Below are 114,606 nucleotides of genomic sequence, written 5' to 3'. Positions count from 1 at the left end.
CGCGCTCGGGGTGTTCGCGGTGGAAGACGAAATACTCGCGGTCGGAATTGTTCGACTGCGGCACGGACGCACCGTTGGAGTTGACCAGCCAACGGCCGTTCTCGTCGTAGACAAACAAGCCGTGCAACTGCGGCAGCTCGCTGCGTTGCGCCACGAGCAATTGCTGCACACGGCTGAACGGTGCCTGGCCCGCGCCGTCCTTTTCCAGGCGATCGACCAGAGTAAACAGCATCGTATCGGCCTGTTTGATCGTCGATTGCGCCTGCGAGGCTAGGGTCTGCGCGAGGTTGGACATCGCCACTTCTTTGTCATGCAAGTGGTAATGCCGCGAATTCCACGACTCCCAGACCGCCAGCGCGGTCATCGACAGACACACCGCGATCAGCAACACCACGGCGTAACGCACCTTGAGCCTGGCTTGCAGCTGTTCGGCGAGCAATGACGCAGTCGGCTGAAGGGTTTCGATACGAACTTTAACGGACGGCTGTCCCATGACGTTCCCTGATTTTTTGTAGAGGCGATGCTTCCTGACCGCCACTGGTCTGCTGAGACTAGCTGATGCCCAGCGCCGCAGGCCGTCAGCGTGGGGTTTGCTTGACTGCGTCGAGCCAGGCCGGGTTCAAGTGCGTCTGTTCGGTGTCGATACCGAGCGCCTGCATGCGTTGCTTGTGTTGCTCCATTTCGCGGTTCAATTGCCCGTGATCGCTGGAGTTACCGTCCAGTTCATGCATCTGACTCAACCCGAGATGATAGAAGCGCAGCAGTTTCATCGCATCGGCATCGCCCGCTTCGACCGCAGCTGTCACCTGGTGCATGACGTTGGTCACGCTCATCAGGCTGCGCTTGAGCCGCCAGCCGTAGACCGCCGGCGCCATCCATGGCTGATGCCAGAAGGTGCCGCGCATCAACGCGACCATCAGCAGCACCGCGACAAACACCCCGCCGACGTTGAAGCGCAGGTTGTCGCCGCCGGGTTCGCCGAACAGCGTCACCGCAGCCGTCGACAGCGCCATGGCCAGCGCGAGGAAAATCAGGGCAATGATCACCGTGCTGCGCCGGGTCTGGCGGCGGAAGGTTTCGGCATTCATCGGCTGGATTTCGAACATGGTGGCGAACGTCCTTGAATCAGTGAGCGAAAAGAGTGCCGGGCATTATCGCCTCTGCGAGGGATTTAGCTATGCTGGGGCTCCTTTTGATTTTTTCATCGTCAAACCGGGACGTGGCGAGAGTCCGCAGTTCGTGCCATCTTCTTTCATGGATACATTTTTATTCGGATGCCAATCGCTACTCCTGTCTGATCGGCATCGTTTTAAGGATCATTGAATGTCCCAACGTCAAGTAATCAACGCTTCCGTCAGCCCTAAAGGCAGCCTCGAAACCCTGTCCCAACGTGAAGTGCAGCAACTGAGCGAAGCCGGTTCCGGCAGCACCTACACCCTTTTCCGCCAGTGCGCCCTGGCCATCCTCAACACCGGCGCCCACGTTGATAACGCCAAGACCATTCTCGAAGCCTACAAGGACTTCGAAATCCGCATTCACCAGCAAGACCGCGGCGTGCGCCTGGAACTGCTGAACGCGCCGGCCGACGCCTTCGTCGATGGCGAAATGATTGCCAGCACTCGGGAAATGCTCTTCAGCGCCCTGCGCGACATCGTCTACACCGAAAACGAACTCGACGCTCAGCGCATCGACTTGAGCACCTCGCAAGGCATCAGCGATTACGTGTTCCACCTGCTGCGCAATGCGCGCACCCTGCGCCCCGGCGTCGAGCCGAAGATTGTGGTGTGCTGGGGTGGCCACTCGATCAATACCGAAGAATACAAATACACCAAAAAAGTCGGGCATGAACTGGGCTTGCGCAGCCTCGACATCTGCACCGGTTGTGGCCCCGGCGTGATGAAAGGCCCGATGAAAGGCGCGACCATCGCTCACGCCAAACAGCGTATTCAGGGCGGGCGATACCTCGGGCTGACCGAACCTGGGATCATTGCCGCCGAAGCGCCGAACCCGATCGTCAATGAGCTGGTGATCCTGCCGGACATCGAAAAGCGTCTGGAAGCGTTTGTCCGCGTCGGCCACGGCATCATCATCTTCCCGGGCGGTGCCGGTACCGCTGAGGAGTTCCTGTACCTGCTGGGCATTTTGATGCACCCGGACAACAAGGGTCTGCCCTTCCCGGTCATCCTTACCGGGCCGAAACACGCGGCGCCGTACCTTGAGCAATTGGATGCGTTTGTCGGCGCGACCCTCGGTGAAGCGGCCAAGCAGCATTATGAAATCATCATCGACGACCCGGCCGAAGTGGCGCGGCAGATGACCGCCGGACTCAAGGAGGTCAAGCAGTTCCGCCGCGAACGCAACGACGCGTTCCATTTCAACTGGCTGCTGAAGATCGATGAAGGCTTCCAGCGCCCATTCGACCCGACCCACGAAAACATGGCGAGCCTGCAACTAAGCCGCAGCCTGCCGGCCCACGAATTGGCGGCCAACCTGCGCCGCGCGTTCTCCGGGATCGTCGCCGGCAACGTCAAGGACAAGGGCATTCGCCTGATCGAAGAACATGGCCCGTATCAAATCCGCGGCGACGTGGCGGTGATGCAACCGCTGGATCAACTGCTCAAGGCGTTCGTAGCCCAGCACCGGATGAAACTACCGGGCGGCGCGGCGTACGTACCGTGTTATCGCGTGGTTGCCTGATAGTTATTTTGGACGTGGCACAGATCCTGTAGGAGCTGAGCTTGCTCGCGAAAGCGGTCTGCGAGTTAGTGCACGTGTTGGCAGGCATGACGCCATCGCGAGCAGGCTCACTCCCACAGGGGAATGGCTTCGGACGCAGTATTTGGGCGTGCCGCAAATCCCGTAGGAGCTGAGCTTGCTCGCGAAAGCGGTCTGCCAGTTAGTGCATGTGTTGGCACACACGACGCCATCGCGAGCAAGCTCACTCCCACAGGGGAATGGCTGCGGACGCAGTATTTGGACGTGCCGCAAATCTTGTAGGAGCTGAGCTTGCTCGCGAAAGCGGTCTGCCAGTTAGTGCATGTGCTGAATACAGGACGCCATCGCGAGCAAGCTCACTCCCACAGGGGAATGGCTGTGGACGCTGGATTTGGTCGAGGCGCAAATCCCGTAGGAGCTGAGCTTGCTCGCGATGGCGGTGGGTCAGTTAGTGCATGTGTTGGCAGACGCGACGCCATCGCGAGCAAGCTCCCTCCTACAGCCATCACCGCAGCAACGGATATACCCACAATCCGACCTCACACAAAAAAAAGGCGCCCGAAGGCGCCTTCTTCACTGGCCCAAAAACCTCAAGCCAAACTCTTGCTCACCACCTCAAACACATCACTGGACAACTGACCCGAGCCACGAATCCGCTCCAACTCCGCTTTCATCAGAGCCTGACGCGCATCGTCATACTTGCGCCAGCGGGTCAGCGGCGCCAACTGCCGAGAAGCGATCTGCGGATTGAACCCATTCAACTCAATCACCAAATCCGCCAGGAACCGATAACCGGAACCGTCCGCCGCATGGAAATTCACCAGATTCTGCCCGGCAAATGCCCCCACCAACGCGCGCACCTTGTTCGGATTCTTGATATTGAACGCCGGATGCTCCATCAGCGCCTTCACCCGTGCCAACCCACCCGGCAACGTGCTGCCCGCCTGAACACTGAACCACTGATCCATCACCAGCGGATTGTCCTTGAAGTGCTCTGCGAAACTCGCCAATGCCTTGGCTTTCTCTTCCTCGAACGGCGAATTCACCAACACCGCCAACGCCGTCAGGCGCTCGGTCATATTGTCACTGGTCTCAAACTGCTCCAGCGTCGCCGCCAACACCTCCGGCTTACCGCTCAGCATCAAGTACGACAGCGCAATATTCTGCAGCGCGCGGCGGGCAAAATGCTCAGCCTCAGCCACATACGGCGTGTTCTTCGACAAATCACGATTGGCCTGATAACGCAGCCACAACGCCTCGAACAAATTGTCCGCCAACTGCTTGCGCACAAACTCACGCGCGGTGTGGATGGCATCGACATCAGCCACATCGCTGATTTCGGTCAGATACGCCTCGCCCGGCAACGACAGCATCTCCGCAACCATCGCCTGATCCAGCGTTTCATCGGAAAGCACCGTGCGCAGGGCCGAAATCAGCCGCTGATCCAACACCAGCGTTTCGCCCTTCTGCTGCTGCGCGATCAACTCCTGGAGCACTTGCACCGACAACTGCTGTCCGGCATCCCAACGATTAAAACCGTCGCTGTCGTGCTGCATCAGGAACATCAACTGATCGCGGTTGTACGGGAAGCTCAACTTCACCGGCGCCGAGAAACCGCGCAACAGCGAAGGCAACGGCTGTTCAGCGATATCAACGAAGGTGAACGTCTGCTCGGCTTCCGTCACCGAAATCACCCGCGAAGTGCCTTGAGCAGCGTCTTCACCCGACAGCCGCAAAGCAATTGGCGCGCCTTTGGAGTCCAGCAGACCCAATTCCACAGGAATCACAAACGGCAGTTTCTCAACCTTGTCCGGGGTGGCCGGGCAGCTCTGACGGAACGTAAGGCTGTAGGTTTTCGCCGCCGCATCGTAAGACTCGCTGACCGCCAGACGTGGCGTGCCAGCCTGGCTGTACCAGCGTTTGAACTGGGTCAGGTCGACGCCATTCGCGTCTTCCATGGCTTTGATGAAGTCGTCGCAGGTCACGGCTTGACCGTCATGACGATCGAAGTACAGGTCGCTGCCCTTACGGAAACCCTCGGCGCCGAGCAAGGTGTGGAGCATGCGGACGACTTCCGAGCCCTTTTCGTACACGGTCAGGGTGTAGAAGTTGGAAATCTCGATGAAGCTGTCCGGGCGCACAGCGTGGGCCATCGGGCCGGCGTCTTCGGCGAACTGGTGAGTGCGCAGATAAGCCACGTCCTGGATGCGCTTGACCGTGGCCGAGTTCATGTCGGCGGAGAAGCCGGAATCGCGGAACACCGTGAAGCCTTCCTTGAGCGACAACTGGAACCAGTCGCGGCAGGTCACGCGGTTGCCCGACCAGTTGTGGAAGTATTCGTGAGCGACGATCGCTTCGACGCGCTGGTGCGCGGCGTCGGTGGCGGTTTCGGCGCGGGCCAGCACGGCGCTGGAGTTGAAGATGTTGAGGCCTTTGTTCTCCATCGCGCCCATGTTGAAATCGTTGACCGCGACGATCATGAAGATGTCCAGATCGTATTCGCGACCGTAGACCTCTTCGTCCCAGCGCATCGACTTCTTCAAGCTGTTCATCGCGTGCTGGCACTTGTCGATGTTTTCCGGCTCGACGTAAATGCGCAGCGCCACCGAGCGCTCGGTCATGGTAGTGAAGGTGTCTTCGACGCACCACAGGTCACCGGCCACCAGCGCAAACAGGTACGCCGGTTTCATGAACGGGTCTTCCCAGGTCGCCCAGTGCCGGCCGTCTTCGCCGGGGCCGCTGGCAATCGGGTTGCCGTTGGACAGCAGCACCGGGTAGCTGTGCTGTTCGGCGACGACCGTGGTGGTGAACTTGCTCATCACGTCCGGGCGGTCGAGGTAATAGGTGATCTTGCGGAAGCCTTCAGCCTCGCACTGAGTGCAGAACATGCCGCTGGATTTGTACAAACCTTCCAGCGCGGTGTTGGTTTCCGGGTGAATGCGCACGGTGGTGTCGACCGTGAAACGCTCACTCTGCGGATGCAATGTCAGGTGGTTTTCAGTCAGCCCATAGTCGTCAGCGCCAAGCTCGCGGTCAGCCAGGTTGACCGTCAGCAATTCCAGCTGCTGGCCATCGAGCACCAGCGGCGGCAGGCCCGGGCCGCGTTCGGGATTGCGGCGCATCACCAGTTGCGCATGGACCAGGCTGTGGTCCTCGAACAACTCGAAGGTCAGGTGCGTCTCGTCGATCAGGTAGTCGGGCGCCTGATAGTCCTTCAGGTAAATCATCTTCGGTTGTTCGGTGCGCATGCTGGAATCCTTAACTATGCACGGCGAGCTGATAGGCCGTGTACTTGCGAATATTGATGACGCCGGTGTCGAAAATCAGGTACTGGCCCTTGATCCCCAACAGCGTGCCTTCGGCAATCGGGTTCTTGTCCAGGTTGAAGCTGACGATCTTGGCCGGGTATTGCTCGACCGGATAGCGGATTTCGAGGACGTCGACATCGGCAATAGTCTGGATTGCCTGTAGGCCGAATCGTTCCTGCAAACCTTGCAAACCTTCGGCGCAGCTCTCGAACAACCGATCGCGAACTTCAGCCAGATCCACCGACAGCGCTTCGCCCTTGAGTAAAGCACGCCAATTGGTCTTGTCTGCCACTTGGCTGCGGAACAGATCTTCGACGAAGCCCGATTGCTGGCGAGTCGAGACGCGCATGATCGGCAACGCCTGGCGCGCGCCCTGATCGATCCAGCGCGTCGGCAACTGGTTGAGCCGGGTAATCCCGACTTTCACCCCCGACGAATTCGACAGGTAAACGATGTGGTCGGTCATGCAAAACGTCTGGCCCCACTCCGGATCACGGCAAGTGCCGGCGTCGAAATGGCAGCGTTCCGGGCTCATGATGCACAGGTCGCACTGCGCCAGTTTGGTCATGCACGGGTAGCAATACCCTTGGCTGAAACTGGTTTTGGTCTTGCGTCCGCAATGGGAACAGAAAATCGCCCCCAGGAATTCGAGGCGGACCGTGCTGCCGATCAATGGATTGACCGGCACCTCGGTATCGCCCAGACGAAAAGCGTACTGCACGTCCGGCCCGTCGAGGCGCGCCGACATTTTACTGATTGCACCGCGGCCAATCTCAATCAATGGATGGCATCCGACTTGAACAGGATATTCGGCACTTCAATCGACTTCGAGCTGCATTCCTGCGGGCCCATGTAACCTGTGCGCTGATCCTCGGGCAGGTTCTGTATTTCCCAGGCAATCATCGCTTGCAGCGACAGTTCGCGTTGCTCGGCGGTGAGTTTGCCACCGTCCGACCATTTGCCGATTTCCACCGCCAGCTTCAGGCTCTGGTAGATATCGGGGGTGATGTTTTTGATCATTTCGTTAAAAGAGGACATCAGGGTCTCCGCGCTCTTTATTCAGTAACTGTTTTAGACGGCGAGTTTACGGCGGTTGTACAAACCGCCCAACAAACCGGTGAAGCATCCGATGAGCAGCCCGCTGACGTGCGCGGCGTTGGCGATTTCGCCGAAGCCGATCATCGAGATCAGCCCGGACATGCACACCACCAGCCAGATCAGCATCATCACCAGCACGCCACGCGGCAGGCGATAAGCCGGGTTCGGCGACAGCAACTGGAAGATCCAGCAATGCCCGAGCAAGCCGTAGAGCACGCCGGACAAGCCACCAAACAGCGTTGCGCCGCTGTAATAGAACTGCGAATAGTTCGACACCAGGCTGTACAGCAACGTCAGGCCGATCAGGTTGATGCTGCCCTGCCGCGCCTCGATGCGCCGACCCAGTTCCCAATACCACATGCCGTTCATGGCCAGGTGCAGGAAGCCAAAGTGCAGCAACATCGGCGTGAACAGCCGCCACCACTGCCCCGCCGCCAGGCTGTCGGCCAATGGCGTGAACTGGATGTATTCACCGACCACGCGGAAATCGAGGAAGGTAAACCAGTGCATCGTCTCGAGGTTTTCCCCGAGCAACGTCACCGCGCCGACGATCAGGCTCAGCAGCAACACCACCGCGGTCGCCTTGCTGTGGCGCAATTGCTCGACAAAACCTGGACGTTTGCTGGTCTGTGCCACCGGGATGTCGAGTTGCTGCTCGGGATCACCGGCGGGAAAGCGTTCGTACAACGAACGCACGTCTTCGCTGATGTTGTCCGGCACCCACAGCACCTGCTCTCCCGCCTCTTCGCTGACCCGATGCGGGACTTGCATGCGTTGCAGCAGTTTGACGAAACCACTCAAATCCACCGCCAGCGGCAGACGCAAAACCGCCACCGTACTCATTGCATAGCCTCCGGGCGCTCGACATCGACCCAGACAAACTTGTGCGGATCGAGGCGGGTTTCCTGGTCCAGACGATAGGCGACCAATTTGCCGTAGAGCACGGCGCTGTAGTCCAGGCACGCGAGATTGGGGCGGATCGGCGCCGGTTTGCCGCTGCGCCAGTAATGGCCGACAAACAACAACGGCTCGTCGACGCCGTAGCGCAGCAAATTGCTCTTTTCAGAGGACGACAGTGGCGTCAGCGCCACCGGTTCAGGCAAGGCGTCGGGTTGAAACACGATGTCTCCGTAGGTTTGCGGGTCGTCTTCCCAGAATTTGGTGCGGAAGAACGCTCGCGTCAGGCCGTCGCCGCTGGTCATGGTCTGGCCATCCGGCAGGCGCATGTCGGTGCCGCGCAGCAGGCGGTCGAACACCGTGCAGGCAAAACTGCCGGGCACGGCCGAGGCCTGGAGGAAATGCTCATCGACGCAGCCATCGGGGAACAACGCGCGCAACGGCTGGATCAACCCGGCATCCCAACAGGCATGCACCACGCGGAAACGCCCGGCATCGACGAACAAGGGCAGTTCATAGAACCACTGCTGGAAGTCGTGCCAGTCGCCCGGATGATCTTCGAATTGGGTCAGGGTTTCGCCCAGCAGGCGCGCATGGCGTGGCGTGTGTTCGCGCACGAATTGCTTGCCGCTGCCCGGCGGCGCCGGAGTGCTCCAGCCGAGCGCGTTGAATTCATGATTGCCCATGATGCACAGCGCCTGACCGGCCTCGACCATGTCGTGAACGATGTGCAGCGCCTCGCGAATCCGCGGGCCGCGGTCGATGATGTCGCCGACAAACACCGCCATGCGCGATGGATGTCGCCAGACGCCAGCGTGTTTGTGATAACCGAGACGGTCGAGCAAGTGCTCAAGGGTCAGAGCGCAACCGTGCACGTCACCGATCAGGTCGTAGCTACGCGCGGGATCGAGCATCAGTCGCCTCCACCACCCAAACGGCTGCCCCAGCCAAGCTTGGTCCGGCACACTTCGTAATAGTTGTGGTCGAGCGGGTGAATCAGCCGCAGCTTCTGCGCTTTTTTGCTGATGGTGATGGTGTCACCCGGCGCGCAGGTGAAGTGGTTCTGCCCATCACAGGAGACCTGCGGGTAAATCTGCATATCCTTGGACACGACGATTTTCAGCTCACTGTTGCCGTCGACCACAATTGGCCGGCCAGACAAGGTATGGGGGTACATCGGCACAATCACAATAGCGTCGAGCTTGGGATGCATGATCGGGCCACCGGCCGACAAGGCATACGCGGTGGAACCGGTCGGCGTCGCGACGATCAGGCCGTCAGCCTTCTGGCTGCAGACGAATTGGCCGTCGATGTACAGCTCGAACTCGATCATTCGCGTGGATTTGCCGGGGTGCAGCACCACATCGTTGAGCGCGTCACCCTGACCGATGGCTTCGGCGTGGCGGCGCACTTCGGCTTGCAGCAGGAAGCGGTTTTCCACCAGATAGTGGCCGTCGAGCACTTCGGCGACTTTGACTTCCAGCTCATCGGGGCGGATGTCGGTGAGGAACCCCAGGCTGCCACGGTTGATCCCCAGCACCGGAATGTTGTGGCGGGCCAGCGCACGCGCGGCGCCGAGCAGACTGCCGTCACCGCCGACGACAATGACCATGTCGCAGACTTCGCCGAGCATCTTGCGCGATGAGGTCTGCAGGCCATGGCCGGGCAGGACTTCGGCAATGGTGTCCTCGAGGATCACGTGCAAGTGACGATCGAGCAGAAACCGTTTCAGTCGGCGGACGGTATCCAGCACCTGTGAACTGCCCAGGCGACCGATGATGCCGATATTGCGAAATTGCTCCATGAGGTTCCTGCGCGACGGTGAAAAAACCCGATTATGGGCGAAAGCCGTCCGTAGACAAAATCCTTTCAGCCGCGAGCTGACCGGCTATGCTCGCAAGATGATCCTGTTTCCAGATTTGCTCCAGTTGCCCCACCAGTTACGCCACCCGGAAGTGCGCGACCTGGCGTGGGTCATTCTCGCCCCGCCAATGCTCGGCGAACCGCCGTGGCCGCAGCGTCATCCGCTGACCGGAAGCGATTGGGTGCAGGCGCCGGACGGCCTCGAACGCTGGTTGCGCCAACTCGATCACGACAGCTACGACTTGCTGCACTGGCTGGCGCAATCGCGCACTCGACGGCTGGGCCTGTATTACGAACGCTTGTGGCAATACGCGGTGCGGCATGCGCCCGGCATCGAATTGATCGCCGCCAACCTGCCGATCCGCCGCGAGGGCCACACCCTTGGCGAACTCGATATGCTTCTGCGCGACCGCGACGGTGTGCATCACCTGGAACTGGCGATCAAGCTTTATTTAGGGCCGCAAAACGGTGACGGCCATGACACCGCGCAATGGCTCGGCCCCGGTTGCCATGATCGGCTGGACCGGAAACTGGCGCATTTGAGCCAGCATCAATTGCCGATTTCCGCCCGACCGGAAAGCCGCGAAGTGCTGGCGGCGCTGGATATCCAGCAATTCAGCGCACATTTGTGGCTCGGTGGTTACCTGTTATATCCGTGGCCGGGGCAGTCCGACTCGCCAAGCGGAGCGCATCCGCAGCATCTGCGTGGCAGCTGGTTGCATCAGAAGGATTGGGCAGATTTTGTGCTGCAACGACCGTTCGGCCGCTGGCAACCCCTGCCCCGCCACGCCTGGCTGGCGCCGGCGCATTACCCGGCGGAGCAGACTTGGCAGCGGGAGCAGTTGGATAGGTGGATCGCCGCGCTCGAACCATTGGCGCCGGCGCAGTTGATGGTGCGGCTGGTCGAGAATGCGCAAGGCGAGTGGGAGGAAGCGGAGCGGCTGTTTCTGGTGGCGGATCTTTGGCCGAATGTGCCGGGTAATGGCTGAGGTTTGTGGTGTCTGGCCTGGCCTCTTCGCGGGCAAGCCTTGCTCCTACAGGTTTGGGTCGTTTGGGAATGATATGAACGACACAACTCCTGTAGGAGCGAGGCTTGCCCGCGAATGGCCCAACTTGGTCTAGAAGGACAACCGCAGCGCCAACGCCGCCAATGTCACCAACAACACCGGCACCGTCAGCACAATCCCGACTTTGAAGTAATAACCCCAGCCAATCCGAATGCCTTTGCGCTCCAGCACATGCAGCCACAACAACGTCGCCAGACTGCCAATCGGGGTGATTTTCGGCCCGAGGTCGCTGCCGATGACATTGGCGTAAATCATCGCTTCCTTGATCACCCCGCTCGCCTGGCTGGCATCAATCGATAACAGCCCGATCAGCACCGTCGGCAGATTGTTCATGATCGACGACAGCAGCGCCGTCAGCACGCCGGTGCCCAGGGCCGCGCCCCAGATGCCGTGCTCGGCGAAGTTGTTCAGCCATCCAGCGAGATAATCGGTGAGCCCGGCGTTGCGCAAACCGTAGACCACCAGGTACATGCCGAGCGAGAAAATCACGATCTGCCACGGCGCCTCTTTCATCACTTTGCGCGTAGAGATCTTGTGCCCGCGCGCCGCGATCGCCAGCAGCAACGCGGCGCACACCGCAGAAATCGCGCTGATCGGAATGCCCAGCGGTTCCAGGGCGAAGCAGCCGATCAACAGAATCACCAGCACCGCCCAACCAGCGTAAAACGTGGCTTTGTCGTGAATCGCCGTGCTCGGATCTTCCAGTTGTTCGGGGTCGTAGGCCTTGGGAATGTCCTTGCGAAAGAACCACATCAGCATCGCCAACGTGGCGCCGACGCTGACGAAGTTGACCGGGACCATCACCGCCGCGTAGCGGTTGAAGCCGATGTGGAAGAAGTCGGCGGAAACGATGTTCACCAGGTTCGACACCACCAGCGGCAGGCTCGCGGTGTCGGCGATAAACCCGGCGCCCATGACGAATGCCAGGGTCGCGGCTGGCGAGAAGCGCAGCGCCAGCAGCATGGAAATCACGATCGGCGTGAGGATCAGTGCTGCACCGTCGTTGGCAAACAATGCCGACACCAATGCGCCGAGCAGCACCATAAAGGCAAACAGCTTGCGCCCACTGCCCTTGCCCCAGCGCGCCACGTGCAACGCCGCCCAGGCAAAAAACCCGGCTTCGTCGAGCAACAGGCTGATGATGATCAGCGCCACAAAGGTGCCGGTGGCGTTCCAGATGATCTGCCACACCAGCGGAATATCGCTGAGGTGCACCACGCCGAACAGCAGCGCCAATACCGCGCCGAGCACCGCACTCCAGCCAACGCCGAGGCCTTTGGGCTGCCAGATCACCAGGGTTATGGTCAGCAGGAAAATCAACGACGCGGTGAGCATGCGCAAGCAGCCTTGAACAGACAATCGGAAGGAAGGACATCCTACAGAGTGAATGGCCGAGGCGATAATTCCGTGGTGGCGAACAAATATCCTCAGCAACCACAGACAGTTGTGGGAGCAAAGCTTGCTCGCGATCGCGCTGTATCAGGCAACTTTGATGTTGAATACACAGACGCTTTCGCGAGCAAGCTTTGCTCCTACGGATTTTGATCAGACCTTTTTGTGTTGTTCGACCCACTGGCCGTAGGCATTGATGAATTTTTGCAGGAACGGCTTCACCGTTTCCGACAACTTGCCCGCTTCATCGAACGCCGTGCCCGCGCCGCCCAGATACGCTTCCGGTTGCTGCATCAGCGGCACATCGAGAAACACCATCGACTGGCGCAGATGATGGTTGGCGCCGAAACCACCGATGGCGCCCGGCGACACGCTGATCACCGCACCCGGCTTGCCGCTCCAGGCACTCTGGCCGTAGGGGCGCGATCCCACGTCAATCGCGTTCTTCAATGGCGCCGGCACCGAACGGTTGTATTCCGGCGTGACGAAGAGCACTGCGTCGGATGAGCTCACTTGTTGTCGGAAAGTGCTGTAGGCTGCCGGCGGTGAATCGCCATCGATGTCTTCGTTGTAGAGCGGCAAATCGCCGATTTCGACGATGTTCAGCTTCAGATTGGCCGGCGCCAGATCAGCCAGGGCCAGTGCGACCTTGCGATTGATCGACTCTTTTCTCAAGCTGCCGACCACAACGGCGATCGTATAGACGTTGCTCATGGAAGATTCTCGACTGTGCGATGGAAAGGACGTGTAGTTATAAATGACGATTCAAGCAGCGGGCGAGCGAAAATTGCCGCCGCTGACTATTTTTTTCCAGCGGGAAAACTTACATCACTTAACAACGGTCTACAGAACCGCAAATTGAGTGATTTATCTCCAGAGGTTCTAAGCAGATGGCAGCAGTACTGGTCGGTCAGTTTCATGCAAGAGACGCGGAAGGTCGCGTTTATTCCGTGCATGAGTTCCAGGAATCCACCCCGTCGGCAGACGGTGTTGAAGGCTCAGCGCCTGTCACCACCTACAAACTGGCTATCGGCGATCGCATGAAACAGCTCGACGAAAACCGTTTCCAGTTGATCCAGTCGGACATTACCTTGACGCGTGAACCGGATACCTACATCGGTAAACTGCCGGAACCTACCGTCGCTTCATAACCCACTGTTATGAGCAGAAGTCATATGCACGCACTTGAGTTAGGATTCAGCCACTGACTCCCTCACCTGCTGAACATGGACTTCACGCATGCGTTTACGTCATATCGAAGTGATTCAGGCGCTGTTGCAGACCGGTCACCTGGGTACCGCCGCCGAATGGTTGCAGTTGCCGGTGGCCGAGGTCGAAAGCGTGTTGCGCGACGCCGAGGGTCAGTTGGGTTTCATGCTGTTTTCCAGTGTGCGCGGTCGGTTGCAGGCCACGCGCGAGGCGCGGCAACTGCAAGTCGAAATCGCCCACGTCTACCAGGCACTGGAACCGGTGCAACGTCTGGCTGACAGCCTCAAGCAATACCTCGCACCACCGCTGCGCGTCATCGGCACCCCGCCGCTGGCCCAACAATTATTGCCCCACAGCATCGCGGCCCTGCGCCGACGTTTCCCCGATGCGCCGTGCACCCTTCTCAGCCAACCCACCCGCGAGATCGTCCGTAGCCTGTTGCTGCGCGAGAGTGATCTGGGCCTGAGCCTGCACGATCCCGAGCACGCCGACGTCGATTGCCAAGTGATTGCCCAAGGCAAACTGCAATTGCTCGCGCCGCATGGCTGGCTGCAACCCAAACAAAAATACGTGTCAGTGCAGGATCTGGCCGGCCAGTCGATGGTCGGCCTCGACGGCCATGATCCGCTGAGCCCGGCGCTGGAAAGCAAGCTGCAGGCATTGCGCCCGGCGCTGGTGATCCAGACGCGCGTGCAGACGCATCAAATGATGCGCAGCATGGTCGAGGCTGGCGAAGGCTTGGCCATCGTCGACCCGTTTACCGCGCTCGGCGCCAAGTCGTCCGGGCTCGACGTGTGCCCGTTGGCGCCCGCAGTGCCGATCAGCCTCTATGCCTTGACCCTGAAGAACGCCGAGCCCTCGCCCGCCGTTCAGGCATTGCTGGCGATCATCACGGAACAAGCCGTGGCGATGTTGTCGAGCTGAGCGGGTTTTCCAGCGGGTTATCAAACAAGCGATACCAGAACAACGCCACCTCGGCGGTGTTCGGATCGATGCCGCGATAGCGCAAATGGTCGATGCCGCCAATTACGTAGCCACAGCGTTCATAGAGCCGGCAGGCACCGAGGTTGTTGTTCTGGGTTTCGAGCATGATGCCCGGCAACTTCTTCTTGCGACTCCAGAATTGCGCGACATCCAGCAACGCCTTGGCCACGCCGTGGCGCCGCGCCGGAGCGTGCACCGCCAGCTCATCGATGTGCGCAAAGCCGTTCCAATTGGTGCTGATGACCAAGTGGCCGACCGGCTCGTCATCCAGATACGCCATGAAAATCGCGCTGTCGGCGGCATCGCGGAAACTGCTGAACTCTTCCGGGTCGATGCCGTAACACTTGCGATAAGGCGTGATCGGTGTCACCGGCCATTGCGCCACCGGTGTATCGATGGCGGCGCCACCGTAAGCGGCGACTTCGAAACTGAAATCGCTGCCCCAGATGTAAGGCGCAAAACCGTCGTCGGCAACGCGGACCGACAGTCCTGGGTACTTCGGATTCATGACCGGTTGCATGCTGGGAAAGGTCCTCATTCCTTGATGCAATCGACGGTGTAATGCCGTCCATTGCCCTCGTCTTCATGTTGCAATCCGTGCACATCGGCGACAAATCCGGGGAAGCTGCTGTCGAAGGTACGGGCGAATGAAAGGTAATCGATGATCGAGCGGGTCGACTCGGTGAAGCGCTCACCGGGCATGATCAACGGAATGCCCGGCGGATACGGCACCAGCATCACCGCCGCAATGCGCCCATCCAGCGCATCGATCGACACCGCCTCGACCTCGCCGCGCACCAGTTGATCATAGGCGTCGGCGGGTTTCATGGCGATTTCCGGGAGCACGGTGTACATGCGTTTCAGGTGTTTGGCTGTGGCGTTGCTGCGGTAGCAAGCGTGCAGTTGATCACACAGATCGCGCAGGCCCATGCCTTGATACCGCGTCGGGTTCTCTTGCGCGACACACGGCAGGCACGCGCCGAGGCTGACGTTGGCGTCGTAGCTGCGCTTGAATTCGAGCAACTCGGTGAGCAGCGTGCTCCATTTGCCTTTGGTGATGCCCATCGAGAACAGCACCAGGAATGAATACAGGCCCGTCTTCTCGACCACCAACCCGCGTTCCCAGAGGAATTTGCTCACCACCGCCGCCGGAATCCCGCGCTCGCTAAGGGCGCCGCCAGCCGTCAGGCCCGGCATGACCAAGGTGACTTTGATTGGATCAAGCAACACGTAATCATCGGTAACGCCGCCAAAACCATGCCAATCGGCGTCGGGTTGCAGCAGCCAGTCTTCAGTGCTGACGCGATTGATGCCTTCCACCGACGGCGGCTGCCAGATCGAAAACCACCAATCGTCCGCCGCAATGTGCTGGCGCAGATTGGCCAGCGCCCGGCGAAAACTCAGCGCCTCATCGAACATTTCCTGCAGCAGCGAACGTCCGGCCGGGCCTTCCATCATCGCCGACGCGACGTCCAGCGAGGCGATGATGCTGTATTGCGGCGAGGTAGAGATATGCATCATGAACGCTTCGTTGAAGCGATCGCGGTCCAGTTGCCGCGCGCCGCCGTCCTGCACGTGAATCATCGAGGCCTGGCTGAACGCGGCGAGCAATTTGTGCGTGGAATGGGTGGTGAACACCAGCGGGCTGTCTTCGCTGCGCGCGGTGCCCATGCCGTAGCGTCCGGCGAAGAATTCGTGAAACGCCGCATAGGCATACCAGGCTTCGTCGAAATGCAGGACTTCGACGCTGTTGCCGAGTTGCTGTTTGATCAGCTCTGCGTTGTAGCACAGACCGTCGTAGGTCGAGTTGGTCACCACCGCCAGTTTTACTTTAGGCGCGCGGCCCCTGGTCAGCGGACTGGCGTCGATTTTCGCCTGGATCGATTCGCGGCTGAATTCGCTTAACGGAATCGGGCCGATGATCCCCAGTTCATTGCGCTCGGGGCACAGGTACAGCGGAATGGCGCCGGTCATGATGATCGAGTGCAATACCGATTTGTGGCAGTTGCGGTCGACCAGTACCAAGTCATCGCGAGCGACCATCGAATGCCAGACAATCTTGTTCGCGGTCGAGGTGCCGTTAATCACGAAGAAGGTGTGATCGGCGCCGAAATTGCGCGCGGCCCGCGCCTCAGCCTCGGCCAGCGGCCCGGTGTGATCAAGCAGCGAACCGAGCTCCGGGACTGACACCGACAAGTCCGAGCGCAGGGTGTTTTCACCGAAAAACTGATGAAACGCCTGCCCCACCGGGCTCTTGTGATACGCCACGCCACCGCCGTGGCCGGGCGTGTGCCAGGAATAGTTGGAATCGGCGGTGTGCTGCACCAGCGCCTTGAAGAATGGCGGGAGCAAACCGTCAAGATATTTGCGCGCGGCGCGGGCGACCTGGCGGGCGAGAAAAGGCACGGTGTCTTCGAACAGGTAAAGGATGCCGCGCAGTTGGTTAAGCTCGGCCATCGCATCGGCCGGGGCATTTTCCAGAGTGACCTGCTCGCCGAGCGCGAAGATCGGCAAGTCCGGCGCCCGAACGCGCGCCAGACCGATCAATTCGGCCATATTGTGTAACAAATGCGAGTTGGAGCTGGCGTCCTCGGCAGCGATCAACATGCACGAGAGGCCGTGATGGGTCGACGCCACGAGGCGCCCTTCGGCGTAATCCATCGCACTCAAAATGCTGAAGCCTTCCTGCTCCAGCTCCCGCGCGATCCCGCGCACGCGGTCGCCGGCAACCGTGTCGGCCTTGATGTCGCGGTGCACGATCAGCACCGGAAATTTCAAATCTTTGTACATGAGGCTCAGTGTCCTGACGCGGCAGACCGTGGTTTGCCAATTCCATCAGGGTAGAGGGTTGCGGCGAATGTGGCGAGCGCGGATGCCCTGAAGCGGGTCAGGAGCTGCACCATCATGTAGCCAGCACTGTCGGGCGGAAATGCTGAATTGCGGATAGTTACATCCCGTGGTCAGCAGCCCTGAACAGAATCCCGAATTTGAGAAAGAGTTACATCCTGTGGCGAGCGAGCTTGCTCGCGTTGGGTCGCGAAGCGGCCCCCTGCATTTGCCCAATCACACCGCATGTGCAGGATTGGCGACTGCTGCGCAGCCGAGCGCGAGCAAGCTCGCTCGCCACAGGTTTGCGCTAACCTCAGAGCCGGGCTGTGCCTCGGCTAGTTGCTGCCACACCAGTGATCAGAATCCCGAATTTGAGAAAGAGTTACATCCTGTGGCGAGCGAGCTTGCTCGCGCTGGGGCGCGGAGCGGCCCCCTGCATTTCCCCAATCACACCGCATGTGCAGGATCGACGACTGCTGCGCAGCCGAACGCGAGCAAGCTCGCTCGCCACAGGTTTGCCTCAGCCTCAGAGCCGGGCTGTGCCTCGGCTAGTTGCTGCCACACCAGTGATCAGAATCCCGAATTTGAGGAAGGGTGACATCCCGTGGCGAGCGAGCTTGCTCGCGTTGGGTCGCGAAGCGGCCCCTTGCATTCCCACAGTCACACCGCATGTGCAGGATTGGCGACTGCTGCGCAGCCGAGCGCGAGCAAGCTCGCTCGCCACAGGTTCGCCTCAGCCTCAGACCTGGGTTTATGTCTCGGCAAGTTGCTGCCACAGCGTTGATCAGAATCCCAAATTTGAGGAAGAGTTACATCCCGTGGCGAGCGAGCTTGCTCGCGTTGGGTCGCGAAGCGGCCCCCGGCATTTCCCCAATCACACCGCATCCGCAGGATTGACGACTGCTGCGCAGCCGAGCGCGAGCAAGCTCGCTCGCCACAGGTTCGCGTCTGCCCGAACCTGATCTCAGCCTCAAGCCTGGGCTTTTGCTTCGGCGAGTTGCTGCCACAGTGATGGTGCGCCGGCAGACTTGGCGATCGCTTCGAGTCGCGCTACGTGCTGCGCCAGGTCATCTTCATTGGCCGGAATGATCCGCGTGGGTCGGCGATCCACCGGCAAACGGCGGATTTCCGTGGCGGAGTTGTCCGCACCGTCGCCAGAGCCGTTGCCGTCCGATGCATTACCGGCCAGCGACAGGCTGGTCTGGCCGCCGGTCATGGTCAGGTAAACGTCGGCGAGAATCTCGGAGTCGAGCAAGGCGCCGTGCAATTCACGGCCGGAGTTGTCGACGCCGTAACGTTTGCACAAGGCATCGAGGCTGTTGCGCTGACCGGGGTGACGTTCCCGGGCCATCATCAAGGTGTCGAGGATCGAGCAATGCTGGGTGATGTCGGCGCGGTCGTGCTGGCCCATCAGCGCGAATTCGTTGTTGATGAAACCAACGTCGAACGCCGCGTTATGGATGATCAGCTGTGCGCCTTTGATGAATTCGAAAAACTCATCGGCGACTTCATTGAAACGAGGCTTGCCGACCAGGAATTCGTTGGTGATGCCGTGAACGCCGATGGCGCCTTCATCACTTTCGCGGTCCGGTTGCAGGTAAACGTGAAAATGCCGGCCGGTGAGGCGCCGACCGATCAACTCGACACAACCGATTTCGATAATCCGGTGGCCGTCGGTCACCGGCATGCCGGTGGTTTCGGTATCGAGTACAACGGATCTGGTGGCCATCAGTGCTCAGCTCTCAACGGGTCAATCGTGCAAAAGCGGCGATCTTAACATGCTCGCAGGCTCGCTCGTGAAGGCCGCGCCATGCTCGTTCCCATGCTCTGCGTGGGAATGCCTCAAAGGACGCTCCGCGTTCAGCTCTGGATAGGGACGCAGAGCGTTGGAACGATCAACGCTGGATCAATCCTGCTTGTAACCGCGAACTTCGTCGACGCCGCGGTTGGCCAGTTGGTCAGCGCGTTCGTTGCCATGGTGGCCGATGTGGCCGCGTACCCATTTCCAGGTCACGGTGTGGCGGTTGACCTGCTCGTCGAGCAACTTCCACAGATCGGCATTCTTCACCGGCTCTTTCGCCGCCGTTTTCCAGCCGCGTTTTTTCCAGTTGGCCATCCACTCGTTGATGCCCTTCATCACGTACTGCGAATCCGTCACCAGCAGCACGTCGCAGGAACGCTTGAGTTCTTCCAGGCCTTTGATCGCGCCCATCAGCTCCATGCGGTTGTTGGTGGTGTTGGCTTCGCCGCCCCACAATTCCTTTTCGACGCCTTTGCACACCAGCAGAGCGCCCCAGCCGCCGGGGCCGGGGTTGCCTTTGCAGGCGCCATCAGTGAACAGTTCTACGCTATCGCTCATGCCAATCTATCCAGAAAAATGCGGGAAAAATGCGGGAGAAAATCCGCTGGCTCACCGATCCGCGATCGACGATGCCCGAGGCCGGGGTCACCCGACCGGGAAAATAAAGAAGGTTTACGGCTCGATATTGCGACGATTGACCTTGGCCATCGGCAACGGAATCAGTTTGCCCATCGGCTCACGCCGGGCCTGACGCACCGGCCGCAGCCCGACGGCAATCTTGCGCGCGACCAGTAAATAGAAGCCGCCGCCCGACAGTTGCCAGTCACCGGCCTTGCGCTCCCAGCCTGCCAGACGGGCCTGCCATTTGGGCGACGCAAGCGGCGGACGATAGCACCCGAAGCGGCGTTTCTCCAGCGCGAAACCCAGCAGGTTCAGCCAGTCGCCGACCCGCGATGGCGAAATGCAGCGGGCCTTGCGCATCGCGTCATTGGCGAACATATGGCGCAGGCCCCAGGTGCTCCAGGGGTTGATGCCGACGATCACCAGATGCCCGCCGGGTCGCACGCTGCTGGCCGCTTCACGCAGCAAGCCGTGGGGCGACAGGCAAAAATCCAGCCCATGCTGCAACACCACGACGTCAGCGGCATGCTCGCTCAGCGGCCACGCCTGCTCTTCGCAGACAATCTCGACGCCCGGCAACGGCGCACCGAGGCGCACATTGCGCTGCACTTGCGGTGCCGCCGGCGGGGTTTCCGCCGATGGACCGTAATGCACAAGATAGCCGCCGAAGAACCGCCCCAGCTCTTCATCGAGCATGCGTCGTTCTTCATCCAGCAGAAATTGCCCGATCGGGCCGGCCAGCCATTCACGGGCGGCGCTGATCAATGCCAGCCACTCAGGATCGGCCTGAGCGAACGCTTTATCGGTCATTGCATTCTCCAAAGCGCCAGGAAGTTCTAAGATGCGCCAATGTTTTCCGCTTGGCGAATCCGACGATGATACAGATCAGTGCCCTGCCCGCCTTCACCGACAACTACATCTGGTTGTTACAGGACCACCGTACCCAGCGCTGCGCCGTGGTCGATCCGGGCGATGCCGCGCCGGTACAAGCTTGGCTCGCGGCGCATCCGGGCTGGGTGCTCAGCGATATTCTGATCACTCACCATCATCATGACCATGTCGGCGGCGTCCAGCAGCTGAAAAATGCGACCGACGCAAAAGTCTACGGCCCGGCCAGCGAGAATATCCCGGCGCGCGACGTTGCGCTTGAGGACAACGACCGCATCAACGTGCTCGATTGGGAATTCGAGGTGTACGCCGTGCCCGGCCACACCCTCGGCCACATCGCGTTTTATCACCACGGTTTGCTGTTCTGCGGCGACACCCTGTTTGCCGCCGGTTGCGGTCGCCTGTTCGAAGGCACGCCGCAGCAGATGCACACCTCGCTCACGCGTCTGGCGGCGTTGCCCGAAGATACGCTGGTGTATTGCACCCACGAGTACACCTTGAGCAATCTGAAGTTTGCCGCCGCCGTCGAGCCGAACAACCCGGACACCGCCGAACGGCTGGCAAAAGTCAGCGCTCAACGCGAGGCGGGGATCATGACGCTGCCCTCGACTTTGGCCTTGGAAAAGCTCACCAATCCGTTTTTGCGGGTTGACGAAACATCTGTTAAAGAAAAAGTGGACGAACGGAATGGAACCCTGCACGAGGGTCCCACTGCGGTTTTTGCTGCCTTGCGCGCTTGGAAAGACAAGTTCTAAGCGGGCTCCCGGCGGGTCCGATAAATCTGAATGGTTGACCGCAGGGGGTGCGCTTTCTAGAATCGCCCGACATTTTTGCCCGGAACTTACTTCCAGCCAATGTCGTCATCTATTCGTAAAGCCATCAATTCAGACGCATTGACCCGCCTGGCTCAAGCCATCGCGGTGGCTGTGTCCGCCACTCTGGCGGGCTGTTCAAGCCATGTCCCGCAAACCGAAATCACCCATACACCCAACGTTGCCGCTCGCGCCAAACAGAAGCCGATCTGGATCAACGAGAAGCCCACACCACAAATTCCACAGGACGTCTGGGAGCGCATGCGCCAAGGCTTCCAGTTGCAGGACAGCGTCAGCGTCAACCCGCGCATCGAGCAACAGCGCCTGTGGTTCGCCAGTAACCCGTCCTTCCTCGAAAATGCCGGCGAACGCGGCAGTCTCTACATTCACTACATCGTCGAGCGCCTCGAAGAACGCAACATGCCGCTGGAACTGGCGCTGCTGCCAGTGATTGAAAGCGCCTATAACCCGATGGCTTACTCGCGCGCCGACGCAGTGGGCTTGTGGCAGTTCATTCCGTCCACCGGGCGTTATTTCAATCTGCGACAAACCCGTTTCTATGATGGCCGTCGCGATATCACCGCTTCGACCACGGCGGCGATGGATTACCTGACCCGTCTGCACGACATGTTCAACGGTGACTGGTTGCTGGCCCTCGCCGCTTATAACGCGGGCGAAGGCACGGTCAGCCGCGCCATCGAGCGCAACGAGAAGCTCGGCCTGCCGACCGACTACTGGAACCTGCCACTGCCGGCCGAAACCCAGGCTTATGTGCCAAAGTTGCTGGCGCTGTCGCAAGTGGTGCTGGCGCCGGAAGCCTACGGGGTCAACCTCAACCCGATTGCCAACGAACCGTATTTCCAGGTCGTCGAGATCAACCAGCGCATGGACCTGTCGAAGGTTGCTGCGGTGGCCAACATCGACGAAGACGAACTGTTCCAGCTCAACCCGGCCTTCAAGCAGCGCACCACCATCGACGGTCCGCAGCATTTGCTGGTGCCGACGTCCAAGGCGCAACTGCTGACGGCCAGCCTGTCGACCATGCGCCCGGACGAATTGATCAGTCAGCGCTCGCTCAAGCCTGTGTTCGAAGGCGCTGACAGTGCGGAAATCGCCCAGCTCAAACGCGCTTACCGGGTGAAACGTGGTGACAACCTCGGCACCATCGCCAAGGCCAACAAGGTCGATGTGCGGGATTTGCAACGCTGGAACAAGTTGACCGGGAAAAACCTCAAGGTTGGCCAGACCCTGGTCATGCAGGACAAAACCCCGGCCAAGCGCAGTGGTCGCGTCAACACCGTTATCGCGGCGAACAGCAAAACCAAAACCTCCTCCAGAACCTCTTCTACTACTGCCAGCAAATCGCAGCAGACCCAATACAAGGTCAAGCAAGGCGATTCGCTGTATATGGTTGCCAAACGTTTCAACGTTGAAATGCAACACCTCAAGCGCTGGAATCCGCGCGTTGGCCAAGCGCTGAAGCCGGGCCAGATGCTGACGGTGTCGTCGCCACGCTAATAAAGAGCCCCTGAATCCAGGGGCTTTTTTTTACCCAGAATCCGCATCCTATGTAGCAGCTGCCGAGCCTGCGAGGCTGCGTCCGGCTGCGCAGCAGTCGTAAAACCTGACTGCCAAATACCCCTGATACACCGCGTCATCTCGATTCACGACTGCCCCACAGCCGAACGCAGCCTCGCACGCTCGGCAGCTGCTACAGGCCGCCTATCCCCGCAATTAACTACGCATTAAGCCCCTGTCTTTTTCCTGTCGATACAAGCTGTTACTGTACTGGCCACAAAGCCCCAGCCGCCCGGATCTGATTTGACTTGAAGCGTCCCCTCCTCCTGCTCCTGATCAGCATGGCATTGAGCCCCTGTGCGCACGCGACGATCAGCGAAAGCCATGGTTATGCGCAGTTCGGCACGCTCAAGTACCCGGCCAGATTTACCCACTTCGACTGGGTCAACCCGCAAGCGCCCAAGGGCGGTACGTTGCGGGTGATGGCGTTTGGCACCTTCGATACGCTCAACCCCTACACCTTCAAGGGCTCCAGCCCGGTTTCAACACCCAACTTCCTCCAGTACGGCATCAACGAGCTCAACGAACCGTTGATGGTCGGCACCGGCCAGTACGCGCCATCCGGCGATGAGCCGACGTCCAGCTATGGCCTGATCGCGCAATCGGTGGAATACAGCGAGGATCGCAGCTGGGTAGTGTTCAACCTGCGGCCCGAAGCACGCTTCCACGATGGCACGCCGATCACCGCGTACGACGTGGCGTTTTCCTACCGTCTGCTGCTCAAGGAAGGCCATCCGCAGTACCGCACCAATCTTCAGGAAGTGCTGCGGGTCGACATCCTCAATCCGCGGCGGATTCGCTTCGTGTTCAAACGCGCCGGCAATCCGCTGCTGATCCTGCGCCTCGGCGAGTTGCCGGTGCTGCCGCAGCACTACTGGAAAAACCGCGACTTCAAAGCCACCACGTTCGAGCCGCCGCTGGGCAGCGGGCCGTATCGCATCACCGCGGTGCAACCGGGGCGGCAAGTGGTGTTCGAGCGGGTCAAGGATTACTGGGGCAAAGACCTCGCGGTCAATCGCGGCAAGTACAACGTCGACCGCATGCAAGTCGAGTTTTACCGCGACAGCGACGTGGCGTTCGAAGCGTTCAAGGCTGGCGAGTTCGACATCTACATCGAGCATCAGGCAAAAAACTGGGCCAACGGCTACAACTTTCCGGCCGTGCGCCGTGGTGATGTGATCAAGGCGCAAATCGCGCATCAGATCCCGACCCAGAGCCAAGGCCTGTTCATGAACACCCGGCGCCCGACGTTCGCCGAGACCAAAGTCCGCGAAGCGCTGGGGCTGATGTTCGACTTCGAATGGACCAACCGCACGCTGTTCAGCGGCGCCTATAAACGGGCGATGAGTTATTACCCCAACAGCGAATTCTCCGCCAGCGGCCTGCCGGTCGGGCACGAATGGCTGATGCTCAAGCCGTACCGCGAGCAATTGCCGGCCAAGCTGTTCACCGAACCGTTCAGCCTGTCGCAGACTGACGGGCGCGGCATTCCGCGCGAAACCATGCGCAAGGCCTTGGCGCTGCTCGCTGAAGCCGGTTGGAAGCTCAACGGCCAGCGCGTGCAGAACGCCGCCGGGCGGCCGTTACGGTTCGAGATCCTGCTGGTCAACCCGAACCTCGAACGGATCCTTCAGCCATACGTTGAGAACCTCGCGAGCATCGGCATCGACGCGCGGCTGCGCACGGTTGATCGCGCGCAATACAAACAGCGCCTCGACCAGTTCGATTTCGACATGATCCTGCTCACGCTCAACCAGACCCTCAGCCCCGGACTGGAGCAGTGGCAGTATTTCCATTCCAGTCAGGTCGGGGTCAAGGGCAGCAAAAACTACGCAGGCATCGCCAACCCGGTGGTCGATCACCTGCTCGAACAATTGCTCGGCGCGCAAACTCGCGACGAACAGGTCGCCGCCGGCAAAGCGCTCGACCGCGTACTGCTGTGGCAGCACTACAGCATTCCCAACTGGTACCTCAATTATCATCGCCTGGCCTACCGCAATCGGCTGGCTTTCGTCACCACGCCGCCCTACACCCTGGGCCTGTCCGCGTGGTGGCTGAAATCTTCGGAGAAAGATCAATGAAACCCGTACGCGCCCTGCTCTTGCAGGCCAGCGGTCTGTTGTTCGCCGGGCTGGCCTGCGCCGCCCCGCAACATGCCCTGACCCTGTACAACGAGCCGCCGAAATACCCGGCCAACTTCAAGCACTTCGACTTCGTCAACCCCGATGCGCCCAAGGGCGGGATCTTCCGCCAGGCCGGTCTCGGCGGTTTCGACAGCCTCAACCCGTTCATCAGCAAAGGCGTGCCGGCCAGCGACATCGACCTGATCTACGACACCCTGACCCGCCACAGCCTCGACGAACCGTTCACCGAATACGGGCTGATCGCAGGCAAAATCGAGAAAGACCCGGAAAACAGCTGGGTGCGTTTTTACCTGCGCCCCGAAGCACGCTTCAACGACGGCCATCCGGTGCGCGCCGAAGACGTTGTGTTCAGTTTCCAGACCCTGGTCAAGGACGGCGCGCCGCTGTATCGCGGTTACTACAACGACGTTGCCGACGTGGTGGCCGAAGACCCGCTGACCGTAGTGTTCAAGTTCAAGCACAGCAATAACCGCGAACTGCCGCTGATCCTCGGCCAGATCCCGGTGCTGCCGAAACACTGGTGGGCGACGCGCGACTTCAACAAGGGCAACCTCGAAATGCCGCTCGGCAGTGGCCCGTACAAGGTCAGCGAAGTGAAGGCCGGGCGTTCGGTGCGCTACGAGCGGGTCAAGGATTACTGGGGCAAAGACCTGCCGGTCAATCGCGGTTTCTATAACTTTGACGTGATGACCACGGACTATTACCGCGACAACACCGTGGCCCTGGAAGCGCTCAAGGCCGGGCAGTTCGATTACTGGCTAGAGATGACCGCGAAGAATTGGGCCAACGCCTACAACATTCCGGCGGTGACCGAGGGCCGGTTGATCAAGGAACAGATTCCCAACGGCAACCCGACCGGCATGCAAGGCTTCGTCTTCAACCTGCGCCGTGAGGCGTTCCAGGATGTGCGCGTGCGTCAGGCGCTGACGCTGCTGCTGGATTTCGAGTGGACCAACAAGCAACTGTTCAACGGCGCCTACGCGCGCACGCGCAGTTACTTCGAGAACTCGGAAATGGCCGCGACCGGCCTGCCGGATGCCGATCAATTGGCGATCCTCGATCCGTTTCGCGGCAAGATCCCCGAGCAAGTGTTTAGCGAAGCGTTCCAGAACCCGATGACCGACGCCAGCGGCATGATTCGCAACCAGCAACGCAAGGCCTATCAACTGCTGCAAGAGGCTGGCTGGCGCATCGTCGACGACAAAATGGTCGACACCCACGGCAAACCGGTGACCATCGAATTCCTCTTGGCGCAGACCGATTTTGAACGGGTGCTGCTACCGTTCAAGCGCAACCTCAGCGATCTCGGCATCGACATGGTGATCCGCCGCGTCGATGTTTCGCAGTACGTCAACCGCGTGCGTTCGCGCGACTTCGACATGATTGTCGGCAGCTTTCCGCAGTCCAGCTCGCCGGGCAACGAGCAGCGCGAATTCTGGATGTCCGCCGCCGCCGATAAACCCGGCAGCCGCAATACCATGGGTTTGAAAGACCCGGCGGTTGACCAGTTGGTCGAACAACTGATCAACGCCGATTCACGCAAAAGTCTGGTGGCCCACGCCCGCGCGCTCGACCGTGTGCTGCAATGGGGTTATTACGTGATCCCCAACTGGCACATCAAGACCTGGCGCGTGGCTTACTGGAACCACATCGGTCACCCCACAACCTCGCCCAAGTACGACGTCGGCATCAACACCTGGTGGATCAAGCCTGACGCGGCGCCAGCGGTAGAAGTCGAATCGAAACTGCAAGCCGACCCTGCGGGCACGGAGTAATCAGATGCTGGCGTATATTTTTCGGCGACTGCTGCTGATCATCCCGACCTTGTTCGGCATCTTGCTGATCAACTTCGTGATCATCCAGGCCGCCCCCGGTGGTCCGGTGGAACAGATGATCGCCAAGCTCGAAGGCTTCGACGGCGCCACCAGCCGCATCGCTGGCGGCGGCGCCGAAGTGTCGGTGGCCGGGTCGTCCTATCGCGGTGGCCAGGGCCTTGACCCGGCGTTGGTCAAGGAAATCGAGCACATGTACGGCTTCGACAAATCGGCGCCGGAACGCTTGTGGATCATGATCAAGAACTACGCGACCCTGGATTTCGGCGACAGCTTCTTCCGCGACGCCAAGGTTATCGACCTGATCAAGGAAAAGATGCCGGTGTCGATCTCGCTCGGGCTCTGGAGCACGCTGATCATGTACCTGGTGTCGATCCCGCTGGGGATCGCCAAAGCCACGCGCCACGGCAGCCATTTCGATGTCTGGACCAGTTCGCTGATCATCGTCGGCTACGCGATCCCGGCGTTCCTGTTCGCGATTCTGCTGATCGTGTTGTTCGCCGGCGGCAGTTACTTCGACTGGTTCCCGTTACGCGGCTTGACCTCGAACAACTTCGCCGAGCTGAGCATGGGCGGCAAAGTCCTCGACTACTTCTGGCACTTGGCATTGCCAGTGACCGCGCTGGTGATTGGCAACTTCGCGACCATGACCCTGCTGACGAAAAACAGCTTTCTCGATGAAATCAACAAACAGTACGTGGTCACCGCCAAAGCCAAGGGCCTGACCCATCACAAAGTGCTGTACGGCCACGTGTTCCGCAACGCGATGCTGTTGGTGATCGCCGGTTTCCCCTCGGCGTTTATCGGGATTTTCTTCACCGGTTCGCTGCTGGTCGAAGTGATTTTCTCCCTCGATGGCCTCGGCCTGATGAGTTTTGAAGCGGCGATCAACCGCGATTACCCGGTGGTGTTCGGCACGCTGTTTATCTTCACGTTATTGGGGCTGGTGGTGAAATTGATCGGCGACCTCACCTACACCCTGGTCGATCCTCGGATCGACTTCGAACATCGGGAGCATTGAGATGAACCTGTCCCCGCTCAATCGCCGACGTTTCGAACTGTTCAAAGCCAACAAGCGCGGCTGGTGGTCGCTGTGGCTGTTTCTGATCCTGTTTGGCGCCAGCCTCGGCGCCGAATTGATCGCCAACGACAAACCGCTGGTGGTGCATTACGACGACGGCTGGTATTTCCCGGCGCTCAAGCGTTATCCGGAAACCACCTTCGGCGGCGAATTTCCGCTCGAGGCCAATTACAAGAGCCCGTACATCCGCGAATTGCTCAAAGCCAAGGACGCGTGGGTGTTGTGGGCGCCGATTCCCTACAGCTACCAGAGCATCAACTACGACCTGAAAGTCCCGGCCCCGGCGCCGCCCTCGGCAGATAACCTGCTGGGCACCGACGATCAGGGCCGTGACGTGCTGGCGCGGGTGATTTACGGCTTCCGTGTGTCGGTGCTGTTTGCGCTGACGCTGACCATTCTGAGCTCGATCATCGGTGTGATCGCCGGCGCGTTGCAGGGGTTTTATGGCGGTTGGGTCGATCTCGCCGGGCAGCGCTTTCTCGAGATCTGGTCCGGGCTGCCGGTGTTGTACCTGCTGATCATTCTCGCCAGTTTCGTCCAGCCGAACTTCTGGTGGCTGCTGGGGATCATGCTGTTGTTCTCGTGGATGAGCCTGGTGGACGTGGTCCGCGCCGAGTTCCTGCGCGGGCGCAACCTCGAATACGTGCGCGCCGCCCGGGCGCTGGGCATGCAGAATGGCGCGATCATGTTCCGCCACATCCTGCCCAACGCGATGGTCTCGACCATGACGTTTATGCCGTTCATCCTCACCGGCGCCATCGGCACGCTCACTGCGCTGGATTTCCTCGGTTTCGGTTTGCCGGCCGGCAGCCCGTCGCTGGGTGAACTGGTGGCTCAGGGCAAATCCAATCTGCAAGCGCCCTGGCTGGGCATGAGCGCGTTTGCGGTGCTGGCGCTGATGTTGAGTTTGCTGGTGTTTATCGGCGAGTCCGCTCGCGATGCCTTCGACCCGAGGAAGTGAAATGAATCAGGACAATCTGATCGAAGTGCGCGACCTCGCCGTCGAATTCGTCGTCGGCGAGCGCGTGCAGCGAGTGGTCGAAGGCGTCAGTTTCGATATCAAACACGGCGAAACCCTGGCCCTGGTCGGCGAAAGCGGCTCCGGCAAATCGGTGACCGCGCACTCGATCCTGCGCCTGCTGCCCTACCCGCTCGCGCGCCATCCGTCTGGCACCATCGAATACGCGGGGCAGGATTTGCTCAGCCTGAAAGAGAAAACCATCCGGCATATTCGCGGCAACCGCATCGCGATGATTTTCCAGGAGCCGATGACTTCGCTGAATCCGCTGCACTCGATCGAGAAGCAGATCAACGAGGTGCTCGGCATTCACAAGGGTCTGACCGGCAAAGTGGCGAGCCGGCGCACGCTGGAGTTGCTGGAGATGGTCGGCATTCCCGAGCCGCACAAGCGCCTCAAGGCATTGCCGCATGAGTTGTCCGGCGGCCAACGGCAGCGGGTGATGATCGCCATGGCCTTGGCCAACGAGCCGGAATTGCTGATTGCCGACGAACCGACCACTGCGCTGGACGTGACCGTTCAGCTGAAAATCCTCGAATTGCTCAAGGAATTGCAGTCGCGCCTGGGCATGGCGTTGTTACTGATCAGTCACGATTTGAACCTTGTGCGAAGAATTGCGCATCGCGTATGTGTCATGCAGCGCGGTTGCATCGTCGAACAGGCATCGTGCGCAGAGTTGTTCCGCGCGCCGCAGCATCCGTACACTCGGGAACTGCTGGCAGCGGAGCCCAGCGGCAAGCCGGCGACCAATGAAATCGGCCCGCCGTTGCTGCAGGTCGACGACTTGAAAGTCTGGTTTCCGATCAAGAAAGGCTTTCTGAAAACCACGGTTGATCACATCAAAGCGGTGGACGGGATCAATTTCAGCCTGCCGCAGGGGCAGACGCTGGGGATTGTCGGGGAAAGCGGTTCCGGCAAATCGACGCTCGGTCTGGCGATTTTGCGTTTGATCGGCAGCAAGGGCGGCATCCGTTTTGAGGGCAAGCAGCTAGACTGCCTGACGCAGAACGAGATTCGGCCGTTGCGCCGGGAGATGCAGGTGGTCTTTCAGGACCCGTTCGGCAGCCTGAGCCCGCGCATGTGCGTGAGCCAGATCGTCGGCGAAGGCCTGCGAATTCACAAGATGGGCACCGAGGCGGAACAGGAACAAGCGATTATTGCGGCATTGAAGGAGGTAGGCCTGGACCCGGAAACCCGGAACCGATACCCCCACGAATTTTCCGGCGGGCAGCGGCAGAGAATCGCCATTGCCCGGGCATTAGTGCTAAAACCGGCGTTGATCCTGCTCGACGAGCCGACTTCGGCCCTCGACCGCACGGTGCAACGCCAAGTGGTGGAGCTTTTGCGTTCACTGCAAACCAAGTACAACCTGACGTATCTGTTTATCAGCCATGACCTGGCTGTCGTCAAGGCGCTGAGCCACCAGCTGATGGTGGTCAAGCATGGCCAAGTGGTCGAACAGGGTGACGCGCAAAGTATCTTTGCCGCCCCCCAACATCCGTATACACAGCAGTTGCTGGAAGCCGCTTTCCTGGCACCAGCCACTGCGCAATAACCTGAAAGAGAGGAGCAACACATGGGTTTTCTCGCCGGTAAGCGCGTACTGATCGTCGGTGTCGCCAGCAAGCTGTCCATCGCATCCGGCATCGCTGCCGCCATGCATCGCGAGGGCGCTGAGCTTGCCTTCACTTATCAGAACGACAAACTGAAAGGTCGTGTTGAAGAATTCGCACAAGGCTGGGGCTCGAGCCCTGAGCTGTGCTTCCCGTGCGACGTGGCCAGCGATGAAGAAATCGCCAAGGTCTTCGAAGAGTTGAGCAAGAAGTGGGATGGCCTGGACGTGATCGTTCACTCCGTCGGCTTCGCCCCGGGCGACCAACTGGACGGCGACTTCACTGAAGCCACCACCCGTGAAGGTTTCCGCATCGCTCACGACATCAGCGCCTACAGCTTCGTGGCCCTGGCCAAGGCTGGCCGCGAAATGATGAAGGGCCGCAACGGCAGCCTGCTGACCCTGTCGTACCTGGGCGCCGAGCGCACCATGCCGAACTACAACGTAATGGGCATGGCCAAGGCTTCGCTGGAAGCTGGCGTACGTTACCTGGCCGGCTCCCTGGGCCCGGACGGCACCCGCGTCAACGCCGTATCGGCTGGCCCGATCCGCACCCTCGCCGCTTCCGGTATCAAGAACTTCCGCAAGATGCTGGCCGCCAACGAAGCGCAAACCCCGCTGCGTCGCAACGTCACCATCGACGAAGTCGGCAACGCCGGCGCCTTCCTGTGCTCGGACCTGGCGTCCGGCATCAGCGGCGAAATCATGTACGTCGACGGCGGCTTCAACACCACCGCCATGGGCAACATCGAAGAGTAATCTTCGGTTAACCCCCGAAAAAACCCGCCGCGATGGCGGGTTTTTTTATGCCCGGGATTTGGGGTTGGACACAAATTCTCTAAACACAAAAACCCCTGTAGGAGCTGAGCTTGCTCGCGAAAGCGGTGGGTCAGGCGATGTCATGTGTCCTGACCCACCGCCATCGCGAGCAGGCTCACTCCTACAGGGGATTTGCGGGTGGAACACAGATTTTCCGAACACCAGAAATCCCTGTGGGAGCTGAGCTTGCTCGCGATGGCGGTGGGTCAGGCGATATAAATCCAGACTGATAGACCGCCATCGCGAGCAGGCTCACTCCTACAGGGGATTTGCGGTTGGACACAGATTTTCCGAACACCAAAAATCCCTGTGGGAGCTGAGCTTGCTCGCGATGGCGGTGGGTCAGGTGACATCAATATCGCCTGACACACCCCTACCCACTGCGCAGTCGACCTGGCGGCTGATCGCCCGCAACAACCCGCTAACAGTGCGATGCAGCGCCGGGTGAAATTCGATCTGGCGAATGCTGAAGCGAATGTCATAGGCGCGGTGCACCGTGGCGTTGCGCTCGTCGAGCATCTCCTCAAGCCGTGCACGGATGGCGTTGACATCCACCGCGCTGGCACCCGTCAGCAGCGCGGCGAATTCATCGCCGCCCATGCGTCCGACCACATCACTTTCACGAAACGCGATGCGCAACACGTCAGCAAACGTCTTCAACGCATCATCACCTTCCGCGCGACCATACAACTGGTTGATGTGTTGAAAGTGATCGAGATCGAAAGACAACAAGGTCGCCGGTTTGCCCAAGTCCAGACAGGCATCCAGGCCCATTTGCGCCAAGGCCTCGAAGCCGTGGCAATTGGGCAAAAGAGTCAATTCATCAAGGCTGGCGACCTGCACCGCCGTCAGCTCCTGCTCGGCTTTTCGCGCTAGATCGCGCAGCAATTCACGCTCCCGCAAAGCAGTATCCGGCCCGTGCACGGCATCTGCGAAAGTGCCCGGTTTGATCGGTTTGCCTGGAAGCAGCATGTGTCACTCCTGTGGAGGGTATGTGCGTTAGAGGCGCACATACCCGGTTTGACTCCTTTTTAGCCCGCCGTTGGTCAGATGCCCGCCACCGGGCACGGTCCTCCGGCATCCGCCCACAGTTTGAACTGCGTGACAAATATGTCGTGCGGCACCGGCACCGGCGCCCGATTACCGCCGGGATTCCAACCCCAGAGCACCAGTTTGTCGTCGCTGACGTGCTTGATCAGCGCGGCGAAATCGCGGTCACCGTTGCTCGACCGGTCCTTGATCATCGCGCAGAGTTTGTCCGCAGGCAGGCCGATCCAGGCCATTTTGTGCGCGGCGGGCGGCAGGCTCCAGTGCGGCGCACCCGGCGGCGCGTGCGGGCCGTAACTGGCCGGCGGATTGCTCTCCGCGTGGCACGTCGCACACGGCAAACCGGCGGCGCCCTTGCCGTCCATGCCGCGCACCACGTTCATCGCGTGAGGAATACCGGCGTCGAATTGCAACGGCGAATCGCCGGGGATATGGCAGTTCTGGCAGCGCGGACTTTGGAAGACCTTCTGCACCGTTTCGAAGGCCTTCAATGCCGCCGGGTCTTCGGCAAACAAATCCGAGGCATAACCGGCCAGACCGACCATAACCACCGCGCCCAGCATCAAATGTCGTTTCATCTCACACCCCCGACAACTGCAGCGGCAATTCGCGCAGGCGTTGCCCGGTCAAGGCAAACAACGCATTGGCCACCGCTGGCGCCATCGGTGGCACGCCGGCCTCGCCGATGCCGCCGGGTTTTTCGCTGCTGGGCACGATGTGCACCTCGACCACCGGCATTTCGTTGAGCCGCAGCACCTGATAATCGTGATAGTTGGACTGCACCACCGCACCATCCTTGAGCGTCAGTTTGCTGTGCAGCGCGAAACTGAGGCCGAACGCGACGCAGGACTCCATCTGCGCGGCGATGCTCTGCGGGTTGACCGCGATGCCGCAATCCACCGCACAGACCACGCGATGCACGCGAATTTTCAGGTTGTCCTGCGACACTTCGGCGACATGTGCGACGTAGCTGCCGAACGATTCATGCACCGCCACGCCCAACGCGTGGCCATCCGGCAGCGGCGCACTCCAATTGGCTTTCTCCACCGCCAGATTCAGCACACCGAGGTGGCGCGGATGCTCCTTGAGCAGGGCTCGTCGGTATTCCACCGGGTCCTTGCCGGCGGCTTCGGCCATTTCGTCGATCAGCGATTCCATGACAAAACCGGTGTGCGTGTGCCCCACCGAACGCAGCCACAGCACGTTGATGCCGGTTTTCGGCGAATGCAGCTCGACGTGATGGTTGGCCAGTTTCGCCAGGTAAGGGCTGTCGGCCACACCCTCGACCGAGGTCTTGTCGACGCCATCCTTGACCATCATCGGGGCGAACGCCGTGCCGTCCATGATCGACTGCCCGACCAGCACATGTTTCCACGCCAGCGGCAGGCCATCGGCATCGAGGCCAATGTTGGCCTGATGCAGAAACATCGAGCGGTAATAGCCGCCGCGAATGTCATCCTCGCGCGCCCACACCGTTTTCACCGGCATGCCCGCAGCCTTGGCCACTTGCACCGCTTCGGCGACAAAGTCCGAAGTCGGATTGGCCCGCCGACCGAAACCGCCGCCGAGGAATTCGGTGTGAATTTCCACTTGTTCGGGTTTCAGCCCAGTGATCTGCCCGGCAATCATTTGATCCAGCGTCTGAAACTGCGTGCCGGTCCAGATCTCGCATTTGTCGGCGCTGATTTTCACCGTGCAGTTGAGCGGTTCCATCGGCGCGTGGGCGAGGTACGGCACGCTGTATTCGACGTCGATGGTTTTCGCCGCCGTCTTCAACGTCGCCACGGCGTCCCCGGCCTGGCTGGCAGACATGCCGGGCGTGGTCGCGAGTTGGCGGAAACTTTCGAGCAGTTTGAGGCTGTCGAGCCCGGCGTTCGGCCCCAAGTCCCAATCGATTTTCAGCGCATCGCGGCCCAGTTTCGCCGCCCAATAATGCTCGGCGATCACCGCCACACCGGTCGGCACTTGCAGCACTTTATGCACGCCCGGTATGGCCAGGGCCTCGGCGCCCTCGAAGGATTTGACGCTGCCGCCGAACACTGGCGAACGCGCGACCATCGCAGTCATCAGGCCGTCGAATTGCACGTCCATGCCGAACTTGGCGCGGCCGGTAATTTTCTCCGGGGTGTCGAGGCGCGGGGTCGGTTTGCCGATGATTTTCCAATCCTTGGCGTCCTTGAATTTGATCGACGCCGGGTCCGGCACTGGCAACTTGCCGGCGTCATCCGCCAGCTCGCCGTAGGTCGCGCGGTGCTCACCGGCAATCACCACGCCGGGCTCGGTGCGGATCTGCGACGGAGCTACGTTGAAGCGTTTCGCGGCGGCGTCGATCAACATCAAGCGCGCCGCAGCGCCGGCCTGGCGGTAGCGGTCGAACTCCATCCAGGTTGAGGTCGAGCCGCCGGTGATCTGCATGCCGCCAAAACCGGCCAAGCCGTAATCCTTGGCCGAGGCTGGCGAGTGTTCGACGCGAATTTTCGACCAGTCGGCGTCCAGTTCTTCGGCGATCAGCATGGTCAGGCCGGTCCAGATGCCCTGGCCCATTTCCGAGTGGCCGAGCAGCATGGTCACGCTGTTGTCGCTGGCGATGCGCAGGAAGGCGTTGGGCGCGAAAACGTTGCCCTGATTCTCCGCGCCGAGGGCAAAACGGTGGGCGCCGGGGATGACAAACGCCACCACCAGACCGCCGCCAAGCATGGCGCTGCCCTTGAGAAAGTTGCGCCGTGAAACCGGGTTGAGGCTATTCATGGTCATTGCGATGACTCCCCTCGACGTGGCTTCAACCGATGTCGGCCGCGCGTTTGACCGCAGCGCGAATCCTTGGGTAGGTGCCGCAGCGGCAGATATTGCCGGACAGCGCCTGATCGATGTCGCTGTCGGTGGGTTTGGGGATTTTCGCCAGCAGCGCGGCGGCGGACATGATCTGCCCCGACTGGCAATAACCGCATTGCACCACGTCGAGTTCGGCCCAGGCCTGCTGCACCGGGTGCGAACCGTCGGTAGACAAGCCTTCGATGGTGAGGATTTTTTGCCCGTGGGCGACTGCGGTTGCGGGGGTGATGCACGAGCGCAGCGGCGCGCCATCGACGTGCACGGTGCAGGCGCCGCACTGGGCCATGCCGCAACCGAACTTGGTCCCGGTCAGGTGCGCGACATCGCGCAGAACCCAGAGCAGCGGCATGTCGGCGGGGACATTCAGCTCCTGGTCCTTGCCATTGATATTCAGGGTCAGCATTGCGGATTTCCTCAGACTCACGGTGTTCTGAAGGGCTCGCTGTGACCGCGTCGTTGCAGGGTCGGCGGTCCACGCGCCTCGGGTTTATCCATACAGCTAAGCGCAGATTGACCGCACGGCCAGCTTCAGCGACCGCCGGTCACCTGTGAACCCGCAAATGCCCATGCAGGAACGAGGCTTGCCCGCGAACGCGTTCTGCCAGTTGAAAAAGATATCGACTGACACGACGCCTTCGCGGGCAAGCCTTGCTCCTACAGGGGTTAGGTTGGTTCAGAGTCTGGGTTTGAGCAGGATGGCGCTGTAGTGCAGCAAAAACAGAGCGAACGCGACGCACCACAGCAGCGCCGAAAGGCCCAGCCCGGCGCTGGAAAACGGCACCAGCAGCACTCGGCTCAACCCGGCGAGCACCAACAAGCCGAATCCCAGCACCATGCTTTTGCGCGGTTGCAGCGGTCGGCCGGTGTGCCCGAGGCTGACGCGGGCGATCATCGCCAGGATCAAGCCGCCAATCCCGCCGACCGCCAGCGCATGTGTCGCCAGGCTTTGTTGCGGCATCCACCCGGCGTGCCACAGCGCCATGGCCAGCGCGGCGACCGCCAGCCACGCATACGCCAGATACAACGACCACAGCAACGGCACGCGCCAGATGCCGCGATCGTGCCAGCGCCACAAGCGCTGCACATGCAAAACCGCGATCATCGCGAACAGTGCGCCCAGCCAAATCCGTGGGGTGTCGTTGAAACCGGCAGCAAACGAAAACGCCAGCAGCACGCCGCCGAGCAGCAACATTTTCGTCAGCAATGGCTGCGCGGCGGCAGCGGCAGGACGGTTCAAGCCACGCTGAATAAAAAACGGAATCACCCGCCCACCAATCACGCTCATCAGCGCCGCGACCAGCCACAACGCTGCCAAAACACCGTGGCGTTGCATTGCTGCGTCATCGCTGGCGATGCCCCACAGCGTCAACCCCTGACAGCCCGCCAGCAGCATGATCATCAGCAGAATCGGATAGTTGTCACGTTTGCGCGCCTTCACCAGATCGCGGCCGATGCACCACGCCAGCAACGGCAAAAACGGGACTTGCGCGGCGATTAACAGCGGCGGCGCAATTGGCAGCAGCCAGGCCAGCCGCGCCAGCAGCCACACCATCACCAGACCGATCAGCGGCCAGCCGTTGAGGCCGGGGCGGCCGGTCCAGTTCGGCACTGCGGTCAGCAGGAACCCGGCAATGATCGCCGTGGCAAAACCGAACGGCATTTCATGTCGATGCCACGCCAACATGCCGCCCACCGGTTGCGCGCCGGGTAGACGCCCGTAGAGCCAAAAACCCCAGATAGCCACGGCCAGCAACGCAAACCCGGCGCCCGCCAGAAAAAACGGCCGAAACCCCAGACTGAACACCGCCGCAGAACCTGTAGGAGCGAGCCTGCTCGCGATTGCGTTTGTCCAGTTTCCATAACTTCTGGATGAGAAATTGCTATTGCGAGCAGGCTCACTCCTACAGGTGTTTTGCGTTGTTTCAGTGAGATTGCGCATCAGGCAGCCACAGCGATCAGGTGGGTGCTCAGCCGATGTTGCGCGAGCAGGCGCATCACGTAGCCGATTTTCAGCAGCGTCGGGCCGACGATAGTCATCGCGTGCAGCGTCACCAACAGCACAATCGGCAGATAACCGCTGTGCAGGTAAGCGCCGTAGATGCCGACGAGCAACAGCATCAGGCCAACACCCAGCACTTTGCTGGACAGGTGCAGAACGTTATGAGGATTGCTGAAGAAATCGAACATTTTCCGTACTCCTGATGCGGTTGAGATTTACTTTCAGTAACTCAAAAGCCGTGCCAGGTAAAAAATGACGATGAATCAATAACTTGAATACTGAGCAGTCAATATGACTCGCGCGCAGAGTAGTCGTTATGACGCTATCAACAGTCATAACGACTACACGTAGTCAATCTCGGTCAGTCATGGGTTTTGTTTGACGAAGACCGAACTGAATTCGTAGATATCGCCATAAGCCTGGAACTGAATCGCACCATTGAGCAGTTGCAGGCGATAGCTGAAGTCGTTTTTGTCGTCCATGCCGATCACCAGGTTGCCGGCCTGCAACGGCAGTTTTTTATTGAGCTCCCAGACCCGGTCGTTGCTGATGCGAATGCTCATGTGGATGTCGGCCAATTCGACCCCGCTGGCGTCGGTGGACGGCAGTATTGTCAGGATCAATTCGCCGGTTCTCGGCTCCTCGGCGTTGTTCACCAGGTAGCGTCCTTCGCGTTGACTGGCGACCACCGGCAGCAGCGCCGTGGCCGCGACTTTGAACACCGTCGGCCGGCCAGTGCCGCTGAGGATTTTTTCCGCCGGACCGTGCCAACTGACATCTTGGACGCCGTGCAGGTTGGGCTCGCCCTGCACATACCAGTCGCCGGTGGTTTCGCCCGCCTCGTTCAACTCATGCAGCAGCACCGCGCCATCCTCATACGGCCCGCCGATCAGCCGAATCGGCTGGCCGCTGCCGCTTTTCGGGTAGCGCACTTCACCGACATACGCGGCGCCCTGCACTTGCCACCACAGTTCGAAGGCAATCTTGCCGTTCAGCGTGCCGCGCACCATCACCGGCGCCGTCGCCTCAGGACCTTCGAGATGGTTGCGCTCAGCCCACTGACCGTTGACCAGGTCGCGCTGGGTGATGTCGGTGTAACCCAGCGGCATCAGTGGCGTTGCCTCCAATGGTCGCTGCGCGACTCTGATGGTTTCGGCAATCATCAGTGGCTGGTTGTCCTGAAGCTGCCACGTCCCGGTCTGGCGCCAGCAGCAGCCGCTTTTCGATTGGGTGATCAGCCGGTTGCTCGCCGCGTCCACGCCAAACAGCCCCAGATTCGGTTCGCGGGTCAGCGCCGAAAAAGCCTTGTTCAGCACCAGCGTCGGGCTCTCGGGGTCGGACAGATAAATATCGTAGGAAGGCTCGGCATAACCGCCGTAATTGCCGTTGCGCACGGCCAAGTCTTGCTTGCCGTCGAAATTGAAATCACCGAACAGCAGCAGGTTCTGATCGGCCGCCAGTTCGTTGCTGCCGGGCTTGAACAAGGCAAACGCCTCGGCCGATTCGATGCGTTGCAGCACTGCGCCACTGGCCTTGTCGCGCAGGGTGATGGTCGCCGGAGCGTCATCGAAGGTTTGCGTTGGCGCCTGCGGGTAAACCACGTCGATTGCGTATTTCTGCGCCGGGTCGGCGAGGTGCAGGGTCAGGGGTTCAGCCGCCGCAGCATTACTGGCGCTGGTGAACAGGCTGGCGAGCAGGCAGCTGACGGCGGATAAACGAGGGGCAACCATGATGCTGAGCGTCCTTGCGGCAAATTCGGGGCAGCAAGTCTAGCGACTAACGGTACACACCGATATCTCTGCGAGCTTGCGCCTCGCGCCTTTCGCGCTCAGAACCCATACACTGCGCCACTGGCCTGCCGAGGACGCCAACGATGACGCGCACCGTTGCTCAACACGCTGACAAAGCCCCACGCTTCTGGCGCGACGACGCCCTGCCCTTCATCGAGGCGCGGGCCATCGCCGATGGCCGCGAGGTCTGCTATTCGCGGCATTCCCACGCGCACTTTTCGATCGGCGCGATCACCGCCGGGCGCAGCACTTACCTCCACGAGCACGCGCACTTCGAGGTCAACGCCGGCACCGTGGTGCTGATGAATCCCGGCGATGTACACGCCTGCAATCCGATCGACGACCAACCCTGGTCGTACCTGATGCTCTATGTCGAGACGTCGTGGCTGACTGATTTGCAGCATCAATTGGGTTTTGCCGAAGATCAGGAATTTCGCCGGTTCGCTACCACTCATGTGCACGACGCCAGCCTGTTTGCCGGGCTGAGTGATCTATACGCCGTGCTGGTCGATGAACAGCAAGACATCCTGCGCAAACACAGTGCTGCCGTGGAATTTTTCACGGATGTGCAGCAGCGCCTCAATCCAATCGATCAACCGTTGCGCGAGCCAAACTTCAAACTGCAGCGCGCCGCTGATTACATCCGCGACCACTGCACGCAATTGCTCAAACTGGAAGACATTTGCGCGGCCGCGCAGTTGTCGCCGTCCTATCTGATCCGCGCGTTCAAGCAACATTACGGCATGACGCCGCACGCATTTTTGTTGAATCAACGCATTCAGTTTGCCCAAGAGCAATTGCGCAACGGTAAGTTGATTGCCGATGTAGCGATTGCGGCTGGTTTTGCAGATCAGGCGCACTTTCAGCGAGTATTCAAACAACATCTGGCAGCGACGCCTGGGCAATATCGCGGTTGACGTGGCCTACTGCCGTCAACTCAACATTAACTCTCGCGCAACTTTGGAATTTACAAGTTGCAATATATGGCCAAACTAGCCAGCGCTAAACGCCTGCAACTTGATCACCCGTCTTCACTCACATAAAGACATACAGCAAAACTGACACTGCCCACCTCTTCAATTAGTTTGTTGCGCAAGTTCCGAGTAACCAGAGGAACGCCCAACCCACTTGAAAGATGGAACTTCAATCATGCAATTGCACGATCAGGCCACTGCAACGACAGGCGATGCACTTCAACGTCTTGCCATTATCGAAGCATTGACCAACGCCATGGACGACGATTACATTCGCACTACATTAGCGTGGCCTTGGGATTTACTCGCCGTTGATTGCATCGCTCAGTCGGCTTTCTACGAAATTCATCAAAAAGGCGCTTTTCATCTGTCACAACTGGTACGCCATCCAGAGTTTCTTGAAATTCGCGCGCAGCAATCGATTGCCGAAAATGCCAGTTTCCATGTTGATCAAAACGCACGGGTGTTTTATGTTCGCGAAGATATCAGCACTGTCAGCCGCCCGGGCAACCCCACTGAATATATTTCCAATCGCTTCTTCGGGCGCGTCGACTTTACCGCGCATGTAGTGGGCATCAATGACTTCGACAAAGAACTCAAGTTGCTGTCCCGGGTAGCAAAATCTTTGGGAGGATTCGTTTCTTCCAATAATCGAATCTCAGTAGGCCAGTGGCTACGTTTTCACAGCGTCGCACTTCCGGTTGATGAAGAAAGCACCCGATCATTGATTGATCTGCTCAACTTCGCCGCTATTCCGCAAATCGCCGACACGGGCAACTACTGGCAACTTCTGGACGCTCCCGAAACGTCGCCGTACAGACTAACCGCAGAAAACCGGGCGATTATTCGTCGTATCAGCGCGCAACTCACCGGTAACCAAATGCCTCTGGCCGACTACTTCGGCGCCTCGCTGGTACTGGAAAACGCCGGCTCGGACAAACAGCCGCACAGTCTCGACTATCGCTTGCAGCGGCTGATCAGCGATGCACGGCTGCTGGATGAAACCGGGCAGAATTATATTGATGCGCTGGGTTGGTTCGCCGATGAATCGGGCGCCAGGGCGTCACAGCCATTCATCGAGCAACTGCTGATCGCCGCCGTGCTGCTCGACATCGATGCTGAAGTTGACACGGCTAATACGCGCTTTGGCGGATTCGACATTTACTCGTCGGCGCATGTTCAGCGCCCGCCCGCCGCTATCCGCAGTGGCCTGGAGGCGCATTTGATTGAACGTTGCAACCTGCATCGACTCATCGCGCCACTGGTTGCGGAGCTGGTGTTGGCGGGCATGGCGCCGGAGTATCTGGTGCGCGAAATCCCCCCGTCGTTGAAGGTTGGCACGCCGGGCTGGGTCATCCTCAGCCAGGCAGTGGCCCTGGCGGAAAGCCTGGTGCCGGGCGCTTCCCGGCATATGACTTATCAACAATTGCTCGGTTTCAGCCCGGTTTCTGGCTTCACCCCGCAGCTCAAGGAGTTGCACGCGGTGGCCGGCATTGACCCGGTCGTGACGTGGGCGCTGATGAATGGTCTGATCCAGCGCGATACGGATGGCAACCTGAGCCTTGAAGTCATCAACACGGCCATTGATGCCTACAACCGCCATGTCGAATCCCTGTCCAGGGCGCTTGGCGCGATCAATCGCCCGATTCCCCGACGCAAGGCCATTGCCTTGATGGAGCTGACCGCCGACGTGCCGGAATGTGATCCGCACGAACAGCTGGTCAAGCACCGCGGATCCGGCGGCGGTGCCGGACGCAAAGTTTCGGTGCTGGATTTGTACATGAGTGACCAGTTGCATACCCAGGACTGGGGGCGGCTCAGGGGGCGCGACATCTATGCGCAATTCCCCAGACTGAAAGACCTGCTGCCGGTTTCAGATCTTTACGAAACGGCCATCCATAACCATTACAACGATCTGAAAGAGGGACTGTCGACCACCATCCGCTATGTGTTTTCACAAATGGTCGAATCCGACCGCAGATTTATCGAAAAGGGCCGACTGGGCATTTATCGCGTAGAGGCCTTCAAACCGCATCATTCTGCCGGATCAATTCCACAAGCGACACGCGAGCGAACAGGCCGGTACGGCGTCATCATCTGCGCCGAACTGAACGGTGTCCTGGTTCGATGCTATGAGTTGTTCCCATTACGTTCGCAATGCCGCACGCGGATCGAACTCAGGGACACTGTGGGCAAGTTCCTGTTTGCGCAGGAACCGGTCGGCAGCACCCGAAGCAACTTCGTCGAAGACAATGGCATTCTCGATACGCCACTGGACATGGACGCCTACTTCAAAAACAGCGTGCCTCGCAGTGACGCAACTTCGGCGGTGTACGTGCGCAAAATAGCTGAATTCGAGGGCTCCCTACAGCCAGGCCTATCCGATAAACCAATGGCCTACTTCGACTCCGATCACATTAAAGCGATCAGTGATTCCATCGCCCAGCAACACCCCTTTCTTACCGAAGGTGAACTGGCAGACATGGGCCGCGACAGCACCGCACAAGAGCTGGCGTCGGAAAAATTCGACACAATCTTCAACGCGCTGCTGAATCTGATCATTCCGTTCAAGGAATGCATCGAAGGCTTGTCCTCCGGCGTGCCGGCACGCCAGCGCGATGCCATCGCCAATTGCGTAATGGATGCAACGGTTATTGCATTTGTCTTTGCCAGTGTTCCGGCGCAAGTGGCCAAGGCTGTTGGCAAGACTGCTTCACTGGCGACCAAGTTGTTGTCCGCTTCCAGAATTGGCGCACGCACCGTCGCTTCACTGTTCAACCCGGTGGACGGCTTACCGACGCTGATCAACGGTGGCCTGAAGTTGATTGGCCGAGGTGCAATCAAATTGGCCGGGCATGCTGTAACGTCAGCTCAGATTGTCCGGGGCCAGCTGCATCGACTGACCGGCGCCAACGCCTACAACTTGCCGCGCGCTATCGATCACACCGGGGCGGCCGCACAAATCCGCAAGTCGCTGGACACTGTTTCGCTGGCGCGCGTGCTGTTCAAAGATGACAGCATCACAGCACTGGAACACGTCGTGGCGCGGCTGAGCGACAAAAACATCCCATTCCCCAAGAGTGCCGATCCCGCCGAGTTACAGCACTTGTTCAACACTGCCGCCAGAGACGCCGCACTCCAACAACAGAATGTGCAAGCGTTGGGGGCGCTCATCGGCAAGGATTCAGTTGAAGAGCTGATAAGTGCAACTATCGCGATGTTCGGCGTCCGTTACACAGGAGAGACCTACTCAGCAACAAAATACGCAGAGCTGTTGGGCGACGTCGCCGAGATGGAAACCAAAAAAGCCATTTTCCTGACGAATCATCAACAAGGCTTGTTGAAACTCGATCTGAACAAAGCGCCGTACGATGCCATTCTGCCGGAAGCAGTTTTCAACCCCCGAGGCTTCACCGACCCGGCACAGCGAGCCGCAGCCTGGATGGTCAACGGCGCGACATCTCAAGCCAGCGACTTCGACAACTTCGTAACGGTGCTGCGTGAGTACGCGGGCAATAAACATTCCCTCACTGACCCGGCAGTCATCACGCAAATCCACAAAAGAGTTGCCCCTGAAGACGTGGGACGATTTCGTGGAGTAGGCTTCGAAACGAAGTATGGCAGCAGCATCGCCGGATATGCCCTGATGGAACAGCATCTGAAAATCCTCGAGGCCACCCATCAGCATTTTGACAAACAGTTGCTCGCTGCCGTGATCGGTTTCCAGGCATTTGGCGATGGCAATGGTCGAACCGCCAGTGCGCTCTACGCGATCAGTCAATTAAGGGCGGGTCGATTTATACCGCTGCCACGAGACGTGGTTGATTCGCTCAGCGGAATTCGTTGACGTCTATTCCGTGCTCCGCTTGACGGGGCACGGTTCAATGTTCAAACGTCACGCCCACAGCAAATACGCCGCACTGCCCGCCAGCAATAACGCCATGCTCCGATTGAACAAACGCATGCCTGCCGGGTTATTCAGATACCCGCGCAAGAATGTCCCGGCATACGCCCAGCAACCGACCGACACATAACAAATCACCAGATACACCGCGGCAAACTGCCAGATCAGCCGCGCCTCGCCATTGGCGACAAACGCGCCCATCCCCGCGACGCAGGCCAGCCAGGCTTTCGGATTCAGCCATTGCATCAACGCGCCATACAACATCGACGGTGCCCGTCCCGAATCCTTGGCATTCACCTGGCCGTCATCGCTTGCCAGTTTGAACGCCATAAACAACAGAAACGCCACCCCGGCCCACTGGACCACTTGCGTCAGCCCCGGCCAGATTTCCAGCAATTCATGCAGCCCCAGGCCCATCAACACCAGCAACAGCACAAACCCCAGCGTCGCCCCCGCCACATGCCGCTGACTGGCCCGAAAGCCGTACCGCGCGCCGGAACTCAACGCAACAATGTTCACCGGCCCCGGCGTTATCGACGCGACCAGGGCAAACGCCGCCATGGAAATAATCAGACTCATCACCGACCTTCTTCAATTCAACTGAACCGGCGCCCACGTTAGGGCGCACACGCGGGCCTGTATTGAACAAAACTGCCCTCGGCCAATTCTCTGTCGATTTACCGGTGGAGGCGCCGCACGCGCGGACCTATGCTCTGCCCATGAACCTACAAAACGCTGCTCTGCCGCCCCACGCCGAGATGGTTCGCGCCATGCTTGAACGCGACACCGCGTACGAAGGGGTATTTTTTACCGCGGTCAAAACCACCGGGATTTTCTGCCGGCCGAGTTGCACCGCGCGCAAACCGAAACCGGAGAACGTCGAGTTCTTCGCCCACGCCGACGAGTGCATGTCCGCCGGTTACCGCGCCTGTCTGCGCTGCAAACCGCTGGACGCCGCAGCGATCGCGCCGGATTGGGTGCAACGTTTGCTGAGCCTGGTCGATGCCGAACCGGAGCAGCGCTGGAGCGATGCGCAGCTGCACGTCGAGGGCATCGAGCCGCTGAAATTGCGTCGCTGGTTCAAGCAGCATTTCGGCATGACCTTCCACGCGTGGCTACGCACCCGCCGGCTCGGCATGGCGCTCGGTGGAATCAAACAAGGCGAATCGATCGACAACGTCGCGTTCGATTCCGGTTATGAATCCCTGAGCGGTTTTCGCGAGGCGTTTCAGAAGTCTTTTCACGTCACACCGGGCCGCGCGGCCAACAGCGAGCCGTTGCTGTTCACCCGCCTGACTACGCCGCTGGGGCCGATGATCGCCATGGCCGAGCGGCGCGGTCTGGTGTTGCTGGAGTTTCTCGATCGGCCGGCGCTCACCCGCGAAATCGAACAGTTGCAGCAGCGTTATGGCTACGCCGTCGCGCCGGGGCACAACGCACATTTGCGCCTGATCGAGACCGAACTGGCGCAGTATTTCGCCGGCCAGTTGCAAGCCTTTACCGTGCCTTTGCATACACCGGGCAGCGAGTTTGCCCGGCAGGTCTGGGCCGAACTGGCGCAAATCCCCTACGGCCAGACCAGCACTTACAGCGCCATCGCCGCCCGGCTGGGCAAACCCGGCGCCAGCCGCGCCGTGGGTTTGGCCAATGGGCATAATCGGCTGTCAATCGTGCTGCCCTGCCATCGGGTGATCGGCGCCGACGGCTCGCTGACCGGGTATGGTGGCGGGCAGCCGCGAAAAGCGTTTTTGCTCAGGCTGGAAAACGCGGCAGTACAGCTGACTCAACCCTTGGCATTCTGATCATTTCAAAGAGAAGGACATTCGATGGAAGCGCTCGACCAGCAATTGCACAACCTGCATCAGCACGGTTTGCTGATCCTCACCAACGTCGCCGATGCCGCCGGGGCGCGGCTGGTCGAGCAATTGGGCAGTAAAGCGGTGGCCACCAGCAGCGCAGCGGTAGCCTGGGCCCACGGTTATCCGGACGGCAACGCGCTGCCGCTCGAACGCCTGGTGTCGACGGTGGAATCCATCGCGCGGGTGATTCGCGTGCCGTTGACCGTGGACATCGAGGCCGGATATTCCGATGACTTGACGCGGGTCGCCGAGGTGGTCGAAGCGGTGCTCGCGGCCGGTGCGGTGGGCATCAACATCGAGGACGGGGCGTCGTCGCCGCAGGTGCTGGTGCGCAAGATCGAAGTCGCCCGGCAAGTGGCGCAACGGCGCGGCATCAAGCTGTTTATCAACGCACGCACCGATGTCTACCTAAAAGCTCTGGTGCCTGCCGAGGAACGTGTCGCCGAAACGCTCAGGCGTGCGGCGCTGTATCAAGCGGCTGGCGCGGACGGCTTGTTCGCGGCGGGAGCGACCGCGGAATACGAAATTGCGGCGATTTGCCAAGGCACTTCGTTGCCGGTCAACGTGCTCGGCCTCGCGAATCTGCCTGCGCCCGACGTGCTGAAAACCCTTGGCGTGCGGCGCTTGAGCGCCGGGTCGAGCATCGCCGAATTTCTCTATGGCGCGATGGCCGGGCTGGCGAAAAGTTTTCTTGAAACCGGCAAGCTCGACAGCCGCGATTTGCGCGCGTTCAGCTATGGCGAAGTCAACAACCTGCTGGGACCGCGCTGAGTGGCATGACCGACATTTATCAGCCAGCCAGCGAGTTTCTGGCATTGATCGATGACGACTGGCGACGGCACATCGCCGCCGTCGGGCCGTGCCTGCATCAACCGCACCCGGCACGCGATCCCTATGAATCGCTGGTGCGGGCGATTGCCTACCAGCAACTGCACGCCAAGGCGGGCGACGCGATTGTCGGCCGACTCCGCGCATTGTTCCCGGACGATGCCTTTCCCCGGCCCGAGCAGATTCTGGCGACTGACTTTGCGCAGATGCGCAGTTGCGGGTTCTCGGCGAGCAAGATTGCAACCATCCAAGGCATCGCCCAGGCAACGCTGGACGGCGTGGTGCCGGATTACCCGACGGCGCTGGCGATGGACGATGAAATGCTGATCGAGCGGCTGATCACGCTGCGCGGCGTCGGCCGCTGGACCGTGGAGATGCTGCTGATCTACAGCCTGGAGCGCCCGGATATCCTGCCGGCGGATGACTTCGGCGTACGCGAGGGCTACCGGCGCATGAAGGGCCTGGCGGTGCAGCCGACCCGCAAGCAGATGATCGAAATCGGTTTGGACTGGACGCCCTATCGGACAGTCGCAGCGTGGTACCTGTGGCGAGTGCCAGCCAGGTAGACGGCGTCATCGTTGTTCGCGAGCAGGCTCACTTCTACATTTGAGTGGTGTTGGGCACGTAACTTCTGGGCGGCGCAAATTACCTGTGGGAGCGAGCTTGCTCGCGAAAGCGGCGTGTCAGCCAGCGTTATTGTTGGATGTGCCGCAGCTATCGCGAGCAAGCTCGCTCCCACATTTTGGTTTTTGTAATTCTGGGAGAAAGGGGTGGGCTGTCAGGGAGCTATCGCGAGCAGGCTCACTCCTACAGGGATTGCGCACAGCAGGGAGAATAGGTCGGCTATCAGGCCGCCTCGCGGCGCTGTGGCGGTGCCCGCCCCCTCGTGAGGCCGAGCGCAGGTTCTGCGCAGTGGGCAACCCGGCAAGGATGCCGGGTTAGCCGCCCCCGGCCAGGGATGGCCGATGGCGGCGGGCCCACGGAGCAGGACCGGAGCGAGGGCATGCCAAGCCTGGGCGAGGCACCGAACGAAAGGGGCAAGAGCGCTTTGGTTACTTTCGCGCTTCTCGAAAGTGACTCGCTGTAAGAGCGAAACCCAATGCCGCCGTGACCGCAGGAATGGATATGTACATCCGACAAGAACAGGTTGGCTGATAGAGAGCTATCGCGAGCAGGCTCACTCCCACATTTGGATCCTTGTACATCTGGGAGAACTCGGTCGGCTGTTAGGGAGCCATCGCGAGCAGGCTCGCTCCTACAGGGATTTGTGTGCGTACAGGTGGCGACGGGCGACGCGATTCTGGTGCCGGTGGAAAATCGCTGAGGGTCTAGGCTGTCTTGAATCGATCAAGCACAGTCGGAGGTTTCCATGCAGCTCGAAGGTTCCTGCCATTGCGGCGCGGTATCGTTCGATTTGACCAGCGCCCATCCCTATCCGTATCAGCGTTGTTATTGCTCGATCTGTCGCAAGACCCAGGGCGGTGGCGGCTACGCGATCAACATCAGCGGCGACGCCAACAGCCTGAAAGTGCGCGGGCGCAAACACATCGCGATCTACCATGCACGACTCAAGGAGGACGGCGCCAAACGCGCGCATACCAGCACCGCCGAGCGGCATTTTTGCTCGGTATGCGGCAGCGGGTTGTGGCTGTTCAGCCCGGAATGGCCGGAGCTGATTCATCCGTTCGCCTCGGCCATCGACACCCCGCTGCCAGTGCCGCCAGAGCACACGCATTTGATGCTGAGTTCGAAAGCGCCGTGGGTCGAGGCCAGGGTTCGCCCCGAGGACAAGGTATTTGATGTCTACCCCGAAGAGTCGATTGCGCAGTGGCATGAGCGGTTGGGCCTGACTCGCTGATACTCGGCAAACAGGCGCCCACAAACCCTGTGCACTTAGCCAGGCAACCCGTTGCCTGAGCGTGTTCTGGCGTCAACGCGCCGAATGATCATCGTTCCCACGCAGAGCGCAGGAGCGATCAGTTCAATCAAACGCGGGTCAGGCAGCGGTTGGCACGCCGCTGTGGAAACGGAATTCCACGTCCGGCGATTCGATCAATTCCTGCTCTGCCGCGCGCACGCGCTCGATGACCTGGGCGATGTCCTTGGCGTCACCGTACTGGTAAGCCAGTTTCAGATAACCCTGAAAATGCCGCGCCTCGCTTTTCAGCAGGCCGAAATAGAATTTGCCCAACTCTTCATCCAGATGCGGCACCAGCGCCTCGAAACGCTCGCAACTGCGCGCCTCGATAAACGCTCCCACCACCAGCGTATCCACCAGTTTCACCGGCTCGTGGCTGCGCACAACTTTGCGCAGGCCCGAGGCGTAACGCCCGGCGGACAGTTGGCGCAGCTCGACCTTGCGTTTTTTCATCAAACGCATGACTTGCTCGTGGTGCACCAGTTCTTCACGCGCGAGGCGCGACATCAAATTGATCAGATCGACGTGGGAGTGGTACTTGGCGATCAGGCTCAACGCCGTGCTGGCGGCCTTGAATTCGCAGTTCTTGTGGTCGATCAGCAGCGTGTCCTGATCGGCCAGCGCGGCCTGGACCCAGCCGTCGGGGGTGCGGCAACCGAGGAATTCGTGAATTTCGGGAAGGATCATGGGGCTCACGGATAAAGGGTTCAAAACGAAGGGCGCCGATTATACCGGCCTGCCCGCAGACCACCAGCCGCTGCCGTTGATATGCATCAAGTCCCGTGTTGGCGGGCAGCAACTATAGTTGTCCAACGCAATGCCTTTCACTTTCTGGAGATCCCGCTCATGCAAGCCATTCGCAGCATTCTGGTGGTCATCGAACCGTCCCCGGACGAAAGCCTGGCGCTGCGCCGCGCCAAATTGATTGCGGGCGTGACCCAGGCGCATTTGCATTTGCTGGTGTGCGACAAGAAGCATGATCATTCCGAACACCTGCGCGAGCTCAAACAAGCCGCGCTCGAGGAAGGCTACAGCGTCACCACCGAGCAGGCGTGGAACGAGAGCCTGCACGAAACCATCGTCGATGTGCAGCAAGCCGAGGGCTGCGGACTGGTGATCAAACAGCATTACCCCGACAGCCCGCTGAAAAAGGCCCTGCTGACCCCGGCCGACTGGAAACTGCTGCGCTACTGCCCGACCCCGGTGTTGCTGGTCAAAACCGCCAAACCGTGGACCGGCGGGGTGATTCTGGCGGCCATCGATGTCGGCAATACCGACGGCGAACACCGCACGTTGCACGCGTGCATCGTCGATCACGGCTACGACATTGCGAGTCTGGCCAAGGCGAAATTGCATGTGATCAGCGCGCATCCCTCACCAATGCTGTCGGCCACCGACCCGACGCTGCAACTCAGCGAAACCATTCAGGCGCGCTATCGCGAGCAGTGCAAGGCGTTCCAGGCCGAATTCGATATCGACGACGATCACCTGCATATCGAAGAAGGTCCGGCGGATGTGCTGATTCCGTTCATGGTGCACAAACTGCAAGCTGCGGTGACGGTGATCGGCACAGTGGCGCGGTCGGGGTTGTCCGGGGCGTTGATCGGCAATACTGCGGAAGTGGTGCTGGATGCGGTGGAGAGTGATGTGCTGGTGCTGAAACCGGACACGATCATGGATCATCTGGAGGAGATTGTTACGCAGCATTGAGATTGTGTGGCGTCTGGATGGACGCCTTCGCGGGCAAGCCTCGCTCCCACAGGGTATGTGTTGATCACAACTGTTGTGAACGCCACAGATCCAATGTGGGAGCGAGCTTGCTCGCGATGCTTTTAAGCTTTAACCGCCGAACGCGTCTTTCAAAAAGCCTGGCGCGATATAACGCTGGTAATGCGCCTCCGACAGCAGAAAAAACTCCCGATCAATCGCATCGCGCAATTCCGGCAGGTTCCAGTCGCGAAACTCCGGCATCAGTACCATCCCGTAAGCCTCCAGGTTGTTGATGACCCGCGCTCCGCGAGCAATCAACTGATAGGCCCAGCAATATTCCGACTGATGCGGCACAAAGCGGATCTTGCGCTGTTCGAGCTGCAAGCGCAGGCGCTGCGGGTCGAACACTTCGAGCTTGCTCGCCATCACCTGCGACAACAATTGCTCCAGACGCAGCCACACCGCGCGTTTTTCCTCCTCGTTGTAACCATTCCAATTGATCACTTCATGGTGGAAACGCTTGCAGCCACGGCACACCAGGTCACCGTAAACGGTGGAACAGAGGCCGACGCAGGGGGTTTTGATGGTCTGATTGGGCATAGGTAGGCAAAACACGGGAAAGCAGAACAGGTCGGCATGTTAGCCCTTTGTCTAACATTCATCACCCCTCAAAGTTCAGGGGCTAACTTACGTTTATATTTTTTTTGCCGTAGAATCAGCCAGCCTTTTAAGGCGCCAATGTCCGTTTGAAGCTGTTTTCAAAGCGTCACGAGCACAGTCGTTCCTTCAGAGCGGTGTTGGCGAAGGGTTTTTCCAGCGGGGAAAAGCTCTACGCCAACCCTCATCAGCTCCCCGTTCTGCAGGCGTAAAACTTTGAAAGCAGCTTCTGTAAGGAATTGCCGGTAATTCTGGCTAAGTGGCCCACAACGCCATGCAGCGCATGAGTACGGCAATTTCGGGATGAGCGTCCCGGACACCCATTTGGGACCACTGATGAGGGTAATAACTGTGCTTGAAGCCTACCGCAAACATATCGAAGAGCGTGCAGCACTGGGTATTGTTCCCCAGCCGCTAAACGCCGAACAAACTGCAGGCCTGGTCGAGCTGCTGAAGAATCCCCCGGCTGGCGAAGAAGCTTTCCTCGTTGACCTGATCACCAATCGCATTCCACCTGGCGTGGACGAAGCCGCCTATGTAAAGGCCGGTTTCCTGTCCGCCCTGGCCAAGGGCGAAGCAACCTCCCCTCTGATCGACAAAAAACGCGCTGTTGAACTGCTCGGCACCATGCAGGGCGGCTACAACATCGTGACCCTGGTTGAGCTGCTCGACGACGCCGAACTGGCCCCGGTCGCTGCTGCGCAACTCAAGCACACCCTGCTGATGTTCGACGCGTTCCACGACGTGGCGGAAAAAGCCAAGAACGGCAACGAACACGCCAAAGGCGTTTTGCAGTCCTGGGCTGACGGCGAGTGGTTCAAAAACCGTCCGACCCTGGCCGACAAGATCAGCCTGCGCGTGTTCAAGGTCACCGGCGAAACCAACACTGACGACCTCTCCCCTGCCCCGGACGCCTGGTCCCGCCCGGACATCCCGCTGCACGCCCTGGCCATGCTGAAAATGGCCCGCGAAGGCATCGTGCCTGACGTCCAAGGCGTGACTGGCCCGATGAAGCAGATCGAAGAAATGCGCGGTCAAGGCTTCCCGATCGCCTACGTCGGCGACGTGGTCGGCACCGGTTCGTCGCGTAAATCGGCAACCAACTCCGTACTGTGGTTCTTCGGCGACGACGTTCCGCACGTGCCGAACAAGCGTGCCGGCGGTTTCTGCTTCGGCAGCAAAATCGCTCCGATCTTCTACAACACCATGGAAGATGCCGGCGCCCTGCCAATCGAATTCGACGTCACCAACATGCACATGGGCGACGTGATCGACCTGTACCCGCATGCTGGCAAAGTCTGCAAACACGGCACCGACGAAGTCCTGACCACCTTCGAAATGAAGACGCCAGTGCTGTTGGACGAAGTGCGTGCCGGCGGCCGTATCCCGCTGATCATCGGTCGCGGCTTGACCGACAAGGCACGTGCCGAGCTGGGCCTGGGCCCAACCGACCTGTTCAAACTGCCTGAAGCACCTGTCGACACTGGCAAGGGTTTCACCCTGGCACAGAAAATGGTCGGCAAGGCGTGCGGTCTGCCGGAAGGCAAAGGTGTGCGTCCTGGCACCTACTGCGAACCGAAAATGACCACCGTCGGCTCTCAGGACACCACCGGTCCAATGACCCGTGACGAACTGAAAGACCTCGCGTGCCTGGGCTTCTCGACCGATCTGGTGATGCAGTCTTTCTGCCACACCGCGGCCTATCCAAAGCCGATCGACGTGACCACCCACCACACCCTGCCAGACTTCATCATGACCCGCGGCGGCGTTTCCCTGCGTCCGGGCGACGGCATCATCCACTCGTGGCTGAACCGCATGCTGCTGCCTGACACTGTCGGCACCGGTGGTGACTCGCACACCCGTTTCCCGATGGGCATTTCGTTCCCGGCCGGTTCCGGTCTGGTCGCATTTGCTGCAGCCACCGGCGTTATGCCGCTGGACATGCCGGAATCGATCCTGGTGCGCTTCAAAGGCAAGATGCAACCGGGCGTTACCCTGCGTGACCTGGTTCACGCGATTCCTTACTTCGCGATTCAGGCTGGCCTGCTGACCGTCGAGAAGAAAGGCAAGAAAAACGCTTTCTCGGGTCGCATCCTGGAAATCGAAGGCCTGGACAACCTGAGCATCGAGCAAGCTTTCGAGCTGTCCGACGCCTCGGCTGAACGTTCGGCTGCCGGTTGCACGATCAAGCTGTCGAAAGAATCGATCACCGAATACCTGAACTCCAACATCACCCTGCTGCGCTGGATGATCGGTGAAGGTTACGGCGATCCACGTACCCTGGAACGTCGCGCTCAAGCGATGGAAGCCTGGGTTGCCAACCCTGAGCTGATGGTTGCCGACGCTGACGCCGAATACGCTGAAATCATCGAAATCGATCTGGCCGACATCAAAGAGCCTGTGCTCTGCGCGCCAAACGATCCGGACGACGCCCGTCTGCTGTCCAGCGTTGCTGGCGAAAAGATCGACGAAGTGTTTATCGGTTCGTGCATGACCAACATTGGTCACTTCCGCGCTGCCGGCAAGTTGCTGGATCAGGTCAAAGGTCAGCTTCCAACCCGTCTGTGGCTGTCGCCGCCGACCAAGATGGATGCTCACCAGTTGACCGAGGAAGGCTACTACGGCATCTACGGCAAGGCTGGCGCGCGCATGGAAATGCCGGGCTGCTCGCTGTGCATGGGTAACCAGGCACGTGTCGAGCCGAATTCGACTGTAGTGTCGACGTCGACCCGTAACTTCCCGAACCGTCTGGGCGATGGCGCGAATGTTTACCTGGCTTCGGCTGAGCTGGCGTCCGTTGCTTCGATCCTGGGTCGCCTGCCGACCGTCGAGGAGTACATGGAATACGCTGGCAAGATCGATAGCATGGCGGCTGATGTTTACCGTTATCTGTCTTTCGATCAGATTGCGGAGTTCCGCGAAGCTGCTGCGAACGCTAATATTCCGGTGGTTCAGGCTTAAGGGTTTTATGGTTTAAGCCTTTGAGTTGAAAGACGCCGCGTGTCGAGAGATGCGCGGCGTTTTTTTTGGTTTTTTTTGGTTGGGGTATATCCGTTATTTGGGTGATGACGGGGATGGATCACACAAAAACCCAAGGCAAAAAAAACGGCCAACCCACATCGGGTCAGCCGTCATCACTTCATAAAACCAAATCGCAGCAATCAAACACTCAGCGAATAAATCAACGCCGAAATCGCCACCAGTCCTACAGCCGTCACAAACACATTTGACGCTTGCCCACGATAGCGCGCCATCGCCGGCACCTTGCGAATCGCATACATCGGCATCAAAAACAGAATCGCCGCAATAATCGGCCCGCCCAGCGTCTCGATCATCCGCAGAATGCTCGGGTTCCACGTCGCAACAATCCAGCAGACCACCAACATGAACGCAGCCGTCATGCGGTCCAGCGCCTTGGGCGACGGACGCTTGCCGCTCTTGACGATCAGCCCCTTCAGACCTTCGCTGGCGCCAATGTAATGGCCGAGGAATGACTTCGAAATCGCCACAAACGCAATCAACGGCGCCGCAAACTCGATGGTCGGATTGCTGAAATGGTTAGCCAGGTACGACAGGATCGACAAATTCTGCGCCTTCGCCTCAGCCAACTGCGCCGGCGACAGTGTCAGCACGCAACTGAACACAAAGAACAGCACCATCACCACCATCAACGCATGCGCGCGCGAGAGGATCTGCGAGCTGCGCTCTTCGGCGTGTTCACCGTAGCGACGCTTCTGGTCCACGGCGAATGCCGAGATGATCGGCGAGTGGTTGAACGAAAACACCATCACCGGTATCGCCAGCCACAACGTGTGCAGCAGCGCCGATGGCTCGGGCAGGGTCGAAGCGGTGCTGAGGATGCCGCCGTTCCAGTGCGGAATCAGGAACACGGCCAAAAACAGCAGCGCGACGATAAACGGATAAACCATCAGGCTCATGGCTTTGACGATTACCTGCTCACCGCAGCGCACCACCGCAAGCAAACCGAGGATCAGTACAAACGACAGCACCACTCGCGGCGGCGGCGCGATGTGCAGTTGGTGTTCGAGGAAACTGCCGACAGTGTTGGTCAGCGCCACGCTGTAGATCAGCAGGATCGGGAAGATCGCGAAGAAGTACAGCAAGGTGATCAGCGCGCCAGCCTTGATGCCGAAATGCTCTTCAACCACTTCGGTGATGTCGGCGCCTTCACGGCCGGACAGCACAAATCGGGTCAGGCCACGGTGCGCGTAGAACGTCATCGGGAACGCCAGAACTGCCAGCACCAGCAACGGCCAGAAGCCGCCCAGGCCCGCGTTGATCGGCAAAAACAAGGTGCCCGCCCCGATCGCCGTGCCAAACAGGCCCAGCATCCAAGTGGTGTCATGGCGATTCCAGCTTTCGAGCGTCGCTGGTTTCGCTGCTACATAGCGTTCGTCGACGCTATTGGCCTGATCATTCATCCGGTGGGATCTCCGCATTCCGGTCAGTTGCTACCCGACCAGGACGAGTCGGAAAAACCCGACAGGCAGCGCCCTGGTCGAAACAGGGGCGCGATTGTCCGGGATTAACGAGCAGAAGCAAAGACTTAGCTGAGGAGCGGTTGTGCGGATCAGATCCCGGCAGCGCCACAAGCCCCAGTGGGAGCGAGCTTGCTCGCGATGACCGTGGGTCAGTCGAAAGTGATTTCAAATGTGAGGACACCATCGCGAGCAGGCTCACTCCTACAGGGTTATTCAGTGTTGGGGAGCGTGTATTTCGTCTGGCGGACTCATCCGATGCTTGATAAAGGTTCATCGTCATGTATTTTTAACCCACCGACCTCTGCCCGGAGTCACCCTATGCCACTCGTTCGCGTCGACATCAAAAAGAACCCCGATCCGACCTTCGCCAAAAACGTTGGCAAGCTCATCTATGCGGCGATGCACAGCAGCATCGGTGTGCCCGAAAACGATAATTTCCAGATTCTCAACGAACACGATGAACAGCATTTCATCTTCGATCCGGGTTATTTGGGCATCAGCCGCAGCGACAATCTGGTGGTGATTCAGATCACGCTGAGCGAAGGACGCACCGTCGAGCAGAAAAAACTGCTGTACAAGACCATTGCCGACAGCCTGCACGCGCAGATGGCTGTGCGCCTCGAAGACGTTTTCATCAATCTGGTGGAAGTCAAAAAAGAGAACTGGTCGTTCGGCAACGGCATCGCCCAATACGCACTTTGAACGCCACCCTTTTGACTTTCGATCCTCTCTGCCAGTGAGCCGCTAATGCCCCGAGTTTCCCGCAAGCAAGCCGACCTCAACCGCGAAATCATTGTCGAGGCCGCCACGCGGCTGTTCCGCGAGCGTGGCTTGCACGGCATCAGCGTCGTTGACGTGATGGCCGCCGCCGGCCTGACCCACGGCGGCTTTTATGGCCACTTCGAGTCCAAGGAAGCCTTGGCGCGCGAGGCCGGTGGTCGGGCGTTCGAGCAATCTGCCGAACGCTGGAAAACGCGGATCGCCGAGCACGACGACAAGAACCAGGCGCGCCGCTCGCTGATCGAGCCCTACCTGTCCGCCGCCAGCCGCGACAACCCCGGCGACAGCTGCCCGGTGGTCGCTTTCGCCGGCGACATGTGTCACGAAGCGGCGGACAGCGATTTGCGTCAGACCTTCCTCGACGGCCTCAACCGATTGCTGCAAACCTACGGTTCGCTGATCGACGCCGGTGACGCCGAGCAGAATCGGCGCCAGGCGCTGGTCGATTACTCGCTGATGGTCGGCGCCCTGACCCTCGCCCGCGCCACGCGCGGCGACGCGCTGTCCGATGAAATCCTCGAAGCTGCGCGCACGTTTCTCACCCAGGAAGATGCACCGCAACAGCGTTAATCCCCTCACCTGTTCGTAGCGGCACAGCTTGCTCGCGATGGCGTCCTCAGGACTGTCATCGCGAGCAAGCTATGCTCCCACCGGTTGCATAGGGCAAAGCGTGCGCGTTCCGGCGATCTGCAAGGGCATGGCCTATCCTCTTTGGTGATTGCCAAACCGCCCTGGAATCAGCAATCTGAAAGGACTTTCGAGTTCCCGACCTCGGCGCCCACAGGAGCCCAGCATGACTGCAACCGTTCTGGTATTGGTTGAAACGATTAATGACTACCTGCCGATTCTCGAACGTCAGGGCTTTCACCTGATTCTGGCGCCGACGCCCGCCGAGCGCGCCCAAGCCATTGCCAACTATGGCGCGCGCATCGACGCGGTGCTGACGCGCGGTCCGCTGGGTTTGTACGCCGACGAAATCGACGCCCTGCCCGCCCTCAAAATCATCTGCGTGATCGGTGCCGGTTACGAGCATGTCGACCTGCAAGCGGCCAGCGACCGCGGCATCACTGTGACTAACGGCGCCGGGGTCAACGCCTCTTCAGTAGCAGATCACGCGATGGCGTTATTGCTCGCGTTGGTACGCGACATTCCCCGGGCCGACGCCGCTGTGCGCCGTGGCGAATGGCCGAAAATCATGCGCCCGTCGCTGGCCGGCAAACGCCTGGGCATTCTCGGTCTGGGCGCGGTGGGCATGGCCATCGCTCAGCGTGCGGCAAATGGCTTCGACATGAGCGTCAGTTACCACAACCGTCAGCACCGCAGCCACGTGCCGTACAGCTACTGCTCGACGCCGACCGAACTGGCGCGGGCCTCGGACTTTTTGATCGTCGCCACGCCCGGCGGGCTGGCCACGCAACATCTAATCAACCGCCAAGTGCTGGAGGCGCTGGGGCCCGACGGCTTCCTGGTGAACATCGCGCGGGCCAGTGTGGTGGCCACGGCGGATTTGATCAGCGCGCTGGAACAGCGGCGAATCGGTGGCGCCGCGCTCGACGTCTATGACCACGAACCGCAAGTGCCCGACGCGCTGAAGACGCTGGCCAACGTGATCCTGACCCCGCACGTGGCCGGGCTGTCGCCGGAAGCGACGCAGGGCACGGTGGAGCTGGTGGGGAAAAACCTCGTGGCGTTCTTCGCGGGTGAACCGGTGCTGACGCCGATTACGCTGCCGACCACCTTGGTCAGCCGCATGGGCTAGACCTGCCTCAACAAAGATCCCCTGTAGGAGTGAGCCTGCTCGCGATAGCGTCCGTTTAGTTGAAATCAATGGTGACTGACATTACGCCATCGCGAGCAGGCTCACTCCTACAGGGGGCCTGTGTCACTCAGATAGGTCCGCGCCAAACCCACCATCCCCGCGCATCAGGAACGCTGATTATCCGGCAACACGCTAACCTATAAGACCGGGCCGAGCTTGTGGCACGCCCGTCTCAGCATTAGATTAGCCAATGATGTCTGGCCTCCAAAATAAGCAGAAGGGATAAGCATGGCGCTTACTGACCAGTCCACCCGTATCCGCTCCGGCGAAGAACTCGATGCCAGCCTGATCGATCCCTACCTCAAGGCGCATATTCCGGGCCTGAGCGGCACCCCGCAGATCAGCCAGTTTCCTGGCGGCGCGTCGAACCTCACCTACTTGCTTGAATACCCGCAACAGGAATTTGTCCTGCGTCGCCCGCCGTTCGGCCACAAAGCCAAGTCCGCCCACGACATGGGCCGCGAGTTCCGCATTCTCAATCAGCTCAAGGACGGCTTCCCGTACTGCCCCAAGGCCTACGTGCACTGCACCGACGAATCGGTGATCGGCGCCGAGTTCTATGTGATGGAACGGGTCAACGGCATCATCCTGCGCTCGGAACTGCCGCCGGAACTGAATCTCGATTCGGCGAAAACCGAGGCGCTGTGCAAGAGCTTTATCGACAAGTTCGTCGAGCTGCACCAGGTCGATTACACCGCGTGCGGCCTCGCCGATCTGGGTAAACCCGAAGGCTACGTCGCCCGCCAGATCAAGGGTTGGAGCGAGCGCTACGAGAAAGCCCTGACTCCCGACGCGCCGCAGTGGGAAGCGGTGAAAGCCTGGCTCAACGATAAAATGCCGGCCGACCACCCGACCTCCAGCATCGTCCATAACGACTATCGCTTCGACAACGTGATCCTCGACCCGCACAACCCGATGCAAATCATTGGCGTGCTCGATTGGGAACTGACCACGCTCGGCGATCCGCTGATGGATTTGGGTAACACCCTCGCCTACTGGATCGAGGCCGGCGACCCGGCGCCAGTGCAACTGATGCGTCGCCAGCCGAGCCACGCACCGGGCATGCTGACTCGCCGCGAGTTCGTCGACTATTACGCCGCGCGTGCTGGCAACCAGATCGACAATTTCGACTTCTATTACACCTACGGCCTGTTCCGTCTCGCCGGGATTGTCCAGCAGATCTACTACCGCTTCTTCCATGGCCAGACCCAGGACAAACGCTTCGCACAGTTCATTCACATGAACAAACTGCTGGAGCAGATGAGTTTGCAGGTCATCCAGAAATCCAGCCTTTGATAGCAAGACGATCCGCAGGCGCCAAGCTTGCCGGCGAACCGGACGCTGCGGTGACCGGCAAGACTGGCGCCTGAAAATATCCGGCCTATAACAAGGAAATCCCATGTCCAAGACTCAGTTGTTCGACCTCGACGGCAAGATCGCTTTCGTCTCCGGCGCCAGCCGTGGCATCGGTGAAGCCATCGCCAAACTGCTGGCCCAGCAAGGCGCGCACGTCATCGTTTCGAGCCGCAAAATCGACGGCTGCCAACACGTCGCCGACGCGATCATCGCCGCTGGCGGCAAAGCCACTGCAATCGCTTGCCACATCGGCGAGATGGAACAGATCAGCCAAGTCTTCGCGACCATCCGCGAACAATTTGGACGCCTGGATATTCTGGTCAACAACGCGGCGACCAACCCGCAGTTCTGCAACGTGCTGGACACCGACCTCGGGGCGTTCCAGAAGACTGTCGACGTGAACATTCGCGGCTACTTCTTCATGTCGGTCGAAGCCGGCAAGCTGATGCGCGACAACGGTGGCGGCAGCATCATCAACGTGGCCTCGATCAACGGCATTTCACCGGGAGTTTTCCAAGGCATTTACTCGGTGACCAAAGCTGCAGTGATCAACATGACCAAAGTGTTTGCCAAGGAATGCGCGCAGTTCGGCATCCGCTGCAACGCCCTGCTGCCGGGCCTGACCGACACCAAATTCGCCTCGGCGCTGGTGAAAAACGACGCGATCCTGAAGACTGCGCTGCAGCAGATTCCGCTGAAACGCGTGGCGGATCCGAGCGAGATGGCCGGCGCGGTGTTGTACCTGGCGAGCGATGCGTCCAGCTACACGACCGGTGTTTCGCTGAACGTGGATGGCGGGTTTCTGTCCTGACGCGGCGCCGGTAACACGAAAAAAGGCAGCCGACCATGGCTGCCTTTTTACTTTCCTCGCGAAGCACCTTTGGTCCTGTGGCGAGGGGGCAAGCCCCCTCGCCACCAAAGCCCAGGTGTTACTGGGTCACGCACCGGGTTGTTGTGGTGACTCGCGTCACTTGGCCGTCGGCGCGCACATCGCCGAGCACGTCGGTTTTGTCCTGGGTTTCGCAGGTGCGTTCAGGAGGTGGCGGTGGTGCTGCGGGGGGCGGCGGCGGAGGACTGGCGCAACCACTCAAAATGATTGCGCAGAATACGAGCGACAGCGGCGTGAACGACCGTTTCCCAAGACTCTTCATAGGCTGACCTGCGGTGGCTGATCGGGGGTTTTTCCGCGACACGGAAAATAAATACCACGCATTTCTTATAGCCCAGCCGCCGGGCAATGCCAGAAGATCAGAATTTTCCCATCCCTGTAGGAGCAGAGCTTGCTCGCGAAGAGGCCCTGTCAGTTGATATCCCAGTCGCCTGATACACCGCTATCGCGAGCAAGCTTTGCTCCTACAGGTTGGTCATTTTTAGTGCTTACATTTTTTCAGAGCGATGCAAACTATTGCTTTCGAGCTCATAGCGCAGCTCTTCAATCAACGCGACCACCGCTTCCGGCGTGCGCAAATTTGCCACGCTCAACCCGCTGACCACCAGATCCACCTGACCCGACGCCGGGTGATAGAGCTTGACCGTCAAGGAGTTGTCCCCAGTGAGCGCACAATCACAAGCCAGCGGCGCAAAACTACGTTCCAGTTGAGCACGCAACTGCGTTAGATAAATCATTCCGGGTTACCTGACCGACACTGCAAAATCGAACACACCATTGAACGGTTGCTGATCCATGTGGCTGTTCCTCTGTCTGTTTCGAAAATGCGCTTTCGCAGCGATGCGACATCCCGCCGCAGGCTCTACCGCACCTTCCCAGATTACGAACTGCGCCACCCGGCCAGAACCCGCATTTGACCCCTTGCATCTAGTGCATTTGCACCCTAACGCTGCGCCTTCGGTCGCCACTCGCTGGCGAACAACCCACGCTCGCGCGCCCAGACAATCGCCTCACTGCGGCTGTGCACATCAAGTTTGGAATACACCGTCGAAACGTGGTTGCGCACGGTGTTCAGCGCCAGTTTCAGGCGTGCGGCGATTTCCTTGTCGGCCAGGCCTTCGCAGATCAAGCCGAGCACATCGCGCTCGCGTGCGGTCAGGTCGGTGAACGACACGCTGGGCAATTTCGGCGAGTTGACGCTCTTCACATTGGCGAGTTTCTCGATCAACGTGCGGCTGAACCACGAAGCGTCTTTCATCACTTCTTCGATTGCCGCCACCAACTCGACTTCGGTGCGTTTGCGTTCGGTGATGTCCATCAACACCAGCAGATAACACGGGCTGTCCTGAATGTTCACGGTGTCGGCCGAGACGTTGCACTCGATCAGCTCGCCGCCCTTCTTGCGAATGCGCACGTCGACGCGATCCAGCTTGCCGGCCTTTTCCAGCGCAGCGAACAGGCGCGTGCGGGTGCCGGAGTCATCGATAAAATCGATTTCCTCGACGGTTTTACCAAGCACTTCTTCGCTCGGATACCCGAGGGTTTCAAGGAACGCTTCGTTGACGTCGATCACCAATTCGTTCTCGGCGCCGCACACCAGCGTCGGCACCGGCGTCAGGCGAAACGCCTTGGCAAAACGCTCCTCGCTCTGACGCAAGGCCAGTTCGACCTTGTGCCGCGGTTCCATGTCGACGAAGGAAAACAGCATGCAGGCTTCTTCATTAATCTCCAGCGGCTGCCCGGCGACGATCACTTGTTTATTGCCGCGTTCGGGCAACTTCAGCTCGGCCTGCATCTGCGGAATCGTTGTGTGCTGGCGCAGGCGTTCGATGGCCAAATCGCGTTTTTCGGCGCCGTCGAGGATGTCCAGTTCATACGTGGAAACGCCGATTACCTGATCGCGGGTGTAGCCGGTCATCTCGAGGAAACCCTGATTGACCTTGATGTAGCGCAAATCACTCAGGCGACAAATCACCGCCGGCGCCGGGTTGGCATTGAACGTCTTCTCGAAACGCTGCTCGGCGCTGGCCCACTCGGTGACATCGCTCATGATCAGCACCAGCGACTCGACCTGCCCGGCGCTGTCGGTCAATTGCAGGCTGCGCACGTTGTGCACCCACAGGCTTTCTTCATCGTCGCTCGGCGTTACTTCCACCAACACATCGCTGAAAACCTCGCCACCGGCGATTCGGTTGATCGGGTAGCTTTCGGTCGGCACTGGATGATTGTTGCGATAGCGCAAGTTGAAGCGCTTGGCGTATTCCTTGGCATTCGCCCCGAGCTGGTTGACCCGGCTGACCCCATGCATGGCCAGCGCGGCGTCGTTGGCCCAGAGAATGGTCTTGTCGGCCTCCAGCAAAATCACCCCGTCGGACAAACCGGCGATGATCTGCTGCAACTGACGACGATTGGTTTCGGTGGTCAGGACGTCCTGGCTCATTGGCTCTCCACAAAATGGCGGCGGCGCTCTGCGGCGCCGCCCTGTGAAGATTACGACCGCGCGGGTTTGCGATAGTGCGAAGCGACCAAAACCTTGAAGCGTTTTAAAGGCTCGCCAGTCAGGTACATCATGCCAACCTTATCCTGAACGGTTTATAGACGCAGACGATTCATTTCATTCGATGCATAATCCACCGTTCATCACGATTAAACTGCTGACATCGAAAAAGGATTTTTATGAAACAACTCGCGCACGTACAAAGCACAGTCTATTACAGACATTTTTCCAACGATGCCTTCAAAAAATCAAAGCAATACCAGCAACTTAAGAACACCCATATCGTGACCTACTGCAAGTCCAGCGGGCTTATCGGAACCTTTAATTTTCTCAGCAAATTCTTCATCGATAAATCTGACAGTGCCAAGGTGATCATCGGTATTTCAGATATCGACTCCGACAAACTCGCTGACAGCCTGCGATCTGTCATGAAAAAAATTACAAAAAATTGCGACATCTACATTCATTCGGCTTGTCACGTGAAGATGCTCAGCCATGACGACATGACAATACTCGGCTCGCAGAATCTTTCTTATACATCGCAGTCCTATACCGCCAACCTGAACTATAAGACCGCCCACTATCGCCTTAATGAGGCATTAGTGGAATGCGTCGATGAGCATCAAGAATGCGCCAAGATGTTAATGGTAGAACTACTATCCGACCCTGCTTTTTTTTTGAAGCTTGAGCCATTGAGTCGGGTGGACTACAAAGACAAACACAACACGAAAATCAACCAGTTAATCGCCGACCTTCGTGAAGGTCATGCGTTGGACCGTAGCAAGGCCAACATTAAATTGGCGGAAAACATACAACACTTTATAACAAACTCCCCAGCGCTGTTGAGCAATAGCCGATTCACAGTACAGGTAAAAGACAATCTCGACCTCTTCAGAATATTGAAAAACATGTACCAGCAGCGCTCGACTAGAGATGTGGAGACGCTACTTGAGATATTGTATGGCCAAGATCCTTTTTCGATTTTTTTCAATCAGCAAGCGCATGAATTATTATCCACAGCAGAATCATTAGCGATGCAAGTCGATGACGATTACTTTGCGAGGAAAAGTGAGTTTCACCATATCCATGATCATATTCTTGATGCACCAGACCGACTTGAAGAAATCGCACAAGCACACTCGCTGTTCGAGGAAATTGACGGAATCATTGACCAATATGAACTGTTGACACCTGAACATCTGCTGGACCACTCGGAAGATGACGATATCAGTGCTGAGATGGAATCCCCTGACTATTCTTCAGACTACGCTATGTTGTCCAGAGACAACGATGGCAACATTATAGAAAGCGTATTCAGAAGTAAACGAGATGTGGCGCTGTCGACAACCGAAAAGCTTCGACTCCTCGATTCAAAGAAATTAACACACGCACTCAATGAAGTTCTCGGACCGTTCGTTGAGTGTTACCTGAACACCCAATACTCACGGTTACTCCAAGTACTCCAAGGCTCATGCGACAGCTTGAAGAATGCCTATGCACGCGATAATTAAAGGCTCGCCGGATTTAACTTGACCTGCGGCAATTCCGATGGATTTGCTCCCCGTGAATCTCCAGGGGTCGTCCGCTGACGGCGCGGGCATCGCAGGTCACGAATTGCGCGTCTTACGTCGCCAATTGTCCGCTGGCGATCGCCGCCGACGACGCCAGCATTGCCCGCAACAACACCGCGCACCCGGCCGCGAGGTCATCCGGTGCGGCGTTTTCGATTTCGTTGTGGCTGATGCCGCCCTCGCACGGCACGAAGATCATCCCGGCCGGGCCGAGTTCAGCGAGGAAAATCGCGTCGTGCCCGGCGCCGCTGACGATGTCCATGTGCGACAGGCCCAAACCGTGGGCGGCGTCGCGGACCGCATTGACGCAACCCTTGTCGAAGTACAGCGGCGGGAAGTCGGCGGTCGGGGTCAGTTCGAAGGTCAGGCCGTGGGCCTCGCAGGTGGTTTCGATGACTTCGCGCACTTCGGCGATCATCGAGTCGAGGCGCGCCGGTTCAAGATGCCGGAAGTCGAGGGTCATGCGCACTTCGCCGGGAATCACGTTGCGCGAGCCGGGGTAGGCTTGCAGACAACCGACCGTGCCGCAGGCGTGCGGTTGATGGCCGAGGGCGGCGCGGTTGACCGCACCGACGATAATCGCCGCGCCGACCAGGGCATCCTTGCGCAAGTGCATCGGCGTCGGCCCGGCATGGGCTTCGACGCCGCGCAGTTTCAGGTCGAACCATTTTTGCCCGAGCGCGCCCATCACCACGCCGATGGTTTTGTGCTCGTCTTCGAGGATCGGGCCTTGTTCGATGTGCGCTTCGAAATAGGCACCGACCGCGTGGCCGCTGACCTTGCGCGGCCCGGCGTAACCGATGGCGTTCAGCGCGTCGCCGACCGTGACGCCATCGACGTCGACTTTGGCCAGGGTTTCTTCGAGGGTGAATTTTTCCGCGAACACTCCGGAGCCCATCATGCACGGCGGGAAACGTGAGCCTTCTTCGTTGGTCCAGACCACCACTTCCAGCGGCGCTTCGGTTTCGATGCCGAGGTCATTGAGCGTGCGCAACACCTCGACCCCGGCGAGCACACCGAAGCAACCGTCGAACTTGCCGCCGGTGGGTTGGGTGTCGATGTGGCTGCCGGTCATGACCGGTGGCAGGTCAGGATTGCGACCGGGACGGCGGGCGAAGATATTGCCGATGCCATCGACCGTCACGGTGCAGCCGGCCTCCTCGCACCAATTGACGAAAATGTCCCGGGCCTGGCGGTCGAGATCGGTCAGGGCCAAACGACAAACACCGCCCTTGACCGTGGCGCCGAGCTTGGCCAATTCCATAAGCGACTGCCACAAGCGGTCGCGGTTGATGTGCTGATGGGTGGATTGCAGAACGTCTACGGCTGCGTTCATGGTGATCTCCTCAGGCTGTTTTTATGAGTTTCTTCAGGTAGTTCTTTGGTGTGTTCGAGGCCGCCTTCGCGGGCAAGCCTCGCTCCCACAAGGGACTGCACGAACCTGTAGGAGCGTGGCTTGCCCGCGAAGAGGCCAGCAATCACACCGATGATTTCGCCACAGACGGGCTGGTCCGCATCGAGCACAACCCGTAATAAATCACCCCGCCCAGCGCCGAGCCGGTAAACCAGCCGTAGCTGTAGAACCAACTGAACGCATCGCTACCGAGCGACAGCAAGGTCAGCACCACCGGCACGCCGAAAGCGATAAAACCGAACCAGTTCCACGCTGGATACACGTCATCGCGGTACAGTCCGGCCAGATCCAGTTGCTGTTTCTTGATCAGGAAATAGTCCACCACCATGATCCCGGCGATGGGCCCGAGCAGGCTGGAATAGCCGAGCAGCCAGTTCGAATAAACCGTCTCCAGGCTGACCTCGGAAACGATCCAGCCAAGTTTTTTCAGCAACTCGTGGCCCATCAGCAGCAACCCGACCAGCCCCGTCAGCAACACCGCTTTGGTGCGGTTGATCACTTTGGGCGCGATGTTTTGAAAGTCATTGGTCGGCGAGACAATGTTCGCTGCCGTGTTGGTCGACAGCGTCGCAATGATGATCAACGCCATCGCCACCGCCACCCACACCGGGCTCTGGATATGCCCGATCAGGCTGACCGGATCCGACACGGTCACGCCGACCAGTTTCACCGACGCGGCAGTCATCACCACGCCAAGCGCGGCGAACAGGAACATGGTCAGCGGCAAGCCGAAAATCTGCCCGAGAATCTGGTCTTTCTGACTTTTCGCGTAACGGCTGAAGTCCGGGATGTTCAGCGACAACGTGGCCCAGAACCCGACCATCGCCGTCAACCCGGCGGCGAAATAACTGACCACGCTCGCACCTTCAGGGCGCTTCGGCGGAATTGCCAACAGCTCGGTCATCGACACGTTGGGCATTGCCCACACCAGCAGACCGATGCCGACCGCCACCAGCAACGGCGCGGAGAGTGTTTCCAGCCATTTGATCGACTCGGCCCCGCGCAGCACCACCCAAAGGTTCAGCGCCCAGAAAACCATGAAACCGATCACCTCGCCGGTGCCGCCGAGCGACTTCCAGCCGTCGAAAATCGAGCCGAGAAACAGGTGAATCGCCAGGCCACCGAACATCGTCTGAATGCCGAACCAGCCACACGCCACCAATGCGCGAATCAGGCACGGCACGTTGGAGCCGAGTATGCCGAACGAGGAGCGCAGCAACACCGGAAACGGGATGCCGTACTTGGTGCCGGCGAAGGCATTGAGGGTCAGCGGGATCAGCACGATGAGGTTGGCAAACAGGATCGCCAGCAGCGCCTCGCCGACGCTTAAGCCGAAATACGCAGTGAGCACGCCGCCGAGGGTGTAGGTCGGCACGCAAATCGACATGCCGATCCACAGTGCGGTGATGTGCCATTTGTTCCAGGTTCGTTCGTGCACCTTGGTCGGTGCCATGTCGTGGTTGTAACGAGGACTGTCGAGGACGTCGGTGCCGGCTTCGAGCTCGAACAAGCCGTCGCGCTCGGTCACTTGCGATCTGATCTGTTGCATGGCCGCTCCACTTTCTTTGAATTATTTTTTGCTCATCAGGGGCCGGCGCTTGCTCGCGCCAACCGACGATGGCCGGAGGAACTGACAACTTTTACGGACCGGCCAAGGTGTCAGCGGCGGCATCAATAAACGTGCCGGGGTCCCCGCTGATGCATTGGCCAATGCCATAAAATCCTGCTAAACAACTGAAGTCATTCAGTTTTATTTATTCAACTAACGAGTCTTCGGTTACTTGCAACGCCACTCAGGCCGAATGTGCAGCAAGTTGTCGAAACAGTCAGGACTCAATCTGGTGCATCAATGTTTTTTTCAACGTTGCGCCTCAACCATAGACCTTCCTCAAGCGGCTGATTTCACATAGGAAATCTCGTCTATTTTGCGTTCCTGTCAAGTGCGTCAAAATGGTGAACAGCCTCACCATTTTGGTGATTTATGTATTTATTGCTTATATTTCAATGGCTTAAAACAGGCATAAGCTTATAAAAATTATTCTTGCTCATTCCAAAAACTACGACTAGTTTCTATTCCTGACAGCGATGACAGGAATACACCTGTTTGCACTGGCTTCATACAAAACATTTAGAACCGGCATAAGTCGGTCATGCCTGCGAGGAACTCGGAATGTCTCTGTTGATCCGTGGCGCCACCGTTATTACCCATGATGAAAGTTACCGCGCCGACGTCTATTGCGCTGATGGCGTGATTAAAGCCATTGGCGACAACCTTGATGTTCCGGCGGGCGCTGAAGTGCTCGACGGCAGTGGCCAATACCTGATGCCGGGCGGCATCGACCCACACACGCACATGCAATTGCCCTTCATGGGCACCGTCGCCAGCGAAGATTTTTTCAGTGGCACGGCGGCCGGTCTGGCCGGCGGAACAACGTCGATCATCGACTTCGTGATTCCCAATCCGCAGCAGTCGCTGATGGAGGCGTTTCACCAGTGGCGCGGCTGGGCCGAGAAGTCCGCTTCCGACTACGGATTCCACGTCGCGATTACCTGGTGGAGCGAGCAGGTGCGCGAGGAAATGGCCGAACTGGTCAGCCATCACGGCATCAACAGCTTCAAGCATTTCATGGCGTACAAAAACGCGATCATGGCCGCCGATGACACGCTGGTAGCGAGTTTCGAACGCTGCCTGGAACTCGGCGCGGTGCCGACCGTGCACGCGGAAAACGGCGAATTGGTCTATCACCTGCAACGCAAATTGATGGCGCAAGGCATCACCGGCCCGGAAGCGCACCCGCTGTCGCGTCCGTCGCAAGTTGAAGGTGAAGCGGCGAGCCGGGCGATCCGCATTGCCGAAACCATCGGCACGCCGTTGTACCTGGTGCACGTCTCGACCAAAGAAGCCCTCGACGAAATCACCTATGCGCGCAGCAAGGGTCAGCAGGTTTACGGCGAAGTGCTTGCCGGGCATTTGCTGCTCGACGACAGCGTCTACCAACACCCGGACTGGCAGACCGCCGCCGGTTACGTGATGAGCCCGCCGTTCCGTCCGCGCGGCCACCAGGAAGCGCTTTGGCACGGCTTGCAATCGGGCAACCTGCACACCACCGCCACCGACCATTGCTGCTTTTGCGCCGAGCAGAAAGCGGCGGGTCGCGATGATTTCAGCAAGATCCCCAATGGCACCGCCGGCATCGAAGACCGCATGGCGCTGCTGTGGGATGAAGGGGTGAACACCGGGCGTTTGTCGATGCAGGATTTCGTCGCGCTGACCTCCACCAACACCGCGAAAATCTTCAACCTCTACCCGCGCAAAGGCGCGATCCGCGTCGGCGCCGATGCCGATCTGGTGCTGTGGGACCCCGAGGGCACGCGCACCATTTCGGCAAAAACCCATCACCAGCAAGTCGACTTCAACATCTTCGAAGGCAAAACCGTGCGCGGTGTGCCGAGCCACACCGTCAGTCAGGGCCGCGTGGTCTGGGCCGATGGCGACCTGCGCGCCGAGCGTGGCGCCGGGCGCTATGTCGAACGGCCGGCGTACCCGGCGGTGTTTGATTTGCTCAGCAAGCGCGCTGAGCTGAATAAGCCGACAGCGGTGAAACGCTGAGATCCAGGCCTGCGGCCTTCGCGGGCAAGCCTCGCTCCTACAGTTTGAAATGCATTCCCCCCTGTAGGAGCGAGGCTGGCCCGCGAAGGGGCCGGCCCTGACTGCACAAAATTCCACTGCCCACCAGAGGCAGGCACCTCAAAAAAACATGAGGCCTTAAACCGTGATCAAGACCCTGAACCATCTCCCGCACCCATACGAGAATGCGGCCGCCCTCGCCGGCCATTTCACCGATCTGGCGCCGCCGCTCAACGCCCGTCAGGCGCATCTGGAAGCTTCGCGCTGCCTGTATTGCTACGACGCGCCGTGTGTGAATGCGTGTCCGAGCGAGATCGATATTCCGTCGTTCATCCGCAATATCCATCAGGAAAACGTCCAGGGCGCCGCGCACAAAATCCTCTCGGCGAACATTCTCGGCGGCAGTTGCGCGCGGGTTTGCCCGACCGAAATCCTCTGTCAGCAAGCCTGTGTGCGCAACAACGATCACGAGTGCGCGCCGGTATTGATCGGCCTGCTGCAACGCTACGCCGTGGACAACGCGCACTTCAGCGAACACCCGTTCCAGCGCGCCGCCGCCACCGGCAAACGCATCGCCGTGGTCGGTGCCGGGCCGGCGGGTTTGTCCTGCGCGCATCGCAGTGCGATGCACGGGCATGACGTGGTGATATTCGAAGCCCAGGAAAAGGCTGGCGGCCTCAATGAATACGGGATCGCCAAGTACAAACTGGTCGACGATTACGCGCAAAAGGAACTGGATTTCCTCCTGCAAATCGGTGGCATCGAAATCCGCCACGGGCAGAAACTCGGCGCCAACCTGACCCTCAGCGAGTTGCACCAGCAGTACGACGCGGTGTTCCTCGGCCTCGGTCTGGCCGCCAGCAAACAGCTCGGTCTCGACCACGAAGACGCGCCGGGACTGGTCGCCGCCACCGATTACATCCGCGAACTGCGCCAGGCCGATGACCTGACGCAACTGCCGCTGGCCGACCGTTGCATCGTCCTCGGCGCCGGCAACACCGCGATCGACATGGCCGTGCAAATGGCTCGCCTCGGTGCCCGCGACGTCAATCTGGTGTATCGGCGTGGCGTCGAGGACATGGGCGCGACCGGTCACGAACAAGACATCGCCAAAGCCAATCAGGTGCGCCTGTTGACCTGGGCGCAACCGGAAACGGTGTTGCTCGACGAGCAGGGCCACGTGCGCGGCATGCGTTTCGCCCGGACCTGCATGATCGAAGGACGCCTGCAGACCACCGGACAAACCTTCGAACTGGCCGCCGATGCAATCTTCAAAGCCATCGGCCAGGCCTTCGATGGCAGCGCCCTCGCCGACCCGTTGGCGCGCGATCTCAAACGCCAGGGCGAGCGCATCGAGGTCGATGCAAACCTGCGCACGAGCATTCCCGGCGTGTACGCCGGTGGCGACTGCACCAACCTCGATCAGGACCTGACGGTGCAAGCCGTGCAGCATGGCAAACGGGCTGCCGAAGCCATCAATGCCCAACTCATGCTCAACGTGGAGGCTGCGTAAATGGCCGATCTCTCGATTGTCTTCGCCGGTATCAAAGCCCCCAATCCATTTTGGCTGGCCTCCGCGCCACCCACCGACAAAGCCTACAACGTGGTCCGCGCCTTCGAGGCTGGCTGGGGCGGCGTGGTCTGGAAAACCCTCGGCGAAGACCCGGCAGCGGTCAATGTCTCGTCGCGGTACTCGGCGCATTACGGTGCCAACCGCGAAGTCATGGGCATCAACAACATCGAGCTGATCACCGACCGTTCGCTGGAGATCAACCTGCGGGAAATCACCCAGGTGAAAAAGGACTGGCCGGACCGCGCGCTGATTGTTTCGCTGATGGTGCCGTGCGTCGAAGAATCATGGAAATTCATTCTGCCGCTGGTCGAAGCGACGGGTGCCGACGGCATCGAGCTGAACTTCGGTTGCCCGCACGGCATGCCCGAACGCGGCATGGGCGCGGCGGTCGGCCAGGTGCCGGAATACGTCGAGCAGGTGACCCGTTGGTGCAAGACCTATTGCTCGCTGCCGGTGATCGTCAAGTTGACGCCGAACATCACCGACATCCGTGTCGCGGCGCGTGCGGCCCACCGTGGCGGCGCCGATGCGGTGTCGCTGATCAACACGATCAACTCGATCACCAGCGTCAATCTGGAGCAAATGGTCGCGATGCCCACCGTCGGCCATCAAAGCACCCACGGCGGTTACTGCGGCTCGGCGGTGAAGCCGATTGCGCTGAACATGGTTGCCGAAATCGCGCGTGACCCGCAGACGCTGGGCTTGCCGATCTGCGGCATCGGCGGCATTGGCAGTTGGCGTGACGCGGCGGAATTCATGGCGCTGGGCAGCGGCGCGGTGCAGGTGTGCACGGCGGCGATGCTGCATGGTTTTCGCATTGTCGATGAGATGAAGGACGGTTTGTCACGCTGGATGGACAGTCAGGGCTACGCCAACATCGCCGAGTTTTCCGGGCGCGCGGTGGGCAATACCACCGACTGGAAGTACCTCGACATCAACTATCAGGTGATCGCCAAGATTGATCAGGACGCGTGCATCGGCTGCGGGCGCTGCCACATCGCTTGCGAAGACACCTCGCACCAAGCGGTGGCCAGCCTGAAACAGGTGGACGGCACGCACAAATATGAAGTGATCGATGAGGAGTGTGTGGGCTGCAATTTGTGCCAGATCACCTGCCCGGTCGAGGATTGCATTGAGATGGTGCCGATGGACACCGGCAAGCCGTTTCTGGATTGGAATCATGATCCGCGTAATCCCTATCATGTCGCTCTCTAGAGTGGGGGGTTGATCCGGAATCTACCCCTCACCCTAACCCTCTCCCCAGGGGGTAGAGGGGACTGACCGAGGTTGTTTTGAGATAGTTTGCGACCGGGGATATTTGGGTCGCACTCAGATTTTGAGCGCATGAAGATCGAGAGGGGCTGACCGAGGTGATTTTTAGGTAGTTTGCAACCGCGGACGTTTGAGTCGAACGCAGATTCTGAGCGCATGGAGATCGGCACCCTTTCCCCAATTGATAGAGAGACTGGCCGAGGTGATTTTTAGGTAGTTTGCAACCGGGGACATTTGAGTCGAACGCAGATTCTGAGCGCATGGAGATCGGCCCCCTTTCCCCCTCTCCCCTATGGGGAGAGGGCTGGGGTGAGGGGTGCTTCTCAGGGTTCCAACCCAATCCCGCGCAATATCACGCTGGTCACGGTCTGCACCGCCCGCTCGAACTGCATGTCCGACAACGCCTGATGATCATTAAGGATGTTCACCTGATGATCGAAGTCAGCGTAATGCTGGGTCGAAGCCCAGATCATATAAAGCAGCGCCGAGGGCTCGACCGGCAGGATGCGTTTGTCCTCGACCCATTGGCGAATCTTCGCTTCCTTCATTTTCGCCCAGTCATAAAGACTGGCGTCCAGCGCCTCGCCCAGCGTCGGCGCGCCGTGAATAATCTCGTTGGCCCAGACTTTCGAGCCATGCGGGCGGCTGCGCGAGTGGTTCATTTTGGCGCGGATATAACTGCTAAGCACCACGCGCGGATCGTCGAACATCTCGAAGCACAAGGCGTCCTGTTTCCACACTTCCAGCAGGTCGAACAGCACCGCGCTGTACAGCTCGCCTTTGGTGCTGAAGTAATAATGCAGATTGGAGCGCGGCAGTTGCACTTCAGCGGCGATGTCCGCCATGGCGGTGCTGCCGAAGCCTTTTTCGGCGAAGACCTTTTCGGCGCCGAGAAGGATCTTCTCGACATTACTGCGGCGGATTTCGATCTTGTGATTGCCCATTGAGGGCTCCCTGACAACAGCGGTGGCCCAGACTAGCATCCGCTCTGGGTCGCGGCGACAGCGGTTTTTTCACTTGCCGGGAGAAAAGCTGCGGCGTAAACATTTCCCGGTGCAAGGCGTTCATGTTTAAGTGACGCGCATTTTCTCTGCCAAGAAGGTACCCGACCATGTCCCTGAACCCATCCTTGAAAAAAGCCCTGACCGCCGCCGCCCTGCTCGGCTCGCTGTTTGCCGCCTCTTCGGTGTTTGCCCACGCGCACCTGAAAAGCCAGATCCCGGCCGCCAACAGCACCGTTACCGACCCGGGCGAATTGCGCCTGGTGTTTTCCGAAGGCATTGAAACGACCTTCAGTACGGTCAAAATCAGCCGCGACGGCGAGGACGTGCCGGTGAAAAACCTCGCGACCAAAAGCAGCGACAAGAAGACCTTGATCGTTACCCCGGAAGTCGCGCTGGAACCAGGCACTTACAAAGTTGAATGGAAGGTAACGTCAGTCGATACGCACAAAAGCGCTGGCAACTACAGCTTCAAGATTGGCCAATAATCGATGACCGATGCGCTGGTGCTGTGCCGCTTTCTGCATTTTGTCGTGGTGTTGATGCTGTTCGGGGCCTGGGTATTCAGGCCTCTGTTGTTGACCGAAGACGCCGTCAATCTCGACCGGTCGCTGGCGCGCATCACGCGTTGGCTGACTGCCGTGGCGCTGCTCAGTGGCGTGACGTGGTTGCTGCTGATTACCGCCAGCATGGCCGGCGACTGGCGCGCGGCGTTTGCGCCGTCGACCTTGAGCCTGGTGCTGAGCAAGACCTTTTTCGGCCAAGTGTGGGGTTGGCACTTGCTGCTCAATGCGCTGCTGATGGTATTGCTGTGGACGCCGTTGCGCACCAATGTTGCTTTGCGATTGATCATCAGCGGACTACTGCTGGCGACGCTGGCGCCGGTCGGGCACGGCGCGATGCTTGACGGGCTCGGCGGTCAGTTGCTGATTCTCAACCAGATCATCCATCTGGTCTGCGTCGGTACGTGGCTTGGCGGGTTGATGCTGCTGGTGCTGATTCTGCGCCAGCCGGTTGCGCTGGATGTGGTTTTGCGGCGTTTCAGCGGCATCGGTTATGGCTTGGTGGCAGGGTTGCTGATCACCGGTTTGATCAACGTGCGCGTGCTCACCGGGCAATTCTGGCCGACACCGCTGTGGTCCGGGTTTGCCTTGATTCTGCTGATCAAGGTTGTGCTGGTCACGGCGATGCTCGGGTTGGCGCTGTTCAATCGGCTGCGGATCAAGGATTGCGAACAGCGGGTCGGCACGCTGAAAGCCAGTGTGCTGCTGGAGTGGTTGCTGGGGATCGGCGCGGTGGCGGCGGTTTCGCTGCTCGGCACCCTGCCGCCAATGATTGCTCACTGACGCGTAAACCTTGTAGGAGCGAGCTTGCTCGCGATAGCGTCCGGCCAGTCAATATTTATCTTGAATGGAAGATTGCAATCGCGAGCAAGCTCGCTCCCACAGGAATTTGGTTGAGTCAGGGAGTTTCAGTGTGGCCGGCTGCTGCGGTGTCGATGCTCACCACCACTGACATCCCCGGCCGCAGCCGTTCGCTTTGTTCCTGACCGTCATCCACGGTGATCCGCACGGGCACGCGCTGGGCGATTTTGACGAAGTTGCCGGTGGCGTTGTCGGCCTGCAACAGGCTGAATTCCGAACCGGTCGCCGGTGAAATCCGCTGCACCTTGCCGTGGAATTTTCGATGGTTGAGCGCATCGACGGTGAACGTCACCGGTTGGCCGACGCGCACTTCATCCATCTGCGTTTCCTTCATGTTGGCGATCACCCACAACTGCTGCGGTACCAGCGCCATCAGTTGGGCGCCGGAGTTGACGAACGCGCCGAGGCGCACGCCAATCTGCCCGAGCTGGCCGTCACGTGGCGCCAGTACGCGGGTGTTCGACAGGTCGATGCGCGCCAGTTGCACCGCCGCATCGGCGCTGGCCACCGCCGCTTCCAGCGAACCGCGATTGACGATCACCGTTTGCAAATCCTGCCGGGCGATTTCCAGATTGGCTTGCGCTTGCGCGACGGCGGCGATGGTCTGCGCGTTGGCGGCCAGGGTCACGTCCAGCTCGCGTTTGGACACCGAACCGTCATTGATCAATTCCTGGTTACGGCGCAGGTCGGCGGCACTTTTGCGCGCCTGCGCCTGACTGTCGGCCACCGCTGCCTGGCGCAACTTGATGGTCGCTTCGGCACTGTTGCGTTGCTGCACCACGTTGGCCAACGCGGCTTTCTGCACCGCCAGTTGCGCCAGCGATTGATCGAGACGCTGCTTGTAGATCCGGTCATCGAGGCGCACCAGCAAGTCGCCGGCCTTCACATGCTGGAAGTCGGTCACCGGCACTTCATAGACGTAGCCGCTGAGCTGCGGACCGATGATCGTCACCTGGCCACGGACCAAGGCGTTTTCGGTGGTTTCGACGGCGCTGCTGAACGGCGGCAGTTGCCAGGCATACAACACGATCAACACGCCAATAATCGCAATCGCCGCGAAGCCCAGCGACGAGATAATCCGCACCCGCAGCGAACGCGGTTCGGTGGCCGGCGAGGACGGCGGCGCGACACCTTCCGGGGTGGCGGCGATGGCATTGGTGGTGGTCGTGGTTGACGTCGGCGTGGACGCCGGGGTAGACGTGTTAGTCGGTTCGGTCATGAAGAAGTGGCACCGCTGGGTTGAACGGAAGGAGTGGCAGTTTGCGCGGCGGGCGCGACCGCTTGGGTGGTGCTCATCAGCCACAGCGCGCGAATGGAAATCCAGATCATCGTCAGCACCGCGATCAGCGCAATGAGCATAAACACATCGTTGTACGCCAGCACATTCGCTTCGCGGGTGGCGGCCGTGGCCAGACTGCGAATGCCCTGCAAATTGCGCAAACTCGGGTCGGCGATCAGCGAGCCGACCGCGTTGCCGCCACTTTGCACCCGCGCGGCAACACGCGGATCCATCAGGGTCAGGTGTTCGACAATGTTGCTCGAATGAAATTTCTCGCGGACGATCTGAAACGTGCCGAGCAGCGCCGCGCCGATCAGGCCGCCGAGGTTCTGGCAGATGCCGAACAGCACCGAAAAACTCACCAGATTGCGCGGGTTGGTCAGCACGTTGCGCGTGCCGAGGACCATGGTCGGGCCAAGGAAAAACGTGCCGCCGAACGCCAACAGGAACTGGCTGAAATACATGTTCTCCGGGCGGGTCAGGTTGTTCGAGTAACTGTCGATCACCGAGCCGGTCGCCATCAGCGCCAGCGACACGATCAGCGGCATGAACAGGTGTTTGGGATCAATCGTCAGCGCGCTGGTGGCGAGGCCGGCAATGCTGCCGAGCAACATCACCACGTACAGGCTGTGCAGTTGCTGACTGCTCATGTTGAGCATTTGCATGAAACCGACAGCGCCGGTGGATTGCTCGGACAACACCATGCGAATCAGGATCACCGCCAGCGCCAGACGAATCATCACGCCGCTGCCGAGCCAACGGGTCATCAGCATCGGGTTGCTGCGGTTATGTTCGATGGCCAGGCCGGCGAGGATCAACACGATTGATGCCGCCGACGCCACGCCGATCCACGGTGCTTCCAGCCACCAGTCGATGCGGCCCAGCGACAGCACCGCGCACAGCAGCGCCACGCCCGAGGCGAGAATGGCGAAGGTCAGGAAGTCGAGTTTTTCGAAAGTTTTGAAGCGGTCGCCCGGCGGCAATTTGAGCAGGAACACGCAGCCCAGCGTCAGCAGCGCCATGCCCAGTTCGAACAAATACAACCCGCGCCATTCGGCGATTTGCATCAGGTCTTCGGAGAACAATCGCGCCAGCGGCAACGCCAGTTGCGACGTGCCGAGGCCGAGCACCAGCGCTTTCATCCGCCACTTCGCCGGGAACGCCTGGATCATGTAATACAACCCCAACGAACTCAGCGCCGCGCCGACCATGCCGTGGGCCGCGCGCACGGCAATCGCCGAATTGAGGTCGTTGACGAACAAGTGGCCGAAGGTCACCAGCGCATAGAGCACCAGAAACACTTCGGTGAACGCGCGCAAACCGAATTGCTGGCGAAATTTGACCAGCAGCAGGTTCATCGAGACGTTGGTCATGACGTAGGCGGCCGGCAGCCAAGCCATTTCGGCGGTGGTCGCGCCCAACGCACCTTGCAGGTAAGGCAGGTTGGCGATCACCAGCGAGTTGCCGAGGCCACCGGTCAACGCCACCAGCAGGCCGACCAGCGCGTAGGCCAGCCGCTTGGGCGTGGAGTGCAAGGGCGTCGAGGGGGAACCGGGCAAGCTGGGCCGTTCGTGGGGCTGCCAGTTGCGCGGGGCGTAGTGATCCATGCAAAAGCCTTGTTCGGGGGATCGCGCCAGTTTGCCGGAAAACCACAGTCAATACACAACCCAGTGGGAGCGAGCTTGATCGCGATGGCGGATTTTTATTCGACATCTTTATCGCCTGTCAGAACGCGATCGCGAGCAAGCTCGCTCCCACAGGGGTTGAGTTATTTTCGCGGTGTTGTCGTACAACTTGTGATTGACATTCCCGCGAACCCTCGCAAATAATCGCCGCCAATGTTGTACGACGACGTATAACAAAAAATAAAAACAACAAAGAAACAAAGGGAACGTCACTGTGAGCCAACTCGTCCGTCATTCCTCTGTCCGCACGCCCCGCCTCACCTTCAAACGCCGCCACACCCTGAGCCTGATCGGTTGCAGCAGCCTCGCCCTGGCCTTGCCGCTGAGCAGCCACGCCGAAGGTTTTGTCGACGATGCCAGCGCCACGCTGAACCTGCGCAACGCCTATTTCAATCGCAACTTCACCAACCCGGCCTACCCGCAGGGCAAGGCTGAAGAGTGGACGCAGAGCTTCATCCTCGACGCCAAATCCGGCTTCACCCAAGGCACGGTCGGCTTCGGCCTAGACGTGCTGGGCCTGTACTCGAAAAAACTCGATGGCGGCAAAGGCACCGGGGGCACGCAGTTGTTGCCGCTGGACAGCGACGGGCGCCCGGCGGACAACTTCGGTCGCACCAACGTCGCGTTCAAAGCCAAAGTCTCGAAGACTGAATTGAAGGTCGGCGAGTGGATGCCGCTGTTGCCGATCTTGCGCGCGGATGACGGCCGCTCGCTGCCGCAGACCTTTCGCGGCGGCCAGGTAACTTCCAGCGAAATTGACGGTTTGAAGCTCTACGGCGGCCAGTTCCGCGCCAACAGCCCGCGCAACGATTCGAGCATGGACGACATGTCGATGAACGGCCGAGCGGCGTTCACTTCGGACCGATTCAACTTCGGTGGCGGCGAATACACCTTCAACGACAAACGCACGTTGGTCGGGGTCTGGTACTCGGAACTCAGCGACATTTATCAGCAGCAGTATTTCAACCTCAGCCACAGCCAACCGATGGGCGACTGGACGCTGGGCGCCAACCTCGGGTTCTTCACTGGCAAAGAGGACGGCAGCGCGCTGGCCGGTGAACTGGATAACAAGACCACGTTCGCCCTGCTCTCGGCCCGCTACGGTGGCAACACGTTTTATGTCGGCCTGCAGAAACTGAGCGGCGACGATGCCTGGATGCGCATCAACGGCACCAGCGGCGGGACGTTGGCCAATGACAGCTACAACTCCAGTTATGACAATGCCAAGGAAAAATCCTGGCAAGTGCGCTACGACTACAATTTCGTCGCCCTCGGCGTGCCCGGCCTGACCCTGATGAACCGCTACATCAGCGGCGATAACGTGCACACCGGCACCATCACCGACGGCAAGGAGTGGGGCCGCGAGTCGGAACTGGCCTATACCGTACAAAGCGGCGTGCTGAAAAACCTCAACGTCAAATGGCGGAATGCGAGCATCCGCCGCGACTACAGCACCAATGAATTCGACGAAAACCGGATCTTCGTCAGCTATCCGATGTCGTTGTTGTAAGCAGTTTCTGGGGGAACCGATCAACTGTGGCGAGCGAGCTTGCTCGCGCTGGGCTGCGCAGCGGCCCCAGGATTTCAGGGGCGCTGCGCACTCCAACGCGAGCAAGCTCGCTCGCCACAGGATTTTTGAGCCCCTTGGAGAATCGGTGAATGCCCTCCAACAATTTCAGCCACCGCCGCGTTGACAAGCACTGGAATCCCTTACGATACTTCGCTCAAGTCATACGACAACTTACAACAACTTCAATGACTCAAATATTCAGGAATCCCCCATGCCCACTACCTCCCCTACCCCTTCGATCCCGTTTAATCGCCTGCTCTTGACCGGCGCCGCCGGTGGCCTCGGCAAAGTCCTGCGCGAAACCCTGCGCCCTTACGCCAAAGTCATTCGCCTGTCGGACATTGTCGACATGTCTCCGGCCTGCGACGGCAGCGAGGAAGTCGTGACCTGCGACCTCGCCGACAAACAAGCTGTGCACCAACTGGTCGAAGGCGTGGACGCGATTCTGCACTTTGGCGGCGTTTCGACCGAGCACGCGTTCGAAGAGATCCTCGGCGCCAATATCTGCGGCGTGTTCCACATCTACGAAGCGGCGCGCCGGCATGGGGTCAAACGCGTGATCTTCGCCAGTTCCAATCACGTTATCGGCTTCTATAAACAGGACGAAGTGATCGACGCACACTCCCCGCGCCGCCCGGACAGCTACTACGGTTTGTCCAAGTCCTACGGCGAAGACGTCGCCAGTTTCTACTTCGATCGCTACGGCATCGAAACCGTCAGCATCCGCATCGGCTCCTCGTTTCCGGAACCGCAAAACCGCCGGATGATGAGCACCTGGCTGAGCTTCGGCGACCTCACGCAATTGCTCGAACGCGCCTTGTACGCGCCGAATGTCGGCCACACCATCGTCTACGGCGTCTCCGACAACAAAAACGTCTGGTGGGATAACCGCCTCGCCGCCGGCCTCGGTTACGTGCCGCAAGACAGCTCTGAAGTGTTCCGCGACAAGGTCGAAGCGCAACCGATGCCAGCGGCCGATGACCCGGCGATGGTTTATCAGGGCGGCGCATTTGTCGCGGCCGGTCCGTTTGGCGATTGAGTCCACGAGCAAGGGAATGAGCTGCCATGCAAGCCGAATTGATTGTCGATGCCCGCAATACGGTCGGCGAAAGCCCGGTGTGGGTGCCTGAAGAAAACGCGCTGTACTGGGTCGATATCCCCGCCGGTGGTCTGCAGCGCTGGAATGCTGAAACCGGCCATGTCGATGCGTGGACCACGCCGGAAATGCTCGCCTGCATCGCCCGTTGCAGCGACGGCAGTTGGGTCGCAGGGATGGAAAGCGGGTTCTTCCATTTGCACGCGAACAACGACGGCAGCCTCGACAGCGAGCTGCTCGCCCACGTCGATCACGCGCGCCCGGACATGCGTTTGAACGATGGCCGCTGTGATCGCCAGGGACGTTTCTGGGCCGGCAGCATGGTCCTGAACATGGGCGCCAACGCCGCTGAAGGCACGATGTATCGCTTCAGCCAAGGGCAACGCGGGCCGCTCGATCCGCGGCTCAGCGGGTTTATCGTGCCCAACGGCCTGGGTTTCAGCCCGGATGGCCGAACGATGTACCTGTCCGACTCGCATCCGCTGGCGCAGCAGATCTGGGCGTTTGATTACGACATCGACAGCGGCACGCCGAGCAATCGTCGATTGTTCGTCGACATGAATCACTTTTGCGGTCGTCCCGACGGCGCGGCGGTGGATGCCGACGGGTGTTACTGGATCTGCGCCAATGACGCCGGGCTGATTCACCGGTTTACCCCGGATGGCCGACTGGATCGCTCGCTCGCGGTGCCGGTGAAGAAACCGACCATGTGCGCGTTTGGCGGCAGTCGTCTGGACACGCTGTTCGTGACCTCGATCCGGCCGGGAGATGATCGGGACGAGCAGTCGTTGGCCGGTGGGGTTTTTGCTCTGGATGCGGGCGTCAAGGGTCTGCCCGAACCGCTGTTTCAGGCCTGAAAAAAGTCTTTCATTGGCTCGAGACCGAAAATCAGCAAGCCGACGATTCCCGAACGCGAAGACCCTTTCACGCGTCGGACCATCGCATCGCAGGGCTCAGGCGCGCATCAGCATGTACGCCGCGACGACCAAGCAGACACTGGCGAACCCGACCTGCAACGCCCGAGCCGGCACCCGCGCGCAGAGCTTGCGACCGATGAGCATGCCAACAATGCTCGCGACGATGAACGAGACGCCAACGTGGTCGATGCGCACCCCGGCGAGCAACGCGCCGATCACGCCGATGGCCGAGATCAGGCTGATCACCATCAACGATGTGGCGACAATGCCGCGCATTTGTACGTCGGTCAGTTGCTTGAACGCCGGGACGATCAGAAAACCGCCACCGACGCCGAGCAAACCAGAGACTACGCCAGTGACCGCGCCGAGTGCCGCCAGGGTCGCGGTGCATTTGGCGGTCCAGGAAAAACGCCCGGTGTGTTGATCGAGCATGCAGTTTTTTTGGCCCCAGTTGGCGTGACCGTGATCGCTCGGGCCGGCGTCCTTGCGCTCGCGACGCAGCATCCGCCAGGCCACCATGACCATCAGCAGACTGAACAGAATCATCAGGATTTTTTCCGACAACTGATGCGCGAAGTAGATGCCCAACGGCGAAAACACCGCGCCGAGCGAAGCGATCAGCAGCGCCGCGCGATAGCGCACCAAACCATGGCGCAAACCGTCGAGAGCCCCGACCGCCGCCGCACTGCCCACCGCAAACAAGGCGACCGGCGCTGCTTGCGTCATGCTCCAGCCGAGCCCCAGCACCAACGCCGGCACCGCCAGAATCCCGCCCCCGGCCCCGGTCAAACCAAGGACCAGGCCCATCACCACACCAAAAAAACTCGCCAGCAACATTATTATTCTCTCAACCCAAACAGCCGCCGAAACCAATCACTAAAACCCCACACCAACCCCGTGGCGAACGAGCTTGCTCGCGCTTGAGTGCGCAGCGCTCACAAGATTTTGGGGCCGCTGCGCTGCCCAACGCGAGCAAGCTCGCTCGTCACAGGGGCAATGTCACCGATCAAATCGGGTTCACAACCACCGGCAGCGCTTCCACGCCCAATGCACCTCACCCACCCACCCCACAAAACCTGTGGCGAGTGAGCTTGCTCGCGCTTGAGTGCGCAGCGCTCACAAGATTTTGGGGCCGCTGCGCTGCCCAACGCGAGCAAGCTCGCTCGCCACAGGGGCAATGTCACCGATCAAATCGGGTTCACTGCCACCGGCAGCGCTTCCACGCCCATGCACTTCACCCACCCACCCCACAAAACCTGTGGCGAGCGAGCTCGCTCGCGTTTGAGTGCGCAGCGCTCACCGCTCTTCAAAACCCGGTTTCAGCGGCACTGAATCACGCCCAGCTTTTCAACACTGCGCCGCAGTACAACCCGGACAAGGTTTTCATCACCTGAATCACTTCGTGACTGGCCAAGCCATAGAAAATGTATTTACCTTCACGCCGGGTTGCGACCAGGCCTTCGTCACGCAGGATGCCGAGCTGTTGTGAGAGTGTCGGTTGGCGTACGCCGGTCATGGTTTCCAGTTCGCCAACGTTGCGTTCGCCTTGGGTCAGTTGGCAGAGGATCAATAAACGATCCTCATTGGCCAACGCCTTGAGCAGCGCACACGCTTTGGACGCCGATGCCCGCAGTTGGGCGACTTCGCTTTCGGTCAGACTGGATTGCATTTGCACGATGCCTTGGAGGTCACTTAAGCTGCAGACATTATGTCTAAACATAAAGTGTTGCAACTGATGACCGCTGCTACAGCTTTCACATCACTCTTTTCAGAGGCCAGAGTTCATGCCCGCGCAGATTGAAGCCTTCCTCGACCCCGCCTCCTCGACCTACAGTTACGTGGTCTACGAAGAGGCTGGCGGGCAATGCGCAATCGTCGACCCGGTGCTCGATTACGACCCCGCCGCTGGGCGCAGCTCCACGGTTCAGGCCGACCGGTTGATCGCATTCGTGCGCGAAAACCAGCTGCAAGTGCAATGGCTGCTGGAGACCCACGCCCACGCCGATCACCTGTCCGCCGCGCCTTATCTGCGTCGCGAGTTGGGCGGCAAGATTGCGATTGGTCAGTCGATCAGCAAGGTTCAGGACGTGTTCAAAACTCTGTTCAATCTGGAACCGGAATTTCGCATCGACGGTTCCCAGTTCGACCATCTGTTCGCGCCGAACGAGTCGTTTCGCATCGGCAATCTCAAAGCCACCGCGCTGCACGTCCCCGGCCATACGCCGGCAGACATGGCTTATCTGATCGAAAGCGACGTGATTCTGGTCGGCGACACGTTGTTCATGCCCGACGTCGGCACCGCGCGTTGCGACTTTCCCGGCGGCGATGCGCGGCAGATGTTTGCCTCGATCCAGAAACTGCTGGCGTTCCCGGCCGGCGTGCGGCTTTTCGTCTGCCACGACTACCCGCCCGAGGGCCGCGCCCCGCACTGCGAAACCACCGTGGGTGAGCAGCGCCAGAGCAATATTCACGTGCATGACGGTGTCGATGAAGCGGCGTTTGTCGCGATGCGCACCCAGCGCGATGCCGGGCTGGGCATGCCGAATTTGTTGCTGCCGGCGATTCAGGTAAACGTGCGGGCGGGAAATTTGCCCCCGGCTGAAGACAACGGCGTGACCTACCTGAAGATCCCGCTGAATAAACTCTGATCGCTGCAACGTTTTGCGTGGCAACGATCAGCCTCAACTACCAAGGGTCAACTACCAAGGGTCAACCCGTTCGCCGGCAGCGGCAGCGCCGTTTTGTAACGCACCTGCTTCAAGGCAAAACTCGAACGAATATTCGCCACACCGGGGACTTTGGTCAGGAAATCCATCATGAAGCGCTCCAGCGACTGAATCGTCGGCACCAGCACGCGGATCAGATAATCCGGATCGCCCGCCATCAGATAACACTCCATCACTTCCGGGCGATCGGAAATCGCCTCTTCGAAATGCGCCAGCGCTTCTTCGACCTGCTTCTCAAGGCTGACATGAATGAACACATTCACATGCAGTCCCAGCAAATCTGCATCCAGCAGCGTCACCTGTTCGCGAATCAGGCCCAATTCTTCCATTGCCTTGACCCGGTTGAAGCACGGCGTCGGCGACAGATTGACTGAGCGGGCGAGGTCGGCGTTAGTGATGCGGGCGTTCTCCTGAAGGCTGTTGAGAATGCCGATATCGGTGCGATCCAATTTGCGCATGAGACAAAACCACCTGTTATTTTTGTTAAGGCAGTTTTTTTATCCCCAAATGACCCTTTACGCAACGAAACAGAGATAAATATTCTTCCGCGCCGGGCCTATGATGTTTGTAGGACAAGATTTCCGCTCACCGTGGAATGACTGTCAGCTCACTACAAAAAATTCACAAGATCGAGCGTAGAAGCCATGAACCAAGCGTACGAACCGCTGCGCCTGCACGTTCCCGAACCCTCGGGCCGTCCCGGCTGCAAGACCGACTTTTCCTACCTGCGTCTGACCGACGCCGGCACGGTGCGCAAACCCCCAATCGACGTTGAACCAGCCGACACTGCCGACCTGGCCAAAGGCCTGATCCGCGTGCTCGACGACCAAGGCAACGCGCTCGGCCCATGGGGCGAAGGCGTACCTGCGGAAATCCTCCGCAAGGGCATGCGCGCCATGCTCAAGACGCGAATTTTCGACAACCGCATGGTGGTCGCCCAGCGTCAGAAAAAAATGTCGTTCTACATGCAAAGCCTCGGCGAAGAAGCCATCGGCAGCGCTCAGGCCCTGGCCCTGAACATCGACGATATGTGCTTTCCGACCTATCGCCAGCAAAGCATCCTGATGGCCCGCGAAGTGCCGCTGGTCGACCTGATCTGCCAACTGCTGTCCAACGAGCGCGATCCGCTCAAGGGCCGTCAGTTGCCGATCATGTACTCGGTACGCGATCACGGCTTCTTCACCATCTCCGGCAACCTCGCCACACAATTCGTGCAGGGTGTGGGCTGGGGCATGGCTTCGGCGATCAAGGGCGACACCAAAATCGCCTCGGCGTGGATCGGCGACGGCGCCACCGCTGAATCGGACTTCCACACCGCCCTCACCTTCGCCCACGTCTACCGCGCGCCGGTGATCCTCAACGTGGTCAACAACCAGTGGGCGATCTCGACGTTCCAGGCGATTGCCGGTGGTGAAGCGACGACGTTTGCCGGTCGTGGCGTCGGTTGCGGCATCGCTTCGCTGCGCGTCGATGGCAACGATTTTGTCGCGGTCTACGCCGCCTCTGCCTGGGCCGCCGAACGCGCTCGGCGCAACCTCGGGCCGACCATGATCGAGTGGGTCACCTACCGCGCCGGTCCACACTCGACTTCCGATGATCCTTCGAAATACCGTCCCGCCGACGATTGGAGCCACTTCCCGTTGGGCGATCCGATTGCGCGCCTCAAGCAGCACCTGGTGAAAATCGGCCAGTGGTCCGAAGAGGAACACACCGCCGTCAGCGCTGAGCTGGAAGCCGAAGTCATCGCCGCGCAGAAAGAAGCCGAGCAGTACGGCACCCTCGCCGGTGGCCAGACGCCTAGCGCCGCAACCATGTTCGAGGACGTCTACAAAGAGATGCCGGAGCACTTGAAGCGCCAGCGTCAAGAGTTGGGGATCTGACATGAACGATCACAACAATAAAATCGAGTTGGAAACCGCCATGACCACAACCACCATGACCATGATCCAGGCCCTGCGCTCGGCCATGGACGTGATGCTTGAGCGCGACGATAACGTCGTGGTATTCGGCCAGGACGTGGGCTATTTCGGCGGCGTGTTCCGCTGCACCGAAGGCCTGCAGAACAAGTACGGCACCTCGCGCGTATTCGATGCGCCGATTTCCGAAAGCGGCATCGTCGGCGTCGCCGTCGGCATGGGCGCCTACGGTTTGCGCCCGGTGGCCGAGATTCAGTTCGCCGACTACGTCTACCCGGCGTCCGACCAGATCATTTCCGAAGCCGCGCGTCTGCGTTATCGCTCGGCCGGCGAGTTCACCGCACCGATGACCCTGCGCATGCCCTGCGGCGGCGGCATTTATGGCGGCCAGACCCACAGTCAAAGTATCGAGGCGATGTTCACCCAGGTCTGCGGCTTGCGCACGGTGATGCCGTCCAACCCTTACGACGCCAAAGGCTTGCTGATCGCCTCCATCGAAAACGATGACCCGGTGATCTTCCTTGAGCCCAAACGCCTGTACAACGGCCCGTTCGACGGCCACCACGACCGCCCGGTAACGCCTTGGTCAAAACACCCTGCCGCACAAGTGCCGGACGGTTATTACACCGTGCCGCTGGACGTCGCCGCCATTGCCCGTCCGGGCAAGGAAGTGACGATTCTGACTTACGGCACCACGGTTTATGTCTCGCAAGTCGCCGCCGAAGAAAGCGGTGTCGATGCCGAAGTCATCGACCTGCGCAGCCTGTGGCCGCTGGACCTCGAAACCATCGTCAAATCGGTGAAGAAAACCGGCCGTTGCGTGATCGTTCACGAAGCCACGCGCACCTGCGGTTTCGGCGCCGAACTGGTCGCGCTGGTGCAAGAGCATTGCTTCCACTACCTGGAAGCGCCAATCGAACGCGTCACCGGTTGGGACACCCCCTACCCGCACGCGCAAGAGTGGGCGTATTTCCCAGGGCCGTCCCGAGTGGGCGCGGCGTTGAAACGGGTCATGGAGGTCTGAATGGGCACGCACGTTATTAAAATGCCGGACATTGGCGAAGGCATTGCCGAAGTTGAATTGTCGGTGTGGCACGTCAAAGTCGGCGACATGGTCGTCGAAGATCAGGTCCTGGCCGACGTCATGACCGACAAGGCGATGGTCGATATTCCATCGCCGGTACACGGCAAAGTCATTTCGCTGGGCGGCCAGCCGGGCGAAGTGATGGCGGTTGGCAGCATTCTGATCAGCATCGAAGTGGAAGGCGCGGGCAACTATAAAGAGCCGGCGCATAAAGAGTCGCCTCAGCCGATTGCTGCGGCTAAAGAAGCGCCAGTTGCAGCGCCGGCCAAAGTCGAAGCCGTCGTTGCAAGCAAACCGGCCGCGTCTGCGCGCCCAGCCGCTGTGTGCCAAGGCCCGATGGTCGGCCGTGAAGCCGATGAGCGTCCGCTGGCTTCGCCGGCCGTGCGCAAACATGCGCTCGACCTCGGGATTCAGTTGCGTCTGGTGCGGGGCACTGGCCCGGCCGGCCGCGTATTGCACGAAGACCTCGACGCCTACCTGGCGCAAGGTCAGACAAACGCTTCGACCGCGCCCGCCGCTTACGCCCAGCGTACCGACGAGCAGCAAATCCCGGTGATCGGCATGCGCCGCAAGATCGCCCAGCGCATGCAGGACGCCACTCAGCGCGCTGCCCACTTCAGCTATGTCGAGGAAATCGACGTGACCGCCGTGGAAGAACTGCGCGCGCACCTCAACGAGAAACACGGCGCGACGCGTGGCAAGTTGACCTTGCTGCCGTTCCTGGTCCGCGCGCTGGTCGTCGCCCTGCGCGACTTCCCGCAGATCAACGCCCGTTACGACGACGAAGCGCAAGTCATCACCCGCCTCGGCGCGGTGCATGTCGGCGTCGCCACGCAAAGCGATATCGGCTTGATGGTGCCGGTGGTGCGTCACGCCGAGGCTCGCAGCTTGTGGGACAGCGCTGCGGAAATCTCCCGTTTGGCCAACGCCGCGCGCAATGGCAAGGCCAGCCGCGATGAGCTGTCGGGCTCGAGCATCACCCTGACCAGCCTTGGCGCTTTGGGCGGGATCGTCAGTACGCCAGTGCTGAACCTGCCGGAAGTGGCGATCGTCGGCGTCAACAAAATCGTCGAACGGCCGATGGTGGTCAAAGGCCAGATCGTCATTCGCAAGATGATGAACCTCTCCAGTTCCTTCGATCACCGCGTGGTCGATGGCATGGACGCGGCGCAATTCATCCAGGCCATTCGTGGCTTGCTCGAACAACCCGCGACCTTGTTTGTCGACGCTTTTTAACCTGGAGCAGGTATGCAACAGACTTTGAACACCACGCTGCTGATCATCGGTGGCGGCCCCGGCGGTTACGTGACGGCGATTCGTGCCGGTCAACTGGGCATCTCGACGATTCTGGTGGAAGGCCAATCGTTGGGCGGAACGTGCCTGAACATCGGCTGCATTCCCTCGAAAGCGCTGATTCACGTTGCCGAGCAGTTTCACCAGACCCAGCATCACAGCCAATATTCAGCGCTGGGCATCAGCGTTTCCGCGCCGACCCTCGACATCAGCAAAAGTGTCGAGTGGAAGGACGGCATCGTTGATCGCCTGACCACTGGCGTCGCGGCACTGCTGAAGAAACACAAGGTCCAGGTCATTCAAGGCTGGGCCAACGTGGTCGACGGCAAGACCGTTGATGTCGGCGATACGCGGATTCAGTGCGAGCATCTGGTGCTGGCCACCGGTTCGAAAAGTGTCAACCTGCCGATGCTGCCAATTGGCGGCCCGATCATTTCCTCCACCGAAGCCCTGGCGCCGAAATCTGTGCCCAAGCGGTTGATCGTGGTGGGCGGCGGTTACATTGGCCTGGAGCTGGGCATCGCCTATCGCAAACTCGGCGCCGAGGTCAGCGTGGTCGAAGCGCAGGATCGAATTCTGCCAGCCTACGACGCCGAATTGACGCAGCCAGTCAATGAGGCGCTGAAGCAACTCGGGATAAAGCTTTACTTGAAGCACAGCGTGCAAGGCTTTGATTCTTCTAGCAATACGCTTCAGGTGTTGGACCCAAACGGCGACACGTTGAACCTGGAAACTGATCAGGTACTGGTGGCGGTCGGGCGCAAACCGAACACGCAGGGCTGGAACCTTGAAGCGTTGAATCTGGCGATGAACGGCTCGTCGATCAAGATTGATAACCGCTGCCAGACCAGCATGCGCAACGTCTACGCCATCGGCGACCTCAGCGGCGAACCGATGCTCGCGCACCGCGCAATGGCGCAGGGCGAAATGGTTGCCGAGTTGATCAGCGGTAAATCCCGCGAGTTCAACCCGACGGCGATTGCGGCAGTGTGCTTTACCGATCCGGAATTGGTGGTGGTCGGTAAGACGCCGGACGACGCCAAAGCTGCGGGCCTGGACTGCATCGTCTCGAGTTTCCCGTTCGCCGCGAATGGCCGGGCGATGACGCTGGAATCGAAAAGCGGCTTTGTGCGCGTGGTCGCTCGTCGGGACAATCATCTGATTGTCGGCTGGCAAGCGGTGGGCGTGGGCGTTTCGGAGCTGTCGACCGCATTCGGCCAGAGCCTGGAAATGGGCGCCCGACTGGAAGACATCGCGGGCACCATCCACGCCCATCCGACGCTGGGCGAAGCGGTGCAGGAAGCGGCATTGCGTGCGCTGGGGCATGCGCTGCACCTGTAACCCGGAGGATTGATGGGGTCAGTGATGGCCTCATCGCGAGCAAGCTCGCTCCCACAGGGGATTTGTGGTGTTTGCAGATGTAAAGACAGACTGGGATCAAATGTGGGAGCGAGCTTGCTCGCGATTTTCGCAGGCGACTCGATTTATCTGCCAATCACCCAATAGTCCGGGCTGCGATTTAGGCCCGGAATGAAGTATTGTTGTCCCCATCCAAAAAAACGTCAGAAGCCTTGAACCGTTTCGACGGTTGTTCAGTGATAGAGGGTGTCATGGGTAACGAAAGCATCAATTGGGACAAGCTGGGTTTTGATTACATCAAGACCGACAAACGCTATCTGTCGTACTGGCGCAATGGCGAGTGGGACGCAGGCACCCTGACCGAAGATAACGTGCTGCACATCAGCGAAGGCTCGACTGCCCTTCACTATGGCCAGCAATGCTTCGAAGGCATGAAGGCCTATCGTTGCAAGGACGGCTCGATCAACCTGTTCCGCCCTGATCAGAATGCCCTGCGCATGCAACGCAGCTGCGCCCGCTTGCTGATGCCGTTCGTCGAAACCGAGCAGTTCATCGAAGCCTGCAAAGCCGTGGTCCGTGCCAACGAGCGTTTCATTCCGCCTTACGGCACCGGCGGCGCGCTGTACCTGCGTCCGTTCGTGATCGGCGTCGGTGACAACATCGGCGTGCGCACTGCGCCCGAGTTCATCTTCTCGATCTTCGCCATCCCGGTCGGCGCTTACTTCAAGGGCGGCCTGACCCCGCACAACTTCCTGATTTCCAGCTTCGACCGCGCGGCCCCACAAGGCACCGGCGCGGCCAAGGTCGGTGGCAACTATGCGGCGAGCCTGATGCCTGGCTCGCAAGCCAAGAAAGCCAACTTCGCGGATTGCATCTACCTCGATCCGATGACCCACTCGAAGATCGAAGAAGTCGGGTCCGCCAACTTCTTCGGTATCACCCACGACGACAAATTCATCACGCCGAAGTCGCCTTCGGTGCTGCCGGGTATCACCCGTCTGTCGTTGATCGAGCTGGCGAAATCGCGTCTCGGTCTGGAAGTGATTGAAGGTGACGTGTTTATCGACAAGCTCTCGGACTTCAAAGAAGCCGGCGCTTGCGGTACGGCTGCCGTGATCACCCCGATCGGCGGCATCAGCTACAACGACAAACTGCACGTGTTCCACAGCGAAACCGAAGTCGGCCCGGTCACCCAGAAGCTCTACAAAGAGCTGACCGGTGTGCAAACTGGCGACGTCGAAGCGCCAGCAGGCTGGATCGTCAAGGTTTGATCTGACGCCAGTTGCCAAAAAAGCCCCTCATTGCTTCGGCATTGAGGGGCTTTTTTATCCGCGCTGAAAACTGCTTTTGCGTAGGAGCGAGGCTTGCCCGCGAAAGCGCTGTGTCAGTCAAATTGATTTTGACTGTGCCGACCCCTTCGCGGGCAAGCCTCGCTCCTACGGTAAGTCGTTACTCCGAATTCACCGCAGAACCGCGCTCGCCATCGCTCAGCGCAATGCGTTTACCACCCCTGCCCTTGATGCTGCTGGCCTGCCCGTCCTGCTGCTTGCCGGTGCGTGCCTGAGTAATCAGCCCGGGAATCAACGCGCCTTCCGGCAGATTCTTCCAGAACCGCGCCGGCAAATGGCCCTGCATGACCTTAGGGTTCAGCCGCGCCGGGTTGAAGATGTGACTGTAATAAGTCAGCCACATGTCGCCGTGCGGGTCATCGACGTTCTGCGCCAGTTTTTGCCATTCAATCGGGCACTGACGTTCGTGGATCAACTGTTCGCCATCGTAATAGACGCCGTCGCGTGGTGTGGCGATCAACCAGCGATGGCGGCCCATACGACCGATGAAGTGCTCACTCGCGCTGTGCAGAATGTCGTGGGCTGCTTCGTGCCACGCCACGTATTGCGGACCTTCGACGTTTGGCGGCCGCTCGACGAAACGCACAAACGCATGCAGGTGATGAGCCTCGCGCTGCACCTGTTTGATCCGCCGCTGCAATTCGCTGCCAAGCTTGTCACCGGCAAGCATCGCCGTGCGATCGCCATGGCTGACTCGCCACAACACTTCGTAAAGCAGGCTCCAGCGCTGATCACCGCGATAGCGTGAGGCGCTTTCGAGAATGCCCAGCAGCGCCATGGGAATGCGCGCTTGAAATGGCCCTTGGCCCTCTGGGGGCGAATCATCGCTGGCGAACAGGTCGGCCACACCTTCCGACGCCCAACTAACGAGGCTCGGGTCAACTTCATGGCTGAGCAACCAGCGCGCCTGCTGGCGCCAGATGTCGAAGAGGTCGTCGCAATCGAGATTGATCATCCCCACAAACCCATTTGTTGCGCCTGCGGCCGGTCACGCAGTTGCTGATAAAGCAAATGGCTGGTGACTTCCGACTGCTGCGGGTGGTAATCGCTGGTGATGAAAAACGGTTTGGCTTTGGCCAACACGCAACGCATGCGCGCCAGGTCTTCATATCGAATACGCCGTTGGCGGCGCAGTTCCACCAACCGCTCGGTGGTGCGCAAGCCAATCCCCGGAATACGCGCGATCAACGACGCTTCGGCGCGATTCAGGTCCAGCGGAAATACCTCGCGATTCTCCAGCGCCCAAGCCAGTTTCGGGTCAATGTCCAGCGCCAGATGCCCCGGCCCCTTGAACAGCTCACCCGCAGTAAAGCCATAGCTGCGCAGAAGAAAATCCGCTTGATACAAACGGTGTTCGCGCATCAGCGGCGGCGCCGCGAGCGGTACACTTTTCGGGCTGTTGGGGATCGGACTGAACGCCGAGTAGTACACCCGCCGCAATTTGAAGTTGCCGTAAAGTGCCTGGGCGCCATGCAGGATAGTGCTGTCATCGGTGTCGTCAGCGCCGACAATCATCTGCGTGCTCTGCCCGGCCGGGGCAAACTTCGGCGCGCGCGGTTCGTTAAGCACGGTCTGCTCGCCGGTATAGATGGTCTGCATTGCCTGTTTGATCGAGCCCAATTGTTTCTCCGGCGCCAGGGTTTGCAGACTGGCATCGGTGGGCAATTCGATGTTGACGCTGAGGCGATCGGCATAACGCCCCGCTTCTGCAATCAACGCCGGATCGGCTTCAGGAATTGTCTTCAGATGGATGTAGCCACGGAACTCATGCTCTTCGCGCAACAGTTTGGCCACGCGGATCAACTGTTCCATGGTGTAGTCGGCGGAACGAATGATCCCCGAACTGAGGAACAACCCGCTGACGCAATTGCGCCGGTAGAAATCCATGGTCAGCGTCACCACTTCTTCAGGCGTGAAGCGCGCCCGAGGTACATCGCTGGAGCGCCGATTGACGCAGTACTGGCAGTCGTAGAGACAGAAATTGGTCAGGAGGATCTTCAGCAGCGACACGCAGCGCCCGTCCGGCGTGTAGCTGTGGCAAATGCCCATGCCATCGGTGGAACCCAGCCCGCTCTTGCCTTCGGAGCTGCGCTTGGGCGCGCCACTGCTGGCGCAAGACGCGTCGTACTTGGCGGCGTCGGCGAGAATGCTGAGCTTGTCGATGAGTTCCATGAGGCGAGCCTTTTACTGTTCAGATATACAGTATAGACTCGGCTCCCGACGCACAACCCGGCGATAGACCCTTCCGTCGGACCGGATGAAATCGGCGCCTGACCCGATTCCTCACTAAACTTGCCGCGTGCGAATGCCCCCGACAGGTATGAAGACCATGAACAAATTCTGGCGAAAGTATCTGGCCTTGCTGGACACCGACTTCACCACGCAGGTGTTCGACAACATCAAGAACCTGCTGGTCTGCGCATTATTGTTCGCGGCGGGCACCAATGCCCTCGACAGTGGCCATCACTTGTACATGGGGCTGCTGGCCTCGGATCTGGCCGGTTGGGCGCTGATCGGCGTGTCGGCAGTGTTGATGCTGCTCAACGTCAGCGATGGCATGCGGCGATTGTCGCGGCTGCCCTACCACACGGCGTTTCAGGTGATTTTATTTCTGATTTATCTGGTGCTGGCGATTCGCGTGGTGGAAATCGTCTGGGATTTTCGGGCTTAGGACAGCGTTTGCTCCGCTTGAAAAACCAGAATGAAAGCAGTGACACCCGCGCTCGAAGCAACCGTTAGCGACACGCTCGATAATATTGAGATGTTCACCTGAGGTACCGACAAAAAGAAATCCGGCATGCCTGACTCGATAACCAAAAACCCGGCAGCTCTTCAGCCAGCGGGGTTTCGTCATTCACGCCACCACCGATCAATCATCGCGCGTCAGCACTTCGAGCAATTCAATCTCGAAAATCAGGTTCGAATTCGGTGTGATTGCGCCCATGCTGCGCTCGCCGTAAGCCAGATGCGCCGGCACCAGCAGCTTGCGCTTGCCGCCAACCTGCATGCCGATGATTCCCTGATCCCAGCCCTTGATCACGCGCCCGGTGCCAATCACGCACTGAAAAGGCTTGCCGCGACTGTAGGAAGAATCGAACTCGGTTCCGTCCTCCAGCCATCCACGGTATTGCGTGGTGATCAAAGCGCCTTTTACCGCAGCCTTGCCATCACCCAATTCGAGATCGATTACCTGAAGTTCTTCGTTCATTGCCCACACTCATCTGTTCTGTTTTGTTCATTAGCCGCGAGGGCGAATGGGCGCCGTTTTCCCAGAATTTTGCGGAGTTGGCAACTGTCTTGAGGGGAGGTTTCGGTGAAGGGATTCCGCGGGTCGAGCCGAGTGACGGGAAAAAGACTGCCCGGCGCGCGCTAACGGTCAGCGTCAAGCGTGCGCCGGAACAATTGATTCAGGGCCTAACGCTCAACCGGGCGAATATCCACAATCGTCCCGTTGGTGATCATCACCATCATGTACTTGTCATTGATCTGCACCCACTGCGAATCAGCCTTCGGTGATTGCAGGCCTTTTTCTTTCCAGTTTTTCAGAGCTTTTTCGCTGCGCTGGTAGATGTCCGGGGCGCGGTCGCCGACTTCCAGGGTGCGTTTGTTGTCGACCCCTGGCTGCACGGTTTTTTGCGGATTGTCAGCCGCTTGGACGATTGGAGTGACAGCGGCGAAGCCTGCGACAAGGGCGAGGCTGGCGATAAGGGTTTTGCTTGTCATCGGTAAACCTCTGGGATGTCTGGGTACTGAAGTTCGGACTGCGCCCGCGGCAAATCATTCCTTGTTGCGCTGATCAAATTTGCCGGAACACGACGCTTGGCCGACCAAAGCCCAACCACCCATTGATCCGCTGCACGCATCAATACATGCCAACAATGCAATTAACATATCGATAGCCCTGCTCCACTATCCGCCCCAATAAGAACCGTGCGCTGCTGCAACGAGGCGCACGTCATAAAAGCGGTGGAGACACATCAAATGACAGCAGCAATTCCTTCCGGTGGTTCGCGTGCCGGGGCGATTTTCCGAGTGACCTCGGGCAACTTCCTCGAACAATTCGACTTCTTCCTTTTCGGCTTCTACGCCACGCAGATCGCGGCTGTGTTCTTCCCGGCCAGTAGCGAATTCGCCTCCCTGATGATGACCTTTGCAGTGTTCGGCGCCGGGTTCCTGATGCGGCCATTGGGCGCTGTGGTGCTCGGTGCGTATATCGACGATGTCGGGCGGCGCAAGGGTTTGATCGTGACGTTGTCGATCATGGCCAGCGGCACCATTTTGATTGTGCTGGTGCCCGGTTACGAGAGCATCGGCCTGTTTGCCCCGGCGATTGTGTTGATCGGTCGCCTGCTTCAGGGCTTCTCGGCGGGCGCGGAAATGGGCGGTGTGTCGGTGTATCTGTCGGAGATCGCCACGCCGGGCAACAAAGGCTTTTTCACCAGTTGGCAGTCGGCCAGTCAGCAAGTGGCGATCATTGTCGCCGCAGGTTTGGGCTATGGGCTGAACCAGTGGATGGCGCCGACGATGATTGCCGATTGGGGCTGGCGAATTCCGTTTTTTGTCGGTTGCCTGATCGTCCCGTTCATCTTCTTCCTGCGCCGTAACCTGGAAGAAACCGAGGAGTTTGCCGCGCGCAAACACCGCCCAACCATGGGCGAGGTGTTTCGCACGCTGGCGCAGAATTGGGTGATTGTGTTTGCCGGGATGATGATGGTCGCCCTGACCACCACCGCGTTTTACCTGATCACCGTGTACGCGCCGACCTTCGGCAAAACCGTGCTGCACCTGAGCACCGCCGACGCGTTGCTGGTGACGTTGCTGGTGGGGGTTTCGAACTTTTTCTGGTTGCCGATTGGCGGCGCGTTGTCCGACCGCATCGGCCGGCGTCCGGTGCTGATCGCCATGGCGCTGCTGACCCTGGCCACGGCTTATCCGGCGCTGACGTATCTGGTCAACGCGCCGAGTTTCCTCAACATGCTGCTGGTGTTGCTGTGGTTGTCGTTCATCTATGGCTTGTACAACGGCGCGATGATTGCCGCCCTCACCGAGATCATGCCGGTTGAGGTGCGGGTCGCCGGGTTTTCTCTGGCGTACAGCTTGGCCACGGCGGTGTTCGGCGGTTTCACCCCGGCCATGTCGACGTTGCTGATCGAGTACACCGGCGACAAAGCCGCGCCCGGCTATTGGATGAGTTTCGCCGCACTCTGCGCCTTGTGCGCGACGCTGTTTCTGTATCGCCGTTCGACCGGTCGCCTGCAACCGGCTCTTTCGTAATCCTGACTTTTTGAGAATCAACTGATGAACAAACTATTCAACTTCGCCGCGCTGGCTCTGGTCGCCAGCCTTGGTTTCAGCACCGTTGCCCAGGCTGAAGAGCTGCGCGTGATGACTTCGGGCGGGTTTACCGCGGCCTATAAAATCCTCGGCCCGGAATTCGCTGCGGCCACCGGCCACACGTTGGATACCGCGCTTGGGCCGTCGATGGGCAAGGCACCCGAGGCGATTCCCAATCGTCTGGCGCGCGGCGAAAAGGCTGATGTGGTGATCATGGTCGGTTACGCGTTGGATGAGCTGATCAAACAAGGCAAGGTCGACCCGGCGTCGCGAGTCGAACTGGCGGATTCGCGGATCGGTCTGGTGGTGCGTAACGGCGCAGCGAAACCCGACATCAGTTCTGAAGCGGCGTTGAAAAAGACCCTGCTCGACGCGCAATCGGTGGCGTATTCCGATAGCGCCAGCGGCGTGTATATCGAGCAGCAACTGTTCAAGCGCTTGGGCATCGAGGACCAACTCAAACCCAAATCGAAGATGATCCCGAAGATTCCGGTCGGCTCGGTGGTTGCCACGGGCGACTATCAATTGGGTTTCCAGCAGGTCAGCGAATTGCTGCCAGTACCCGGTGTGAGTTTTGTCGCGAAGATTCCGGAATCGGTGCAGTCGGTGACGCGTTTCGCTGCGGGCATTCCGGTCGGCGCGCAACATCCGGCGCAAGCCAAGGCCTTGCTGAGCTTCCTGGCCTCCCCGGCCGTTCAGCCGCAAGTGCAGAGCACCGGGCTGGATTCGGTCAGTCGTAGAGCGTTGCCGGCTGAACTTTCATTTCGACCACCAGACGTTCCAGTTCCAGGGCTGCCGGGGTCAAGGTGCGACCCCGGCGCTTGATCAGCCCGACGCTGCGCACCACTTGCGGATCGGTCAGTGGTACGCGCGTGAGGATTGGATGATCCTCGGCCGGCATCGCCATTAGCGGCACGGCGGCCACGCCCAGTCCGGCTTCGACCAAGCCGATCATGGTCGTGACGTGGCGGGTTTCGCAGATGCTCGGGCGTTGCGGGACCACACCGGCCAGCGCCTGGTCGAGCAGAAACCGGTTGCCCGAAGTCTTGTCGAGCGAGATGTAATCCTGCCGATAAAACTCATCCCACGTCACGCTGCGACGCCCAGCCAACGGGTGATCACGGCGACAGGCGACCACGTAGCCTTCTTGCACCAAGGGTTCGAAATCGACTTCGGCCTCCAGCGTGCCCATAAAACTCAAACCGAAATCCGCCTCGCCGTTGACCACGGCGCTGAGCACGTCGTGGGCGCTGGAATCGAGGACTTTGACCTTGATTCGGGGGAATTGCCGGTGGTAACGGGCGATCACTCGCGGCATGAAGTAGTACGCCGCCGACGGCACGCAGGCGACCGTGACGTGGCCGAGGCGGGTCGAGGCGACTTCGCTGATGCCCAACAGCGCCACATCCAGATCATCAAGCAAACGCTCGACGCTGGGGATGAAGCCGCGCCCGGCCTGGGTCAGGCTGACCTTGCGCGTGGTGCGCTCGAACAGTTTTACCCCGAGCGCCTCTTCAAGCTTTTCGATGCGCCGGCTCAGCGCCGGTTGGGAAATGCGCACCGTATCGGCAGCCTTGCGAAAGCTGCCCTGCTCGACCACGGCGCGGAAGGCTTGCAGATCGTTGAGGTCGAAATTGATCGCCATGGTGCGCACTCGGAAGCAGACAGACTGATCAGCTTATCCTATGAATGTAACCAATTGATGCAGAATGTGACGGAGGTTGCGATTGCCGGGAGATTGCTATCGCGAGCAGGCTCGCTCCTTCAGGGGAATGAGACGGCGCTGGCGAATGCGCAGCTGACGCCTGCGGCTTCAGCCTTTATCCTTGTCGCCCCCGCCGTATCGAGTCGTTGGAGTTTTTGTCATGCCGCATGAAGGCAACTTGTTGCAAGCCGCTGTCGTGTTTCTGTTCGCGGCGGTGCTCACCGTGCCGTTGGCCAAACGCCTGCAATTGGGCGCGGTGCTGGGTTACCTGTTTGCCGGGGTGATTATCGGGCCGTCGGTGCTGGGGTTGATCGGCAACCCGCAAAGCGTCAGCCATATTTCTGAACTGGGCGTGGTGTTGCTGCTGTTTATCATTGGTCTGGAGCTGTCGCCGCGGCGTTTGTGGGTGATGCGCAAATCGGTGTTTGGCGTCGGAATGGCGCAGGTGCTGCTGACCGGTTCGGTGATTGGCGTGCTGGCGTTGTTCGTGTTCGGCCAGCCGTTGAACAGCGCAATCGTGTTAGGGCTGGGCCTGGCGCTGTCCTCCACTGCATTCGGCTTGCAAAGCCTCGCCGAACGCAAGGAACTGACCAGTCCTCATGGGCGACTGGCTTTCGCGATTCTGTTGTTTCAGGACATCGCCGCGATCCCGCTGATCGCCATGGTGCCGCTGCTCGCCGGCGGCGATCACACCACCACCGCCGCCGAAGATTTGAATCACGGTTTGCGGGTGTTGGGCAGTATCGCCGTGGTGGTGATCGGCGGTCGTTATCTGTTGCGCCCGGTGTTTCGCGTGGTGGCCAAGACCGGCCTGCCGGAAGTGTCCACCGCTACCGCGTTGCTGGTGGTGATCGGCACCGCGTATCTGATGGATCAGGTCGGTGTGTCGATGGCGCTGGGCGCGTTCCTCGCCGGTTTGCTGTTGGCGGATTCTGAATACCGTCACGAACTGGAAGCGCAGATCGAACCGTTCAAAGGCTTGCTGCTGGGTTTGTTCTTTATCAGTGTCGGCATGGGCGCCAACCTTAGCCTGCTGTTGAGCGCGCCAGTCACCGTGCTCGGGCTGACGCTGTTGCTGATCGCGATCAAGTTGCCGCTGCTGTTTGTGGTCGGCCGACTGGCCGGGGGGCTGGGCAAAGTCAGTGCGATTCGTCTTGGTATCGTCCTCGCGGCCGGGGGTGAATTTGCGTTTGTGGTGTTCAAGATCGGGCGCGACCAAGGGCTGTTCGAGCCACGTTTGTACGACATGCTGGTGCTGACCATCACCCTGTCGATGGCGGTGACGCCGCTGTTGTTGCTGCTGTGCGCGCGGCTGTATTCGCCGAAAGTGCAGCCAGTCGTGGTCCCGGAGAAATTCCGTGAAATCGACACCGACGCGCCGCGTGTGGTGATCGCCGGCATGGGGCGGATGGGCCAGATCGTTGCGCGGATCTTGCGCGCGCAGAACATCAAGTTCGTCGCGCTGGACACCTCGGTGGAAACCATTGAACTGTCGCGCAGCTTCGGCGGCGTGCCGGTGTTCTACGGCGATCCGATGCGCCCGGAAATCCTCAGCGCGGCGAAAGTCGAGCAAGCGGAATATTTCGTCATCGCCACCGACGATCCGGACACCAATATCAAAACCGCTGAACTGGTGCACAAGCTCTACCCGCACATGAAAATCATCGCTCGGGCGCGTAACCGTCAGCACGTTCACCGTTTGGTTGATCTGGGCGCTGAAGCGGTGCGGGAAACCTATTATTCGAGCCTGGAAATGAGCCGTCGCACACTGCTCGGGTTGGGCCTGACGCAAGCGCAGGCGGATGCGCGGATCAAGCGTTTCAAGCATCACGACGAACAGGTGTTGGAAGCCCAACATGCGATCTACGACGACGCCGCCAAAGTCCTGCAAACCGCCCAGGAAGCCCGGGCGGAATTGGCCAGATTGTTTGAGTCGGACCAATTGGAAGAGCAGGAATCGGGCAAGGTTTAAGCCGCAGGCGATCGACAGACCCCGTTCACAAGCAGGCTCTCTCCTACCAGGGATCTGAGCCTTGCCGCGCACCTGTGGGAGCCGAGCTTGCTCGCGATGGCGCAGTGTCAGCCAGTGTAATGTCAGCTGACCCACCGCTATCGCGAGCAAGCTCGGCTCCCACAGTTCATCAGGCCAGTTCCAGTTCTTTGTCTGCGATTGCCGCCCTGGCTTGAAAGCGATCCGCCGAAAACGGGGTGATGTCCAGCGGCAGCGGTTCGTTGTTGATCAGCTTGTCCAGCAACACCCCGGTAATCGCCGAGGTCAGAATGCCGGTGCGGAAATGGCCGCAGGCATTCAGATAGCCTTGCACCCCGTTCATCGGCCCCAAAATCGGCAACTCATCCGGCGAGCCCGGACGCAATCCGGCCCAGGTGCGCTTGAGGTTGACGTCGGCCAATTCCGGAATGCAGCGCACCGCGCCTTGCACCAGCCCGGCGATTTCCGGGTAGGTGGTGGTGACGTCGAAGCCTTTATCTTCGGTGGTGCTGCCGATCAGAATCTCGCCGTTGTCCTTCTGCGCCACGTAGCAATCGCTGGTGGTCAGGCAGCCGTTCAAAATCTTCGGCATGCGCTCGGTGAGCAGAATCTGACCTTTGACCGGATTTACCGGAATCCGAATGCCGGTGGCCTGCTCGCTCAAATCCGCCGCCCAGGCACCCGCCGCGTTGATCAGCGTGTCGCAATGGAACACCCCGGCCTCGGCGGTTTGCACGCCGGTCACCCGCGAACCGTGATGCAGCACGCCGGTGACGTTGGTGTTGAAGTACAGGTCGACGCCATTCTGCCGCGCACCTTCGGTGTAAGCATCGGCGAGGCGAAACGGGCTGACCTGGTGATCGCAAAGAAACTCCAGCGCGCCCCTCGCCTCATGGCTGACACTCGGCTCGGCTTCGCGCAATGCAGCTTGATCGAGCCAGCGCACTTGCTCGGCCAGATGCGGAATGCACGCCACGATGTGCTCGGCGTAGAGCCGATCCTCGTCGTCGTAAATCACGAACTTCAGTCCGGTTTTCTCGAACTTGAAATCCATCCCGTGGTTGTCCTGCAACTCTTTGTGCAGGGCCGGGTACAGCGCGTTGGATTGCAAGGCAAAATCGAAGAACGACTGCGGCAGGATGTGCGGCGTGCTCGAATCGACCACTACCGCCGAACCCTGTGCTTCGCGTTTGCGGTTTGCCGACATCATCCGGAAGAAAATCACCCCGCAGCCCAACCCCACCGATTCACCAATCGCCCACAAACCGCCCGCCGATGCGCGAGTCGCGTTGCCCGGACGTTTGGCGTCGATCAGCGCCACTTTGAGGTTTTTGCGTTTGGATAATTGATAGGCGCAAGACGCACCGATTACACCGCCACCGGCGATGACCACGTCGTAGAACTTACTCATGATCGGCGGCCTCCGTGGCGGCGTTGTGGAAAGCGGAAAACGGAATCGGATCGATGGGAAAGCGCGGCCGCAACCAGCCAACGTCCTGGCGCCCGGTGGCTTCGCGCAAACGGTCGCTGCAGTAGCCGACGCACATGCGCCCCTGGCAATCGCCCATGCTCACGCGTGTGCGCATTTTCAGGCTGGCCATGTCTTGCACGCCTTGCTGTAGCGCGCGGTCGATGTCGGCGCGGGTCGCGTGTTCGCAGCGGCAGATTACGGTTTCGGCAGCAGGCAATGCGGTTTGCCCGGCGCCGCGCTCGGTGTAGCGATCGACCGCCGCGCGAAAACGGACGATCGACTTGAGTTTCGACAGATAGCGGTCACGCCGCAGCAACGCCAATTGCGGGTCCAGCACCTCGCGTTGCAGCAGTATTGACGTTGCGGCGATTCGCCCGGCGAGCATCGCTGCTTCGCCGCCACGAATGCCACCCATGTCCCCGGCCAGATGCACGTGCGGTTCGTTGCTCTGCTGCCAAATGTTCGACTGGGCGCGCAGGTAACCGTCGTCGCTGAACCCGTGGTTCAGGCCCATTTGCTGACTGAGTTGAGTGCGCGGGATAAACCCGTAACCGACCGCCAGGGTCTGCGCGGCAATGGTTTGTGCACGGCTCAAGTCCGGCGTCCAGTTGCGCGAATACGGCGCGACGGTGACAGATTGCAGTTCGTTGTCGCCCTGCGCCTCCACCACGCCCCAGCCGTAGAACATCGGGATACCGTGCAATTTGAGGAACGCGAGCATGCTCAGGCCATCGAGAAACAGTTGCGGTTTGTTCAGCAGTGCCAGGCTTTCGCGGGCAATCTTGCCAAACGCGCACGCCTCGTAAACCCCCGCCACGGCGACCCCGGACGCGTGCAACTGGCACGCCACCAGCGGCAACAACGGCCCGGTGCCGGTGATCACCACAGGACCTTGCGGCTTGACCACGCCGCTCTTGATTTGCAGTTGCAAACCGCCAAGCAGGATCACCCCCGGCAAGGTCCAGCCGGGAAACGGCACACTGCGTTCGTGACAACCGGCAGCGAGCAACAATTGTGAATATTCGATCTCCTGCAAACGTTCATCGCCATCCAGCACCACCAGCGCCCGCGTACCTTCGGCCCCGACCACGCGATGATTGAGGCGCACATCAATCAGGCCGGATTGCTCCTGGAAATCGCCATGCAGTTTGCCCAGCACTTCGGAATATCGCGGCCCGAGGTAATCGAGCTGAACGCCGTCGCGCAACGGCCCGCGATAGACCACGCCGCCAAGGCGCGAAGCTTCTTCGAGCAAAGTACAACGCACGCCGTGCCGGGCCAGTTCAATGGCCGCAGACATGCCCGCCGGGCCACCGCCGACGATCACCGGTTGCAGGCTCATAAAACCTCCTGCTCGGCGATGCGATTGACTTGGGTTTCGACGGTCATGCCATCACGAACAATGGTCTGGCAGGCGCGGCGTTTGTGCCGGCCATTGATTTTCACCAGGCAGCATTGACACACGCCCATGCCGCAATAGGCGCCGCTGATTTGATCGTGATCGTTGCGGGCCACTTGGCGAATGCCAAGGGATTGAATGACCGTGAGGACGGTCTCGCCGACGGCAGCGCTGACTGCTTGGCCGTTGATGTGCAAAGTCATATCCGCGCGCACCAGCGGCTGGATATCGAAGGTTCTATCTGAGGGTTGCATTGCGTGATTCTTCCGTGAAAGTTTCAGGTGGATTTTGTCAGCTCCAAGCTGCACTACACCTTGCCGGCCAACTGATACGCAAAAATTGCGCAGGTCTGCACTGGTACTTCGACAGCGCATCAGCTGCGCGCCAATGCACTGTAGTTGAAGCTGCAGCGAGGGCTTGAATCTTTTACGTTAAGCGATATTTCATTGCGAAATATTGATCCACGCCATTGAAAGCGGCCCCGCTACAACCTGCTCATCAGTTGGAAAATACGAACTGGCCCTTGATCTTTTTCGGGCCGATGAAACCCAGGTCCGGGAACAACAGGTTTTTCATGTACGCCACGAAAAACACCATTGCCAAAGTGATCGCGGCACCGATCAGCACGGACACCGGGTCCTCGGAAAAATCCTTGAACAGGCGTGGAAACTGGCTGAGGGAGAGGATCACGTAGACCGTGTAAAACTGCGCTTTGGCAGTGTAGAAACCGTAGGCGAACAGCAGCGGAATACCGGCCGCGAGCAGCGTAAATAGCAGCGTCGCAATCGTTCCGATCATCATGCCCAGAAAGAATCCGGCGACAGCGCCGAGCAGCGCTTGGGCAATCGTCAGCGCCAGTAATATTTTCATCTTGCCTTGGTGCTGCGCAGTACGCACCGGGTCCGGGTGCGCGCCAATCCAGTACGCCAGCACCCGATCCTTGACCGCGCCACCGGAAAAGGTCTTGAACGTTTCGGTTTTCGAGCGACCGGCATCGAGCATCGCCACCAGTTGCCGTTTGATTTCCTTCTTGTCCAACGTGTTACTCCCTGATACGACAAAAATAATGTAGGGGCGAACCTGCTCCCACAAGGATACATCGGGTTACATAGTGCCCCAAAACGCAAAAAGCCGCTTCTACCAGGGGCAGAAGCGGCGGAGGCATGAGCCTCGTAAACATCAATGCATCAGACGAATCAGTGCATGAACAGCGCGATCAGAATGATGATCGGGATCGGCACGCCGAGAAAAAACAGAAGTAGTGAGCGCATGGTTATTTCTCCTTGATTAACGAACTGGTGGCAGCGTGTTGGTGGTCACGTAGGCATCGGATTCCAGATACACCACGGCATCCCGACGACGACCGCCGAAAGTAGCGGCGAAACTGGCGAAGAACGCACCGGCCAGCAGTGCGACGAACATCCACAACGCGGTCCAGGCAGCAATTTTGGCGGCGGTGTCGGCAGCTTGTTGTGCAGCAACCTTGGCGTCGGCCACGGCTTTCTGGGCACGGGCATACACTTCGTCAACCCGACGCTCGGCGTCTGCCTGAGTCAGGTTGGTACGTTGGGCAACCAGTTGTGCGAGGTAAGTGCGGTCTTCCGGCGACAGGCCTTCATTGCTCAGGCTGCGCACGAAGATGCGGGTCACGGTGCCACGTGCAGCGTCATCGCTGACGGCGGCTGGACGATCATCGCGGAACAGGCTGTCGATGAAGTAACCGTACTGGTCGCTGTCAGTATTGGCAGCGGCTGTGCCTGCAGCTTGGGTCATTGCACTCGCGGCGCCACCGGCAACACTTGCACCGGCCTGCACACCACCGCTGATGATGCTACTGACCGAACCGACGATCAGCGTCGCGGCTACCAGAGTCGCCACGCACCACGAAAGGAAACCGTGCGCGGTGTCGCGGAAATACACTTCATCGCCGTGCATGTTGGCCCATTTCACTCGCAAGCGACCGGCAATGTAGCCACCGAGCCCGGAAGCAATGATTTGCGTTGCTGCCAGCCAGACGATTGTGGAAATGCCCAGGCCTTTGGCGCTGACGCCCTCGTTGGCCCACGGTGAAACAGCCGAGAAGCCCAGACCGAAGCCGAGCAGCACCAGAATCAGCGATAACGCCGCTGCCGCAGCAGCCCCTGCGAAAATCGCGCCCCAGGACACGCCCGAGAGCGTGCTCGATTCATCTGCGGCAGCGTAATAACCCTCAGAAGATCTATTCATTATTGTTCAGCTCCAGGCATGAAAGATGGTGTTACAACTTGTTGTCAGGAGAGGAATTGCAGGCAGCGTGCCAGTCGTCCGAATTTAATAATCCGTTTAAAATCAACAGGTTAAAAAATCAGATGTTCTGAAGACCATGCAATTTGCAAGAGTTGCTTAATATCAGCGGGTTTTATGCATTGAGCGACAACCGCGAAACCGGTGTTAGCCGCCCTACTTGCGCTTGCAGCTTTTATTACCGCTTGGGGTCAGGCGAAACCTGCGCCTGCAGCGGATACCCCAGCAACATGAAAGTTAATTTAATTAGCCGCGCGCATTTCTTGGCAAAATGCCCGCATTCTGTAACGAACCGCACAGCAGGCCGCCCTTATGACGCGCATTTTGACCATCGAAGACGACGCCGTAACCGCCCGCGAGATTGTCGCTGAGTTGAGCAGCCACGGGCTCGACGTGGATTGGGTCGACAATGGCCGCGAAGGCTTGGCGCGCGCGGTCAGTGGCGATTACGACTTGATCACCCTCGACCGCATGTTGCCCGAGCTCGACGGCTTGGCCATCGTCACCACGCTGCGGACCATGGGCGTTGCCACGCCGATCCTGATGATCAGCGCGCTGTCGGATGTCGATGAGCGCGTGCGCGGCTTGCGCGCCGGCGGCGACGATTACCTGACCAAGCCGTTCGCCACCGACGAAATGGCCGCGCGGGTCGAAGTGTTGCTGCGTCGGCAGAACACCGTCAGCGCCCAAGCCACCACGCTGCGGGTGGCGGACCTGGAACTGAATTTGATCAGCCACGAAGCCAGCCGCAACGGCGAGTTGCTGACGCTGCTGCCGACCGAATACAAACTGCTCGAATTTCTCATGCGCAACACCGGGCAGATTCTGTCGCGGATGATGATTTTCGAGGAAGTCTGGGGTTATCACTTCGACCCCGGCACCAACCTGATCGACGTGCACATCGGCCGCTTGCGCAAGAAGATCGATCCACCCGGCAATGTCCCGTTGATCCGCACCGTGCGAGGCTCGGGGTATGTCATTGCTGAACCCCTATAAAGGCTGGCGTTCCTCCAGCAGCCGCTTGCTCGCGCTCTACAGTTCACTGTTTGTGGCGTGGAGCGCGATCCTCATGGGCGTCATGTATTACGAGGTTTCCGGCTACCTCGACAACCTCGCCAAGCACTCGTTGATGCAGCGCCAGCACTTGTTTTCGCGCTTTCAGGGCGAGCAACTGGTGGACGCGCTCGGCGCCAGCATGATGTTTGATATTCGTGGCATCGACGCCTACGGCTTGTTCGATGCCGAGCAGCGTTACCTCAGCGGCGCGTTGCGCGAGATGCCCGCGGAATTGCCGTTGGACGGGCGGATACACATGCTCTCCAGTTGCGCCGAATCCGACGACCCGACCCTGCCCGCCGACAGTTGTGATGCAGTGGCCACGCGCACTTTGGATGGACGTTGGCTGGTGCTGGTGCGCGACAACGGTTCGCTGTTCGCGGTGACGCAAATCATCCTGCACGCGTTGTTCTGGGGCGTGTCGCTGACGATCCTGCCGGGCATCGCCGGGTGGCATCTGTTGCGCCGCCGACCGCTGCGGCGGATCCGCGCGATCCAGGCCAGCGCCGAGGCCATCGTCGCCGGTGACCTGACCCATCGCTTGCCGCTGTCGAACCGCCGCGACGAACTGGACATGCTCGCCGCCATCGTCAACGCCATGCTCGAACGCATTGAACGCTTGATGAACGAAGTCAAAGGCGTGTGCGACAACATTGCCCACGACCTGCGCACGCCCCTGACTCGGTTGCGCGCGCAGCTGTACCGGATTCAGCAGCAGGCCGACGACAGTTCGCCGCTGGTGCAGCAACTGGATTCGGTGCTGGCCGAGGCCGATACGCTGATGGCGCGCTTTCGGGGATTGTTGCGGATTTCCGAACTGGAAGATCGGCAGCGGCGTTCAGGGTTTGTGCAGCTTGATCCGGTGCCGTTGTTGCAAGAGTTGCATGACTTTTATCTGCCACTGGCGGAGGAAGGCGAACTGGTTTTTCAACTGCAACTGCCGGAGTCGCTGCCGTCATTGAACGGTGATCGCGCGTTGCTGTTTGAGGCGATTGCGAACCTGTTGAGCAACTCGATCAAATTCACGCCGCCGGGTGGCGAGGTGATTTTGCGCGGGTTGAATGAGGGCGGACATACGCGGATTGAAGTGCTGGATTCCGGCCCGGGGATTGCGCTAGCGGAACGCGACGCGGTGTTTCGACGCTTCTATCGCGCGGAGGGTGGTAATCAGCAGAGCGGGTTTGGCCTGGGATTGTCGATCGTCGCGGCAATCGTCAGCCTGCACGGCTTCAGCCTCGACGTCGGCACCAGCGAACGCGGCGGCGCCCGGCTGGTGCTTGATTGCCGAGAAAGCCTGATCGCCCAGACCTGACGAAACCGCCGTGGGAGCAAAGCTTGCTCGCGATGGCGGTCCGCCAGTTGAAAATTGTAGTGACTGACCCACCGCTTTCGCGAGCAAGCTCTGCTCCTACAGGTTTTTTGGCCGGGATCGGGATGGGTGGTTTCACACCAATCCCTGTGGGAGTGAGCTTGCTCGCGATGGCGGTGGGTCAGGCAGTTGGGTGTTGGCTGATAGACCGCTATCGCGAGCAAGCTCGGCTCCCACAAGTTTTTTGGTTGGGATCGGGATTTGTGATCTGGCACCAATCCCTGTGGGAGCAAAGCTTGCTCGCGATGGCGGTGGGTCAGTCGACATCACATTGACCGGTACCCCCCTTTCGCGAGCAAGCTCTGCTCCTACAAAGGCGTCTTACGCCGGGTAGTTAGCGCGCAGCGCTTCGAGGCCGCCCTTGTAGATGCCGTCGAACAGCGCTTCCACTTCGGCATCGGTCACGCCTTTGGCGTTAAAACAACCGGACCACGTTACCCGCGCGCCCTGCCCTTGCGCTTCTACGCGCAATGTCGCCAGGTAATCGGTCGCCGGGAACGGTGCCTGTTCAATCGAGTAGCTGTAGGTTTTTGCCGCGTTGTCGAACGTTTGCAAACGCTCGACCACCACCGCGCCGTCCGCCGTTTGCAAGGTGCGCACGCGCCCGCCTTCGCTCAGTTCACTCTTGGGAATGAACGGCAGCCAGTTCGGCAGCGTGTCGAAGCCGCCGATCAATTGCCACACTTCGTCGGCCGAAGCCGGGATGTCGATAAACGCTGATGCAGTTGCCATAAATGATTTCTCTCGATGAATTCGGGGTTCAGATTGCCATGCTGTCGACGACGCCGCCATCCACCCGCAGGGCGGCGCCAGTGGTTGCCGACGACAGAGGCGATGCAATGTAAGCGACCAGATTCGCCACTTCGGCGACGTCCGCGACGCGTTGGATGATCGAGCTTGGCCGCGCCTTGCGGACAAAAGCGTCGGCCTCTTCGCGGGCGCTACGGCCGGATTCGGCGGTGGCGTCCTTGAGCATTTCTTCCAGACCATCCGTAAAAGTCGGACCAGGCAAAATCGCATTGACCGTCACGCCAGTGCCGGCCAGGCGTTTGGCCAAACCATGCGACACCGCCAGGTTGGCGCTTTTGGTCACGCCGTAGTTGATCATGTCCGCCGGGATCGCCACACCGGATTCCGAGGACAGGAAGATCACCCGGCCCCAACCGTTGTTGACCATCTGCGGCGTGTAATGCCGCGCCAGTCGCACGCCCGAGATCACATTGACTTCATAGAAGCGCGTCCATTCGCTGTCCGGCGCGTCGAAGAAGTCCACATCGTTGAAGATCCCGAGGTTGTTGACCAGGATGTCGGCGTGCGGTTCGGCGGCGAAGAGTTTTTCGGCGCCTTCGGCAGTGCCGAGGTCGGCGGTCAGGCCGCGCAATAGCGCGCCCGGCACGTCGTGGCGAATGCTCGCCAACGCCTGCTCAACCTTGGCCGAGTCGCGGCCGATCACCACCACCGTCGCGCCGGATTCAGCCAGTGCCTTGCTGATGCCCAAGCCAATGCCAGCGGTGCTGCCGCTGACAATCGCGAGTTTTCCCGTCAGATCGATTTTCATGCTCAAGCTCCAATGATCGGCAGTGGCGCGCGTTCGGAAATCAGCTTCGAATCACGCAATGCCTGCCAGAACGCCGCAGGAATCACTTCGTTCAACGCCGCGACATCTTCGGCAATCCGCTCGGGACGACTGGCCCCAGGAATCACCGCAGCGACCGCCGGGTTAGCCAGGGAGAACTGCAACGCCGCCGCTTTGATGCTGACGCCGTGAGCCGCGGCGATGCGTTTGATTTGCTCGACTTTGTTGATAATCGCCGGGCTGGCTTGCTGATACTCGAAGTGCGCACCGCCGGCGAGGATGCCCGAGCTGTACGGACCGCCGACGACGATTTCAACGTTTTGCGCCAGTGCCGACTCCATCAAACGCTGCAACGCGCGGTCGTGGTCGAGCAGCGTGTAGCGGCCGGCCAAGAGGAAACCGTCCGGCTGCGCTTCGGTCAGATCGAGGGTCAATTCGCAAGGTTCGACCTTGTTCACGCCCAGCCCCCAGCCCTTGATCACGCCTTCTTCACGCAAACGGGTGAGCACTTTGAACGCGCCGGTGCGGGCCTGATTGAAGTATTCCAGCCACTGATCGCCGTAGAAATCCTGGGCGATGTCGTGAATCCAGACAATGTCCAGGCGATCGGTTTGCAGACGCTTGAGGCTGTCTTCGATCGAGCGCAAGGTCGCGTCGGCGCTGTAGTCGTTGACGATTTTATTCGGCCGGCCGTGTTCGAACACGCCGCTCTTCTCGCCCAGATCGCGCGATGCGGTGTCTTCGATTTCGTCGAGAATTACCCGGCCAACCTTGCTGCTGAGCACGTAGTCGTCGCGGTTGTACTGGGCCAATGCGGCGCCCAAGCGAATTTCCGAAAGGCCCGAACCGTAGAACGGCGCGGTATCGAAGTAGCGCACGCCCGCATCCCAGGCAGCGTGCACGGTGGCTTGCGCTTCTTCTTCGGGGATGGCGCGGAACATGTTGCCGAGTGGTGCGGTGCCGAAACCCAGCGCGCCGGGCAGTTTGTCTTTCAAGCTCATGGGTGATTCCTCTGTGTTGAGGGTCAGCTCTTGTGACCGTTGAGCCGATCGTAGATTGCGAGAGTCGGACCGTCCAAGACATAATGCGCAGCACTTGAGTCCCCAGAGGTCTGACATGATCGACATCCGCCAATTGCGCTACTTCGTCGCCGTCGCCGAGGAAGAACACGTCGGTCGCGCCGCCGAACGTTTGCACATTTCGCAATCGCCGCTGAGTCGGCAGATCGCTCAACTCGAAGAGCGGCTGGGCCTGACGCTGTTTGAGCGCAGCCAGCAGCGCATTCGGCTGACCCGCGACGGCCAGACGTTTCTCGCCGAAACTCGTGCTTTGCTGACCCACGCCAATCGCCTCGAATCCTTGGGCAAACGCCTGGGTCGTGGCGAAGAAGGCGGTTTGTGCATCGGCTATATCGAGAACGCCATGCACGCCGGCGTGCTGCCGAATGCGTTGCGCGTGTTGCGCGTGGATCGGCCCAATGTGCACGTCGCGTTGTACAACCTTAGCTCCGCCGAACAACTCGAAGGCCTACGCCAGCGTAGTCTGGATATCGCCCTGGTCAGTGAACCGCCCGTCGCCGATGACCCGGATTTGTTGGGTTTTCAGGTGCTGGATGACCCGATGCTGTTGGCATTGCCAGAGCATCATCCGTTGGCGCAGCAGCCAACTTTGAGCGCGGAAGACCTCGCTGATCAGGAATGGATTGGCGTGCAGCATCGGCAAAATTGCGCGAGCCGCGAAGACTTTATCAGCGCCTGTATCCGCGCCGGTTTTACCCCGGATATTCGTATGGAAGCGACCGAGCCGTTTACCGCGCTGGGGCTGGTGGCGTCGGGGCTGGGGATCGCGATGATTCAGAAAGGCTTGAGCCGCAACGCCCCACCGGGCGTGGTGTTGCGCGACGTGCCGTGGATCTCGTTCACCACACCCTTGTGGGCGGCATGGCACCGGATCAACCTGCGACCGCTGGTGGAAACGTTCCGCAAAGTGCTGACCGAACCGGTTTCGTCGAACGACTGACCAAACTGAAGCCCGCGTCCCTGCGAAGATCCCTTGTGGGAGCAGAGCCTGCTCGCGATAGCGGTAGGTCAGCGACATAAAACTGGCTGACACACCGCCATCGCGAGCAAGCTCGGCTCCCACAAGGATTGGGGGCGTCACACCAACTTTGCTACTTACGAAAATCCCCTTGTAGGAGTGAGCCTGCTCGCGATCGCGGTGGGTCAGTGACATCAAACTGGCTGACCCACCGCCATCGCGAGCAAGCTCAGCTCCCACAAGGATTGGGGGCGTCACACCAACTTTGCTACTGACAAAAATCCCCTTGTAGGAGTGAGCCTGCTCGCGATGGTGGTGGGTCAGTGACATCAAACTGGCTGACACACCGCCATCGCGAGCAGGCTCACTCCTACAGGGGGAACGTTGGGTCAGTGAATGGCGACCGGGTTGATGTTGACTTGGGTCGAGCCTTTGTACAGCGGCTGGCCGAGGACGAACATGAACTCCCAGGCTTTGTCTTTGACCAGCGCGCGGCTGTCGATCAACTCGAGGTTATAGATGCCGTTCTTGGCCAGCATGTACTGGTTGACCGGGAATTCCTGGCCGTCTTTCGCCGGGTAAATCTCCGACGCCCAGGTGTCCCCGCCGAACGCGACGATCTGTTTGTCAACCAGCCATTTCGCGGCGGCCATGCCGATGCCCGGCTCGACGGCGAGGAATTTTTTGTTGTCCTTGCCGAGCAATTCCAGCCAACCGGTGTTGAACAACACCACATCGCCCTTCTGGATGGTCACGCCTTGCAGGTCGAGGGCTTTCTGGATATCGGCGACGCTGAATTCGGTCTTTTCCGGGACGATTGGCGTGCCGTACACGGCTGTCATGTCCAGCACTACGCCACGGGTGACAATCGGCGGAACCTTCTCGATGCCGAGTTTTTTCACGCCTTCGACGGTGACGAAATCGGCGGCGCGGTTGCCGTTGTAATAGACGTAATCGATGCCGATATGGCCGATACCGTTGAGCTGCGTGCCGACGCCGGTCCAGCCGACCACCAGTTCATCGTTGAAGGTGAATTTATTCGGCCCCATCGTCGTTCCGCCGGCCTCGCCCGGCTGGACGTTGGTCAGGTTGAAACTGCGATGACGGAAGGCAGGCAGGGTTTTGTCGATCGGTACGGCGAGCGGGTAGGTTTTGCCGGTTTTGATCAGTTTGGCGGCGTTGAGCACGGAGTCGGCGTTCAACAGATTCAGCGCACCGATTTCGTCGTCAGCACCGTATTTCGACGGGTACCATTTTTCGGCATCGGCGGCGTGGGCGGCGCTGAGCGAGAAGAGCAAGGTGAATGGCAGGATCAAACGATTGAGCATGGGGGCGTCCCTGTGGGTTGGCAGTGACCCCACGGTACGCAGCCCGTCTGCGCGGAAACAGACAGGCGCGGGCAATACATTTGTTCCGGATACTCACGAGTGCTCTGGTTATCGCGTGGGAGCATGGCTTGCCCGCGAGTACTGTGGTTGTCTTGTGGGAGCACGGCTTGCCCGCGATAGCGATTTCAGCAACGCCATCGCGGGCAAGCCATGCTCCCACAAGGCAAGGATCAGCCAGCGTGGTGGCAAATCAATGCAATGGCAGTCAGATTGGCTGCAAGCGCAGTCGGCCATCCGCATCTACGACCACTTCCACGGCATCGTAACTGGCCAATGTCGCGTGCGGCGTTTCCAGCGGATGCTCGTGAGTAGAGGTGATGACCAGCACATCAGCCCCCGCCGCTTCCGCCGCTTGAATACCCACCGTCGCATCTTCGAAAATCAGGCATTCGCTCACGTCCACGCCCAACCGCTGAGCGGCCAGACGATAACCCGCAGGATCAGGCTTGCCGGCCTTCACATCCTCGGCCGTGACCATCATCGCCGGCTCGGGAATCCCCGCCGCCGCCATCCGCCGCAACGCCAAAGCCCTCGGCGCCGACGTCACGATTGCCCACTGCTCCGTCGGCAATGTCTTGAGAAATTTTGCCGCGTTGGCGACTTCGACGATGCCTTCGACGTCCTCGACTTCAGCTTCGGTGATAAACCTCGCCTCGGCCTGCGCATCAATTCCGGGCAACGCCTGGCGGTTGATCGTGTCGATGGCGCGCGCACCGTGGATGGTCGGCAAAAACGTCGCAACGTCGAGGCCGTGACGCTCGGCCCACGCCGTCCAGACGCGCTCGGCGGCGGCGATGGAGTTGAGCACGGTGCCGTCCATGTCGAACAGAAACGCACGATATGAGGTGTTGAAAACAGATTTTTGAGCAGACAAAAGACAACTTCCTATCGGGCCGGACCAGGGCCGCAATGTAGCACCGCTGGTCGGCCGCAATCGAGTATTCGGAGGCCTGAGTGGATGTTCAGCAGAAAGAGCTATGTCGAGGATACGGAGCCGGGCGAACGCACAGGCCGTGAAGTCAACGCGCTTTGAACGCAATCGAGCAACTGCCCCACCGCCCAAGGCTTCTTGATGAACGACACCTCGTGACGCACCCCGGAAGTTTTCGGCGTCTCGAAACCGGACATGATCATGATCGGTTTTTCCGGCCAGCGATCACCGAAGTCATTCGCCAGATCGGCGCCGTTGCGCTGGCCGGGCATGGTGATGTCGGTCAGCAACAGGCTGATCTTGTCGGCGTTTTCTTCGAGGTACAACGTCGCCGCGTCCGCGCTGATCTGCGGCTCCACGGCAAAACCTTCTTCCTGCAGAATCTCGCACAGAAACTCCAGGATCAACGAGTCGTCCTCCACTACCAGAATCAAGCCGCCAGGACCCGGCTCGCCCGCCATTGTTATTGAATTCATGACCGTCCCACTCCCTGATTGCACAAATGAATTTGCAGCTCAATTACGCTACCTATCAGGTATGAGCAGCGGACCCTGAGGAAATTCATTTTTGATACAAGCAAGTGACGAAATCACCGAACAAAGCTGCACAGCGCTGCCAGCGAGTTGATATCCAGGCGTTGCTCAAGGACGTTTGTGGTTAAAATGCCGCCCCCTTACATTGCCGACGTTGCCCGATGAACCCTGACGCGCTCGCCATTCTTCACGCTCACCTGCTAACCGCCCTGGCCACCGCCCCGGCCGAAACCCGGCGGCTGTTTCACGGGCGGGGGCGCTGCTGGCCGGGGCTGGAACAGGTGACCGTCGACTGGTTGCAGGGCGTAGTGCTGGTGTCGTTGTTCAAAGAACCCGAGCCGCAACAGCTTGAGGATTTGAAGCAGTTGCTGATGGACATCACGCGCTGCGCCGAATGGCAGCAATCCGCCGCGCACACCTTGCTGCTGCAGCACAGGTATTTGCTGCA

The 114,606-nt window shown here is 59.7% G+C and carries 99 protein-coding genes and 1 pseudogene (2 of these 100 only partly in view); 48 read left to right on the top strand and 52 right to left on the bottom strand.

Annotation, left to right across the window (positions count from 1 at the left end):
* A protein-coding gene (locus FBY12_RS02665; RefSeq protein WP_145250881.1) for a sensor domain-containing diguanylate cyclase crosses the window boundary here: on the bottom strand, positions 1–493 show its 5' end (the start). Its footprint begins 1,085 nt before the window's first position; only the first 493 of its 1,578 coding nucleotides appear in the window; the start codon lies at positions 491–493; its stop codon lies off the left edge, out of view.
* An 85-nt stretch (positions 494–578) separates the two neighbouring features.
* Positions 579–1,106, bottom strand: coding sequence for a DUF3087 domain-containing protein (locus tag FBY12_RS02660; RefSeq protein WP_145250878.1), 528 nt, complete (start codon positions 1,104–1,106; stop codon positions 579–581).
* Positions 1,107–1,323: 217 nt separating this feature from the next.
* On the opposite strand from FBY12_RS02660, the gene ppnN reads away from it, so the two are divergent.
* Complete coding sequence (ppnN, locus tag FBY12_RS02650; protein WP_101207945.1) at positions 1,324–2,697, top strand: nucleotide 5'-monophosphate nucleosidase PpnN; 1,374 nt, start codon at positions 1,324–1,326, stop codon at positions 2,695–2,697.
* Positions 2,698–3,305: 608 nt separating this feature from the next.
* On the opposite strand, the gene pepN is transcribed toward ppnN, so the two are convergent.
* From pepN to FBY12_RS02620, 6 genes are read right to left on the bottom strand one after another with little or no spacing between them, the layout of a single operon-like run.
* Positions 3,306–5,963, bottom strand: coding sequence for an aminopeptidase N (gene pepN / locus FBY12_RS02645; protein ID WP_145250872.1), 2,658 nt, complete (start codon positions 5,961–5,963; stop codon positions 3,306–3,308).
* Positions 5,964–5,973: 10 nt separating this feature from the next.
* A complete protein-coding gene (locus FBY12_RS02640; protein WP_145250869.1) occupies positions 5,974–6,804 on the bottom strand; it encodes a DUF2797 domain-containing protein in 831 nt (276 codons plus the stop codon).
* On the bottom strand, positions 6,801–7,061 hold the full coding sequence (locus FBY12_RS02635; protein WP_092269506.1) for a YeaC family protein: 261 nt from the start codon (positions 7,059–7,061) through the stop codon (positions 6,801–6,803). The genes FBY12_RS02640 and FBY12_RS02635 overlap by 4 nt, the downstream gene beginning before the upstream one ends.
* A 33-nt stretch (positions 7,062–7,094) precedes the next feature.
* Positions 7,095–7,964 carry a rhomboid family intramembrane serine protease gene (locus FBY12_RS02630; RefSeq protein WP_145250866.1) on the bottom strand — a complete coding sequence of 290 codons (870 nt, stop codon included), beginning with the start codon at positions 7,962–7,964 and terminating at the stop codon, positions 7,095–7,097.
* Positions 7,961–8,935 carry a metallophosphoesterase gene (locus tag FBY12_RS02625; protein WP_371927383.1) on the bottom strand — a complete coding sequence of 325 codons (975 nt, stop codon included), beginning with the start codon at positions 8,933–8,935 and terminating at the stop codon, positions 7,961–7,963. The genes FBY12_RS02630 and FBY12_RS02625 overlap by 4 nt, the downstream gene beginning before the upstream one ends.
* A complete protein-coding gene (locus FBY12_RS02620) occupies positions 8,932–9,822 on the bottom strand; it encodes an NAD(+) kinase (RefSeq protein WP_010459816.1) in 891 nt (296 codons plus the stop codon). Before FBY12_RS02620 ends, FBY12_RS02625 begins: the two co-directional genes overlap by 4 nt.
* A 97-nt stretch (positions 9,823–9,919) precedes the next feature.
* On the opposite strand from FBY12_RS02620, the gene FBY12_RS02615 reads away from it, so the two are divergent.
* Positions 9,920–10,870 (top strand): DUF1853 family protein, encoded by a 951-nt coding sequence (locus FBY12_RS02615; protein WP_145250860.1) that lies wholly within the window; start codon positions 9,920–9,922, stop codon positions 10,868–10,870.
* Between the two features lie 129 nt (positions 10,871–10,999).
* Here the strand turns inward: FBY12_RS02615 and FBY12_RS02610 are convergent, their stop codons facing one another.
* Both FBY12_RS02610 and FBY12_RS02600 read right to left on the bottom strand, forming a co-directional pair.
* Positions 11,000–12,283: an arsenic transporter gene (locus FBY12_RS02610; protein WP_145250857.1), complete on the bottom strand. Its 1,284-nt coding sequence runs from the start codon at positions 12,281–12,283 to the stop codon at positions 11,000–11,002.
* A 210-nt stretch (positions 12,284–12,493) separates the two neighbouring features.
* Positions 12,494–13,054: an NADPH-dependent FMN reductase gene (locus tag FBY12_RS02600; RefSeq protein ID WP_092269522.1), complete on the bottom strand. Its 561-nt coding sequence runs from the start codon at positions 13,052–13,054 to the stop codon at positions 12,494–12,496.
* A gap of 176 nt (positions 13,055–13,230) precedes the next feature.
* On the opposite strand from FBY12_RS02600, the gene FBY12_RS02595 reads away from it, so the two are divergent.
* Together FBY12_RS02595 and FBY12_RS02590 are read left to right on the top strand one after the other, a co-directional pair.
* Positions 13,231–13,491 carry a hypothetical protein gene (locus FBY12_RS02595; RefSeq protein WP_121733848.1) on the top strand — a complete coding sequence of 87 codons (261 nt, stop codon included), beginning with the start codon at positions 13,231–13,233 and terminating at the stop codon, positions 13,489–13,491.
* A gap of 88 nt (positions 13,492–13,579) precedes the next feature.
* Complete coding sequence (locus FBY12_RS02590) at positions 13,580–14,473, top strand: LysR substrate-binding domain-containing protein (protein ID WP_145250851.1); 894 nt, start codon at positions 13,580–13,582, stop codon at positions 14,471–14,473.
* Here the strand turns inward: FBY12_RS02590 and FBY12_RS02585 are convergent.
* The 5 genes from FBY12_RS02585 to FBY12_RS02565 all read right to left on the bottom strand — a co-directional run bounded on the left by FBY12_RS02585 (position 14,439) and on the right by FBY12_RS02565 (position 20,594).
* Positions 14,439–15,053 (bottom strand): GNAT family N-acetyltransferase, encoded by a 615-nt coding sequence (locus FBY12_RS02585; protein WP_145250848.1) that lies wholly within the window; start codon positions 15,051–15,053, stop codon positions 14,439–14,441. The genes FBY12_RS02590 and FBY12_RS02585 overlap by 35 nt on opposite strands.
* Positions 15,054–15,067: 14 nt before the next feature.
* On the bottom strand, positions 15,068–17,323 hold the full coding sequence (locus FBY12_RS02580) for an Orn/Lys/Arg decarboxylase N-terminal domain-containing protein (protein ID WP_145250845.1): 2,256 nt from the start codon (positions 17,321–17,323) through the stop codon (positions 15,068–15,070).
* 1,009 nt (positions 17,324–18,332) lie between these two features.
* Positions 18,333–19,091 carry a DNA polymerase III subunit epsilon gene (gene dnaQ / locus FBY12_RS02575; RefSeq protein WP_145250842.1) on the bottom strand — a complete coding sequence of 253 codons (759 nt, stop codon included), beginning with the start codon at positions 19,089–19,091 and terminating at the stop codon, positions 18,333–18,335.
* Between the two features lie 177 nt (positions 19,092–19,268).
* On the bottom strand, positions 19,269–19,721 hold the full coding sequence (rnhA, locus tag FBY12_RS02570) for a ribonuclease HI (RefSeq protein ID WP_054047533.1): 453 nt from the start codon (positions 19,719–19,721) through the stop codon (positions 19,269–19,271).
* Between the two features lie 114 nt (positions 19,722–19,835).
* Positions 19,836–20,594, bottom strand: coding sequence for a class I SAM-dependent methyltransferase (locus FBY12_RS02565; RefSeq protein WP_092269539.1), 759 nt, complete (start codon positions 20,592–20,594; stop codon positions 19,836–19,838).
* A 65-nt stretch (positions 20,595–20,659) separates the two neighbouring features.
* Between FBY12_RS02565 and gloB the strand changes: the two genes are divergently transcribed.
* From gloB to fabI, 8 genes are all read left to right on the top strand, one after another.
* Entirely contained in the window at positions 20,660–21,427 is a 768-nt protein-coding gene (gloB, locus tag FBY12_RS02560; RefSeq protein WP_145250839.1) for a hydroxyacylglutathione hydrolase, read from the top strand.
* 99 nt (positions 21,428–21,526) lie between these two features.
* Positions 21,527–23,002: a transglycosylase SLT domain-containing protein gene (locus FBY12_RS02555; protein ID WP_145250836.1), complete on the top strand. Its 1,476-nt coding sequence runs from the start codon at positions 21,527–21,529 to the stop codon at positions 23,000–23,002.
* Positions 23,003–23,343: 341 nt separating this feature from the next.
* Positions 23,344–25,143: an extracellular solute-binding protein gene (locus FBY12_RS02550; protein WP_178111729.1), complete on the top strand. Its 1,800-nt coding sequence runs from the start codon at positions 23,344–23,346 to the stop codon at positions 25,141–25,143.
* Positions 25,140–26,981 carry an extracellular solute-binding protein gene (locus FBY12_RS02545; RefSeq protein WP_145250830.1) on the top strand — a complete coding sequence of 614 codons (1,842 nt, stop codon included), beginning with the start codon at positions 25,140–25,142 and terminating at the stop codon, positions 26,979–26,981. Before FBY12_RS02550 ends, FBY12_RS02545 begins: the two co-directional genes overlap by 4 nt.
* 4 nt (positions 26,982–26,985) lie before the next feature.
* Positions 26,986–28,059 (top strand): microcin C ABC transporter permease YejB, encoded by a 1,074-nt coding sequence (locus FBY12_RS02540; RefSeq protein ID WP_092269551.1) that lies wholly within the window; start codon positions 26,986–26,988, stop codon positions 28,057–28,059.
* 1 nt (position 28,060) lies between these two features.
* Positions 28,061–29,080 (top strand): ABC transporter permease, encoded by a 1,020-nt coding sequence (locus FBY12_RS02535; protein ID WP_092269554.1) that lies wholly within the window; start codon positions 28,061–28,063, stop codon positions 29,078–29,080.
* A gap of 1 nt (position 29,081) precedes the next feature.
* On the top strand, positions 29,082–30,692 hold the full coding sequence (locus tag FBY12_RS02530; protein WP_145250827.1) for an ABC transporter ATP-binding protein: 1,611 nt from the start codon (positions 29,082–29,084) through the stop codon (positions 30,690–30,692).
* Positions 30,693–30,713: 21 nt separating this feature from the next.
* A complete protein-coding gene (gene fabI / locus FBY12_RS02525; RefSeq protein ID WP_121733857.1) occupies positions 30,714–31,508 on the top strand; it encodes an enoyl-ACP reductase FabI in 795 nt (264 codons plus the stop codon).
* Positions 31,509–31,910: 402 nt separating this feature from the next.
* On the opposite strand, the gene FBY12_RS02515 is transcribed toward fabI, so the two are convergent.
* The 7 genes from FBY12_RS02515 to FBY12_RS02485 all read right to left on the bottom strand — a co-directional run bounded on the left by FBY12_RS02515 (position 31,911) and on the right by FBY12_RS02485 (position 39,176).
* The gene (locus FBY12_RS02515; protein ID WP_145250824.1) at positions 31,911–32,540 is read right to left on the bottom strand and encodes a GGDEF domain-containing protein; all 630 of its coding nucleotides are present in this window, start codon (positions 32,538–32,540) and stop codon (positions 31,911–31,913) included.
* Between the two features lie 74 nt (positions 32,541–32,614).
* Complete coding sequence (locus FBY12_RS02510) at positions 32,615–33,193, bottom strand: hypothetical protein (protein WP_092269572.1); 579 nt, start codon at positions 33,191–33,193, stop codon at positions 32,615–32,617.
* A 1-nt stretch (position 33,194) separates the two neighbouring features.
* Positions 33,195–35,363, bottom strand: a complete 2,169-nt coding sequence (locus FBY12_RS02505; RefSeq protein ID WP_145252294.1) for a xanthine dehydrogenase family protein molybdopterin-binding subunit — start codon at positions 35,361–35,363, stop codon at positions 33,195–33,197.
* 31 nt (positions 35,364–35,394) lie between these two features.
* Positions 35,395–35,850 carry a (2Fe-2S)-binding protein gene (locus FBY12_RS02500; protein ID WP_092269575.1) on the bottom strand — a complete coding sequence of 152 codons (456 nt, stop codon included), beginning with the start codon at positions 35,848–35,850 and terminating at the stop codon, positions 35,395–35,397.
* A gap of 270 nt (positions 35,851–36,120) precedes the next feature.
* Positions 36,121–37,251, bottom strand: a complete 1,131-nt coding sequence (locus FBY12_RS02495; RefSeq protein ID WP_256663251.1) for an NnrS family protein — start codon at positions 37,249–37,251, stop codon at positions 36,121–36,123.
* Positions 37,252–37,385: 134 nt separating this feature from the next.
* Complete coding sequence (locus FBY12_RS02490) at positions 37,386–37,634, bottom strand: transmembrane sensor/regulator PpyR (protein WP_145250818.1); 249 nt, start codon at positions 37,632–37,634, stop codon at positions 37,386–37,388.
* A gap of 177 nt (positions 37,635–37,811) precedes the next feature.
* Positions 37,812–39,176: an FG-GAP repeat protein gene (locus tag FBY12_RS02485; RefSeq protein WP_145250815.1), complete on the bottom strand. Its 1,365-nt coding sequence runs from the start codon at positions 39,174–39,176 to the stop codon at positions 37,812–37,814.
* Between the two features lie 143 nt (positions 39,177–39,319).
* On the opposite strand from FBY12_RS02485, the gene FBY12_RS02480 reads away from it, so the two are divergent.
* Together FBY12_RS02480 and FBY12_RS02475 are read left to right on the top strand one after the other, a co-directional pair.
* Positions 39,320–40,153 carry an AraC family transcriptional regulator gene (locus FBY12_RS02480; RefSeq protein ID WP_145250812.1) on the top strand — a complete coding sequence of 278 codons (834 nt, stop codon included), beginning with the start codon at positions 39,320–39,322 and terminating at the stop codon, positions 40,151–40,153.
* 232 nt (positions 40,154–40,385) lie between these two features.
* Positions 40,386–44,057 (top strand): hypothetical protein, encoded by a 3,672-nt coding sequence (locus tag FBY12_RS02475; RefSeq protein WP_145250809.1) that lies wholly within the window; start codon positions 40,386–40,388, stop codon positions 44,055–44,057.
* 48 nt (positions 44,058–44,105) lie between these two features.
* Here FBY12_RS02475 and FBY12_RS02470 read toward each other — a convergent pair whose 3' ends face one another.
* Positions 44,106–44,693 carry a LysE family translocator gene (locus FBY12_RS02470; RefSeq protein ID WP_145250806.1) on the bottom strand — a complete coding sequence of 196 codons (588 nt, stop codon included), beginning with the start codon at positions 44,691–44,693 and terminating at the stop codon, positions 44,106–44,108.
* A 140-nt stretch (positions 44,694–44,833) separates the two neighbouring features.
* Here FBY12_RS02470 and FBY12_RS02465 point away from each other — a divergent pair, with 140 nt between their 5' ends.
* The 4 genes from FBY12_RS02465 to FBY12_RS02445 all read left to right on the top strand — a co-directional run bounded on the left by FBY12_RS02465 (position 44,834) and on the right by FBY12_RS02445 (position 48,659).
* On the top strand, positions 44,834–45,916 hold the full coding sequence (locus FBY12_RS02465; protein ID WP_145250803.1) for a bifunctional transcriptional activator/DNA repair enzyme AdaA: 1,083 nt from the start codon (positions 44,834–44,836) through the stop codon (positions 45,914–45,916).
* Positions 45,917–45,940: 24 nt separating this feature from the next.
* Positions 45,941–46,744: an isocitrate lyase/phosphoenolpyruvate mutase family protein gene (locus tag FBY12_RS02460; protein ID WP_145250801.1), complete on the top strand. Its 804-nt coding sequence runs from the start codon at positions 45,941–45,943 to the stop codon at positions 46,742–46,744.
* Positions 46,745–46,749: 5 nt separating this feature from the next.
* Positions 46,750–47,367 (top strand): DNA-3-methyladenine glycosylase, encoded by a 618-nt coding sequence (locus FBY12_RS02455; RefSeq protein WP_145250798.1) that lies wholly within the window; start codon positions 46,750–46,752, stop codon positions 47,365–47,367.
* 803 nt (positions 47,368–48,170) lie between these two features.
* Entirely contained in the window at positions 48,171–48,659 is a 489-nt protein-coding gene (locus FBY12_RS02445; RefSeq protein WP_145250795.1) for a GFA family protein, read from the top strand.
* A 138-nt stretch (positions 48,660–48,797) separates the two neighbouring features.
* On the opposite strand, the gene FBY12_RS02440 is transcribed toward FBY12_RS02445, so the two are convergent.
* Positions 48,798–49,406, bottom strand: coding sequence for a tRNA-(ms[2]io[6]A)-hydroxylase (locus tag FBY12_RS02440; protein ID WP_145250792.1), 609 nt, complete (start codon positions 49,404–49,406; stop codon positions 48,798–48,800).
* A gap of 159 nt (positions 49,407–49,565) precedes the next feature.
* Between FBY12_RS02440 and FBY12_RS02435 the strand changes: the two genes are divergently transcribed.
* Entirely contained in the window at positions 49,566–50,429 is an 864-nt protein-coding gene (locus FBY12_RS02435; RefSeq protein WP_145250789.1) for a universal stress protein, read from the top strand.
* A gap of 129 nt (positions 50,430–50,558) precedes the next feature.
* Here the strand turns inward: FBY12_RS02435 and FBY12_RS02430 are convergent, their stop codons facing one another.
* On the bottom strand, positions 50,559–51,029 hold the full coding sequence (locus FBY12_RS02430; RefSeq protein ID WP_008028699.1) for a DUF1289 domain-containing protein: 471 nt from the start codon (positions 51,027–51,029) through the stop codon (positions 50,559–50,561).
* Between the two features lie 408 nt (positions 51,030–51,437).
* Between FBY12_RS02430 and acnB the strand changes: the two genes are divergently transcribed.
* Positions 51,438–54,047: a bifunctional aconitate hydratase 2/2-methylisocitrate dehydratase gene (gene acnB, locus FBY12_RS02425; protein ID WP_121733871.1), complete on the top strand. Its 2,610-nt coding sequence runs from the start codon at positions 51,438–51,440 to the stop codon at positions 54,045–54,047.
* 200 nt (positions 54,048–54,247) lie between these two features.
* On the opposite strand, the gene FBY12_RS02420 is transcribed toward acnB, so the two are convergent.
* Entirely contained in the window at positions 54,248–55,528 is a 1,281-nt protein-coding gene (locus tag FBY12_RS02420) for an HAAAP family serine/threonine permease (protein WP_121733872.1), read from the bottom strand.
* Between the two features lie 378 nt (positions 55,529–55,906).
* On the opposite strand from FBY12_RS02420, the gene FBY12_RS02415 reads away from it, so the two are divergent.
* The 5 genes from FBY12_RS02415 (at position 55,907) to FBY12_RS02395 (ending at position 60,354) form a co-directional block, all read left to right on the top strand.
* Entirely contained in the window at positions 55,907–56,290 is a 384-nt protein-coding gene (locus tag FBY12_RS02415) for a tautomerase family protein (protein ID WP_145250786.1), read from the top strand.
* 45 nt (positions 56,291–56,335) lie between these two features.
* Positions 56,336–56,938 (top strand): TetR/AcrR family transcriptional regulator, encoded by a 603-nt coding sequence (locus FBY12_RS02410; protein ID WP_145250783.1) that lies wholly within the window; start codon positions 56,336–56,338, stop codon positions 56,936–56,938.
* 223 nt (positions 56,939–57,161) lie between these two features.
* Positions 57,162–58,127: a 2-hydroxyacid dehydrogenase gene (locus FBY12_RS02405; protein ID WP_145250780.1), complete on the top strand. Its 966-nt coding sequence runs from the start codon at positions 57,162–57,164 to the stop codon at positions 58,125–58,127.
* A gap of 288 nt (positions 58,128–58,415) precedes the next feature.
* Complete coding sequence (locus tag FBY12_RS02400; RefSeq protein WP_145250777.1) at positions 58,416–59,483, top strand: phosphotransferase family protein; 1,068 nt, start codon at positions 58,416–58,418, stop codon at positions 59,481–59,483.
* Between the two features lie 103 nt (positions 59,484–59,586).
* Complete coding sequence (locus FBY12_RS02395; protein WP_092269623.1) at positions 59,587–60,354, top strand: SDR family oxidoreductase; 768 nt, start codon at positions 59,587–59,589, stop codon at positions 60,352–60,354.
* 566 nt (positions 60,355–60,920) lie between these two features.
* On the opposite strand, the gene FBY12_RS02390 is transcribed toward FBY12_RS02395, so the two are convergent.
* Positions 60,921–61,169, bottom strand: coding sequence for a DUF1652 domain-containing protein (locus FBY12_RS02390; protein WP_109520159.1), 249 nt, complete (start codon positions 61,167–61,169; stop codon positions 60,921–60,923).
* 206 nt (positions 61,170–61,375) lie between these two features.
* Positions 61,376–62,872, bottom strand: a complete 1,497-nt coding sequence (locus FBY12_RS02385) for a helix-turn-helix transcriptional regulator (RefSeq protein WP_121733876.1) — start codon at positions 62,870–62,872, stop codon at positions 61,376–61,378.
* A gap of 236 nt (positions 62,873–63,108) precedes the next feature.
* Between FBY12_RS02385 and FBY12_RS02380 the strand changes: the two genes are divergently transcribed.
* A complete protein-coding gene (locus FBY12_RS02380; protein ID WP_145250774.1) occupies positions 63,109–64,440 on the top strand; it encodes a hypothetical protein in 1,332 nt (443 codons plus the stop codon).
* Between the two features lie 112 nt (positions 64,441–64,552).
* Here the strand turns inward: FBY12_RS02380 and FBY12_RS02375 are convergent, their stop codons facing one another.
* On the bottom strand, positions 64,553–65,836 hold the full coding sequence (locus tag FBY12_RS02375) for a Zn-dependent hydrolase (RefSeq protein WP_145250772.1): 1,284 nt from the start codon (positions 65,834–65,836) through the stop codon (positions 64,553–64,555).
* A gap of 142 nt (positions 65,837–65,978) precedes the next feature.
* Entirely contained in the window at positions 65,979–67,463 is a 1,485-nt protein-coding gene (locus tag FBY12_RS02370) for an NCS1 family nucleobase:cation symporter-1 (protein WP_121733878.1), read from the bottom strand.
* 621 nt (positions 67,464–68,084) lie between these two features.
* On the opposite strand from FBY12_RS02370, the gene hydA reads away from it, so the two are divergent.
* The 3 genes from hydA to preA all read left to right on the top strand — a co-directional run bounded on the left by hydA (position 68,085) and on the right by preA (position 72,330).
* Positions 68,085–69,524 carry a dihydropyrimidinase gene (hydA, locus tag FBY12_RS02365; protein ID WP_145250769.1) on the top strand — a complete coding sequence of 480 codons (1,440 nt, stop codon included), beginning with the start codon at positions 68,085–68,087 and terminating at the stop codon, positions 69,522–69,524.
* Between the two features lie 163 nt (positions 69,525–69,687).
* On the top strand, positions 69,688–71,055 hold the full coding sequence (locus FBY12_RS02360) for an NAD(P)-dependent oxidoreductase (protein WP_145250766.1): 1,368 nt from the start codon (positions 69,688–69,690) through the stop codon (positions 71,053–71,055).
* Positions 71,056–72,330 (top strand): NAD-dependent dihydropyrimidine dehydrogenase subunit PreA, encoded by a 1,275-nt coding sequence (gene preA / locus FBY12_RS02355; RefSeq protein WP_109520165.1) that lies wholly within the window; start codon positions 71,056–71,058, stop codon positions 72,328–72,330.
* 380 nt (positions 72,331–72,710) lie between these two features.
* Here preA and FBY12_RS02350 read toward each other — a convergent pair whose 3' ends face one another.
* Positions 72,711–73,331, bottom strand: coding sequence for a TetR/AcrR family transcriptional regulator (locus FBY12_RS02350; RefSeq protein ID WP_092269646.1), 621 nt, complete (start codon positions 73,329–73,331; stop codon positions 72,711–72,713).
* Positions 73,332–73,498: 167 nt separating this feature from the next.
* On the opposite strand from FBY12_RS02350, the gene copC reads away from it, so the two are divergent.
* Together copC and copD are read left to right on the top strand one after the other, a co-directional pair.
* Positions 73,499–73,876 (top strand): copper homeostasis periplasmic binding protein CopC, encoded by a 378-nt coding sequence (copC, locus tag FBY12_RS02345; RefSeq protein ID WP_145250763.1) that lies wholly within the window; start codon positions 73,499–73,501, stop codon positions 73,874–73,876.
* A gap of 3 nt (positions 73,877–73,879) precedes the next feature.
* Entirely contained in the window at positions 73,880–74,734 is an 855-nt protein-coding gene (gene copD, locus FBY12_RS02340; protein ID WP_145250760.1) for a copper homeostasis membrane protein CopD, read from the top strand.
* Between the two features lie 115 nt (positions 74,735–74,849).
* Here the strand turns inward: copD and FBY12_RS02335 are convergent, their stop codons facing one another.
* Positions 74,850–76,031, bottom strand: a complete 1,182-nt coding sequence (locus FBY12_RS02335; RefSeq protein ID WP_145250757.1) for an HlyD family secretion protein — start codon at positions 76,029–76,031, stop codon at positions 74,850–74,852.
* Positions 76,028–77,698, bottom strand: coding sequence for an MFS transporter (locus FBY12_RS02330; protein WP_145250754.1), 1,671 nt, complete (start codon positions 77,696–77,698; stop codon positions 76,028–76,030). Before FBY12_RS02330 ends, FBY12_RS02335 begins: the two co-directional genes overlap by 4 nt.
* Positions 77,699–77,990: 292 nt before the next feature.
* Here FBY12_RS02330 and FBY12_RS02325 point away from each other — a divergent pair, with 292 nt between their 5' ends.
* From FBY12_RS02325 to FBY12_RS02315, 3 genes are all read left to right on the top strand, one after another.
* The gene (locus FBY12_RS02325) at positions 77,991–79,286 is read left to right on the top strand and encodes an OprD family porin (RefSeq protein ID WP_145250752.1); all 1,296 of its coding nucleotides are present in this window, start codon (positions 77,991–77,993) and stop codon (positions 79,284–79,286) included.
* A gap of 271 nt (positions 79,287–79,557) precedes the next feature.
* Positions 79,558–80,385, top strand: coding sequence for an NAD(P)-dependent oxidoreductase (locus FBY12_RS02320; RefSeq protein WP_145250749.1), 828 nt, complete (start codon positions 79,558–79,560; stop codon positions 80,383–80,385).
* 26 nt (positions 80,386–80,411) lie between these two features.
* Positions 80,412–81,299, top strand: a complete 888-nt coding sequence (locus FBY12_RS02315; protein ID WP_145250746.1) for an SMP-30/gluconolactonase/LRE family protein — start codon at positions 80,412–80,414, stop codon at positions 81,297–81,299.
* A 96-nt stretch (positions 81,300–81,395) separates the two neighbouring features.
* On the opposite strand, the gene FBY12_RS02310 is transcribed toward FBY12_RS02315, so the two are convergent.
* Positions 81,396–82,196 (bottom strand): sulfite exporter TauE/SafE family protein, encoded by an 801-nt coding sequence (locus FBY12_RS02310; RefSeq protein WP_145250744.1) that lies wholly within the window; start codon positions 82,194–82,196, stop codon positions 81,396–81,398.
* Between the two features lie 496 nt (positions 82,197–82,692).
* Complete coding sequence (locus tag FBY12_RS02305; RefSeq protein ID WP_092269673.1) at positions 82,693–83,028, bottom strand: helix-turn-helix transcriptional regulator; 336 nt, start codon at positions 83,026–83,028, stop codon at positions 82,693–82,695.
* 115 nt (positions 83,029–83,143) lie between these two features.
* Between FBY12_RS02305 and FBY12_RS02300 the strand changes: the two genes are divergently transcribed.
* Positions 83,144–84,007, top strand: a complete 864-nt coding sequence (locus FBY12_RS02300; protein WP_145250741.1) for an MBL fold metallo-hydrolase — start codon at positions 83,144–83,146, stop codon at positions 84,005–84,007.
* A 47-nt stretch (positions 84,008–84,054) separates the two neighbouring features.
* On the opposite strand, the gene bkdR is transcribed toward FBY12_RS02300, so the two are convergent.
* Positions 84,055–84,543, bottom strand: coding sequence for a Bkd operon transcriptional regulator BkdR (gene bkdR / locus FBY12_RS02295; protein ID WP_092269679.1), 489 nt, complete (start codon positions 84,541–84,543; stop codon positions 84,055–84,057).
* A 186-nt stretch (positions 84,544–84,729) separates the two neighbouring features.
* Here bkdR and FBY12_RS02290 point away from each other — a divergent pair, with 186 nt between their 5' ends.
* From FBY12_RS02290 to FBY12_RS02270, 5 genes are all read left to right on the top strand, one after another.
* A complete protein-coding gene (locus FBY12_RS02290) occupies positions 84,730–85,965 on the top strand; it encodes a 3-methyl-2-oxobutanoate dehydrogenase (2-methylpropanoyl-transferring) subunit alpha (protein ID WP_145250738.1) in 1,236 nt (411 codons plus the stop codon).
* A gap of 1 nt (position 85,966) precedes the next feature.
* Entirely contained in the window at positions 85,967–87,025 is a 1,059-nt protein-coding gene (locus FBY12_RS02285; protein ID WP_145250734.1) for an alpha-ketoacid dehydrogenase subunit beta, read from the top strand.
* On the top strand, positions 87,026–88,321 hold the full coding sequence (locus FBY12_RS02280) for a dihydrolipoamide acetyltransferase family protein (protein WP_145250731.1): 1,296 nt from the start codon (positions 87,026–87,028) through the stop codon (positions 88,319–88,321).
* 12 nt (positions 88,322–88,333) lie between these two features.
* Entirely contained in the window at positions 88,334–89,719 is a 1,386-nt protein-coding gene (lpdA, locus tag FBY12_RS02275) for a dihydrolipoyl dehydrogenase (protein ID WP_145250728.1), read from the top strand.
* A gap of 269 nt (positions 89,720–89,988) precedes the next feature.
* Entirely contained in the window at positions 89,989–91,008 is a 1,020-nt protein-coding gene (locus tag FBY12_RS02270; protein WP_101209729.1) for a branched-chain amino acid aminotransferase, read from the top strand.
* Positions 91,009–91,186: 178 nt separating this feature from the next.
* On the opposite strand, the gene FBY12_RS02265 is transcribed toward FBY12_RS02270, so the two are convergent.
* Both FBY12_RS02265 and FBY12_RS02260 read right to left on the bottom strand, forming a co-directional pair.
* Positions 91,187–92,041: a TIGR03915 family putative DNA repair protein gene (locus FBY12_RS02265; protein ID WP_145250725.1), complete on the bottom strand. Its 855-nt coding sequence runs from the start codon at positions 92,039–92,041 to the stop codon at positions 91,187–91,189.
* Positions 92,038–93,258, bottom strand: a complete 1,221-nt coding sequence (locus tag FBY12_RS02260; RefSeq protein WP_145250723.1) for a putative DNA modification/repair radical SAM protein — start codon at positions 93,256–93,258, stop codon at positions 92,038–92,040. The genes FBY12_RS02265 and FBY12_RS02260 overlap by 4 nt, the downstream gene beginning before the upstream one ends.
* A gap of 157 nt (positions 93,259–93,415) precedes the next feature.
* Between FBY12_RS02260 and FBY12_RS02255 the strand changes: the two genes are divergently transcribed.
* Positions 93,416–93,757, top strand: coding sequence for a hypothetical protein (locus FBY12_RS02255; RefSeq protein ID WP_121734103.1), 342 nt, complete (start codon positions 93,416–93,418; stop codon positions 93,755–93,757).
* 198 nt (positions 93,758–93,955) lie between these two features.
* On the opposite strand, the gene FBY12_RS02250 is transcribed toward FBY12_RS02255, so the two are convergent.
* A complete protein-coding gene (locus FBY12_RS02250) occupies positions 93,956–94,294 on the bottom strand; it encodes an FKBP-type peptidyl-prolyl cis-trans isomerase (RefSeq protein WP_145250720.1) in 339 nt (112 codons plus the stop codon).
* A 206-nt stretch (positions 94,295–94,500) separates the two neighbouring features.
* Entirely contained in the window at positions 94,501–94,809 is a 309-nt protein-coding gene (locus FBY12_RS02245; RefSeq protein ID WP_145250717.1) for an RcnB family protein, read from the bottom strand.
* Between the two features lie 258 nt (positions 94,810–95,067).
* Between FBY12_RS02245 and FBY12_RS02240 the strand changes: the two genes are divergently transcribed.
* Together FBY12_RS02240 and FBY12_RS02235 are read left to right on the top strand one after the other, a co-directional pair.
* On the top strand, positions 95,068–96,360 hold the full coding sequence (locus tag FBY12_RS02240) for an MFS transporter (RefSeq protein ID WP_145250714.1): 1,293 nt from the start codon (positions 95,068–95,070) through the stop codon (positions 96,358–96,360).
* 24 nt (positions 96,361–96,384) lie between these two features.
* Positions 96,385–97,158 (top strand): annotated as a pseudogene (locus FBY12_RS02235) (substrate-binding domain-containing protein); the annotation flags it as partial.
* Here FBY12_RS02235 and FBY12_RS02230 read toward each other — a convergent pair.
* A complete protein-coding gene (locus FBY12_RS02230; RefSeq protein WP_145250709.1) occupies positions 97,151–98,065 on the bottom strand; it encodes a LysR family transcriptional regulator in 915 nt (304 codons plus the stop codon). The pseudogene FBY12_RS02235 and the gene FBY12_RS02230 sit on opposite strands and share 8 nt — an antisense overlap.
* A gap of 220 nt (positions 98,066–98,285) precedes the next feature.
* On the opposite strand from FBY12_RS02230, the gene FBY12_RS02225 reads away from it, so the two are divergent.
* Positions 98,286–100,097: a monovalent cation:proton antiporter-2 (CPA2) family protein gene (locus FBY12_RS02225; protein WP_145250706.1), complete on the top strand. Its 1,812-nt coding sequence runs from the start codon at positions 98,286–98,288 to the stop codon at positions 100,095–100,097.
* A 169-nt stretch (positions 100,098–100,266) separates the two neighbouring features.
* On the opposite strand, the gene hcnC is transcribed toward FBY12_RS02225, so the two are convergent.
* From hcnC to FBY12_RS02200, 5 genes are all read right to left on the bottom strand, one after another.
* The gene (gene hcnC / locus FBY12_RS02220) at positions 100,267–101,526 is read right to left on the bottom strand and encodes a cyanide-forming glycine dehydrogenase subunit HcnC (RefSeq protein WP_145250703.1); all 1,260 of its coding nucleotides are present in this window, start codon (positions 101,524–101,526) and stop codon (positions 100,267–100,269) included.
* Complete coding sequence (gene hcnB, locus FBY12_RS02215) at positions 101,519–102,928, bottom strand: cyanide-forming glycine dehydrogenase subunit HcnB (RefSeq protein WP_145250700.1); 1,410 nt, start codon at positions 102,926–102,928, stop codon at positions 101,519–101,521. The genes hcnC and hcnB overlap by 8 nt, the downstream gene beginning before the upstream one ends.
* Positions 102,925–103,239, bottom strand: coding sequence for a (2Fe-2S)-binding protein (locus FBY12_RS02210; RefSeq protein WP_145250697.1), 315 nt, complete (start codon positions 103,237–103,239; stop codon positions 102,925–102,927). Before FBY12_RS02210 ends, hcnB begins: the two co-directional genes overlap by 4 nt.
* Positions 103,240–103,483: 244 nt before the next feature.
* Positions 103,484–104,023, bottom strand: a complete 540-nt coding sequence (locus tag FBY12_RS02205; RefSeq protein ID WP_145250694.1) for a hypothetical protein — start codon at positions 104,021–104,023, stop codon at positions 103,484–103,486.
* A 249-nt stretch (positions 104,024–104,272) separates the two neighbouring features.
* Positions 104,273–105,211, bottom strand: a complete 939-nt coding sequence (locus tag FBY12_RS02200; protein WP_121734114.1) for a hypothetical protein — start codon at positions 105,209–105,211, stop codon at positions 104,273–104,275.
* A gap of 369 nt (positions 105,212–105,580) precedes the next feature.
* On the opposite strand from FBY12_RS02200, the gene FBY12_RS02195 reads away from it, so the two are divergent.
* Together FBY12_RS02195 and FBY12_RS02190 are read left to right on the top strand one after the other, a co-directional pair.
* A complete protein-coding gene (locus FBY12_RS02195) occupies positions 105,581–106,264 on the top strand; it encodes a response regulator transcription factor (RefSeq protein ID WP_092269740.1) in 684 nt (227 codons plus the stop codon).
* A complete protein-coding gene (locus tag FBY12_RS02190) occupies positions 106,242–107,636 on the top strand; it encodes a HAMP domain-containing sensor histidine kinase (RefSeq protein WP_145250692.1) in 1,395 nt (464 codons plus the stop codon). Before FBY12_RS02195 ends, FBY12_RS02190 begins: the two co-directional genes overlap by 23 nt.
* Before the next feature lie 378 nt (positions 107,637–108,014).
* Here FBY12_RS02190 and FBY12_RS02185 read toward each other — a convergent pair whose 3' ends face one another.
* From FBY12_RS02185 to FBY12_RS02175, 3 genes are read right to left on the bottom strand one after another with little or no spacing between them, the layout of a single operon-like run.
* Positions 108,015–108,425, bottom strand: a complete 411-nt coding sequence (locus tag FBY12_RS02185) for an SRPBCC family protein (protein ID WP_145250689.1) — start codon at positions 108,423–108,425, stop codon at positions 108,015–108,017.
* A gap of 28 nt (positions 108,426–108,453) precedes the next feature.
* The gene (locus FBY12_RS02180; RefSeq protein WP_145250686.1) at positions 108,454–109,251 is read right to left on the bottom strand and encodes an SDR family NAD(P)-dependent oxidoreductase; all 798 of its coding nucleotides are present in this window, start codon (positions 109,249–109,251) and stop codon (positions 108,454–108,456) included.
* A gap of 2 nt (positions 109,252–109,253) precedes the next feature.
* Positions 109,254–110,270, bottom strand: coding sequence for an aldo/keto reductase (locus FBY12_RS02175; protein WP_092269753.1), 1,017 nt, complete (start codon positions 110,268–110,270; stop codon positions 109,254–109,256).
* A gap of 115 nt (positions 110,271–110,385) precedes the next feature.
* Here FBY12_RS02175 and FBY12_RS02170 point away from each other — a divergent pair, with 115 nt between their 5' ends.
* Entirely contained in the window at positions 110,386–111,288 is a 903-nt protein-coding gene (locus FBY12_RS02170) for a LysR substrate-binding domain-containing protein (protein ID WP_121734117.1), read from the top strand.
* Between the two features lie 407 nt (positions 111,289–111,695).
* On the opposite strand, the gene FBY12_RS02165 is transcribed toward FBY12_RS02170, so the two are convergent.
* From FBY12_RS02165 to FBY12_RS02155, 3 genes are all read right to left on the bottom strand, one after another.
* The gene (locus FBY12_RS02165; protein ID WP_145250683.1) at positions 111,696–112,634 is read right to left on the bottom strand and encodes a cyclase family protein; all 939 of its coding nucleotides are present in this window, start codon (positions 112,632–112,634) and stop codon (positions 111,696–111,698) included.
* Positions 112,635–112,899: 265 nt separating this feature from the next.
* Positions 112,900–113,568 carry an HAD-IA family hydrolase gene (locus FBY12_RS02160; protein ID WP_121734118.1) on the bottom strand — a complete coding sequence of 223 codons (669 nt, stop codon included), beginning with the start codon at positions 113,566–113,568 and terminating at the stop codon, positions 112,900–112,902.
* A gap of 101 nt (positions 113,569–113,669) precedes the next feature.
* Positions 113,670–114,101: a response regulator gene (locus tag FBY12_RS02155; RefSeq protein WP_121734119.1), complete on the bottom strand. Its 432-nt coding sequence runs from the start codon at positions 114,099–114,101 to the stop codon at positions 113,670–113,672.
* Positions 114,102–114,319: 218 nt separating this feature from the next.
* On the opposite strand from FBY12_RS02155, the gene FBY12_RS02150 reads away from it, so the two are divergent.
* Positions 114,320–114,606, top strand: the 5' end (the start) of a protein-coding gene (locus tag FBY12_RS02150; RefSeq protein WP_145250680.1) for a class I SAM-dependent methyltransferase. The gene runs 655 nt beyond the window's last position; the window shows 287 of its 942 coding nt (coding positions 1–287); the start codon lies at positions 114,320–114,322; the stop codon falls past the right edge of the window.

Origin of the sequence: Pseudomonas sp. SJZ131 (genome assembly GCF_007828705.1) — a bacterium.
In the GTDB taxonomy this organism is placed as follows: Bacteria; Pseudomonadota; Gammaproteobacteria; order Pseudomonadales; family Pseudomonadaceae; genus Aquipseudomonas; species Aquipseudomonas prosekii.
Note: the sequence above shows the minus strand (reverse complement) of the source record. Positions and strands in the feature narration are given on the sequence as shown.

What these genes read in the sequence shown, in the direction of transcription:
- FBY12_RS02660 (WP_145250878.1), bottom strand. Translation starts at nt 1,106, where the DNA reads ATGTTCGAAATCCAGCCGATGAATGCCGAAACCTTCCGCCGCCAGACC.
- ppnN (WP_101207945.1), top strand. Translation starts at nt 1,324, where the DNA reads ATGTCCCAACGTCAAGTAATCAACGCTTCCGTCAGCCCTAAAGGCAGC.
- pepN (WP_145250872.1), bottom strand. Translation starts at nt 5,963, where the DNA reads ATGCGCACCGAACAACCGAAGATGATTTACCTGAAGGACTATCAGGCG.
- FBY12_RS02635 (WP_092269506.1), bottom strand. Translation starts at nt 7,061, where the DNA reads ATGTCCTCTTTTAACGAAATGATCAAAAACATCACCCCCGATATCTAC.
- FBY12_RS02630 (WP_145250866.1), bottom strand. Translation starts at nt 7,964, where the DNA reads ATGAGTACGGTGGCGGTTTTGCGTCTGCCGCTGGCGGTGGATTTGAGT.
- FBY12_RS02620 (WP_010459816.1), bottom strand. Translation starts at nt 9,822, where the DNA reads ATGGAGCAATTTCGCAATATCGGCATCATCGGTCGCCTGGGCAGTTCA.
- FBY12_RS02615 (WP_145250860.1), top strand. Translation starts at nt 9,920, where the DNA reads ATGATCCTGTTTCCAGATTTGCTCCAGTTGCCCCACCAGTTACGCCAC.
- FBY12_RS02610 (WP_145250857.1), bottom strand. Translation starts at nt 12,283, where the DNA reads ATGCTCACCGCGTCGTTGATTTTCCTGCTGACCATAACCCTGGTGATC.
- FBY12_RS02600 (WP_092269522.1), bottom strand. Translation starts at nt 13,054, where the DNA reads ATGAGCAACGTCTATACGATCGCCGTTGTGGTCGGCAGCTTGAGAAAA.
- FBY12_RS02595 (WP_121733848.1), top strand. Translation starts at nt 13,231, where the DNA reads ATGGCAGCAGTACTGGTCGGTCAGTTTCATGCAAGAGACGCGGAAGGT.
- FBY12_RS02590 (WP_145250851.1), top strand. Translation starts at nt 13,580, where the DNA reads ATGCGTTTACGTCATATCGAAGTGATTCAGGCGCTGTTGCAGACCGGT.
- FBY12_RS02585 (WP_145250848.1), bottom strand. Translation starts at nt 15,053, where the DNA reads ATGCAACCGGTCATGAATCCGAAGTACCCAGGACTGTCGGTCCGCGTT.
- FBY12_RS02580 (WP_145250845.1), bottom strand. Translation starts at nt 17,323, where the DNA reads ATGTACAAAGATTTGAAATTTCCGGTGCTGATCGTGCACCGCGACATC.
- dnaQ (WP_145250842.1), bottom strand. Translation starts at nt 19,091, where the DNA reads ATGGCCACCAGATCCGTTGTACTCGATACCGAAACCACCGGCATGCCG.
- rnhA (WP_054047533.1), bottom strand. Translation starts at nt 19,721, where the DNA reads ATGAGCGATAGCGTAGAACTGTTCACTGATGGCGCCTGCAAAGGCAAC.
- FBY12_RS02565 (WP_092269539.1), bottom strand. Translation starts at nt 20,594, where the DNA reads ATGACCGATAAAGCGTTCGCTCAGGCCGATCCTGAGTGGCTGGCATTG.
- gloB (WP_145250839.1), top strand. Translation starts at nt 20,660, where the DNA reads ATGATACAGATCAGTGCCCTGCCCGCCTTCACCGACAACTACATCTGG.
- FBY12_RS02555 (WP_145250836.1), top strand. Translation starts at nt 21,527, where the DNA reads ATGTCGTCATCTATTCGTAAAGCCATCAATTCAGACGCATTGACCCGC.
- FBY12_RS02550 (WP_178111729.1), top strand. Translation starts at nt 23,344, where the DNA reads ATGGCATTGAGCCCCTGTGCGCACGCGACGATCAGCGAAAGCCATGGT.
- FBY12_RS02545 (WP_145250830.1), top strand. Translation starts at nt 25,140, where the DNA reads ATGAAACCCGTACGCGCCCTGCTCTTGCAGGCCAGCGGTCTGTTGTTC.
- FBY12_RS02540 (WP_092269551.1), top strand. Translation starts at nt 26,986, where the DNA reads ATGCTGGCGTATATTTTTCGGCGACTGCTGCTGATCATCCCGACCTTG.
- FBY12_RS02535 (WP_092269554.1), top strand. Translation starts at nt 28,061, where the DNA reads ATGAACCTGTCCCCGCTCAATCGCCGACGTTTCGAACTGTTCAAAGCC.
- FBY12_RS02530 (WP_145250827.1), top strand. Translation starts at nt 29,082, where the DNA reads ATGAATCAGGACAATCTGATCGAAGTGCGCGACCTCGCCGTCGAATTC.
- fabI (WP_121733857.1), top strand. Translation starts at nt 30,714, where the DNA reads ATGGGTTTTCTCGCCGGTAAGCGCGTACTGATCGTCGGTGTCGCCAGC.
- FBY12_RS02515 (WP_145250824.1), bottom strand. Translation starts at nt 32,540, where the DNA reads ATGCTGCTTCCAGGCAAACCGATCAAACCGGGCACTTTCGCAGATGCC.
- FBY12_RS02510 (WP_092269572.1), bottom strand. Translation starts at nt 33,193, where the DNA reads ATGAAACGACATTTGATGCTGGGCGCGGTGGTTATGGTCGGTCTGGCC.
- FBY12_RS02505 (WP_145252294.1), bottom strand. Translation starts at nt 35,363, where the DNA reads ATGAATAGCCTCAACCCGGTTTCACGGCGCAACTTTCTCAAGGGCAGC.
- FBY12_RS02500 (WP_092269575.1), bottom strand. Translation starts at nt 35,850, where the DNA reads ATGCTGACCCTGAATATCAATGGCAAGGACCAGGAGCTGAATGTCCCC.
- FBY12_RS02490 (WP_145250818.1), bottom strand. Translation starts at nt 37,634, where the DNA reads ATGTTCGATTTCTTCAGCAATCCTCATAACGTTCTGCACCTGTCCAGC.
- FBY12_RS02485 (WP_145250815.1), bottom strand. Translation starts at nt 39,176, where the DNA reads ATGGTTGCCCCTCGTTTATCCGCCGTCAGCTGCCTGCTCGCCAGCCTG.
- FBY12_RS02480 (WP_145250812.1), top strand. Translation starts at nt 39,320, where the DNA reads ATGACGCGCACCGTTGCTCAACACGCTGACAAAGCCCCACGCTTCTGG.
- FBY12_RS02475 (WP_145250809.1), top strand. Translation starts at nt 40,386, where the DNA reads ATGCAATTGCACGATCAGGCCACTGCAACGACAGGCGATGCACTTCAA.
- FBY12_RS02470 (WP_145250806.1), bottom strand. Translation starts at nt 44,693, where the DNA reads ATGAGTCTGATTATTTCCATGGCGGCGTTTGCCCTGGTCGCGTCGATA.
- FBY12_RS02465 (WP_145250803.1), top strand. Translation starts at nt 44,834, where the DNA reads ATGAACCTACAAAACGCTGCTCTGCCGCCCCACGCCGAGATGGTTCGC.
- FBY12_RS02460 (WP_145250801.1), top strand. Translation starts at nt 45,941, where the DNA reads ATGGAAGCGCTCGACCAGCAATTGCACAACCTGCATCAGCACGGTTTG.
- FBY12_RS02455 (WP_145250798.1), top strand. Translation starts at nt 46,750, where the DNA reads ATGACCGACATTTATCAGCCAGCCAGCGAGTTTCTGGCATTGATCGAT.
- FBY12_RS02445 (WP_145250795.1), top strand. Translation starts at nt 48,171, where the DNA reads ATGCAGCTCGAAGGTTCCTGCCATTGCGGCGCGGTATCGTTCGATTTG.
- FBY12_RS02440 (WP_145250792.1), bottom strand. Translation starts at nt 49,406, where the DNA reads ATGATCCTTCCCGAAATTCACGAATTCCTCGGTTGCCGCACCCCCGAC.
- FBY12_RS02435 (WP_145250789.1), top strand. Translation starts at nt 49,566, where the DNA reads ATGCAAGCCATTCGCAGCATTCTGGTGGTCATCGAACCGTCCCCGGAC.
- FBY12_RS02430 (WP_008028699.1), bottom strand. Translation starts at nt 51,029, where the DNA reads ATGCCCAATCAGACCATCAAAACCCCCTGCGTCGGCCTCTGTTCCACC.
- FBY12_RS02420 (WP_121733872.1), bottom strand. Translation starts at nt 55,528, where the DNA reads ATGAATGATCAGGCCAATAGCGTCGACGAACGCTATGTAGCAGCGAAA.
- FBY12_RS02415 (WP_145250786.1), top strand. Translation starts at nt 55,907, where the DNA reads ATGCCACTCGTTCGCGTCGACATCAAAAAGAACCCCGATCCGACCTTC.
- FBY12_RS02410 (WP_145250783.1), top strand. Translation starts at nt 56,336, where the DNA reads ATGCCCCGAGTTTCCCGCAAGCAAGCCGACCTCAACCGCGAAATCATT.
- FBY12_RS02405 (WP_145250780.1), top strand. Translation starts at nt 57,162, where the DNA reads ATGACTGCAACCGTTCTGGTATTGGTTGAAACGATTAATGACTACCTG.
- FBY12_RS02400 (WP_145250777.1), top strand. Translation starts at nt 58,416, where the DNA reads ATGGCGCTTACTGACCAGTCCACCCGTATCCGCTCCGGCGAAGAACTC.
- FBY12_RS02395 (WP_092269623.1), top strand. Translation starts at nt 59,587, where the DNA reads ATGTCCAAGACTCAGTTGTTCGACCTCGACGGCAAGATCGCTTTCGTC.
- FBY12_RS02390 (WP_109520159.1), bottom strand. Translation starts at nt 61,169, where the DNA reads ATGATTTATCTAACGCAGTTGCGTGCTCAACTGGAACGTAGTTTTGCG.
- FBY12_RS02385 (WP_121733876.1), bottom strand. Translation starts at nt 62,872, where the DNA reads ATGAGCCAGGACGTCCTGACCACCGAAACCAATCGTCGTCAGTTGCAG.
- FBY12_RS02380 (WP_145250774.1), top strand. Translation starts at nt 63,109, where the DNA reads ATGAAACAACTCGCGCACGTACAAAGCACAGTCTATTACAGACATTTT.
- FBY12_RS02375 (WP_145250772.1), bottom strand. Translation starts at nt 65,836, where the DNA reads ATGAACGCAGCCGTAGACGTTCTGCAATCCACCCATCAGCACATCAAC.
- FBY12_RS02370 (WP_121733878.1), bottom strand. Translation starts at nt 67,463, where the DNA reads ATGCAACAGATCAGATCGCAAGTGACCGAGCGCGACGGCTTGTTCGAG.
- hydA (WP_145250769.1), top strand. Translation starts at nt 68,085, where the DNA reads ATGTCTCTGTTGATCCGTGGCGCCACCGTTATTACCCATGATGAAAGT.
- preA (WP_109520165.1), top strand. Translation starts at nt 71,056, where the DNA reads ATGGCCGATCTCTCGATTGTCTTCGCCGGTATCAAAGCCCCCAATCCA.
- FBY12_RS02350 (WP_092269646.1), bottom strand. Translation starts at nt 73,331, where the DNA reads ATGGGCAATCACAAGATCGAAATCCGCCGCAGTAATGTCGAGAAGATC.
- copC (WP_145250763.1), top strand. Translation starts at nt 73,499, where the DNA reads ATGTCCCTGAACCCATCCTTGAAAAAAGCCCTGACCGCCGCCGCCCTG.
- copD (WP_145250760.1), top strand. Translation starts at nt 73,880, where the DNA reads ATGACCGATGCGCTGGTGCTGTGCCGCTTTCTGCATTTTGTCGTGGTG.
- FBY12_RS02335 (WP_145250757.1), bottom strand. Translation starts at nt 76,031, where the DNA reads ATGACCGAACCGACTAACACGTCTACCCCGGCGTCCACGCCGACGTCA.
- FBY12_RS02330 (WP_145250754.1), bottom strand. Translation starts at nt 77,698, where the DNA reads ATGGATCACTACGCCCCGCGCAACTGGCAGCCCCACGAACGGCCCAGC.
- FBY12_RS02320 (WP_145250749.1), top strand. Translation starts at nt 79,558, where the DNA reads ATGCCCACTACCTCCCCTACCCCTTCGATCCCGTTTAATCGCCTGCTC.
- FBY12_RS02315 (WP_145250746.1), top strand. Translation starts at nt 80,412, where the DNA reads ATGCAAGCCGAATTGATTGTCGATGCCCGCAATACGGTCGGCGAAAGC.
- FBY12_RS02310 (WP_145250744.1), bottom strand. Translation starts at nt 82,196, where the DNA reads ATGTTGCTGGCGAGTTTTTTTGGTGTGGTGATGGGCCTGGTCCTTGGT.
- FBY12_RS02305 (WP_092269673.1), bottom strand. Translation starts at nt 83,028, where the DNA reads ATGCAATCCAGTCTGACCGAAAGCGAAGTCGCCCAACTGCGGGCATCG.
- FBY12_RS02300 (WP_145250741.1), top strand. Translation starts at nt 83,144, where the DNA reads ATGCCCGCGCAGATTGAAGCCTTCCTCGACCCCGCCTCCTCGACCTAC.
- bkdR (WP_092269679.1), bottom strand. Translation starts at nt 84,543, where the DNA reads ATGCGCAAATTGGATCGCACCGATATCGGCATTCTCAACAGCCTTCAG.
- FBY12_RS02290 (WP_145250738.1), top strand. Translation starts at nt 84,730, where the DNA reads ATGAACCAAGCGTACGAACCGCTGCGCCTGCACGTTCCCGAACCCTCG.
- FBY12_RS02285 (WP_145250734.1), top strand. Translation starts at nt 85,967, where the DNA reads ATGAACGATCACAACAATAAAATCGAGTTGGAAACCGCCATGACCACA.
- FBY12_RS02280 (WP_145250731.1), top strand. Translation starts at nt 87,026, where the DNA reads ATGGGCACGCACGTTATTAAAATGCCGGACATTGGCGAAGGCATTGCC.
- lpdA (WP_145250728.1), top strand. Translation starts at nt 88,334, where the DNA reads ATGCAACAGACTTTGAACACCACGCTGCTGATCATCGGTGGCGGCCCC.
- FBY12_RS02270 (WP_101209729.1), top strand. Translation starts at nt 89,989, where the DNA reads ATGGGTAACGAAAGCATCAATTGGGACAAGCTGGGTTTTGATTACATC.
- FBY12_RS02265 (WP_145250725.1), bottom strand. Translation starts at nt 92,041, where the DNA reads ATGATCAATCTCGATTGCGACGACCTCTTCGACATCTGGCGCCAGCAG.
- FBY12_RS02260 (WP_145250723.1), bottom strand. Translation starts at nt 93,258, where the DNA reads ATGGAACTCATCGACAAGCTCAGCATTCTCGCCGACGCCGCCAAGTAC.
- FBY12_RS02255 (WP_121734103.1), top strand. Translation starts at nt 93,416, where the DNA reads ATGAACAAATTCTGGCGAAAGTATCTGGCCTTGCTGGACACCGACTTC.
- FBY12_RS02250 (WP_145250720.1), bottom strand. Translation starts at nt 94,294, where the DNA reads ATGAACGAAGAACTTCAGGTAATCGATCTCGAATTGGGTGATGGCAAG.
- FBY12_RS02245 (WP_145250717.1), bottom strand. Translation starts at nt 94,809, where the DNA reads ATGACAAGCAAAACCCTTATCGCCAGCCTCGCCCTTGTCGCAGGCTTC.
- FBY12_RS02240 (WP_145250714.1), top strand. Translation starts at nt 95,068, where the DNA reads ATGACAGCAGCAATTCCTTCCGGTGGTTCGCGTGCCGGGGCGATTTTC.
- FBY12_RS02230 (WP_145250709.1), bottom strand. Translation starts at nt 98,065, where the DNA reads ATGGCGATCAATTTCGACCTCAACGATCTGCAAGCCTTCCGCGCCGTG.
- FBY12_RS02225 (WP_145250706.1), top strand. Translation starts at nt 98,286, where the DNA reads ATGCCGCATGAAGGCAACTTGTTGCAAGCCGCTGTCGTGTTTCTGTTC.
- hcnC (WP_145250703.1), bottom strand. Translation starts at nt 101,526, where the DNA reads ATGAGTAAGTTCTACGACGTGGTCATCGCCGGTGGCGGTGTAATCGGT.
- hcnB (WP_145250700.1), bottom strand. Translation starts at nt 102,928, where the DNA reads ATGAGCCTGCAACCGGTGATCGTCGGCGGTGGCCCGGCGGGCATGTCT.
- FBY12_RS02210 (WP_145250697.1), bottom strand. Translation starts at nt 103,239, where the DNA reads ATGCAACCCTCAGATAGAACCTTCGATATCCAGCCGCTGGTGCGCGCG.
- FBY12_RS02200 (WP_121734114.1), bottom strand. Translation starts at nt 105,211, where the DNA reads ATGAATAGATCTTCTGAGGGTTATTACGCTGCCGCAGATGAATCGAGC.
- FBY12_RS02195 (WP_092269740.1), top strand. Translation starts at nt 105,581, where the DNA reads ATGACGCGCATTTTGACCATCGAAGACGACGCCGTAACCGCCCGCGAG.
- FBY12_RS02190 (WP_145250692.1), top strand. Translation starts at nt 106,242, where the DNA reads ATGTCATTGCTGAACCCCTATAAAGGCTGGCGTTCCTCCAGCAGCCGC.
- FBY12_RS02185 (WP_145250689.1), bottom strand. Translation starts at nt 108,425, where the DNA reads ATGGCAACTGCATCAGCGTTTATCGACATCCCGGCTTCGGCCGACGAA.
- FBY12_RS02180 (WP_145250686.1), bottom strand. Translation starts at nt 109,251, where the DNA reads ATGAAAATCGATCTGACGGGAAAACTCGCGATTGTCAGCGGCAGCACC.
- FBY12_RS02175 (WP_092269753.1), bottom strand. Translation starts at nt 110,270, where the DNA reads ATGAGCTTGAAAGACAAACTGCCCGGCGCGCTGGGTTTCGGCACCGCA.
- FBY12_RS02170 (WP_121734117.1), top strand. Translation starts at nt 110,386, where the DNA reads ATGATCGACATCCGCCAATTGCGCTACTTCGTCGCCGTCGCCGAGGAA.
- FBY12_RS02165 (WP_145250683.1), bottom strand. Translation starts at nt 112,634, where the DNA reads ATGCTCAATCGTTTGATCCTGCCATTCACCTTGCTCTTCTCGCTCAGC.
- FBY12_RS02155 (WP_121734119.1), bottom strand. Translation starts at nt 114,101, where the DNA reads ATGAATTCAATAACAATGGCGGGCGAGCCGGGTCCTGGCGGCTTGATT.